The organism is Alteromonas sp. 4NH20-0104 (assembly GCF_057547795.1).
Map to the genome: position 1 here is coordinate 1 of NZ_BAAJLP010000006.1, position 115,343 is coordinate 115,343.

Consider the following 115,343-nt stretch of genomic DNA (forward strand, 5'->3'; position numbering starts at 1 on the left):
CTGCTGGGATGACGATTTTTACTGCCGTCATCCCGGTCCCGAGCCGGGATCTCCTTAAAAGGTTGATTCTCCAGATACAGCCTGTTCGCAATAGTACTTTTTAACTCTACAACATCATGTTGGGAGATCCCGGATAGCTTTGCGAGCTTCCGGGACGACGTAGTCGGTTCGGGGATGACGCGGTTGTTTGAATTCCGTCATCCTTGCCAAAAATAAGGGTAAAAAACTTTCACTACACCCGTTTAGTACTATGCTTAATCTACACTAAAAATTGTTTTCTGAGTTTCAATGGTACTCTGGCCTTAACATAGATATATCAATGAGATTATTCAGGTTTTCCCTTTTGTTTCTACTGTTTCTATTTGCAAAAAGCGATGGAGCAATAGCGTCTGAAACAGCAATAGCAATTGTGGTTGCTAAAAGCAGTAAAATTGAAGCAATTAGCAAACGTGAGCTGGTTGATGTCTTCATGGGTCGATTTGATGTACTTGAAAGTGGTCACAAAGTGCAGCCGGTGGATTACGAAAACGGTTCCACGCTCCGTACAATGTTTTATAAAACCCTGGTTAATAAAAGTGAACGCCAGATCAATGCCTACTGGTCGCGTTTAATTTTTTCCGGGCGGGCCAAACCGCCGGTCCAGGTTGTATCCCCGGAAGAAAGTCTCAACTTTCTTCTGAGTAACCAATCAGCAATGTCCTACATCCCCGTTAACCGTGTTTCAGAGGAGATGAAAATTGTTCTTGTTCTGGAATAAACAGCGCAACTGTGCAGCGTTGGTACTGCTCAGCAGTTGCCTTATAACGCTCTGCGGCCCCTCTTATGCTCAGGTTACGCTCAGTGGGTTTGCTACCCTGGGCGTCACTGCAAGCAGCAGCGACGAATTAATTTTTCGCTCAGCCATTAACCGGTGGCCGGAAGAGGGTACTAATTTACTCACTGAATCGTTGATAGGGCTACAGGTTAATTATCAGGTTAACGACAAGGTCGACGTAGTAGTACAGAGTATTCTGGATAATAAAAATTATGATTCGCTGTCTGATTATATCGATCTGGCGTTTATCCGGTATCAAATCGACCGTAACTATTCTGTGCGTTTCGGGCGCCTGAATAATAACGCCTATATTCTTTCTGAGTATCTGGAATTAGGCTACAGCTATTTATGGGCAACGCCTCCAATGGAGTTTTATACCCCTTCTTCCTACCTGACTTATATTGATGGTATTGAGCTACAGTACCGCAATCTCATTGGTGACGGGATGCTACAGGCAACCCTGGCAATGGGTAACAGTAAAGCCGATTTGCTCAATGGCGATTCAGTGTCGGTACTCGAATACGATTATGTACTCAACAGCTCGGTGACGTACGAAACAGACCATTGGTTATTTAAAGGCACGTTTAGTCATTTTCATGGCCACAAAGCGCGCATAGAAGGCCTTGATCAGTTACAGGATTTAGCCGCCAGCTATCCTTCTCAGTGGTGGCCCTTTATTGGCGAACTTCTGCAGTCCCTGGATTTTAAAGATCAGAGCATTCAGTACGTTGCTCTGGGAGTTAATTATCACCGAGATAACTGGCTGGTTAAGTCGGAAGTGGCTTACTTTAACATCGACTGGGGGTTAACCGGCGATCTGGGCTATGGGTACATTAGTGTGGGTTACGAGTTTGAAGAAATTACTCCCTACATGACCTTTGCAATGCTCGACTCCCTCTACGACCGGCACATTATCGAACAACCAAGATATGATTTGATAGACGACCCGCAAACGCAGCAAACGCTGGCTTTTTTGCAAAGCAATTTCCAGACGCTCTACGATTCTGCCCGTATGGATCAGCACTCTGTTTCTTTGGGGATGCGGTGGGACTTTACGCCTCGCTGGGTGGCTAAAGGGCAGGTGACTTACTATAAAATAAACGGCCCGGGATCAGGTTTATGGGGCGGCAATAGTCTTCAAAGTATTGATGATCACCGCCATGTCAGTGTACTTAGTCTGAATGTAAGCACCATTTTCTAGTGTGGTTAGCATGAATAAGCGTCCGTTTACTCAAAAGCTAAATGTCAGGCTGGCAATTATTGTGGCAGTAATTGGTGTAATCCTGTCGCTCAGTGGTAGTTTGCTGGTGTTCCGCCTGGCGCTAGACAAACAGGAGTCAATTAGTTACCGGTTGGTCGACCAACTGGCTGCCAGTGCGGTAAAAACGGCTGCTATTGCTGCATATGTTGACGATGAAGAACTCGCTAACGAAATTATCAACGGCTTAGTGATTAGCGATATGGTTAGCGGGGCCAGGATCTACGCGGCTGGAGCGGTGTTAGCGACCAATTTAACCAACACAGAAGAACTGCCGCTGGTCACGCCCATTGAGCGGGAATTGTTTCATCCTTTCAATGAGGGAGAGTTAATTGGTGAACTGGATTTATTTCCCGATACCGCTTTTATTCGGGAGATGGCACTTCAGGAAGCTCAGGCCAGTGCGATCCAGATTATTCTGGTGTCATTTTTAATTACCATTATTATTGCCGGCACTCTGCAATATACCTTGTCTATGCCCTTGATAAAGCTCAAGCAGGCATTTGAAACCGTTGATCCAACGAGTCCGGAAAATCTTAAAAAGCTCGATATTGATTACAAACGTCAGGATGAACTGGGTTATCTAATCGAACAAATCAACGGCCTGATCCGGGCGGTTCGGGCCAACTTCCTGGCTGAAAGAAAGTTGCGGGTACATACTGAAAAGCTAGAGCAACAGTTGCGATTATTATTCGAGAAAGCGTCGATAGGCGTAGCGCTTATCTCTACACATAAGGGGATCCTTATCGAGAACCCTAAATTTAACCACATTGTGGGTACCAACTCTTCACTGTCTGATTTCATTGAGATGTTTGATGATCCGGAGTCTGTTTCGAGTGTTATTGCCTCGTTAAAAGCCTCTTTGCATAGCAAGCCTATAGGCCTGGACTTATCTTATCAGGTGGATGGCAGTCGCCGCTGGGTACATTGTCTGTTTGCTACCGTGTCTGACCAGCGGGTGGTGGCGAGGGAAGAAGATGATGTGTTATTCGAGGTGATTATTAACGACATTACCGACCGCAAAGAGCGTGAGGCTGAAGTCCGCTACCAGGCTCAGCACGATGCGTTAACGGGCCTGTATAACCGTCTTGGTGGCGAGAAACGATTAGAGTACCTGTTGCGCGAAACCACCGCAGATTATTCCTGTGTATTTCTGCTGGTCGACCTGGATAAGTTTAAACCCATAAACGATACCTACGGACACGATGCTGGTGACGTGGTGTTAGTTGAATGCAGTCATCGGATTAAAACCTTATTCAATGGTCCCTCCGATGTATGTTGTCGCTGGGGAGGCGATGAATTTGTAATTGGTTTTAAGCGTGAGGAGCTGCCTTATTCTTCGCTTAATACACTTTGTAATACGCTGTTGCACAGCCTTGAAGAACCCATCGAAGTAAGTCCGGATTTGCAGGTATCCATTTCAGCCAGCATTGGCGTAACACTGGTCGATGAAAGTGACAGCCGCGTTGAGCACTGGATAGCCAAGGCTGATAAAGCGATGTACGAGGTGAAAAGTCAGGGACGGGCTAATTACCTGATCAGTTAGTCAGGGCCGGCGCAGGGGCTTTGTTTGCCATTCAGGCTCATCTGTCGCTTCTGTTTTATCTGGTCTCACAACCTGCATTATGGGTGAGGAAGAGTGACTTGTGATGGAAAGGGCAGCGTAACAAAGTGCGTGGGTCTGCATTTATCCTGCTCAGCCGTTAATTGGTCTATTGTCATTAAGAAATCTACAATGCAATGAAAAAAAAGCGCTAGAATCGCGCAGCAAGGTCTGTCAGACCTGAATTTTTTTAAGCGGCAATCATGATCGGCCGGCGTAACCGGCTCGATGGATTAACCATAAAAAGGTGAACAAATGGCCTCGGTGTTAATTGTATTGCTCGGTATAGCTGGAATGCTACTGGGCTGGTTTATTTATTCAAAATTTATCGCGGAACGGATTTTCCAGCTTGATCCCAACTTCAAAACGCCTGCTCACGAGTTGCAGGATGGCGTAGACTTTGTGCCAACCAACAAAGTGGTATTGTGGGGGCACCATTTTACCTCAGTGGCTGGCGCTGCGCCCATTGTGGGCCCGGCTATTGCCGTGTACTGGGGCTGGGTGCCGGCAGTGTTATGGGTTGTTTTTGGTACCATGTTTTTTGCCGGTGTACATGACATGGGCGCCCTTTGGGCCAGTAGCCGCCATAAAGGCAAGTCCATGGGCGCGTTGGCGGAGGACGTTATCGGTAAGCGTACCCGCTCACTTTTCATGGTGGTTGTTTTCCTGGTACTGCTGATGGTCAACGCGGTATTCGGAGTCGTGATTGCAAAATCATTCGTATCGCAGCCCAATGCGGTTTTTCCAGCCTGGATGGCGATAGCCGTAGCCTTGGTGATTGGCCAGTTACTGAAACGAAACTTTAGCCTGATCCCTATGTGTCTGGTTGGCATTATTGTGCTTTACGCCTCCGTGTTTGCTGGCAGCTACATACCCATTGAATTACCGGACACTCTGTTTGGCTTATCGGCTAACGCCAATTGGATCATTATTCTGTTTGCCTATGCTGCCATTGCCTCGTTACTGCCGGTGTGGATGTTGCTCCAGCCCCGTGACTTTATAAACGGTATGCAACTGTTGGTTGGACTGTTTTTACTTTATGGCGCGGTATTTGTGTCGTTACCGGATATTACCGCCCCGGCGTTTAATACCCAGACTGCGGTTGATACGCCCAGTATCATTCCTCTGCTATTCGTAACCATTGCCTGCGGGGCGGTATCGGGCTTTCATGGTATCGTTTCATCGGGGACCAGTTCTAAGCAACTGGACAAAGAGACAGATGCTCGCTTTGTTGGTTACCTTGGTGCGGTAGGCGAAGGCTGTCTGGCGCTGGTGACTATTGTTGCGGTAAGTGGTGTCGCATTAGCGGCTTCACCTGAAGAGTGGCATGAAGTGTACAGTCACCTTGGCGATGGCTCAGTGGCCGCGTTTATTACCGGTGGTGCTAATCTTATCCAGCAGGGGTGGGGATTACCGGTAGACTTTTCATCGACCATACTGGCCACTATGGTGGTGCTGTTTGCCGGTACTACCATGGACTCCGGAGTGCGTTTACAGCGCTATATCATTCAGGAATGGGGCGAAATCTATCAGTTGCCGGTACTCAAGAATGGCGTTATTGCCACGTTGGTAGCGGTAGCCTGCTGTTTGTTACTGGCATTTGGTGCGGGGGGCTCCTCGGGCAGCGGTGGCATGATTATCTGGCCATTGTTCGGTTCAACCAATCAGATTCTGGCGAGTATGACCTTGCTGGTTATCTCAGTCATGTTAATCAAAATGAAGCGTCCGGCGGTTTATACTCTGGTGCCCATGACATTCGTTATTGTGATGGCGTTCCTGGCGGGGATTATTAAGCTAAAAGAGTATTATCTTGACGGTAACTATCTGCTGGTTCTTTTGGATGCGGTAGTACTGATCGTTAGTGTACTGGTGATGCTGGAATCGTGGTCGGTGATTCGAAAATTCAAACGGCAATCGGCCTGATGAAAAAAGCCGTCAGAGAATCTGACGGCTTTTAACTTTTTGTGCTAGCAACGTATACCTAATGGCGATACGTTCAGAGATATGCGTTAAAAACACCCGCAGTAATGATCATTAACGAAACAGAATATAACACCAGTGAAACTTGATCTGACAATTTAGCTTTAGCCATAATTCGAACCTCTTTTCCATCGAATGTAACTATAATGTAACAAGCCGGTTTGATTTTGTTAATTATTCTTTGGTATTAGATAGTTTGTTACCGTCTACTGTGCTTGTATCCATCGTATAAGGCCTCATAATACCCTTTGTACACTTGATTCAATGGACTGCTTTACATGATTTTATTGCTCGTTTACGTGATTATCGCACTGGGATTTTCATTCTTGTGTTCCATCGCTGAGGCGGTGATCCTGAGCGTTTCTTCAGCCTATATCTCTGTTCTTGAAAAAGAGCAGAAGCCCAGTGGTGCGGTGCTTCGCCATCTTACCGAAGACATTAACCGACCGTTATCAGCCATACTGACGTTAAATACCATTGCCCACACCATGGGGGCGGCAGGAGCCGGTGCCCAGGCAGCGATAGTGTTTGGTGATGCTTACCTGGGCCTTATTTCGGCTATTCTGACGTTGTTGATTCTGATCTTTTCGGAAATTATACCCAAAACACTGGGGGCGACTTTCTGGCGCTCTCTGGCACCGGTTACTGCTTATTTTCTGAAGTACCTGGTTGTGTTGTTATACCCCTTTGTGAAAATGTCAGAATGGTTAACCAAAGGTTTTAAAGAGGAAAGTCCGTTGCGCGGACTTAACCGTGCTGAACTGCATGCGATGGCAGAACTCAGTGGAGAAGAAGGACAACTAAACGAACATGAAGCCTCTTTCATGAAGAGTTTACTGACCCTCAACGAACTGGCTGTGAAGGATGCTATTACACACCGCACGCAGGTTTTTTCGGTGCCGGAAACCCTCACCATCACCGAGTTTTTTCATAAACACGGGAGTATTAAGTACTCTCGCATTCCTATTTACGAAGAGGATGACTCTGAGCAAATCACCGGCTTTGTTATGCGGTCCGATTTGTTGGTTGCCCAGGCAAAAGGTCATGGCGATAACCTGTTGTCGCAATACCGTATGAGCATGGTGACCGTGCTGAGTTCTATGCCGCTATCATCCACATTTGACCAGTTTATTAAAAATCACGTGCATATTGTGCTGGTTGTTGATGAGTACGGTGGTCTGGAAGGGATCCTGACGCTCGAAGATTTGCTCGAAAGATTACTGGGTGTGGATATCGAGGATGAAAAGGATACCAATGTCAGTATGCGTCGGCTGGCCTATGTGATGCATCGTCGAAAACAGCTGATGATGCTCAAAAATGTGCCCGACAGCAGCATGACGTCGGCAGCTCGTAAGTAATTATAAATGCAACAATTACAGCCTGATGATAAGGCTTTTATAAAAAGCTTTTTTGATGTCGGTTTTCTTTACAAAAACGATGTATCGGTTGGTGTTGGCGGTACCTAATATCATCAAACCATGAGGTTATTTATATTTCAATAAATTACCTCTAATAAAATAATTTTTAAATTCTACAAGGCGTTAACTCTCCTGCTTTGGTTTCTAATTGCAAACTTACCTGGTTAATCATGCAAAGCGAATTAAAGCTGGCCTGATTTATGTATAACTGGATTGCAACAATCCGTTGGCAGTATATTGACAAGGCAGGAAGTAGAAAATGAAGAAGTTATTTTTAATCTGGTGTTTCATTATGTCTGTTGGTGGCGCTCACGCGTCGTTAATGACAACGTCGACCGAAACTATCGATGTAGGTTCCCACAACAGTAATTTTTCAGGCAATGTCAGAGGATTCTGGTTTACAGCACCGGTTGATTTCTGGATTGTAGGTATTGACGTCCCAACTGACGCGTCGACTGCAAACTTTGCCACTTCCATTTTACGACTTCCATCTGTACCCCCTTCATGGTCATCGTCAACCGACGTGTATGATATTCTGTTTGAGGTACGTAACCAGGCCACAGCAATCAGTGATTTGGCCATTCAAGTAGAAATGGGCGACGTGATTGGCGTATTGGGGAACAGAGGTGATGTTAATTCTTATGGTACTTCTCCCTATACTTCGTCGATTTTAGGTAATTCTGTTGTGCTTACTCGTTTTGGAACACAAAACGTTATCGGCTCATCAGCCAGCGTTGCAGGGATGGGAGTCTGGACAGAAAGTGGCGGCAGCATCAGCCGTGTAAACCTAACGATATCCGCTACTGATCCATCAGTCGAGAGCGTTCCCGCTCCTGCTAGCTTGCCGGTCCTGATGTTAGGGCTCTGTGGACTTTTAGTTGCACGTCGCAAGACAAAGCAAGCGTAGAGCGACGTAATCAGGTACCGACCTGACGGTATTTGATATGATCAAAGAAGGAACAATCTGGTTGGTGATTAGTCGTTACTCAGCGGCAACTCACTAGCCAGAGTTATTTGACTCAGTGTTCTTACTGTAGTTTCTGTTCACGTGAACAACACCAACTATAACCAGCACATCAGAAAGTAACAAAATAATGAAGAGCGCAATGCCTCTTGTATTTTTACCTTTCACTTTAACTCTGCGTAACCATATACAAAATTAAACAAAAGTTGCTGAGCGCTTTAATTGCAGACTAGGGGTTGTCCAATCGCTGCTGCCACATGGCCAGATGCGCCTGATGCTTTTGCTGTAATTCGCCGGCTACCGATGGATCGGCCAGCAGGTCTTGCGGGATCAGAGCCAGCATGCGATCGCACGACAAAGCAGAAACCGCGGCAGCCCAAACCTGGGTCAGGTGTACATTGGTGGTCTGGTGATTATCTGCCAGTTTTCGGGTGGCGGTTATCTTTTCCTGCATTGCCTTATCGGCGCCCTGATACATCGCAACCGTCACTTCAAAATCACGTTTAAGCTGCTGAAAGTCATCGTGATTACGGTCAATATCCCGGCCGGTCTGCATTACCGTCATCACGGCTGACTGCGCGTGACTAAAGGTATCAAACAACTGTACATGTAAGTGACTAAACTGCGTTTCCAGTGCGATAATTCGCGGATCGGCTTCACTCATTCTTTCGCCCTTTTGATTAGTTCGGCGTGACCGGCAATGAAATAACCACACACACCCCGGTATTATCCGGTAAATCCTGAAGCTCAATTCTACCCTTATGAAAGGCTACAATCATATTGGCAATATACAAGCCTAAGCCTAAATGAGGCGGACCATCGGCGCTGTTACCTTCTGCTCTTACCGATACCATAGACTGGGTCAGTTGCTGATGCATTCCCTTGGGTAACAGTGGGCCGGTATTGGTAATACTGAGTTTAACCGTGCGTTGTTCCTGCCACATATGCAGGGCAATGGTACTCTCTGGCTGGCTGAATTCCACCGCATTGGCTATGATTTTATCCAGCATTTGCGCTATCAGATCCGGCGAACCGTTGAGCTGGGCCTTTTCGCAACTCAGTTTCAGTGCAAACTGCCGATGGGGGTAAGCATGCTGGTAACCTTCCACACAGCCACCAACGACTTTAATAATATCGAAGCGTTCAGTGTCTTCCTGACTGATCATTTGCTCCAGCCGGGTGGCCTCACTCATGCTGTTAAGAATACTGCTCAAACGGCTGATCCCCGAAAGTGCGCGGCTTAAAAATACCTGCTGCTGAGCCGGATCCTGTACTTCAGTCAGGGTATCTAACGAAGAACGTACCACTGCGATAGGCGTACGCAATTCATGGGAAAGACGGGAAGCCATATTTTCCAGATACGAGTTGTATTGCTGGAGCCGACTCAGTACAGCACTGAAAGAGCGTGATAAATCGCCAATTTCATCGCCATGACGAGACGGCGGTAAACTGCCAATAATTTTGCCATTGGAGTCGATTACCGCTTCAGTGTCATCACGTAGATTGCGTATCCGGCTGGAAATCCGGTGAGCGAACATCAGTAAGCCCAGGGTGCCTAATAGCATCACGGCCAGGATGACATGGAAAAGCTGTTCCAGAGCGCGGTTTCGCAGCGTGCGAATACCATGTGTGGTTTGCTCCACCACAACGGCGCCCATGACCGAGTCACCAATATAAATCGGGTAGGCGGCAGACAGGATCACCGCTTTGTTATCCGGCGTTAGTCGCCATAGTGAATCCGGCTGGCCATTGAGGGCGTGATTGATATCTTTACCTGCCAGTGCGTAGGCATCAGCCAGTTCGTCTACGAAATCGCCCGGCGGACGAGTGAGAATCTGATAATACAGCGGCAGTAACCACTGTTGTTCGATATAGTGCCACCAACCCTGACTATGATTTTCCTGACTGCCTGCGTTAAACCCAGGAGACGAATGAATAGAGCCCGAGCGGGCCAGCACCCGCTTATGTTTGTCGATGACCCAAACCCGGGAGTCGGCATAGCGCAGTCCCGAGAGAATTCGCTCTATTTCCGGAGAGGGGGTGACTACGGTGCCGAGGTCATCACTTTGGTTCGGATTAGCGGTGCCCACTGCATACTGTTTGTTACGAGTGAGCGGATCGTCGACATCCACGATGGCAAATGCCAGGGCACCGGAGGTCATGGTGATAGGAAAACGGAGCTCAACGTTATACCCGGTGCTGGTCATTTCCCAGCGTCCCTGAATTTCCAGCGCATTGTTAACGGCCCTGAAACGACGCGGATCTTCGTCGAGTTGGTAAGCATTTACCCAGCCGGAGTCGTAAGGTGAAATAATGTAGCGATGCAGGGTATCCTGAGCATCCAGCATACCAATCAGCAGGTGGTCTGAACGGTCGACGCTCAGACTATTCGGCGCGCGGAAGACTACCTTGTCATCAGTAACCGCAAACATGGCATAAAAATACTGATCATAGCGCCCCACCATGTGCTCCACTGAGAGTGTCACCGGCGCGTTTTGCTCCGTAAACCAGGTTACTACATTGTCGGCACTGTAAGACTGGATAAGCGGCGACACCGCCTGCCACTCCTGCAGGCGACCATCGAGTTGAATTGGCACATCAATAGGCGGTGCATACAGATCTGTTCCCGGCCGCACGTTTTGCAGATAAGCGGACTGGCTGTCAAACAGGGCCGGGCGTTCATGCAGGGCGGTGGCCACGGCTCTGGCGGTACCAATCATCGTTTGTTCCTGCCCGATACGCAGGTATTGCTCCAGTTCCCAGACATATTTATAACCCAGCCATGGGATGGCAAACAAAAACAGCGACAGTACCAATAACTGTAAACGAATAGAAAAGCGCAATTTCACCAACCTGGTTCCTTCTGCACCGGTCAGCTATTGCTGCCAGCGATACCCCATGCCATATACCGTATCGATGTGGTCAAAACTGTCGTCGAGCTGAACAAATTTTTTGCGCATCCGTTTAATGTGCGATGTGATAGTGGAATCATCCACCACCATGCGCGATTCATCCATTAGCTGCTGGCGGCTTTTTACATGACCCGGACGTTTAATCAGGGCATGTAACATCCAGAACTCCGTGACGGTCAGGGCTACCGGAATATCCTTCCAGCTAACCGTCATGCGGCTGACATCGACTTTAAGGTGACTAAGACGAATGGTGTCTGAATCCTGTTTGGGGGTGGCGAGTAAATCGGTGCGCCGAAACAGGGCGGCAATTCGGGCCAGCAGGTGCGCCATACTGATGTCTTTGGTCAGGTAGTCATCTGCCCCCATACGCAGGCCACTGATCGTATCCACGTCATTGTCGCGGGCGGTGAAAAAGATAATCGGTAACGACTGAGAAAGCTGACGTAATTGCTGGCATAACATAAAGCCGCCTTCCATTTCGTCATTCAGGCCAATATCAATAATGGCCAGGTCCGGCAGTGACTGACTGAACGCCAGACTGGCTGAGGGACGGTCGGCGTAGGCCTGAACGGTATAGCCCTGTCCGGTCAGTACGGCTGTATAGTTATCGCGGATGGCAATATCATCCTCAACGATGGCAATGGTTTTTGGCATACATCATTCATCCTGTCTTATACCGGCCCCTACTATAACTTAGTCAAACCGGTTAGGCGGAAGTTCGGCACAATTTCCCCGAGCTTGCCATTTTTCTGCCACTTTTGCGCGGGCTAAAGCGGATTTTAGCCACCTGACACACATTTAACCTGCCAACAGCGCCATAACTTGCCATAGTTTTCCTTTTTTGTTCAGCGCATTGCCACAACCTGACACCTGCTGCGCCATATCCTCCTGATGTAATTCATATCGTTCACAGCGAAACACACATTCATTACCCAGAGGATACTTATTATGCGTAAAACAATCATTTCAGCAGTACTAGCCATGTCATGCTTAACGTCAGCAACCCAAGCTATGGCCAGCGAAAAAGAAAACACTTATGAACATGCCGCCGGCATTGGTATGGGCTCCGGCGTGGTGATAGGTGCCATGGTGGCTGGCCCGGTAGGCGCTGCGGTGGCAGGCTTTGTGGGAGCGTTTTTAGGTAACGATATCAAGCAGGATAAAGCACTGCAGGCCAATCAGGCCAGGCTGACTGCTCAGGCGGAGTTATTATCTCAACGGGATCGCTCCTTGCTGGCCATGCGAAATCAGATACAGGCATTACAGCAGGCGAGTCTGACAACCCAGGTCAGTGATACCCGAACCCAGGATACGCCGGCTATTACCTTGCAAAGTGTGGTGCAGTTTCAGACCGGTGCCTATGACATTGCGCCGGATTATCAGCAACAGCTGGACCTGATTGCCAAAGCATTACGCGGTTATCCTTCACTCCAGGCTCGCCTGACCGGACATGCCGACCAAAGAGGGGATGCTAAATATAACCAGGCGCTGTCAATGCAACGCGCAATTAGTGTAAAACAATATCTGCTCAATAAAGGAGTGGATGAAAAACAGGTGTTGACCCTGGCTTTGGGAGAGGAACGGAGCCAACATAAAGAATATGAAGGTACCTTCTTCGACCGGAAAGTGGTAATTGAGTTAGGTGAGGAAGATCCAACCTTAACGGCACAACGTTAAGTGTTAGCCGGAGATAACCTTATTCTTACCTTTGAGTTTGGCATCGTACAGGTTGATATCAGCCTGTTCGATGACATCATTTAGCGTATAGCGATCCATATTCTGCACACTTACCGCACCGGCACTCAGCGTTACCCGATCGAAAGGTGAGTGCTTGTGCGCCATATTCAGGTTATAAATGTCGGTCAGAATTTGGTTGGCGATATCCCGGGTACCGGATAACCCTGTATTAGGTAGCAACAGGATAAACTCTTCGCCGCCGTACCTGACTACCGCATCACGGGCGCGCCGCGTATACCCTTTAAGAACGGTTGCGACGTTCTCCAGACACATATCCCCTTTCAAATGGCCGTAGGTGTCATTGTATTGTTTGAAATAATCCACGTCGAAGATAATAAGACCCAAGGGCTGATGATCGCGCATCAGTTGACGCGATAGCCGGGGATACTCTTCATTGAGATAGTTGCGATTATACAGGCCGGTCAGTGAGTCTTCGAAGCTGAGCTTGATCACTGCATCCAGCCGCAGTTTACTCAATAAATGGTTGCGCACACGGTGCACGATTGTCTGGGCGACTATCGGTTTAGTGACGAAGTCGTTGCCACCGGCCTGCCAACAGCTAACCTGGGCGTCTTCGCCCAATTCAGCAGTAATGAAGATTAACGGAATGTTGGCTGTATCCTGGCGTGCTTTAAGCTGACGACAAAGCTCAAGACCGTTGGTGCCCGGCATGTTTACATCAACCACCAGTAGGTCAGGTAACTGGTTTTCACAGAACTTAATGGCATCCGCCGCAGACAGGGCAGTAAAACAACGACAAACTTTGTTGAGGATGCTGGAAATCAGGGTAGCACTGATGTGATCATCATCTACAATCAACACCAGGCATGACTCGGTATTTTTAGTGGATTGAATGGGCATTAGAGAACGATCGAGTCACCGGTAGTTAGATGAGTTATTGCTAAATACAAAAATAGCACGTCGTCGGCAGTTAACAAACCTCAGACGTTGGCAAAAGGTATACTTTTGGTATGTCTAATCGCCTTATGGTATTTTTTTATATACGCAATTGGTTTTTTGGAATGGTTTGTCCGGCAAACTAGGCCCTTTAAATTTGTAAATTTGTTACTATATCGTGTGGGACAAAAAATCTTTCTGAACCCGTTGTGCGCAAGTCTCCCACCCGTTAAACGAAACTTCAATAATAAACGGAAGGGCTGGATGGTTAAGCCAATAAGGTGTGTAGTCATACCCTTAAGCTAATTCCTGCTACAGGGCGGCACAACAACAATCACGGAAATAAGCATGCAAGCGTTAACAATCTCGGGGTTAACAAAAACCTACCGTGGCTCAGTTCATGCCTTAAAAGGCGTTGAACTGACAGTACAAGAGGGCGACTTCTTTGCCCTGCTCGGCCCTAATGGGGCGGGTAAATCAACAACCATTGGCATCATCAGCTCTTTGGTTAATCAAACGTCAGGTGACGTAAAAGTGTTCGGTTACGATCTGGACAAACAAAAGGAACTGGCTAAGTCGTGCATTGGTCTGGTGCCCCAGGAATTTAATTTTAACCAGTTTGAAACTGTCTTACAGATCGTGCTTAATCAGGCCGGTTACTATGGCGTACCTCGTAACGTTGCTCACGAGCGGGCCGAAAAATATTTATCGCAACTCGATTTGTGGGAAAAGCGCAATGCTCGCGCCCGAGAGCTGTCAGGGGGAATGAAACGTCGCCTGATGATTGCCAGAGCCTTAATGCATGAGCCCAAAATGCTGATTCTCGATGAGCCTACCGCCGGTGTAGATATCGAAATCAGGCGTTCCATGTGGCAATTCCTGCAGGAAATCAATGCGCAGGGAATTACCATCATTCTGACCACGCATTACCTTGAAGAAGCCGAAATGCTGTGTCGCAATATCGCTATTATCGATAAAGGCCTGATTGTGGAAAACACGTCCATGAAGGCTTTATTGTCGAAGCTTAATATTGAAACTTTTGTCCTTGATTTAGAGGGCGAAACGGCCGAAATAAACCTGAATGGCTTCGAATATCGCTTGCTCGACAGCAGCACTCTGGAAGTCGACGTGGCGAAATCAGATGGCCTGAATCCGGTGTTTAGTCAGCTGACCGAACAGGGGGTTCAGGTAATGAGTATGCGCAATAAGGCCAATCGTCTGGAAGAATTATTTGTCAGTCTGGTTGAAGCCGGACGTAAGGAGTCGGTGTAATGTCTGCCGGAAACAACTGGATAGCTTTAACGACCATCTGGATCAAAGAGTGCACGCGTTTTCTGCGGATCTGGATCCAAACGTTGGTACCGCCTGCTATTACCATGAGCTTATATTTTGTTATTTTTGGTAACCTCATAGGTGAACGAATCGGCCAGATGGGCGGTTTCACCTACATGGAGTTCATTGTGCCTGGTCTGATCATGATGTCGGTGATCACAAACTCTTATGCCAATGTCTCATCGTCATTCTTTAGCGCAAAGTTTCAGCGTAACTTAGAAGAAATGCTGGTAGCACCCGTGCCTACCTCCGTGATTATTCTGGGTTATGTGGGGGGCGGTGTGGCCAGAGCAATGTTAATCGGACTCATCGTAACGGTGGTGTCTATGCTGTTTGTGGATGTTCATATTCATAACCTCGCTATCATTGTGCTGACCTTATTACTTACCGCCACCTTGTTTGCCACGGCCGGCTTGGTTAACGGTATTTTTGCCAAGACCTTCGATGATATCAGCCTTATTCCAACCTTCGTGCTGACGCCACTAACGTACCTGGGCGGGGTGTTCTACTCGCTGACACTCCTACCGGAGTTCTGGCAGTGGGTCAGTAAGGCAAACCCAATCGTTTACATGGTTAATGGTTTCCGCTACGGCTTTTTAGGCGTCTCAGATGTGAATATTGGTCTCGCAATGGGACTGCTGGTGTTATTTAATCTGGCATTATTTACCGTTGCTTACACGTTACTGAAACGTGGTACCGGAATTCGTTCCTGATCATGCGGGGCAATTCCAGAACCGTAGAAAGTCAGCAAAGTGGTGTGCACGAAAAGCTGGAGGCGATTGTTGAGAAGTACCAGCGTACTGAAAATCGTCGCCCCATCCATGGCCATACCCAGCAGGCTTTCGATGAGGTCGAAGACTGGCTGAGTGACTGGCAGGGAGAAGTCATCCTCGACTCCTGCTGTGGCGTTGGTAAAAGTACAGCAGGCCTCGCTCAACGCTATCCTGAGGCGCGGGTTATCGGTATTGATAAATCGGCACTGCGAGTTAACAAACATCAGCATTATGAGACCCGGCAGAATAATTACCTGGTGGTGCGGGCGGATGTGGTCGATTTTTGGCGTCTCATGCGAGTTGCCAGCAATCAGAGCGCCTGGCATATCGTCGCTCACTACCTGCTGTATCCCAATCCTTATCCGAAACCTTCGCAGGTTCAAAAACGCTGGCACGCCAGTCAGGCTATGCCCGACCTGATGGCGCTTTCGCCGCGCCTTGAAGTGCGCAGCAATTGGTTGATTTATCTCGAGGAGTTCGCTGTATCAGCAGCCAAATACGCCATGCAGTGCGATATCTCTGAGGTCAATCCGGAGCAACCTGCCTTCACACCATTCGAAGAAAAATATCAGGACAGCGGACAACAATGCTGGCGACTCGTTGGGGTGGGTGAGAGCTAAGTAGCATCGATTAAGCGGTTAAAATCTGTATTTGTGTCACTAATATGACAGATTTTCATGGGTTTTTGTTAGAAAATCCTTATAATCGCATTCTCTTTGGGGGCTGCCCAGAACGATCTTTCTACCGGTTGTTTAGCGTAACAACCATAGGCTGGCCTTGGCGTAGCGGGGAATCTGCGTTACAGTCTGAGGCTATGAAAGGTCATTGCTAAGTATCCGGCATGAGTTTCAGGTTGTGCCGGATGGCGATGTTGCGTGAACGTTAAACAGTAAGTGTAACAAGGCATCAGCGCAGTTATCATTTTCAATTCGAGAGGTGTACAGTGTGGGTGAAGCACAAGTAAGCTTGAAGCACCTGTTTCGGGTTTTTACCAAGCCAGAGCACAAAGACTCTAAGCTGGCACAAATTGAAGAACACCTTTCAGACAATATTCTGGATTTCTTGTCGCAACACGTGGTGACTAAGAAAACCTCGCTGGAAGAGGTCGAGCAGGACTTTGCCGATGCAATGATGCCTGAGTCGCCGGAGTTCGTTTCAACGCATGCTGAAAACCTGCTGGAAAAGCTGGTTGCCCATTCAGTGAATACCTATTCCCCCACCTTTATTGGCCACATGACATCGGCCTTGCCGTACTTTCATCTGTCGTTAGCTAAGCTGCTGGTGGGTCTGAACCAGAATCTGGTAAAAATCGAAACGTCCAAAGCCTTCACGCCACTGGAGCGTCAGGTGCTGGGGATGATGCATAACCTGGTGTATGAGCAGAACGAAACCTTTTACGAGCAATATCTGCACAGTGCCCGTCATGCGCTGGGAGCGTTTTGCTCTGGTGGCACCGTTGCTAATATTACCGCCCTTTGGGTAGCCCGCAACAAGATCCTTGGGCCGCAGGGGCGTTTCCCGGGGGTAGCCCGGGCAGGTCTGGCGAGTGCTTATCGTCATTATGATATTGATAACCTTGGCGTGCTGTGTTCACGACGGGGTCACTACAGCTTATCGAAAGCCGTGGATGTACTGGGTATCGGACGTGAAAATCTTATCACCCTGCCTTGTCCGGAGCAGGTTTTAGATCCTGCTCAGGCGTTAAAACAGGGCCGTGAGTATCAGGCGCAAGGTAATAAATTACTGGCCATTGTCGGCATTGGCGGAACCACCGAAACCGGTCATGTCGATCCGCTGGACGAACTGGCAGATGTGGCAAAAGAGCTGGGTTGCTGGTTCCATGTGGATGCAGCCTGGGGTGGTGCAACACTGTTCTCAAAGCACTATCGCGGCATTTTAAAAGGCATTGAGAGGGCTGATTCAGTAACCATCGATGCGCATAAACAAATGTATGTCCCGATGGGGGCTGGCATGGCGCTGTTTAAGAACCCGGAAGATGCTAACGCCGTTCGACATCATGCACAATATATCCTGCGTGAAGGCTCAAAAGATCTCGGCGCTACCACTCTGGAAGGTTCGCGTAATGGCATGGCCATGATGGTTTATTCGTCATTGCATATTCTGGGGCGCCGTGGCTATGAGCTGTTGATTAATCAGAGTATCGAAAAAGCCAAAAAATTTGCGGCAATGATTGATGCTCATCCTGATTTTGAATTGGTTACCTCGCCAACATTGTCGATAATGACATACCGGGTGTGCCCGGCGGCCATTCAGGCACAACTGAAAATGCTGCCTCAGGTTCAGGCTCAGCGACTGAACAGTAAAGTGGACCGCCTGGTGGTAAACGTGCAAAAACTACAACGTGAAGCGGGTAAATCATTCGTTTCGCGGACCAGACTGGAATGCCCGGTATATGGCGCTTATCCAATCACGGTCTTTCGTGTTGTACTGGCCAATCCCATGACCAAAACCCGCGATCTTAAAGCCATTCTTGAAGAGCAGCACGCGATTGCAACCCGCAACCGCGTGTGGCAGGAATTACAAGCGGTTAACACCGCCGAGACACTGGATCAAGCCTGATCCAGTGTTAACTGCATATTGTCGATTAAACGCGTGGTTCCCATAAACGCTGCAATCAGGATCACCAGATTAGTATCGTCAGGCGTTGCGGGTTGCAGGGTCGTTGCGTTACGAATAGTCACATAATCCGGAGTCAGACCGGCGGTCATCAGCATTTGTGATGCCTTACGTTCGATATCGTCATAACTTTCCTGGCGGGCGGTAATCGCCTCGTGCATTTGCTTCATGGCGGCGTATATTCGCGTGGCAGTGGCCCGTTGCTCAGCGCTAAGGTAGCCATTGCGAGAACTCATCGCCAGACCATCCTCCTGACGCCTTGTGGGCACGCCAACAATGCTAATGGGTAGTGACAGGTCTTCCACCATGGTGCGGATCACCTGGAGTTGTTGGAAGTCTTTTTCGCCAAAACAGGCAACCTCAGGCTGCACCATATTGAACAGTTTGCAAACAATGGTTGCCACACCGCGGAAGTGACCGGGGCGGCTGGCACCGCACAGCAGATCAGAGATGGCCGGTACTTCTACAATCGTTTGTTCAGTTAAGCCGCGTGGGTACACATCCTCAACCGCAGGAAAAAACAACGCATCCACGCCATGGGCTTCAAGTTTGCTGCGATCGGCATCGAGCGTTCGTGGGTAGGCATCTAAATCTTCGTTGGCACCAAACTGCATGGGATTAACGAAAATGGATACCACCACTTTATCGGCCAGGCTTTTGGCTTGTTTAACCAAATCCAGATGACCATCGTGCAGGTTACCCATGGTAGGGACAAATGCCACGGTCTGACCGTTGCTGCGCCACGATTGGCGAAGTTCACGCAAAGCGCTTAGAGATTCAATAAATTGCATTATTTTTCAAAACTATGTTCGGGGCCCGGGAAAAGGCCATTTTTCACTTGTTCAATATACAGGGCGACAGCCTTGCGCAGATCACCGGTCTCGGTAAGATAGTTTTTAGAAAACTTAGGCATATAATTGGCGCTAACGCCAAACATGTCGTGCATCACCAGGATTTGGCCGTCGGTGTCTACGCCTGCCCCAATGCCGATAACCGGAATGCTCAGCTGTTCACTGACCGCTTTACCCAGTGGTATGGGCACACACTCTAACACCAGCATTTGCGCCCCAGCGGCTTCTAACGCCAGCGCGTCATCGATGAGCTGTTGGGCTTTGTCTTCTTCTCGGCCTTGTACTTTAAAGCCACCAAAGACATTCACCGATTGCGGAGTCAGGCCGAGGTGACCACATACCGGCACACCGCGTTGCTTAAGACCGGTAATGGTCTCGCATAACCAGGCGCCGCCTTCCAGTTTTACCATGCTGGCACCGGCGGCCATTAAGGCTGCGGCGTTTTCATAAGCCAGGGCGGGTGTGGCATAAGACATAAACGGCATATCGGCAATAACAAAAGCGGCGTTCACACCAGCAGCGACCGAGCGGGTATGGTAAGCAACATCGGCAGTGGTAACCGGCAGGGTACTGTCCTGGCCCTGTAACACCATGCCCAGCGAATCACCGATTAACAGTACATCAATACCCTGCTCATCAAATAGTTTGGCAAAGCTGGCGTCATAGGCTGTCAGGGCCGTGATTTTTTCACCCTGTTGTTTTTGTTTTATGAGTGTCGAAATGGTGACTTTTTTCATGGGCATTCTCCCAATGCAATAAAGGCGCTTGGCCGTTAAAGAGTGGATGACTCGTTGATTGAGGCAAGGCGCTTGAGACCGTCCAGCGAGCAGCGTGATACCCACACTGAAAGCGGCAGTCCGTCCGGCATAATCATGTCCGGGGCAATTTCAAATAACGGTACCAATACAAATTCGCGTTCGGCCATGCCTATGTGAGGGATAACCAGATCATCGGTTTTGATGGTGTCGTTGCCATACAGCAGAATATCCAGATCGAGGGTGCGTGGGCCCCAGCGTTCCCCCTCTCGTACCCGTCCGTGATGATGTTCAATTCTCTGCAGACTCGCTAATAATTCATGGGGGGATAACTGGGTGGCGATCCGGGCAACCGCATTTATATACACCGGCTGATCCTGCGGGCCCATCGGCTTACTCTGGTAAAAAGAGGAAGCCTTCTGAACCTGAGTGTCCGGCAATTCACGCAGCGCGCAGATAGCTGAGATTAACTGACTCAGCGATTCACCCAGGTTACTGCCCAGACCAATATAAACGGTATGTTTACTGGACATGGTTATCGGATTTAGGTTTACGTGGACGACGGCGTTTGCGCTGCGCTCCGCCTTCTTCCTGGCGCAGCGTGTTCAGCATTTTCTTTTGCTGGTTTGGGGCTGCGTCCTGAAACTGTGTCCACCAGTCAGCCAGCTCCAGCAGTTCCCCACCTTCAGTCTGCCCACGAGCAAGCAAAAAGTCATAGGCCGCGCGGAATTTGGGGTGTGACAACAGCTGGAATGCCCGTCGGCCAAAACGTCGCGGCAGTCGTTGCTGCAGATGCCAGATATCCCGTACCACGGTACTGAATCGTTTGGGGATCATGATCCGTTGGGACTGACGATGTAATACATCTCCCATGGCAATATTGAACGCATCGTGGGCGTTCAGGCCCGCCTCAGACTGTAGTTTGGTGGCGTGCTCCTCAACCGGGTACCATAAGAGTGTGGCAATCAAAAATGCCGGGGTAACCCGCTGACCGGTGTTGATCCGTTCGTCGGTATTCACCAGTACCCGCTCAATCAGCGCTATCTCTTTACTGTCAGCGGCTGAAAATACCTTACCGAGCATAGGAAACAGCGGCTCCAGCAGGTTATATTCACGCAGCATGCGGAAAGTCTTAAGACCCTGACCGGATAAAAACAGTTTGAGCATTTCTTCAAATAAGCGCGCCGGAGGAATGTTTGACAACAGATGCGCCAAATCATAAATGGGTTTAGCAGTACGCAGGTTGATGGTCATATCCAGCTTGGCTGCAAAGCGCACAGCACGCAGCATTCTGACCGGATCTTCGCGATACCGTACTTCCGGATCGCCGATTAAGTCGACTTCGCGACGCTTAATCGCACTGATACCATTAGCAAAATCGGTTACTGAGAACGTAGCCACATCGTAGTACATGGCATTGAAAGTAAAGTCACGACGCTCGGCATCTTCTTCGATAGTGCCAAACACGTTGTCCCGCACCAGTTGCCCTTGCTCATCCTGCTTGGCCATCGACTGGTCTTCATTATGATGACCCCGAAACGTGGCGACTTCGATGATTTCGCGGCCAAATACAATGTGCGCAAGGCGGAAACGGCGACCGATAAGGCGACAGTTGCGGAACAGGCCTTTGATTTGCTCCGGCGTGGCATTGGTGACGACATCGAAATCTTTTGGCTTATGGCCCAGCATAAGATCGCGCACACAGCCACCCACCAGGTAGGAAGAGAATCCTGCATTGTTGAGGCGATACATGACCTTCAGGGCATTATCGCTGATGTCTTCCCGGGATATTGCATGCTCAGCGCGAGGGATAACCACCCCTTCTATCAGCGGTGTTTGCTCACTGTCGCGACTCAATGCGCGTTTCATCTTGTCCAGAACGCGGGTAATGATGGTAACTACTCCTTAACTCTCAGGGGCATCATGATAAGTAGATTCTGCCCCGTCGACAATAATTTCATGTCTTTTCGGTATTTTATTATACTGCCAGGCTGCTATCGCTGCATTAAGTAATGCTGATATCGAGTTATGGTGGTTGGCAATGTCGCTAAACCCGAGAAACTTTAATGCCTGCTGCAAATTTTGCAGGGCGCGTTGATTATCCAGTGACCGGGCATGATTTTGTTTGCTTAGTTTACGCCCTGACGAGGTGGCTGCAACCGGAATATGTGTATAAGAAGGCGGTGTTTTGCCAAGCTGTCGATACAACGTCAGATGCGCAGCGGTAGTGGTGAGTAAATCACTGCCGCGAACAATGTGGTTAACGCCCTGGGCTATATCGTCTACCACAACCACCAGGTTATAACTATGCAGGCCATCACGACGGCGCAATACCGTATCTTCGAGGGCATGTGGATCGCTGATGGTGATCGGGCCAAGCAACTGATCGGTAAACCGGGTAACAGGCTGATCGCATTTGAGTCGCAACGCATTGCCCATGGGCGGCAGGTCTCGCTCGCGACATGTGCCCTGATAAACCCCGCCGGTTGCTTTTATTTGTTTGCGGGTGCATTCACAGGCATACAGGGCCTTTTGTGCTATGAGTTGCTGTAACACGTTTTCGTAGTCATTTAACTGTTCGGATTGATAGCGTACTTCGCCATCCCACCTTAATTCATGAGCAACCAGACATTCCAGTATGCGCTCATCGGCCCCCTCCACACACCGCGGACGGTCTATGTCTTCCATGCGAACCAGCCATTGACCGTGGTTGGCTCTGGCATCAAGAAAACTGGCTAAGGCAGCGATTAACGAGCCAAAATGTAGCGGCCCGGTGGGAGAGGGAGCAAAACGCCCGGTGTAAGTCTGTTCTGAACAATGAGTCACGTTGTTAAACACCGTGATAATGGAAGACGCGGGGAAAACAACCGCTTAAATCGGACAATATTAAAAAACAAACAATAACGTACCGGCCAGCCATCGAACCACTGGCCGGCAATTATCATTATCCCTGAAGCTGTTTTTCTTTAATCTCAGCCATGGTTTTACAGTCGATACACAGATCGGCTGTTGGACGTGCTTCGAGGCGACGAATACCAATTTCAATTCCGCATTGGTCACAGAATCCAAAGTCGTCTTCTTCGATACGTTTCAGGGTTTTCTCGATTTTCTTGATCAGTTTACGCTCACGGTCACGAGTACGCAGTTCCAGACTGAACTCTTCTTCTTGCGCCGCGCGGTCTACCGGATCAGGGAAATTCGCTGCTTCATCCTTCATATGAGTAACCGTGCGGTCAACTTCTTCACGCAACTGGTTACGCCAGGCTTTCAGTATTTGACGAAAATGCTCCATCTGAGCATCGTTCATATACTCTTCGTCATCTTTTGGCTGATACGGGGTGAGCCCGGCAAGTGCCAAAAGACCAAGGGATTTGGTTTCTTTCTCAGCTGGCATGTGTCACTTCTCCTACACTACGACACCCTAAATGTCCTGAAATAAAACAAATATCTATAACAGAATAGTATTGTACAGGCAACGTAAAGTGTCTATGTCTGACGAGGTAAACATGATGCTGGTTTGTTTACCCCATGGTTGCACCCGAGGGTACCTGCTTGTTTAAGCAAGGCGCAAATATGACGTCCATTTTCTAAAAATCAACTCTTTTTTTACAAAATAACTGGTAGTGACTGATTTATAGTGATTTTTTCTTGGCTGATTTGGCAGCCTACGGCAAAAACGTTCACCCCGTCAGCCGCTGCCTGACGCACAGCCGTGGCATATTTAGGGTCGATATGCTCGGCCAGACGCACATTTTTGATACCGCTGTGCTGAACGCAGAACAATAAACTGGTAGCCATACCTTGTTGGGCGAGTAAGGCGAGTTCCTCGGCATGCTTTTTCCCCCGGCTGGTCACGGCATCGGGGAAATAGCCTTCATCACCCTGGGCCAGGGTGACAGATTTTACTTCAATATACAGAGGCGTATGATCGGTGCGGGTGACGCAGAAGTCGAACCGGGAATGAAAGTCGGCCGGGCTGACTTCCCGCTTTACTTCGGTATAGTCTGTAACGCCCGGCAAAGCGTGGGTTTCCAGCGCACTCTGAACCAATTTATTGGCGCGGTGCGTATTAACGCTTATCCAGTCACCCTGCGCGGTGACCGCCAGCTCCCACGTGAACTTTAGTTTACGCTTTGGGTTATCAGACTGACTCACCCAGGCGATAAAGCCGGGTTCGGCGCAGCCGGTCATGGCCCCGGTATTCGGGCAGTGGGCGGTAATAACCTCGCCGGAGTCGAGTAATATATCGGCAAAAAAACGTTTATAGCGCTTCAGGAGTGTGCCGCGCAACAAAGGTGAAGTAAACTGCATAGAGAAACCTGACAATAAAAGTAAAGAGTATTATGACTGACATGAATGTGAAGATCACGAGCAATCCGGCCCCGTCACACTGGGGAGAAAAGGCGTTGGTAAGTCTGACAGGAAACGAAATTACCCTCCACATTAAGGATGACGCAGACCGCCTGCGCACTATTCGTAAAGCTGCACGACAAATAGACAGTCTCGGGATCCCGTCAGTCACACTCTGTGGCGAATGGTCGGTGATTGATCAGGTCACCTTCGTGATGAGTTTCTCCAAGGCCCGTAATCCGGGTGAAGTCACTTTATGTGATAATGCTGACCGGGCCGAAGCAGAGCGCCAGGTCACGGCAATGATGTTTACCCGTAAACTTACCAATGATACTCCGGAGCAACTGTCTCCAGCGGGCCTGGCACAGGAAAGCGCCGACTGGTTGCAATCATTAAACGGCGACGCAGTGACCTATCGGGTGGTCAGCGGAGAACAACTGGCCGCCGAGGGCTGGACGGGGATTTATAACGTCGGACGTGGAAGTGAGCGACCTCCTGCCATGCTGGAGCTTGACTATAATCCTTCTGGTAATGCTGATGCGCCGGTGGCCTTTGCACTGGTGGGTAAAGGGATAACCTTTGACAGCGGCGGTTATAGCCTGAAATCCAGCGAAGGTATGCTGGATATGAAATGCGACATGGGCGGAGCGGCAACCGTTACCGGTGCACTGGGGCTGGCGATTATGCAGGGGCTCAACAAACGGGTGAAGCTGTTTTTATGCTGCGCTGAAAACCTGGTCAGTGGCCATGCCTATAAACTGGGCGATGTACTGACTTATAAAAACGGTGTCAGCGTTGAAATTGTGAATACTGATGCGGAAGGGCGCCTGGTACTAGCTGATGGTCTGATTGCGGCGTCAGAGACAGAGGCTGCGTGCATCATTGATGCGGCCACCCTGACCGGCGCGGCGACGGTAGCGCTGGGCTACGATTATCATGCGGTATTCAGTCTTAATCCGGTGCTCAGTCAGTCGTTTTTAAGTGAAGCTGAGCTTCAGCAGGAACTGTTCTGGCCATTGCCTCTACAACCCTGGCATCAGGAGAAGTGCCCTTCTGCCTTTGCTGATACCGCTAATAGCCGCGCACAAAAAGGCGGTGGCGCAGGTGGTGCGTCGAATGCGGCGGGCTTCTTATCCCGCTTTGTTAGCCCAACAGACAGTTGGTTGCATCTGGACTTAGCGGCTGCTTATCACGGCAGCGCCAACAGCGAAATGCCGGCAGGCGCCACAGCGGCCGGGATCAGAACACTGGCTGCGTTTATCGGCCAGTAGGTTTGTTGCAGGGGCTCGGTGGTGGTCAGATGCCGCCGAGTCTTTCTGCTAATGTTTTATATTTTTCTACTTCATCAGAGTCGAATAAGGGATTGCCGTCACCGTCTGTCTCCTTTGCTACAAGCAAACTCTCACGTTGTAGACGCTCAACACGAATTTCCTGAACATTAAGAAAATTCGCAACCTCCTGGACTGTCATTAAACTCATAAATGCAACCTGCATAGTGATAGCGGTACACAGAGTAAAGCGCAAAAATCTAAATTTGTGAAATAAAGTTTAATCATAGGTTAAATGTTGCCTGTGTTTTGAGGGGAGATACCACCATTATGGATACCTGGTCAGCAGCAGTGATGTTGTTTTTAATTATGGATCCGCTTGGCAACCTGCCTATATTTATGTCGGTTTTAAAAATGATCGAGCCAAAGCGTCGGCGTGTAGTGCTGATCCGCGAGTTATTATTCGCGCTGGTCATTCTTTATGTCTTTCTGTTTAGCGGTCAGGCCGTACTGGACTTTTTGAACGTCAAACAGGAAACCGTGAGCATTGCCGGGGGGATCATTCTGTTTCTGATCGCTCTTAAAATGATTTTTCCCAAAGCCGGCGGCAGCCCGCTTGGACTGGCTGCAGGCGAAGAACCTTATATCGTGCCGCTGGCGATTCCGTTAATTGCCGGCCCGTCGACGCTGGCGGCACTAATCCTGCTGTCAAATCAGAGCCCTGACCGAATGGGAGACTGGTCTCTGGCCCTTGGCGCATCCTGGCTGGTAAGTGCCACCATATTATTATTCTCCGGCACCTTTCACCGGGTCCTCGGCGAGCGCGGGCTAACTGCCATGGAACGCCTGATGGGGATGATCCTGGTTATGATCGCGATCCAAATGTTTTTAGACGGTGTGGGTACTTATTTTTCTCAGGTAGGTTAAGATGTGCCCCATAATTGTATGGCTATAGATTTAAAGCAGGCGTTACCTTGACAACAAAACTCTCAACATTTGCCCAGGTCAGGGCTTTGGAAGGCGCTGATGCGATTGCTTTCAGTGCCGCACTGTTACAGCGTATGGTGCCTAATTATCAGCTCTTTTGTGAGCTGACTGAGTTTGCCGAGCCCGATACTCTGTCGAAGTGCCTGGACCTTATTTGGGAGTCTTTGTGCAGCCCTAAAAGTAAAATCAATTTTGCCACGCAACTGGAAAAGGTCGAAGAAGCGACACCGGATGTGAGCGATTATGATTCCTTTGGTGTGTACCCTGCGCTGGATGCGGCTATAGCCATGTCCTCGGCGATTAATCTTATAATGAAAGTTGATCCCCATGGCGCAGTGGTGGTGAGTAAGCTGTCCCAGGGCAGCGTGGAAGCCTACTTACTGGCTACCGGTGAGGCGACGGATGAGGATGTCAAAACACATCCGCTGATGCAATTTGAAATCGCCACGCAGCAGGAACTGCTTGATGCAGTAACGAGCAGAGCGCCCATGACGCAGAAAGTCTCGACGCTGAAGTCGATTGCCGCCAGCGAAGGAATAACAAATATCGGTCTGGAGATAAATGCTTAGGCGGCAGTGCCGGCATACTCGAGCAGACAATACGTCAGCTGCCCGGTTTGCTTTTGCTTAGTGACCTGGCAACCTGGCGGCAGAGACAATGCCGGGGCATTGATTTCCTGCTCAACGTAAATCAGGGCGTTTGTGGCCAGCAACTGGTGTTTATACAAGGCGGCCAGGCAAGGATTGACCAAGTCATGGCCGAAAGGCGGATCAACAAAAATAATATCGAAGGGTGTACTAAGCGTTGGAATTACCGCCAACGCATCGTTACAGTGAACCTGAGCTTCAGTTTTTAATGTATCCAGGTTGGTTTTCAACTGTTTGGCGGTTGGCGCATGTTTTTCGATAAACACGGTTTCGCTGGCATAGCGAGATAAAGCTTCCAGTCCCAGCACGCCGGAACCGGCAAACACGTCGAGTACCCGGCTGCCCTGGACATGGGCCATGAGCCAGTTGAACAGTGTTTCCCGGGTACGGTCGGTGCTTGGCCGTAAACCTTCAGCATCCAATACCGGTAATCGACGACCGCGCCACTGGCCGCTGATAATGCGAACGCTGCCACTTTTTTTGTTGTGGCGTGAGGATGGTTTTGCTACTCGATTCATTATGCCAGTCGATGGTATTATGTGCTGAAACAAAGCAGCACGCTTAAATTAATATTCAGTAGTTTACCGCACAAAGCGGTTTCTCAGTAAGGAATTGTCAACACAATGTCTAAACTCTTTGGCTGGTTTAACAAAAATAAAAATGAAAATAAAACACCAGAACCAGCAACGCCCCCCACACAGGAAGACACCACCGACAATAGCGAAGCGGTTATTGTTGAGGAAGAGCAGGTAACGTCAGCGCCTGATGCTGCCAATGAGGCAGCGCAAAGTTCTCCTGCAGAATCTGTACAAACTCCGTTACCCGTTGAGCCAGAAAACGTCTCTGAAGAAGTGGAAGTCACGCCTGAAACGCCAGTAGCACCTGAGCCCGAGCCAGAGCTTGTCGTTGAAACCACCCCGGTACCAGATGAGGTTGAAGCGCCGGCTGTTGCTGAGCCGGTTGTCACCGAGAAGAAATCCTTCTTTGGTCGTCTTAAAGACAGTTTGTCACGCACCAAAGCGAATCTGGGCAGTGGCATTGTCAGTCTGTTTCGCGGAAAGGCCATTGACGATGAACTCTATGAAGAGCTTGAAACCCAGCTATTGGTTGCCGATGTAGGCATGGATACCACCCAGAAGATCATCGATCGCCTGGTGGAAGGTGCCAAGCACTCACAATTGAAAAACGGTGATGCCCTTTACGAATTGCTCAAGCAGCAACTCCGATCAATGCTCAATGCCGTGGAGCAGCCGCTGCCAGAGGTTATCGCGAACCATGATAAATCAAAGGGACCCTTTGTTATTCTTATGGTTGGTGTTAACGGCGTAGGTAAAACGACCACGATTGGCAAACTGGCTAAACAGTTTCAACAGCAGGGTAAAAAAGTGATGCTGGCCGCTGGCGATACATTCCGGGCGGCGGCGGTAGAACAATTGCAAGTGTGGGGTGAGCGCAACAATATTCCGGTGATTGCTCAGCCTACCGGTTCAGATAGTGCATCAGTTCTCTACGACGCATTGCAGTCAGCCAAAGCCAAGGGCAGTGATATTCTTATCGCCGATACTGCTGGTCGCTTACAAAACAAAGACAACCTGATGGAAGAGCTGAAAAAAGTAGTGCGGGTCATGAAAAAGCTTAACCCGGATGCGCCCCACGAAGTGATGCTCACGGTAGACGCCGCCACCGGTCAAAATGCCATTAGTCAGGCTAAACTGTTTAAACAGGCCGTAGGTCTTACCGGTATTACTCTCACTAAGCTCGATGGTACAGCCAAAGGCGGTGTTATCTTTGCTATTGCGGATAAATTTGGTATTCCTATCCGATATATCGGGGTGGGTGAAGGGATTGACGACTTGCGTGGATTTAACGGCGACGAATTTATCGATGCGCTGTTCAGTGAGGGTGAGAAAAGTTAATCTGGTATTGGTTAACCTTAATAAAAACAACAGACAGAATAGTCAGGATCCTTGATGATCAGATTTGAGCAGGTAAGCAAAACCTATCCCGGCGGCCAGCGAGCGCTGTCTAAAGTCGACTTTCACATAGCCCAGGGCGAAATGGCTTTTCTGACCGGGCATTCCGGTGCCGGTAAAAGTACGCTGCTTAAACTGATCAGCATTATGGAACGCCCCACCGTGGGCAAGGTGCTGATTAATGGTCACGACCTCAACGTTATCAAGCGCCGTCAGATTGCCTACATTCGGCGCGATATCGGCATGATATTTCAAAGCCATCAGTTACTGATGGATAAAACGGTATTCGATAATGTGGCGCTGCCACTGGTGATTGAGGGATACGGCCATAAGGAAATTGCCAAGCGGGTGGATGCCGCGCTGGAAATGGTAGGCCTGCGTAGCAAAGCTCGTAATTTACCGATCACCTTATCTGGCGGTGAACAACAGCGGGTGGGCATTGCCCGGGCTGTGGTGAATAAGCCGCCGCTGCTACTCGCCGATGAGCCTACCGGTAACCTTGATCCGAAATTATCCATGGAGATCGTGCGTCTGTTTGAAGACTTCAACCAGGCTGGCGTTTCTGTTCTCATTGCCACCCATGATCTGGGTCTCATCGCCCGCATGCGCTATCGTACACTGACACTTAAAAACGGCAAAATGATCACCGATGGTTTAACCGACGGCGAGGAAGGCCTATGAGTATTTTATTTAAAGGTCGCAGTCAGGGGGCCAGCGAGCGTAAAATCAATATTGCTCAACGGTTTGTGATGTTTTTCGTTAATCATATTCGCCAGGCGCTTGGCAGCCTGGGTGAACTTTGGCGGCAACCCGCTGCCTCGCTGATGACCATCGGCGTGCTGGGGTTAAGTATCACACTGCCCAGCACGTTGTATATTCTGGTCAAGAACACTGAAAAAATCAGTGCGGGCTGGGAGCAAGCGGCTGAAATATCGTTGTTCCTCAAAGACCAGACCAGCGCTGCCGAAGCGCAGCAACTGCTTACCCGCCTGCAAACCTGGTCGGAGATTGAGCGGGTGGTTTATGTTCCGGCCGATGATGCGCTGGAAGAGTTTAAACAGCTATCCGGCCTGGGTGACGCGGTTAAATACCTTGAAGCGAACCCGCTACCGGATGTAGTGCTGGTAACCCCGGGAGAAAAACATACTGCGCCAACCGCTGCTCAGATGTTGCTGGAGAAACTTCAGCGTCAGCGGGAAGTAGACATGGGCAAACTGGACATTGAATGGCTTGAAAGGCTCTACGGCTTTCTGCAAATAGCTACCGAACTGGTGACAATTATCGGCGTGCTGCTGTTTATCGCCGTGATCCTGATTGTCGGGAATACCATTCGTCTGAACATTCTCAATAAGCGCGATGAAATCCTGGTAATGAAGCTGGTGGGCGCCACCGACGGATTTATTCACCGGCCTTTTCTGTATACCGGCTTTTGGTACGGATTACTGGGCGGCGTCATTGCCTGGATGGCGGTCATTATTATTCTGTGGTGGATGGACAGCAGTATTCAGGCCTTTGCGAGTCTGTACGACAAGTCTTTCCATATAACCGGTCTTACCGGCTCGGCGTTGCTGACCATGCTGTTCTTATCGGTGATGCTGGGACTGGTGGGCTCGTTGATTTCGGTGCAGCGGCACGTGCGGGAAATTGAGCCCCAGTAAACTCGCTTGTTATGAATTACCTGGCCCATTTGTTTTTAGCCCAACCTACCGCCGACTCTTGTTTTGGTAATTTGTTGGGGGATTTTCGTCGCGGTGTGGATCTTAGCGCTTACTCTGAAGGGGTGAGAGCCGGTGTGGCCAATCATATCTTTGTGGATAAATTTACCGATACTCATAACGTTGTCAGACTCGCTCGCGGCGAGGTATCCGCTGAGCGCAGGCGCTTTGCCGGCATCATTCTGGATGTACTGTTTGATCACTTTTTAATTAAACACTGGTCGCGGTACAGCGAACAGCATTTTAGTGAGTTCAGCCATACGGCTTACGCTTGTCTGGCGCAGCGCGTTAGCATTATGCCCGAGGCAATGCAGGGAATGATCAACAGCATGCTGACTCATCGTTGGCTGGATACCTACACTCAGTTGCAAGGGGTAGACCGTGCCCTTGAACGCACAGCCAGCCGGATTCGATTTAAGCACGGATTTCACGGTAGTATCAACGAAGTACACCGCAACTACGCCGTGTTTGAGCAAACCTTTCTGGAATTTTTCCCGCAGTTGATGGCCGCTGTGCGGCAGCACGGAGCAGAAGCGTGAGCTATCTTACTTGTTGGAAACTATCTTCCTGGGGAAGTAGGACGAAATGGTTTTACGCACCCCGTTGCCCCAAACAATAGCCTGATTATACAAGCTATGCAGGTACTTCTGATCGATGTTGAGCTCTCTGGACTCGCGGATCACGTTCATCCACAGCGCCCCTTCAAAGGCACGAACCAGTTTCATGTAGTGGTTGAATTCTGCTGATTTGCACAGCAGTGCATCGTTAACTTCGTCGGTCAGCGGTAGCTGGCGCAAAATATCCGGCATTTCCTGATCGAGCAGAGCATCAAGTAAGGAGAACAGGCCAATCAAAAAGCCGATGGGAGGATCGGAGTGGAGCCCTCGCTCCTGAGCCAGCAAATCAAAGAACTTAGCCCGCACCAACGACATATGTAACAGTTCAAGCGGCTTTTCGTCACCCAGGTGGGCCAGTGACAGCAACGCTATAAACTTCTTAATTTCAACCTCACCCATATAGTTGAGCGCGTGTTTTAATGACGTAATCTTGTAGCGCTTGTTGATAGTGGGGTTGTTGATAAATTTGAGCAGTAAAAATGACAGTGCCGCATCGCGTTCGACGATCTGGTTAATTCGCTCCAGATTAAACTGAGAGCTGGCGCTCTCGCCCATCAGGTCGACCAGGTTCATTTTGGAGGCTGGCAGCTGGCGTTGGGTGGTTTTTTCCGGAGTGGCAAAGAAGTAACCCTGGAATAAATCAAAACCGAGATCACGACAAACAACGAAGTCGTCGTGGTTATTCACGTTCTCTGCTACCAGTTGAATACTGGATTGCAAAAAACGGGGGATGTTTTGTTCGATAACACTGTAATTGGCTTTGTGCACATCCACTTTAAGGATATCGATAAGCGGGAAAATGGAATGCTGACCGCTTATCATCGCCGGATCGTCTATGGCCAGTTTAAATCCGAGCTGTTTTACGTGTTTGCAGGCGTCAACCAGAGCCGATTGCTGGGCCGGATAGTCAGACAGCTCAATGACCACTGTATCAGGGTTAAGCGTGGCAGGCAGACCGGCAATCAGCGTATCGCTGTGAAAATTAATAAAGGAAGTCTTGTCACCACAAATATCATCCAACCCCAGAGTATGAAAATGCTCCGCAATATAGCGGCTCTTATCATTATCATGGACAGGGTAGGCGCCGGATTTGCCATCTCTGAACAACAGCTCATAACCGAAAACGTCCTTCTCCCGGTCTAGAATTGGCTGGCGAGCGATAAATGCGAACATTAAAGTAATTATCCTTGTAATACAGTTGGCCTTTACAACAGGCCTATACAAACTTTAACCGATGGTTAACCTTTGATCCATCTTTAGTTATTTAAAATAAACGGATCCGGGGCAATCTGCAGGCCGATTGTGACTACCGGACTTCATTTTGCAAAGCCGCAGCCCAACTGAGCGCGCTGGTGTAAATCTCGTGAAGTTGCTTCTGGGTGAGACCGAATCGTGTGCTTATCGCTCTGACAATGCCCCACTGACCCCGTTCAAATGCTGTCGCTAACTGCAAGCATTGCTTGAGGTGGTTATTTTCACCACACAGGGCCGCGCTCACTTCATCCGGGAGTGGCAGTTTATTCACCAGTTCACGCATTTCCTGTTCCATCAGCGTGTCTATGAGCGACAACATTCCGGTCAGGAATCCACTGTTTTGCTTACTTTTATCTTTCATTGCGACAAGGATAAGTTCACAAAAGCGGGCGCGCACCAGACTCATACTAAAGATTTCGCCGGGCTGACCATCCGATAAATTGGCCAGTGATAATAAAGCAATAAACTTACGCACTTCGGTCTCACCCATAAAGTTCATGGCGTGTTTCAGCGAGGTGATTTGGTTACGCTTATTAACGGTGGGGTTATTAATAAAACGGAGCAACAGATACGAAAGGGATACATCTCTTTCGAGGATAGTATTGATATTTTCAATATTAAGTTGTGCGGCGGTGCTTTCCTTTAGTAACTCAAGCATGCTGGCCGATGACGAACTCATTTTACGGTGCCGGATGACTTCCGGACGGGCAAAGAAATACCCCTGAAAGTAATCAAAGCCGAGTTGCCGGTAATAATGAAACTGTTCCCGGGTTTCTACCCGTTCAGCAACCAACTCAATATTATGCGCTTTTAACACCGGTACCGTTTCACGGATCTGCTCATCGGTGACCGTAGTAATATCAAACTTCACGATACTGATCAGCGGCAACAGTTGTTGCCATTTTTCTTCAAGATCGTAATCGTCGAGAGCCAGACGATAGCCCAGAGCCTTGATTTGTTGGCAGGCATCAACCAGCTCATCGCTCACATCAACCGTCTCGGTTATTTCGATAACCACATTTTTCGGATCGAGACTGGTTGGAAAGCGATGAAGCAGTGTATCGTTGTGAAAGTTGATAAACGCCAGTGCGCCATTGGTTACTGCTTCGAGCCCTACATTTAAGTGGCTGGCAGCAAGAATCCTGGAAGTGGCCTCGTCGGGCGAAATATTGGGAAAGCAGTTTTTTTCGCCGTCCCTGAATAACAGCTCATAAGCATACAATTGCTGAGACGTATCCACTATTGGCTGGCGCGCTACATATGCAAACATCCGATCCCCATAAAATGCAGTTCAGCGCAATTCATTTGCGTTTATTGATCTTGTTCTGTCCAATGGAGGTAATATACGTCGAATAGTGCTAATAATCACCTGCTCACAACAACTTTTTGCAGGGCAAAAGCCATTATTAACGGCCAACGGCTGGTAAGACAGGGTGTTCCTTTTGAAAGCCGCGTCTTCAGTAGCCGGTCCTATACCGGAAATGGCGATTTGTGTAACGCAGTCACATAAAGTGACATTATGAAGCGGGCGATTTTTTGCTCAGAAAAGGTGGTTTTTCTACAGACTTCATCCAGTTATGCATTTCAGACGTTAAATTTGAACTTTTTTATGATATCGGGGTCTTGATAAGTATGGTATTAACCCCTATATTTCGTTTTTGATTGGATAATGCTTCACGGGATAACACCCGTTTTTTCGGCATTAACCCAAACTTCGCATTTAGTATTTTTTATTATTAGATTAAGTGAAGTACACAGGATTTTTTTGAGGTGACTATGAGCGTGGGTACAAGTAAAAACTTACAATCTATGGCCCTGTCTGTTCCACACAATGGAAGTATTGAAGGTTACATTCAGGCTGTCAGCACGATTAACATGCTGACTGCTGACGAAGAGCGCGAACTGGCGCTGCGTCTGCGTGAAGATGAAGATATCGATGCGGCACGTAAGCTGGTAATGTCTCACCTTCGGTTTGTGGTGCATATTGCAAAGTCGTATTCAGGATATGGGTTGCCTCAGGCTGACCTGATCCAGGAAGGTAACATCGGGTTAATGAAAGCGGTAAAACGTTTTGACCCTTCAGTAGGCGTTCGTCTGGTCTCTTTTGCAGTGCACTGGATTAAAGCCGAAATTCACGAGTTCGTACTGAAAAACTGGCGTATCGTTAAAGTGGCAACCACTAAAGCTCAACGCAAGTTGTTTTTCAACCTGCGTAAAGCGAAAAAGCGTCTGGGTTGGTTTAGTCACGAAGAAGTGCAAACCGTAGCTAACGAGCTCGGTGTCAGTACTAAAGAAGTGCTGCAAATGGAAGCGCGAATGAGCTCCCAGGATCAGGCTTTCGATTTAAGTGCTGATGACGATGAAAATGGCAGCTTTGCGCCGGTTCAGTATCTGGAAGATAAATCTGAAGACGTTGAATCAAGCGTTATTAATGATGACTGGGATGCTGCCGCGACCAAGCGCTTATACTCAGCCATGAAAACGCTGGATGACCGCAGTCAGGACATCATTGAAACCCGTTGGCTGGCCGATGACAAAACAACCCTGCAGGACCTGGCAGACAAATATCAGGTATCAGCAGAGCGTGTTCGTCAGATTGAAAAGAACGCCATGAAAAAGCTGCAGGCTGCCATGGCAGGCTAATAGCCGGTTTTTGTAATAATTAAAAAAAGCGCCTTTGAGGCGCTTTTTTGTTTTGGGCATTCACGGATGTGGCACAGGATCAGTCGTTATCAATACTGATATCCACCAGCCTCGCTACTTCCTGGGCTGTCGCCACCGCAGAGTCTACGGTTTCACCTTGTGCCAGAGCCACTCCCAGGCGGCGTTTGCCATTGATGGTAGGTTTACCGAATAAGCGAATATCAGTCATAGGCTGGCTCAGCGCTTTATCCAGATTTGCATAGCTTATGCGGTTCCCCTCACCAAAGCCGAGGATAACTGCGGAGGCGCTTGGACCATAACAGGCTACATCGGGTATCGGTAAGCCCAGAATTGCCCGGGTGTGTAAGGCAAACTCTGACAACTGCTGTGAGATGAGAGTAACCAGGCCAGTATCATGGGGACGAGGGGATACTTCACTGAAGATCACCTGATCTCCACAAACGAACAGCTCTACGCCAAATAATCCATAACCACCCAGTGCACCGGTAATGTTATCGGCAATCTGCTGCGCTCCCGCCAGCGCCTTATCTGTCATGGCGGCAGGCTGCCAGGAATACTGGTAATCACCGTCTTTTTGTATGTGCCCTATGGGGGGACAAAAGGTCACGCCCTGCCGGGTGCGTACCGTGAGTAAGGTAATTTCATAGTCGAAGTCCACATGACCTTCAACAATAACTTTCCCGGCCCCCGCACGACCGCCTTCCTGAGCATATTGCCAGGCAGGTTCGATATCCTCAGGGCCGGTAAGCCGGCTCTGGCCTTTGCCGGAAGAGCTCATAATAGGCTTAACGAAACAGGGGTAGCCAATGGCCGCAATGGCTGCTTCAAATTCTGCTTTAGTGCCGGCGAAACGGTACGCTGAGGTTGGTAATCCCAGTGTTTCAGCAGCCAGGGTACGTATGCCTTCACGGTTCATAGTCAGATGCACGGCGTTGGCACTTGGCACCACGTGAAAGCCTTCTTTTTCTAGTGCTACCAGCTCTGCCGTAGCAATAGCTTCAACCTCCGGTACAATCAGGTCTGGTGCTTCTTTTTCTACTACGTCACGCAGAGCTTTGGCGTCCAGCATTGAGAACTGATAGCTTCGATCGGCTACCTGCATCGCCGGAGCATTGGCATAACTGTCGCAAGCAATCACTTCGCAGCCCAGTCGTTGGCATTCAATAACCACTTCTTTACCCAGTTCGCCACTTCCCAGTAACAGCACTTTTTTAGCCTGAGATGTAAAGGGGGTACCTAGTGTCGTCATTGGTTGTCCTCTTTGGGTAATATCCAGTAAATTCCATGAAATTCAGCAACAGGCTGCGTATCGTCCAGTACCTCAACTTCCAGTTCCAGGCGGCACTTTTTGCCTTTTTCCAACAGGGTGAACTTGCCTTTTAGGCGTTCAATATTGCACACGGCCCGGGGTTTCATGGTAATGGGTTTATGATAGTGAATGTTGCCATCGCCAAGCACAATATCGCCATCCAGGCCTTTATTCTTAAGCTGCAGAAAAATCATGCCCCAGCCGGTAAGGGTGGCCAGGGAAAAGATACTGCCAGCAAACATGGTGCCATGGATGTTGATGTTTTTATTCAGTGAGGCCCGGGTTTCAAGGGTTTTGCCGGTGTACTGATGCAGCTTGATGCCCATATGTTCGGTTATAGGAATGGTTTCTTTCCAGGTGTTTTGTAATTCCTGACACCACTCAGGGTGAAGTACCAGCAGAGAAAAATCGTCCAGTTTCTTGACCATCTGCTGGCGTTTAAGTAATCCCAACTCATTGGGGGCTTCCCGTTCTACCTTAAAACCGCAGGCCTGAAAAAACTCGATAGAAATTTCACGACTGTTAGTCACGGCACGAATAGCGCCCAGCTCGCGGGCCACCGATTCCAGTGCATTAAGCATAAACTGGCCAAGGCCTCGTCGCTGGTAGTCACCGTGAACGGCAATATGGCGGATCTGGGCTTCTTCAGCCGTATTTAAATGGACCCGGCCACAGGCAATGATGTCACCGTCATTATTAACAACCATGCGATGCTCACTGACCTGTTCATACTCGTCTTTCTCTGAGCCAGGAGGAAAGTTCCAGGGCTGGCGCAAATACTGCCAGCGAAAGTGATAATAAGCCGCCAATGCGTCATCGGTTTGCGGTGTGACGATTTTGAACACAGCCTTACCTCAAATTGAATTAGGGCCCACATTAAATCTTAAGGCTCTACCAACAGCAAGAGGGCGGCGGGAAAATTATACCTGCAGGTGGAAGGTCACCGGGCCATCATTGATTAACTGAACCTGCATATCGGCACCAAACTGACCGCTGGCTACCGGAATGTCCATGGCCTGAAGCTGCGCAATGAAAGCCTCGTAAAGGGCATTGCCCAGTTCAGGTGTGGCGCCCCGGGAAAATCCGGGGCGGTTGCCTTTGCGGGTATCGGCTACCAGGGTGAATTGGGAAACCACCAATACGGCGCCGCCAGTTTGCCTGATATTCAGATTCATCTTGCCATCTTCATCACTGAAGATGCGATAATTTGTTAACTTTGTGGCGAGCTTCTCCACTTGTGCCTGGGTGTCATCTTTTTCCACACCCAACAGGATGAGGATCCCCGGGCCAATTTGCCCCACTGTTTCACCTGCAACCGTAACGCAGGCCTCACTTACTCGTTGAATTAAACCAATCATAATTATGTTAGCGCTATAAAATAAATTGCTGGGTTGCATCACGCAGAGCTTTTGCTATGGCAGGCTCAGCACTGCTGTGCCCCGCGCCGTCGATCAGGTGTAAGTCACTGTTTGGCCATAATTGATGCAAGACATGAGCGCCCTGAGGTTTGCATACCGTATCACACCGTCCATGAATTATCCTGCCGGGAATACCGGCCAGACGATGGGCGTTTGCCAGTATTTCATTCTCAGCAATAAAGCAGCGGTTGACAATATAATGCCATTCCAGCACGGCGAGGCTCAGCATTGCCGGATTGGGCGAATCAGGCTGTACTCTTAGCGCTGAAGTATGCACTCTGGCAATGGCTTCCTCCCACTGATACCAGCGTAATGCGGCCTGTTGACGCTGAGTGTCATCAGCGCTTAAGAAGACGTTGCTGTAATTAGCCAGCACCGCAGCAAAGCTGGTTGGGTTTGCAATGCCGTCAATAAAACGCTGATAAGCATCCGGGTAAATCTGGGCCGCGCCACCGTCCGGGGCCAGAAACCACTGAAAATCTTCCTCTCTGGCCAAAAATATACCACGCAAAATAAGGCCGCTCACGGTACTGGGCTCTTTGATTGCAGCAAGCAGTGCCAGGGTGGTGCCCCAGGAACCACCAAATAGCATCCACTGGCGAATACCGAGGTGTTCCCGCAGGCGGGTTATGTCGGCCAGAATATTCTCAGTAGTGTTGTGGGTAAGCGATAAATAAGGCAGTGAACGACCGCAGCCTCGTTGGTCAAATCCAATCACATGGTAAACTTTAAGGTCGAAAAAACGGGTGTAACCAGCAGACAATCCGGCACCTGGCCCGCCGTGAATAAACAGTACCGGTACGCCATTGGGATTGCCACTGAGCTCGTAGTAAACCTGATGGCCGTCGCCGCAGGATAGTAAACCATGTTGATAGCACTCGCGGGACATAGACAAGTTCTCTTACAAATCAGACGGGTGAAATGATTGTATATCCACCCTAATTCATTTAGTTTAATCAGTAAAAGAGTATTTAATCGGAGTTATTATGGCTGGACAAGGTTCAGGCGGCAACGTTATTGCCGCAATATGCAGTTTCTTTATTCCTGGTTTAGGGCAATTGGTTCAGGGCAGGATCATGGCGGCCTTATTCTTCTTCGTGGTGTGTGCCGTAAGTTATGCGTTGGGAGCTACGGTTATTTTGTTCTTCATGTGGCTTGTCGGCGCAATTTTTCACTTATGGGCCATTATTGACGCGGCCAGATTCAGAGGCGTTGGTTAACCATGAACCGGTTATTAAAAGTCAGCCTGGTTACGCTGTTTTTAGGGTCTGTGACGGCTTGTCAGAGTGCCTATTACGCCGCCTGGGAAAAAGTAGGAGTGGAAAAGCGTGAGATTCTGGTCGACCGTGTAGAAGATGCCCGTGAATCTCAGGAAGACGCTGAAGAACAGTTTACCTCGGCGCTGGAAGAATTTTCAGCACTTATACAGTTTGATGGCGGCGATCTGGAAGAAGCGTACCAGTCGCTGAACGATCAGTATGAAGCGAGTAAGTCAGCTGCCGATGATGTGACCCATCGTATCGATAAGATCGAAAGTGTTGCCAACGCGCTGTTTGATGAGTGGCAGGCCGAGCTTGAAGAGTACAGCAATGCCAGCCTGAAACGCACCAGTAAGCAGACATTGTCTGAAACCCGTGTTAAATACAATAAGATGGTGCGCGCTATGCGTAAGGTCGAAAGTAGTATGGAACCGGTGTTGCGCACGCTTCAGGATAACGTACTGTTTCTTAAACATAACCTGAATGCCAGTGCGATTGGAGCACTGCAAGGTGAACTCAATGATATCGAGCGGGACGTTAAAACTCTGCTAACCGATATGAAAAGCGCCATCGCCCAGTCCAACGACTTTATCGCCGACATGAATGGCGGTTAACCCCGCTTAATCGAGCCATCATCGCAATTCTTACTACATTTGTAGTAAGAATTGTTCTCAATCAATACGCCTGTCAGACAACTTATGCATGATTACCGCCAGTGAGAGTAGGGATGGTAGTGATTGATATCTATGAATGCATTGGTTGCAAAATTAAAGAAGTTGTCGGATTTCGTTGGGCAAACCCGCGGGCAGGAATACTTCGAACTGTTAGTGCTGGCGTTATCAGAAATCATTGAATGTGATTTTGTTATCATTGGCCAGCCTAACCAGGCGCTTAGTCAGTGTTCGACGGTGGCGGTGTCTGCTTTTAACTGTATTGAAGAAAGTTTTTCTTACGCCCTTAAAGATACCCCCTGTCATACCGTCGCCAATACCGGCGTGTGCTGTCACACCAGCAAAGTCACTGAGTTGTACCCTAAAGATCAACTGCTGAAAGATATGCATGTTGAATCTTACATTGGTATGCCTTTATACAGCGCGCAGGGCAACGTGCTGGGCATTCTGGTTGCCATGCATACGGCAAAAATTGAAAATGAAGCAGAGATCACCGCTTTATTTGAAATCATAGGCTATCGAATAGCGGCTGAACTGGAGCGGGTCGAGCAGGACCGTTCGCTGAATATGCTCTCATCTATTTTTAAACATTCCGCTGAAGCTATGTTGGTCACCGATGCAGAGCAAAAAATTATTGAGGTTAATCAGGCCTTTTGTGACATGTTCGGTTATAGCCGCAAACAAGTTCTGGGTCTGGAGCCGCAGTTGTTTTCTTCCGGGTTACATGAAAAATCCTTTTATCGTAATTTCTGGAGCAAGGTGTTTCAGAAAGGGGTCTGGCAGGGCGAAATTAAAAACCGTCATGCAAATGGCTCAGTGTTGGAGCAATGGGTTTCGGTTAATCAGGTGCGTGATGATAACGGCCATATCCATCACTACACTGCGATTTACACTGACCTCACCGAATTAAATAAGACTCAGGCAGAGAATTTATACCTGGCTAACACCGATCCACTCAGTGGTTTGTCGAGTAAATCCTTACTGGCCGAAGAACTTAAATCGCCGGGCATGAAAAGTCTGCTGATAGTGGGCATTGATGGACTGAGGTATCTCAATGATGCTTATGGCTTTGATGTTTGTGATGAACTTATTCGCAGTGCCGCCCGAATTATTCAAAGCCAGGTCGTCGCAGATTGCTATGTAGGAGGGGGGCCGGGCAAGTTTGTGTTGCTGTTTAAGCGCCCGGTCGACTTGTATGAAGTCGCCGATAAGCTGCGTATGCACTTTCGTCATCATCAGGTGTCGACGGCCGATGTCAGCGTGTTTGTATCGCTGTCTTTTGGCGGCGCGCGCGGACGCACTGATCTATTGAGGCTGGGCGTTACCGCACTGCGTCAGAGTCGGGAGTCTGGCGATCTGAAATGCATTGTGCTGGAGCAGGATGCCATTGCGGCTGAAAGTCAGCAGCATTTACTGTTTGTTGAAGCCAATAACATTATTCACAGTGCGGTGAATCAGCAGCTTATCGTCCCGTATTTTCAGGGGATCCATGATAATCGGCTTGGTGTAGTGACTCACTACGAAGCACTGGCCCGAATTCACTATAACGACCAGGTTCTTACGCCTTACAGCTTTATTGATGCAGCCAAAGTGGCCGGCATGCTACCGCTGATTACCCGTCAAATGGCGCAGCAGGCATTTAAGGTTATGAAGCATCACGGGTATACCTTTTCATTGAATATCACCGAATACGATCTGAATGCGCAGTATCTGCAGCGTTTTTTATCGGAGCTGTGTCAGCAACATCAGATTGCGCCTCAGCGCGTTATTCTGGAAGTGCTTGAAGGCATAAGTAGCTCGGGTAAAGACAGCCATTTGAAACAGCTTAAAGCCCTCAAGCAGGCCGGGTTTAAACTGGCTATTGACGACTTTGGCACTGAGCATTCAAATTTTGAGCGCGTACTGGATCTGGAAGTCGATTATTTAAAAATTGATGCCAGGTATATCAAGCAAATCCACACCGATACCAAGAGCTATGAAATTGTAAAAGCACTCAGCTATTTCTGCCGTAACAGCGGAATAAAATGCATTGCAGAATTTGTTCACTCGGTTGAGGTGCAGCAATGTTTGCTGGCACTGGGCCTGGATTACAGTCAGGGCTTCCTGTTTTCGCGACCGGAGTCATTTGGCGAACATCAGGAACAGGGAGAGGTAGTGGTAGAGTTTGATAAGGTGCATTCAAACATGGTGCACCTGAAACTGTCCGGCCACATTCACAAAGCCATGCGCTTTACGGATGCTTTCCGTCGTTGTCTGGCTGAGCGGGAGGAGCTCGTGACTTATGGCTTATTTGACTTCAGATATTCAGATTACTTCCAGATGGGCGAAGCCGACCTGATTGATCGCGCACGTCTTGCTGCCATCGAGCCACAGTATCAGCAATTTCACAAAGTCGCTTTGCTGGTGGAGGGCAGGTATGCAGAGAAAATGGCTGACGTATGGCGTCAGTATGTGGTGAGTGCTTTCGAAGTGCAGGTCTTCAGCGATGAGGCCGCGGCCCGCAAATGGTTACTGGCAGATGTCCGGCTTAGTTTAATTGCCTGAGGGGAGCGTCGGCAGCCGGTTGCCACTTGTAAAGCGCCCGGCTGCTGATGTTCACTATCCCTCGGGTAAATCACTTTCATTATCGTGGGGAGTGTCTTCTGCTTCTTCAGGGAAAGCTTCGTCCAGACTACAGGTAAATTCGGCGCCCAACAGCACCACGATCCACGACAGGTAAATCCACAGAAACAGCAGCGGCAGTGCGGCCAGTGCGCCATATATCACCTGATAAGACGGAAAACTGGTTACGTAAAAGGCAAAGCCCTTCTTACTGAGCTCAAACAGTATGGTGGCCAGTACTGCGCCGCCCAGGGCATGTTTCAACGGTACACGGCGATTAGGCACCAGCATATACAAAATGATGAAAGCAGCCAAAGCAGCAAAGCTCGGCACCAGCTCGAGTAAAAAGGTGCCCAAGCCCGGGGTGTACTCTTCGGCAAATTCAGCCAGACCCACCAGATAAGATGTCATTACTACACTAGCGCCCATCAGCAACGGGCCCAGTGTGATCACCATCCAGTAAATCGCAAAGGTATAAATAATCGGCCGTTCGCTCTGGGTGCGCCAGATGCGATTAAGGGTTTTATCCACATTGGAAATCAGCAGAATCGCGACAAAAAGCAGTGACAGAATACCTACCGCCCCCATCTGCGAGGCATTTCCGACAAAATCACTCATATATTCATGCACCACATCACTGGCGGTAGGCACAAAATTACTGAAGATAAATTGTTCGAGCTTACTGCGGACTGTGGCAAAGGCAGGGAACGCCGACAAAATAGTGAAGAACACCATTATGAATGGCACCAGCGATAACAGGGTTACATAGGCAAGGTGACCGGCGGAGATAGTTATATTATCCGTTTTACAGCGGGTAAGGAACGTCTTCGCGAATTTTTCCAGATTGGGCTTATACTGCTCCCAGCGGGCGCTTATTTCAGGTAATGCCACTCTTGGTCCCTGTCAGTTGAGCTATATGACTAGTCTACCTGCGATAAGAGACGGAGCAACCGTTTTCTTGGTTGCTCCCGAAGATGAGTGGGGGGGTTAGCCAGCGTTTTGCGGTTTTACGCCCAGCATGTGACAGATAGCGTAGCTCAGTTCACTGCGGTTCAGGGTGTAAAAATGGAAATGTTTAACCCCTTCTTTGGCTAAGACCTTAACCTGTTCCATGGCGATGTTGGCGCCCAGCAGATTACGGGTGGTCTGGTCATCTGCATCCAACCCTTCATAAAGTTTATGCAACCAGCCGGGGACATGAACATTGGTGAAGCCAGCAAACTTAACCAGTGTCTGATAATTGGTAACCGGCAGGATTCCCGGCACAATATCCAAGTCGATACCCGCGGCGGCAGCTCTGTCGCGGAAGCGTAAAAAGACACCAGTATCGAAGAAGAACTGAGTAATTGCTTCGCTGGCTCCGGCTTCGGCTTTGCGCTTGAGGTTGAGTAAATCAAACTGTGCGTTAGGGGCTTCAGGGTGTTTTTCCGGATACGCGGCAACTGAGATGTCAAAGTCGTGAACGTCTTTTAACAGGGCAACCAAATCTGAGGCATACATATCGGTTTTCTCAACACCCTGGGGTAAGTCGCCGCGCAGGGCAACGATACGGCGAATGCCTGAATCCCAGTAGTCATGAGCGATTTGCTTTAGCTCTTCGGCGGTTGCATCCACACAAGTCAGGTGAGGAGCGGCAGTAACGCCGGTTTGCTGCTGAATACGTTTTACAACATCGTGAGTGCGATCCCGCTCACCACTGTTTGCACCATAGGTGACCGACATATAGGCAGGTTTCAGTGGTGCAAGACGCTCCACAGACTTCCATAAGGTTTTTTCCATGTTCTCGTTGCCGGGAGGAAAAAACTCAAATGATACATCAATGTCGCGTAATTCTGACAAAGACTGGTTTAGGGCATCGATCCCCTGCGCGTATGACACCATGGTGATATATTCTCAATTGGACGTTTAGACGTCTAAACTAAAGAATATATGTCTAGACGTCAAGCAGTTTACACTGCTCAATTGATGTTTTCTGTGGTTTAATACCTTTAGCGCGAATTTTTTGATTAAATTGCACTGTGTACGCAGCAGCATGAAAGACAGGGCCATGCCGATGCCGGGTTAGTCCGGTCCATCAAAATTCGTTGCAACAGGTATAAACAACGTTTCTTATTAGAATAATGATAGCAGAGCTGGGAAAGAGCATGGCAAAGTGGGACGGAAAATATATTTACCCTTACGCAGAACACGGTAAAAAGAGTGAGCAGGTTAAAAAGGTCACGGTGTCTATTCCGATTAACGTACTAAAAGTACTGACCGATGAGCGTACCCGTCGCCAAATCAATAACCTTCGCCATGCCACTAATTCTGAATTGTTATGCGAGGCATTCGTACATGCCTTTACCGGTCAGCCGCTGCCTGACGATGAAGATCTGCGTAAAGATAACCCGCATCGGATCCCGGCTGAAGCCCGCCGTATTATGGAAGAAATGGGAATCGATGTTGATTTCGAGGAAAACGAACTCGACAACGAGTAATCGGTGCAGTGTAAAGTATAAAAAGGCCGCTTTCATAAGCGGCCTTTTCTTTTCGGAGTTTTCTGTCGTTACATGCGGTCCAAGGGACCGTTTAGCTACTTAAGCTTTAATCGCCTTATACATTTCATCCAGTGCTTTTGGCACTGCAGCAGCGTATTTCTTCACATCCTCAATGCGACCGGTACTTACCCGTGACCATTGCTGGTACGTACGGTACTGACCACGAATGAGGACGTCTTGTTCTTCCATCGCTTTACGGAATGCGTTGGCATCGCCGTCGTCACCCAGATTAACAAACACGAAGTTGGTGGTGGATGGCAATGCGCTTAAGCCATTTGCTTTTACGGCATCCATGATGATGTCACGGCCTTCTTTCACTTTCTGGCGTGAGAAGTCTTTAAAGGCTTCATCATTGTAGCTGGCAATTGCTGCAGCCAGACCAGCCTGGTTAATTGAGTAACCGCCGAGTCCGTACTTGTTGATGAACTCCATGTTTTCTTCACTACCCAGCATATAACCAACACGCATGCCGGCCAGGCCGTAGATCTTCGAGAACGTCCGCGCAACGATGATATTGTGACCTTCATTGATCAGTGGGATCATTGAATGTTTCGGACCATCGTCAATCAGTTCATTATAGGCTTCATCTACCAGTACCAGGGTCTTTTTCGATGCCTTAATACAGAACTCACGTAGTGCTTTAGGATCCAGCAGTTTGCCGGTTGGATTGTTCGGGTTACAGATATGCACCATGGCAATGTCATCATCGATGGCATTGTAGATGGCATCCAGATCGATGCTCAGATCGGCTTTATTAGGTACCCGTACAATTTCCGGACCGCCCTGACGTACAGGGGCCATTGACGTAGTATCCCAGAACAAGTCCGGACCCAGAATCTTACCTTTACTGGTTGCTGCAAAAGCGGCGAAAGCCAGGATCAGGCTTGAACCAGCGGTAATTGAAACGTTTTCAGGTTTCAGGCCATTTGATTCGGCCAGCATGTCTCGTAAGTACATGCCTGCACGGTAGGCATAATAAGCACCACCGGTGCTGCTGGCTTCAGCAATGGCTTTAAGCGCCATATCGCTGGGACCATAAGGGTTTTCGTTGGCGTTCAGTTTCGCGACACCTGGCGTCGGGCCATACATAATTTGCGGTGATTTCATCGGCTGTGCCGCGGCCAGTCCGGCAGGCGTAATTAGACCGGTAGCACCAGCGGCTGAAGCGGCCAGCGAGCCACCTAAGAATAATCGTCTTGATGGATTATAAGTCATTGACTGTTCCTCTTATTTTAATGTGTGAGCGTTATAACGCTTTGGCAAACATGGCAACTGATACAATCACCAGGTAAATACCAAATAAGCGTTTAAGCATTTTTTCACTAAAGCTGTGTGCCATTGATGCACCAATGGGTGCGGTCAGAATTGAACCAATACTGATAGCTAGCAAAGCTGGTAAATTGATATAGCCTACTGTGCCTACCGGCATACCCTGTGGGTTAGTGTTTTCCATAAACAGGAAGCCAATTGCGCCGGGTAAGCCAATCAGGAAACCAACCCCGGCAGCTGTTGCTACCGCTTGTTGAATGGTGCGGCGACACATCACCATGGTAATCACCGTCGGTGTGCCACCACCAATACCAAGCAAAGCAGAAAAGCCACCTATTACAAAAGCCAGCACGCTTTTGCCAATGCCTTGTGGCATTGAAAATGACATACCGGGACGAACCACAAACTCCGGAAACAGAAAGTAAATTGAATAGAGTAATACGCCGCCGGCAAACACCATTGTCAGTCCGGTGCTGCTGGTGTGGTTAGCAATGGCTACACCGCCTAATACACCAAGTATGATCCACACTGACCACGATTTGAGCATGTCAAAATCGACTGCCCCTCGTTTCTTGTGTGCTAAGACTGAACGAGCACTTGAAATCACAATTGATGCCAATGAGGTACCAATAGCGACTTTAACTAACTCTTCAGAATTAGGGGTAAAGAAAGGAAATACCGCGAGAAGGGCTGGGACTACAACAAAACCTCCTCCGTTGCCAAAAAGGCCAGAAGTTATGCCTGCGACCGCGCCCGCAACGCACAAAGTGAGGACGAACCAGACGAGTTCAATCTCCATAACAACAGTGCTCCACTAGTTAAATAATTATTCGGTTTTTTATTATTTTTATACGGTAGAAATTATAACGTTTTGTGCGGTTTGTCGCCTTGATAGCGATGAGTGACCTGATAAAGTCGACCAGCCTAGAGGCTGGTCGATAACAGGTTTATTTTTAGGGATAAGCTGCTTAGAAGCTCATGTTGAGGCGCATGTAGTAGTAACCACCCTGCCAGTCAACGATAGAGTCAGAACGGTAGATACGACCACAACAAGTTTCGCCAATCTCACCCGCATCCGGGTAGTTGTCGAACAGGTTACGGGCACCGGCTGACACAGACAGCATCTCGCTGATGAAGTAAGTACCTTCTAAGTCAAACATGACTTCAGGCTCAAAGATCTGGATTGCTGACAACTGGCTGGCACCGTCAGAATTTGAGTAACCACCGAAGTAATTCATACGAGCGGTAAATGACATGTCATCCATAGCGTGTTTTACAGATAAAACACCGCGAGTAGCTGGCGTACCATTTAAGAAGTCGTAGATAGCTTCGTTGTTGAAATACACTTTAGGATCAGAGTTAAAGTTCTGGTCGGCAAAGTTCATCGATGCAGTGATAGTGGTATCACCGTACTCAGATTCAAAGTTATAGGTACCAACAATATCAATACCCTGAGTTACCGTATCGAATGCGTTCTGGAAGTAGAATACACCACCGATGGTATTAGCACCGTCAACGCCTGCTGCATCAAGTGCCAGGTAACGTTGATACGCGTCATAACCATCTGCATCCGGGTCGGTTACTTCAGTTGCAGAGACGTCCAGGGTGGAAATAGCGTTAACACGGTCTTCCAGCAGAATGCGGTAGTAATCCACTGTTAAGGTGAAGTTGCCTACATCAGCAGTCGCACCTAAGGTGAAGTTAGTCGACGTTTCAGGTTTAAGCGGTGATGCACCCAGTGCCTGTGCCGTTGCACTGCCAGCCGGGAACAGACCGGTTGCTACCGGTAAACCATTGGGTAAACGGGTTGATACGTTGGTCGTACCTTGCTGACCAGGAGTCGGCGCGCGGAAACCAGTACCAAATGATGAACGAACAGCAATTTCGTCAGTTACCTGGAAAATACCGGCAATTTTGTAAACCACCTCAGAGCCAAAGTCTGAGTAATCTTCGTAACGTATTGCCGCTTGTGCGAATAACTTATCAGTGATGTCACCTGAGATATCAGCGTATACAGCGTAAGAATCACGCTCGTAAGTACCAGTGTAGGCAGCTGAATAACCAGGGAAACCGTTAGAGCCAACGCCTACAGCAGTATAAACCGGGTCACTTGAATCACTACAATCCAGGCCATTTGCCAGGGCAGATGCCAGTGCGTCAGCTGATGCCGTGCCGTCACAGAAGCCCCATGGATCAGGAGAAGAGTAATCACCTACTTCTACTGAAGCGGCGTCACCTGCCGAAATTTCATAGGATTCTTCCATGTAGCTGGCACCAAATGCCAGTACGTATTCAGCCAGATCATAAGTAAAATCAGCCTGGAATTGTAATTCATCGTTGCTCAGATCGCCTGGCTTAAAGGAAGTAGGCGAGTCAGGACCCATTGATGGGTTAATGGTGTTTTTAAGGGTATAAGAAATTTCGTTATAACCGTAACGGCCGCTGATATCATAACCTAGCGAACCGGTCATGCCTTTTAAGCCGGCTGCGAAAGAGTAATCAGTGATATCACCGAAGAAGCGCGGCGTAAAACCACCCGGGAATTTTTCCAGTGGGCTGTAGATAGAGCCATCAGGTTCGCGCAGGTCTTCTATGGTGCCGTTACCTGGGTAACGATAGAAGAATGAACCATCGCCTTCACTTTCTGAATAGTTAGCGAAAGAGTAAATTTCCATGTCTGAGTTAATTGCATAACCGGCATTCAGGAAAACTTTTGCGCCACTATAGTTTGGCTGACCCCAAGGCTGTACCTGAGGAGAACCGTGGACTGAGTTACCCATTGCTTCCGCTGCTGCGATGTATTCATCACTTTGTTCGTCTACACAGAACCAGCTTTCACAATATTGCTCACCGCGGTAAGTCGCCTCTGAATCAGTGACTTCTGCAGAGATGCTTAAGAAACCGTCGTCACCTAAAGAGAAACCTTTGTTACCACTGATGGTGTACTGGTCGCCGTCACCTTCATAATACTGGCCAATATCCAGCGATAATGAGCCGCCTTCAGCATTGTTTTTCAGCTGGAAGTTGATAACCCCGGCGATGGCATCAGAACCGTACTGTGCCGCTGCACCGTCTCGCAGAACCTCTACACTGCCCAACGCAGCAGTAGGAATGGTTGCAATATCAGGGCCCTGGGTACCAGAACCACCAATTTCAACCAGTGCAGCACGATGGCGACGTTTACCGTTAACCAGTACCAGAGTTTTGTCAGTTGGCAGGCCGCGTAATTGCGCCGGACGAATAAAAGTACCACCATCAGAAATGGGCTGACGGGTCAGGGTATATGATGGAACCAGTGTCATCATGATGTCATTCATGTCTGATGACGCCACACCAGTAATGTCTTCAGCGGTTAATACATCAACCGGTACTGGAGAGCTGGTTACGGAGCGAGGCGCACCACGGGCACCCACAACTGCGATTTTCTCAACATTCTCTTCCGCTGCCTCTTCTTCTGCTAATGCAGTGGTTGCGACAGTCATCGAAAGCGAATAACCGGCAAGACCTGCCAGTATTGCTGCATTTAATTTCTTGAGTTTCATCATGTGTTCCCTAAATTGTCATATCGCTATGATCTTTTTAGGTGCATCTACGATAGGCGTGAAATCACGTCGCTGGCTAAACCTGCCCCAAATTGGATCGTAAAAGCACCAAATTTAAACATTATTTGGACTTAATGAGCGCGTCAGACTTTGCTGACGACAGTACAGAGACTAAAAAAAGAGCAAGCGTTTCCGGAAGAAAAAAGAATGTTGAGGGTTATAAAGAAAATATTGACCCTGCGTAAAAGTTATTAAATTACAAAGGCTTAATGCCTTGCTGGGCAAATAAAATATTTTATAATAAATGCGCTTACTACAAAAAATTAACACTTCGGCTCCAAAACCTGACCATTTGGTGGCATGTAACTTGCTGAAATTAAAATAGAAATGAACAGCACGCGGCAAATTGTTGTGAATGTTACAAACCTATGATTTCCCGCAGTTTGCTATGAATATTGACGAGTTGAGTAGCCAATATATGAATTCCAAACAGCTTCAGTATTTTCTTGTCACGGTTCAAAAAGGAAGTATTGCTGCTGCTGCAAGGGAACTGGATATCGCCCAACCGGCGATAAGTCAGCAGTTAGCTAACCTTGAACGTGAAATGGGAAGTGCATTGTTTGAGAGAAGCTTCAAAGGCGTTAGTCTTACGACCGCCGGTGAGGTTTTCGAGAAGCATGCAAAAAAACTGATTGAAGATATCAATGCCGCAAAGATGGAGTTACACCAGCTGGCAGCCAATCAGCATGGCGTAGTGCGGGTTGGCATGTTGCCATCGATTGGTAATGTACTGTCAATGTCTTTAATTGCGTTGGTAAATGAGTCCTATCCTCAGTTGAAACTGGAAATCAGTACTGGTCCGTCATATGCGGTGAAAGAATGGCTGAAAACCAATCAGGTTGATATAGCGCTAACTTACGAACAGGAAGTAGAGCCGCGCTTTATGTCGGCTTACCCGCTTATTGAAGAGTTTATGTATCTGGTAGTGGGCGTTAACGAAGCTTCCGCATACTATCAGTTATTGCGAAACCGCGACGTTATTTGTTTTTGGGAGCTGAGTCAGTTTGAACTGTTAACCCCCGGCCCCAAAGATGCACTCGGCCGCCTGATTGAAAAATATGAACGGGATACCGGCGTCGCGCTTAAACATGACAAGGCGTACTCCGGCCAATTGATGACAGGATTGCGTCAGGTGATTCAGGGCGAAGGATTAATGATTTTGCCTTCTTCTGCTATGTATCATCTGGAAGAAAGCAAAGTCATAAAGTCGTTGAAGATCACCCAGCCTGATATGAAGCGACAGGTGCTCGCAGCAACTAACAGTACTTTTGCCATGACTGATGCGATGGTGAAGATGTTAAGTATTATTCAGGAAGTCAGTGGTGCTGAGCAGGCTGCCGGCCATTGGCGCGGCAATTTAATGAATAAATTGCCGAAGAATGAATCCAGGTCAGTGGGCATCACGCCAACCTCAACGGCTAGCGTGCTTTAACAACTATCCGGGTACTTAAGTTTGAGATGGCGCTGTTGGTACCATAACAAAGGGGCAAACAGCGTAAACAAAGCCAGTGCATAAAGCATTTTGTTACCCAGTCCCAAGGCAATAACGCTGCAAAACAGACAGCCGAAGTAAACCAGAGGGCGCAGTCGTGGCGACAATAACTTAAAGGCTGCCAGCATACTGGCCAGATAAATGAGGACAAAAACGCCATTAACCCAGCCAATTAAGTCTTCCAGGTTATGGGTTGAAAAATGCGTAATGATCAGCGTCATCGACATAATCAGCAGGATTGCCTGTAAAGCCCGTTGTGGTACGCCGTATCGGTTAAGCGTGCCAAAATAAACCGGTAAAACGCCGTCCTGACTCAGACTCCAGGCCAGGCGCGACAGACTGGCAGTATACACATTAACTGTAGCCAGACCGCCGGCAACGCCCAGCAAGCCAATCACATAAGCGCCGTATCCCCCGATAATCTGGTTAAATACATCCACCATCGCCAGTGTATCGGATGTGGTGACATCGACCAGTAAATACGTACAACCTATATATATGGCCCCGACTAATAAAGTACCCAGCATTATGGCAGGCACCAGATCCCGTTTGGGATCGCGAAAATCATTGGCCAGATGCGATAACGCTTCAATTCCCAGAAAACTCCAGAACGCCAACCCCATGGCTGCCAGAGTGCTATCCAGCCGGAAATCGGCGGTGCTCAGCGAGACTGGTGCCGGCATCAGGCTGCCGCCTATAAGCAGTGCGCAAACCACCAGGGTAATAATAAATGTCAGGCCCAGTTGTAAGGTGGCAGAAAACTGCACGCCCCGATAATTTAACACCAGCAGCAAACCGACTATCGCTAACTGCACGGGCAAAGACCACACAGGGGGCAATTGCAATAGGGTTTCAATAAACCAGTAGGTCATAATTATCGCAGCAGGCGCACCGATCGGGACCACAAACAAGAACATCATACCGATGGTTCTGCCAGCCGTAACACCAAAGGCTTTCTCCACAAAGAAAGCCGGACCACCAGCGTGAGGGTAGTGAGACGAGAGTTTTGCAAACACCATCGCTACCGGGAGGATGGCCGAAATAAGCAGCACCCAGCTCAACAATGCGTAGTCGCCGGCAAGCTTAATGGTCATCTGCGGCAGGATAAATACGCTGGTGCCAAGGAGTGTTGTGGTTAACAGGCCAGCGCCGTGCCAACGACCGATTTTGTGTGAAGAGTGACTCATAACAGGTGTCAGTGTGAGCAGAGGAAGGCGATTATAGCGTTTTTATCGACAAAATCGTGGCCGTTTTTCTTTGATATGGACATATTTGTCGAATAATTTGACAGTCTGACCGGGTGCTTATGACCCTAATTTTTGCAGGTGACTGATACGCTTAATAAAAGTGAGTCTGGCCCGGTTTATGCTGCAGTGAAGCATTAACGATTTCTGGCTCGCCAATCCTGGATGGTGTCTGACCCAAGCAAAGCGTATTAGAGGTATTTATGTCTTGTTTAACCCGACAACTACAACAGCAACTGGTTAAGTACATTAAAAAAGAAGTAGAGGTGGCATCACCTTGCGATCCATCGGTGGTTCGGGAAGAATTGATTAACCGTGGAGTTTGTCCGAGCGCAATTACTGAAGGCCAGGTGCGACAAGTCCTTGAGGTGGCCGGCTTCTTGTGAGCTGAGTGTCACAGAGAGTAAAAAAACAGGTGGCTGAGAGCCACCTGTCTGTTCCATAGCAATGACGGGTTACTTCAGATCGAAGCGGTCGTTTTGCATTACTTTTACCCACGCATCAACAAAGTCTGAAACAAATTTCTGTTCAGCATCGGCTGCTGCGTACACTTCAGCGATTGCTCGCAGCTCTGTATTTGAGCCAAAGATCAGATCCACTGGCGTTGCCGTCCACTTCGCTTTGCCCGAGGCACGGTCGACACCTTCATAAACCCCTTCTTCATCGGTTTTATGCCATTTGGTTCCCATGTCCAGCAGGTTGGTGAAGAAAGCATTGTTCAGTGCCCCTGGCGTGTTAGTTAATACGCCATGATCCATGCCCTGGTAGTTAGCATCGAGAGCCCGCATACCACCTAGCAGTGCAGTCATTTCTGGTACTGAAAGGTTCAGATAATCCGCCCGTTCGACCAGCATTTCGGTTGGCGACAGGTAGTTCATTTCAGGGTCGTAAAAATTACGAAATGCATCGGCAGTTGGCTCCAATACAGCAAAAGACTGGACGTCGGTCATTTCTTGTGACGCATCCATACGGCCCGGTACAAACGGAACGGTAATTGAGTGGCCGGCATTTTTTGCCGCTTTTTCAATTGCCGCCGCGCCCGCCAGCACAATAATATCAGCAGTGGAGATGCGCTTATTACCCGATGCTTTTCGGTTAAAGTCACGTTTTACCTGTTCGAGTTTTAACAATACTTTGTCGAGTTCATCAGGGTTATTCACAGCCCAGCCATTCTGTGGTGCTAACCGCACACGGGCGCCATTGGCACCGCCTCGCATATCGGTACCGCGGAAGCTCGCAGCCGATGCCCAGGCTACACGCACCAGTTCAGATACGCTCAAACCGGTGTCCAGAATGTTCGCCTTCAATTTACGAACGTCAGCATCGGTGACCAGGTCATGGTTTACTTCAGGAACCGGATCCTGCCATACCAATACTTCATCTGGCACCTCATCGCCTAAATAGCGGGCACGAGGACCGAGATCCCGGTGATTCAATTTAAACCAGGCTTTAGCAAACGCCAGTTCATACTCGGCCGGATCGGCGCGGAAACGTTCGGCAATCTTGCGGAACTCCGGGTCTTTCTTAATAGCGATATCGGTGGTGAACATAATAGGCGCATGACGCTTACCTTTCACATGGGCATCAGGCACCATGTTGGCGGCTGCAGGATCGTCCGGGATCCACTGCGTTGCACCAGCCGGGCTCTTAGTTTTCACCCAGTTAAAGCTAAACAGGTTATCCAGATAATTTGTTGTCCACTGGGTTGGAGTGACTGTCCAGGCGCCTTCCAGGCCACTGCTGGTCGTGTCTTCTGAGTGGCCTTTACCACACTTGTTTTTCCAGCCAAAGCCTTGCTCTTCTATATCGGCCGCCGCAGGCTCTGCATCGACACAGTCAGCCGGTTTTTTGGCGCCATGGGCTTTACCGAACGTGTGACCGCCGGCAATCAGCGCAACAATTTCTTCGTCATTCATCGCCATCCGACCAAATGACATACGGATGTCTTTGGCTGCAGCCAGTGGATCCGGATTTCCGTGCGGGCCTTCCGGGTTAACGTAAATCAGCCCCATTTCTACTGCCGCTAAGGGGCCTTTCAGTTTACCAAATTTATCGCGACGCTCATCGGTCAGCATCTTTTCTTCAGGACCCCAGTAAACATAATCCGGCTCCCAGTCGTCTTCACGGCCACCGGCATAACCAAAGGTCTTGAAGCCCATGTCTTCCAGCGCTACGTTACCGGTTAACGCCATCAGATCGGCCCAGGAAATTTTGCGGCCATACTTTTGTTTGACCGGCCAAATCAGGCGACGGGCTTTGTCGAGGTTGACGTTATCCGGCCAGCTGTTCAGCGGGTCAAAGCGTTGCTGACCACCACCGGCGCCACCGCGACCGTCGTGAATTCGGTAAGTGCCGGCTGCATGCCACGCCATTCGAATGAAAAAAGGACCATAATGACCATAATCTGCTGGCCACCAGTCTTGTGAATCAGTCAGTACTTTACGTAAATCTGCTTTTACCGCCTCTAGATCCAGGGAGTTGAATTCTTTGGCATAATCAAAGTCTTCACCATATGGGTTTGATTCTGCGCCGTGAGCACGTAACTGGCTCAGGTCTAGCTGTTCAGGCCACCAAAAACTATTAGCTTTAGGCTCTGCAGCATTCGCATGGGCAGGTGATGTCAGCACCACCGGTGACATGGCAATGGCCACGGCTGCCGCTAATGATAAAGTCTTCTTCAATTTCATTTGTCCTTCCTCGTTTCGAATGTGAACAATGTACAAATACAGTGTTTGTTAACATTTATAAGTGTTAACGAGGAAAGGGAATTTGCATAATTAAAAAATCAGATGCACTTGATTGGAAAAACAAAAGCTGGCTAACATTATGTTTTTAATGAATATATTTTCGGTGTTAGGTTTTTCTCCTCATTCGGGGAAAATGTTGGAATAGCTCGAAAAATCCATTGTGAAACAAATTGTTAACATTTTTAGCGTTTTTTCCTGCTTGCAGCACAGGTAAATGCAGTGGACTTGCAGGCGTCATCAGGTCAAGCAGATGTGCCGGACACGGACTTTTCGCGCTGAATGAGGTAAAGGCAATGAAACCTGATGAAAGTTCGTGGTATTCTTGAGGTTTGCTGGCGCGGCGCCTTTACCACCTCGTTTTGGATCATGGGAACAACACAACGACATCTGGTCAATTTAGATATGCTGCTGACTGATATAGAAATGCTCGATGGAAGTGAGTATGGCAGTCTGGCGCATAGGAAATTATTAACAGAAATTCAGCGCGTGTTAGAGGCGCTGGAAGTCGCTGCTCAATCAGAAACGGTGTCTTCGTTTCAAAAAGCCGTGGCCAACTCCGGTCTGGCAGGACCGCTGGAAGATAAGCGAATGCCGGGGATTTTCAGGCGCTTGATAGGCTATGTGCTGGATTACTGGGATGCTCATAACAAGGCTGCACAAATTCTCGACTCACAATTTGATGGCAACGCCGATAAACGCCTTGAGTTATTGCAGGTGAAAGGTATCAAGGCAAAGTCTCAGTTTAAAACGGTGGCCCGGGCGATGGGACGCACCGATTATCTCCACTTTGTTGAAGCCCTGGGCTTGCACCACGAGGACTGGCAATGGCAGGCCTGAACCTTTCATCCAAATCCCTGCCCTTTCACGTATAAGGCACATCTTAAAGCTGTTTCGGGGAATAAGCCGTGCCAGAAGGCCCAGAGATCCGCCAAAGCGCCGATGCCTTAGCTAAAGTTTTACAAAACCAGAAGATCAACAAAGTTACCGTAGGGCTGCAGTCATTAAAGCCTTTTCAGTCTGAACTGAGTGGCCAGCGAGTAACACAAGTGAGCTGTCGGGGAAAAGCTATGTTGCTGCACTTCGACAACGACATGAGTATTTATTCTCACAATCAGTTGTATGGGCGATGGGTAATTGTCCCCCTTGATGAGTTGCCTGAAACTAATCGCTCTCTTCGTCTTGGCTTACATACCGACGAGCATAGCGCACTGCTTTACAGTGCATCCGATATCAGTGTGTGGCCAAGCGAGAAACTCAGTGAACATCCGTTTTTGCGCAAACTCGGCCCTGATATTCTCAATCAGACGGTCACGCCGGAAGTGATACAACAAAGATTAACCAGTTCGCGGTTTCGCAATCGAAGCCTGGCGGCACTTTATCTCGATCAGAGGTTTCTGGCCGGGATGGGTAATTACCTGCGCAGCGAAATCTTATTCTTTGCTGGTATTCATCCCGATAAGAAGCCTGCTCACCTGAATGATGAGCAAATCAATCACCTGGCAGAACAAACTTTACAGGTTACCTACCGTTCATATGAAACGGGGGGCTATACTGCGTCCATTGTTGCATCTGTCCGTGCACGGCATTCGGCGGCTGAATATGAAGCAGAAAGGTTTATGGTTTTCGACCGGGAAGGGCAGCCATGCAGGCGCTGTAATGAAACAATCCTGCGCGCTGAACGAAGCAGCCGCAGGATCTATTTTTGCCCGTGCTGTCAGGTCGACAGGTAAACTGCCGGTCTGACTAGAAGCGATATTCGATACCGATACTGGCTTGTTTCAGGTCTGTTTCAAAATCGGTGTCGTCAATATCATCAAAAGCACTGTCTGCGTCCAGTTCGGTGTCATACACCACGTACTCAGCATTCACCAGCAGATTTGTTGACAATGCATAGCTTAGTCCCGCCCCCACAAACAGGCTTTCGTCATCCTCTGAAGTTGTATAACCAGCCAGCCGGTAATCTGTTTCCGACCACAACTGACCGAGCTTGGCATAAGCAGACAGGCTACCAACCACAGGTACTATGCCTTTGAGGGCCAGGGTATAACCGTCTGTTTCTGCGCCGGCTACTGACGAACCATAGTCACCAAAATCAATATATGAACCTTCTACAGCAACCCAGGTATTAAATTTATAACCTGCAATGCCCTGCCATACATCTTTGTCATCGTCGAAGTCATCTTCACCTTCCACACGTAGATAACCATAATTTCCACCCACATAGAATCCCGCTTCATTAATGTCAGCAGGTGTTTGCTGAGCGCTCAGGCTAAATGAGGTCATGGCTGTCAGGGTAGATAAAGCAATTAGTGTCTTGTTCATAGTCGTGTCCTCTTTGTCGTAAACCGAATGAGCTAACAATCCGGCAGTGAATCGCCGCCGGTTTTCATTAGTTAACTAACCTTTATCAAACGGCATGCCAACCGAAAAAAGCCTGTTAGATGCTGTTTTTATGTGAGTTTTTTTCACGATCGATGAAGTTTTGTGCGCACAATTAACAATAATGGCTGGCTGTTGCCAAACGGCAACGTGAAGACTTTTCATAGCGTGAAAACAAAGTTGCAGGGTTTGTCGCCCCGGGGAGTCGGGACGACAGAAGGGAGGGGATTAAAAAACGTAGCGGGCAAACAGCTTGCACCACTCGGAGTCTGAGAATTTGGTGTATTCTGCGCCCACTACAAACTGCCTGGTTTCTCCAAACGCGTATTGTGCGCCCAGACGATAAGCCTTCTGGTTGGAGCCTTTGTGCCATTTTTGTACTTCCAGCCCGCCAAACAGTTCAATCTGGTTGGTTAGCTGATGACGCACGTTGCCCACGATACTGTAAAAATGCGTGCCGTCTTTGGCTGATTCTTCGTTGTCAGATAACTTAAAATCGATTTCACCATAATAAAGGCGTCCATCGAACACGGTGTTCTGATTCAAATGGTAATAGTAACCGGCGCCCGCCTGCCAGTTTGTTTCGTCCAAAGTGTACTGGCTTATCTTGTCGTCGGCGCTGCGGTATTTACCGGTGATGAAGATGTGGTGGCTAATTTCATAGCTGGCTTCAAACTCAGGGCCCTTTAAATCAAAGGGGGCAATGTCGGCATAATCGCCCGCGGCGTAACCCAGTTGGAGGTAGTCATAATCCAGGTCGGCTGCCACGGATATCGTGCTGAACACAGACGATAACGCCATCAAAGTGGCTGCGAAGGTGTGTTTTTTCATGGAGGTTCCTTAAGTAAGTGTGTTAGCAATATGTGCCGACAAGATACTTAAGGCAGGGTCAAATAGGGGTGAAGCTCATCGGCTAAATTATGCCAGAATCAGCATATTGACCAGGCTGGCAAGTGCCCACATAACGATTACGTAGTGCCAGTTATTGCCGATAATACGGCGCGAGGAGGCGCCATAGCGGCCGGTAAGTATAAGACCTATCCCTGATAACGGCCCCGAGCCGGTGGAAATCGCCCAGGTGGAAAGAAACATAAAACCCAGGCTGGTGGTGTTTGGGTTTAATGGCAGTAATACCGGGCTAACCACAGCGATACTGATGACCGGATGAACCCCGAGCAAACCGGCAATAACCATTAACGCCAGCAGGATGGCAAACATCCGGGCATCGAAACTGAACTGATGCAGGTCAACAAGCCCGGGGTGAAGGTCTATCAGAGTTTTGATCCCGGCGGAAAATACCCCGGCCGCCAGAAACAGCGCAAACTGAGGGCCGGCACTGTGCAGCCGATTATCCACAAAGTCTTTGAGAGTCCGCAGTCGGGGACGCTGGGGCATAAATAGCAAAGCGCCGAGCACCGACAACAGGCTTATCAGGATCATAATCCGGAACTGCGGGAAAAAATGATGCAATACCAGCACAGCAATGGCCATTAATACCGGAATAATCAGACTTTCTGCTTTAAGCGGGTAACCTTCGAAAGGCGTTGTTGCTTTGCGTTTTACATCCAGTAATGTGTAGGTAATGCCCAGCAAAGCCATAATGACGCCAGGCGCTACCGTCGATTTCCACGCCATTCCCGGTGCGTACATTAATGCCACGCCGGTGGCAATAAAAAACGGCGACCACCAGGCTGCGGCCGAAAAGCAGCGGGCCAGCACTATCTGCTGTGCATCGGTAAGGGTGCCGCCGCGTTTCAGTCGGTCCCCGAACACAAAGATCACCGACATATTAATCACAGCGCCCAGTAAAGTGGTGCCCAGCGCCGTGATAGCCGCAGCCCTGTTGCCCGTGGGTAAACGTTCATCACCGCCCGGAGCATTGGTTAACGATAAGAACGTAATAGCCACAAACATAGTTAACAGCGGCACATTGGCTGAATACACACTGCGCCAGCTAATCTCTGCGCCTTGCCAATAGCCTGTGGCCAGGCCCAGTACGCCCAGAATAAATAGTACTGCAGATTGCTTTCTGGCTGATGCCTTGACCGCAGGCAACATTGTGAACAAGGTAAGCCAGGCTGACACCGTAGCGATATCAGCATGCAGCAGACCGGCCACTGACAACAAATAAGTCAACAGAGTGAAACAAGCCAGCCAGCCGGCATAATGGGTAGGTCGAAACTGCTTCATAGCAAAGAGGAATGGCTTAAAGGTAGTGGTGATACAATTGATAGTAAGAGTGTATCAAAAATGACCGGACATGAACTGGCTTTAAACGTATAACTACGCTGTATCGACCTGATTTTCAGTTTGTTTTGCCAGTCGTACAAAATCGGCAATGTAATCGATATTAACGTCGTTGTTGCGCATACCCAGATAAATGTGTTTTTGGATCCCAGCGCTGCCTAAGCGCAAACTCACCAGTTGCAATTTTTCGGCATACGTATCTACCAGCCAGCCCGGAAGCGCAGCCACGCCGCGGCCAGCACTAACCATTTGCAGCATGATTTCGGTGGCTTCTATGTGCCGATGACGTTTTACCGTGCATCCTGCCGGTGATAAAAACTGACTGAAGATATCCAGCCGCTGTGGTTCAACCGGATACGTGATCAGGGTTTCATGTTGCAAATCCCCGGGCTCAATCTGCTGGCGGGATGCCAGCGGATGCGACTGACTAACCACCAGCCGCTGTTCAAAATCGAACACCGGAATGAATGTCACGCCACTTTTAAACAGCGGATCCGGGGTCACCAGCACATCGATATCATAGTCAAACAGGGCCCCCATGCCACCAAACTGAAATTCCTGTTTTACGTCAATTTCGACGCCCGGCCAGGTATCTAAAAACGGGCTCACCACTTTTAACAGCCATTGATAACAGGGGTGACATTCCATGCCTATGCGCAGTGAGCCGCGCTGGCCTTTGGCGATTTGAGTAAGCAATAATTCGGTGTGCTCAAATTGCGGTAACACGCGTCTGGCCAGGATAAGTATCTGCCGCCCGGCCTGGGTAAGGCGAAGTCTGCGACCGTCTTTTTCCCAAACTGGCGTGCCCAGTTGCTGTTCCAGCTTTTTGATGCTGTGACTCAGTGCCGACTGACTCAGATGCAGCTTTTCGGCAGCGAGCGTAAGGGTGCCGCACTCATCAACCGCTGTTAGCAGTTGCAGGTGAAAACGTTCTATCATTTTAATCTATGCACAACTTTCATGGTTTTTCTGAATACTATCACTAATTTTAATTAAATGGAGCCTTTCTCATTACGCTATAAAAGGCAGTTAAATGGTAGTTAAAATCCGTTAAGTCTCACTATTTTGCTGCTATATTGCGTGAATTGATATCTATTTTTGTTGGCTTATTTGTCCCTGAGCGATAATTTTATCGCGTAACCAGCTGTGTACGGGATCGCTGTCGAGGGTGGGGTGCCACATAAGATGCTCGGTAAACGAGGGAGCTTCAAAAGGCAAAGGCAATATTTTTAACGGCATAAAGTTAGCATTCAGCTCGGCGAATTTTTTCGGCAGCAAGGCCAGGCGCTCGGTACCCACAATCATACGACACATGGTGGTAAAGTCGTTGGTAATCACTTCAATACGGCGTTTTAAGGCTTTTGATTCGACCAGCCACTTTTCAATACTTAACAAGCTAACCCGCCCAAACCCCACTGAAATGTGCCCACAATCGCAAAACGTTTCACGGCTCAGACCTTCGCTGACCCTGGGATTATTTTTATCGGCGATACATACCAGTTCGTCACTGGTAAAAAAAGCCGTGGAGTAGCCTTCAATCATAACCTGTTCAGGGGCAATCATCATGTCTACACTGCTGCGTGACAGAGCGTCAGATTCAATGGTGAACGGGGTGAGAAACTCAAAACTGAGGTTAGGCGCTTCCTTCGATACGTTTTTAATAACGTCGGTGAGAAACACCTGCAAAATGTAATCAGAGACGATAATGCGAAAATGCCGGCTGTAGTTTTGCAGATCCATCTGGCGCCGGTGCGTGATGGAACCACGCACGATATTTAACATTTCTTTAATAGGTAACTGTAATTCCAGTGCATAGGGCGTAGGCTGCATCTTTCTGCCAACCTGAACAAACAGATCATCTTTGAAATAATCCCGTAAGCGAGCCAGTATGCTGCTGGTGGCTGACTGGGAAAGGTAGAGTTTTTCTGCCGTGCGGGAGATATTCTGCTCTTCCAGAAGCACATCAAGAGCGACTAAAAGATTCAAATCTAACTGTTCAAAACGCATCTCATTACCTCTGCTTGTGTTGATGAAGTATTAAATTTGTAGATACTTTTAATCAATACATTTAATTTTTTGTTTTATCAAGAAACTTTTAGACTGCAAATGTTGAAAACTTGTTAACGCTTTCCGGCTGGGAATTCTCCGGCTGAGTGCGAAAAGCCAACAGGTATTGGTTTTCCCGGTTAGGAAATTACATGAAATTTGCATCTGAAAAATCCCCTTCGGCGGACGGCCGTCTGCTTCTGGTGTCCCGGGATATGTCTCGAGCCTGTGCTGTGCCGGACATCGCCTCCACTTTGCAACAGGCGCTAAGCCGCTGGGCAGACGTTGAGTCACGGTTACAGACTCGTTACCGCGAGTTGAACGATGGCTTGCTTGATGCCGCGCAACCGCTTTCTTCTTTTTCATTAATCGCGCCGTTGCCAAGAGCCTGGCAATGGCTGGACGGCTCGTGTTTTTTAAACCACGGGCATTTAATGCAAAAGGCTTTTCATCTCGACCCTATCGAGGATATGGATAAATTCCCGCTGGTGTATCAGGGCGCTGGCGACAATTTCAGTGGGCCAACCGATCCGCTGGTGACGCCTGATCCGACCCTGGGGGCTGACTTCGAAGGGGAGTTTGGTGTGATCATCGATACGGTGCCCGTGGGAGCAAGTGCCCAGGAGGCCCTCGATGCCATACGGCTGGTGGTGTTACTTAATGACATTAGCTACCGCGCGCTGGCGCCCCGGGAAATGAAAACGGGTTTTGGCTTTGTGCAGGCTAAAGGTGCCACTGCCTTTGCACCAATTGCGGTAACGCCGGATGAACTGGGCGATGCGTGGCAGGCTGGAAAGGTGCAATTGCCGGTAAATATTGAGCGCAACAGCGCCTGGTTTGGCAATCCCAGCGGTGCTGAGATGCACTTTGGTTTTCATGATGTCATTGCCCATGTGGCCAAAACCCGCAGGTTAAACCCCGGTACGGTGGTTGGCTCAGGTACGGTTTCCAATGCCGCGCCAGAAGTGGGGCAGGCCTGTATTGCCGAACTTCGATCGAAAGAAATGATAGCCCATGGTGCCCCGCAAACTGCCTTTTTAAACGTTGGTGAAACCCTGTCTATGGAGGTACTGGATAGTGCCGGAAACAGTGTGTTTGGCGCTATTCAACAAACCGTTACGCTGGAGGAGCAATAATGTTTAATCCTGCTGAATATCAGATGGTGGATCTCTCTGTGACCCTGGAGAACAACCCGCATACCGATCCGCCGCCGTTACTGCCCAAAATCGATTACATGGATCATCAGGAAGGCTTTCCTGAAATGCAGGCTATGTTTCCAGGGCTAACTATAGATCAGCTACCCGGTGAGGAAAGCTGGGCCGCGGAGCGACTGGAAATTACCACGCATAGCGGCACGCATATGGATGCGCCCTGGCATTATGCGTCTACCACGGATGGCGGTAAGCCAGCCTATGGTATTGATGAGTTGCCACTGGAGTGGTGTTTTCAGGCCGGGGTGAAGCTTGATTTCCGCCACCTTCCGGATGGCTATGTGGTAACTGGTGCCGATGTGGAAGCTGAACTCGAGCGCATCGGCCACACCTTGCAACCGCTGGATATTGTGGTGGTGAACACCCGCGCCGGCGCCATTTTTGGCCAGCCTGGTTACCTAGAAGCCGGGGTAGGCATGGGGCGTGAGGCAACCATGTATTTACTCGAACGGGGCGTCAAGGTGGTTGGCACAGATGCCTGGAGCTGGGACGCACCGTTTAAATTTACCCGAGAACGTTTCTTACAGGATAAGGATCCGAGCATCATCTGGGAAGGCCACAAGGCTGGTCGCGACATTGGCTACGGCCAAATGGAAAAGCTGGCCAATCTCGAGGCCATTCCCGCCACCGGTTTTCTGGTGTCCTGTTTCCCATACAAAATCAAACACGCCTCGGCGGGCTTTGTCAGAGCCGTGGCTTTTGTGCCTAAGCACAAATCATAGGAGTTAACATGTTTAAGTATTTTCCCACCAACTATGTGTGGAACCTGTCGGTCAATCTGGCTATTGAAATGGGCGCCCGGATTGGCGAAATCGAAGAGATGTGTGGTCCGTTGCAGGAAGCAGCCACCAAAAAAGATAAAGAGGGTACCGAAGCCTTCAGGGATACCTGGGCAAAAATGGCCGACAAGCTGTGTGTGCTGGCTGAAGAGGATGAGAGCCGCGGCCGCATGATTTCTGCCGGCGAAAAATACAACCGGGCAGCCACCTATCTTATTACTTGTGAACGTTTGCAGGGGCATAAAGCACCGGGCCGGCTGGAACTGTATCGCAGAGCTTTAGGATTGTTTCAAAAGAGCATTACTTTAGGCAAGGAAAATTGCGAGCGGGTGGAAATTCCCTATGAAGGTAAGCATTTGTCGGCGCTCTACGTTCGTGCAGAAGGTGTTGAAGGGCCTGCTCCGGTATTGATTCAGGTGAATGGCCTGGACTCAACCAAAGAAATGAAATATCGCGTTGGCTTACCGCAATGGCTGGCAAAACGTGGTGTGGCTTCTTTAATTGTTGACCAGCCCGGTACCGGAGAAGCGTTGCGCTTGCATGAAATTCCTGCCCGTTTTGATGCCGAGTTTTGGGCGGCCAAGGTTGTGGATTACCTGGAAGCGCGGGATGACACAGACAATAACAGAATTGGTATGGAAGGCGTATCGCTGGGCGGCTATCACTGCCCGAGAGCGGTGGCGAACGAGCCCAGACTGGCACTGGGAGTATGTTGGGGCGCTAATCATGACTGGCGTGATGTGCAAAAGCGTCGGTTGGAAAAAGAAGGTGATTTTCCGGTCCCCCATTACTGGGATCATGTTTGCTGGGCATGGGGAGCAAAAGACATTGATGAATTTATGGAAATTGCCGAAAACGTTCACCTTGATGGCCAGATCGAAAAAATCAAAGTGCCCTTTTTGGTTACCCATGGCGAAAAGGACTCTCAAATCCCGCTCAAATGGGCATATCGCACCTATGAGCAGCTAATTAACAGCCCCAAACGTGAACTAAAAATATTCACCGACCGTGAGGGCGGCGTTCAACATTCCAGTTTTGATAACAGTGCCAACGCTGGCCACTATATAGCTGACTGGGTTGCAGAAACTTTTAAAGCGACTACCGCATAATAAGGAAACCCAGATGAATATTATTGGCCCGGAATTATTGATTTTTGGTGTAGATGACGTGCAGGCCTGCCGTCAGTTTGCGCTGGATTACGGCCTAACCGCGAGCGGCGATAACCGTTTTGTGGCGTTGGATGGTACAGGGATAGAGGTCTACGCCGCAGATGATGAGTCGCTCGCAGCACCACTGTCGACCGGTAGTGCGATTCGTAAAACCGTTTATGGGGTTAAAAGCCAGGCTGACATCGATGCAATAAAGGCTGAGCTCAGTAAAGATCGTGAAGTGACCACACTCGACGACGGCAGTATAGAAGCCTTTGATGATTTGGGCTTTTTACTCGGTTTTATGATAACCCAGCGCAAAAGCCTGGAGCTGGAAGCGGAAAAAGTCAATGCGCCGGGGGCAGTTGCCCAGCGCGGTGTCAACTTAACTGCAGTAAACAAAGACGATGTAGGCGTGCCCAGATCACTCTCCCATGTGGTGTATTTTGTACCGGACTTTCCCAAAGCGGAAGCTTTCTACCGTGACCGACTAGGCTTTGTTACCACTGATCGGTTTACCCACGTTGGGCCTTTTATGCGCCCGGCGGGCACCACCGATCATCACACCTTGTTTTTCATACAGACGCCACCGCATATGCAGGGTATCGAGCACTTTACCTTTCACATGGGCGGGCCTACCGACGTAATGACGGCGGGGACTAATATGGTGAACAAGGGGTATCAGAGTTTCTGGGGGCCTGGGCGGCATATCTTTGGTTCTAACTGGTTCTGGTATTTCAAAAGCCCGTTTGGCTGCAACATGGAATTTGATGCTGATATGGACCTTCACGACGATAGCTGGACTGCCCGTGAGGCGCCGCCTGGCGCAGATAACTCCCAGGTGTTCTTACTGCAATATCGAGAAAAGTGGGCGCCGATGGGACCTCCGCCACCGGGAGCGGGAGGTAAGCCGCCGGAGGCTCCCTGATGCCCGATGGGATCATGCTTTGTGCCCTGGACGAGCTAAGCAATGGGGCACTGGGCTTTGACCCTTTCAATGATGGGCGGGATACGGTGTTTGCCGTGTTTCGCAATGGCGAGGTGTATGCCTACTCGGATGTTTGTCCGCACTACGGTGATACCTCGCTCCCCTGGAAGAAAAATGCCTATCTGGACAGTCGTGGCGAACATATTGTCTGCGCTGCACATGGAGCCTTATTCACTATAGATGAGGGCTATTGCGTTAGCGGCCCATGCCGCGGTGAGTCATTAACGCCTGTGCCAGTGACGGTTAAAAACAACACGGTTTGGCTTATCACTAGCCCGACCGGGGAGAATAAAAAATGAGTGCATGTGTAGAAAAGGTTTTGGTTATTGGTGGTGGTTTCTCTGGGATGTCAGCGGCTATCGAACTTAGTAAAAAAGGGATTGCCGTTGACCTGGTGGAAATAGATAAGGACTGGCGCACAGACGGTGCTGGGATCAGCATTGGCGGAGCCACCATTCGTGCCTTCGCCCAAATTGGTATTCTCGATGAGTTTCTGGCTCAGGGCGCGACTCACAAAGGCCTGGATGTTCATGCGCCCACCGGACAGCACCTTGCATTCATTCCGGCTCCGCCGTTAATGGGCAAAGACGCTCCTTGTGGCGGCGCTATAATGCGCCCGGTACTGGCTAAAATACTGGCCGCGAAGACCCGCGAAACAGACGTGAATGTGCGCCTGGGTATAACCTTTGAACAGATTAATGACCGGGGAGATAGCGTTGAGGTAAGTTTTACTGACGGGACCTCAGATAGCTATGACCTGGTGATTGGTGCTGATGGGTTGAATTCGTCAGTTCGCAGGGCCGTTTTTCCAGAGGCTGAAGGACCAGCTTACATTGGACAAGGTGTGTGGCGGGCAGTATTGCCGAGAGTGCAGGAAATTGACAACGTGACGATGTGGGTAGGACCGCAGATTAAGGCCGGTGTAAACCCCATGTCGGCTGACGAAATGTACATGTTTGTTACCGAGAACCGTGAAACCAATGAGCGCATCGATTCGTCAACCTACATGGAAAAACTAAAAGCGCTGCTGGCCGGCTTTCCGGCACCGATGGTGCAAAAATTGGCGGCCATGCTGGATGAGGATTCACTTATTCATTATCGCCCGCTTGAGGGTATGTTGATGCCGGGGCCATGGTATAAAAACCGGGTGCTGCTAATTGGCGATACCGTGCACGCTACCACGCCCCACCTGGCCTCAGGCGCCTGTATTGGCATCGAAGACGCAATAGTAATCGCCGACGAACTCGCCAGGACAGACACTCTTGATGAAGCGTTAGCCGGGTTTCAAACCCGCCGCTTTGAACGCTGCCGTATGGTCGTGGTAAATTCGGGGCGCCTGGCACAAATAGAAATCACCGGCGGCGATAAAGTCGAACATACTAATATTATGCGAGACAGCGCTATCGCTCTGGCACAACCAATCTGAGCCACCTCTGTGACTGTCACTTATGGAAAACCCTCTACTGTGACAGTCACTTTTGGCAGCTAGTCAGGACAGACATTTAGAATTAAGCTCTTAGAGTGGACAGTCACAGTCAATTTACTAGGTTATCAAGGCCGGGCAACAACTCTTTTATTCGGTACTTTGTGCGGACTTAGTTAACAGTTTTTAGTTGATTACTGGTTAATGATTTGCCGGTCAGTTCTTGCCTTTCGGTTTTGAATTTTTAGCGGAGGATGGTGAGCAAACTGAAGTTGGAGATGTTGCAATAGGTTTGATTGAAAAACAAAACTAGGCGGAGCGGCATCGATAACCACGTTTTTGAATATGGCCTAATTTTTCAATACTCACTGTGGTTTTAAACTCTGATTCAATGCCCGCTATCATAGTATGCCAGGCCGCGTCCCCTATACCTACTCTTGTAAGCATTGGTGCAACTGTATCGTCAGTTTTTTCTTGCTTGTTTAAGGTGTATTGGCGGCTAGTTAGCTCAACAATTGCCAGATAATCCTCGATACGAAAAGGTAATCCATCAGACATATTGTTCCTTGGGTTGCCGATAAAAGGGAGAAGAGCCTGTGGCTGACGATTTGATTTCGCCGCAGTAATTCTTTTTTGAATGCTGGTATAGTCTGATGATTCCGGGGTTCTCGCCAAACCTGCGCGCATTGGATTAAGATCGACATAAGCCATACAAGCCACTACTGACGCTTCGTCTAGCAAAGCTTGCGATTTAAACCTGCCCTCCCAAAAGTGGCCGGTGCAGTCATCTTCTTTATTAGCCAGCCTGGCAATGTATTCATTCAGTAAGCGCATAAACCAACTGATATCGTATAACCTACCCCGGTAAACTTCAGCAATGGATTTTACGGTTTCGACTTCAGCGTCAGTCATTGCATCGCTATCGTCTGATTGAATAAAACGCTGAGTCAGTAGCACACCCTTATACAGTTTATGCCACCGCGTAATAACCTCTTTCACTGATAAATCATCGGCTTTTTGTTTATTAATCCGTAATACCACGTGAGTGTGGTTACTCATGACTGCAAAGGCACAAACATCCACGCAGAACACTCCAGCCAAAAACAGGAGTCTATTCTCAACCCACTGTCGGCGGTGTTCGTAGCTTTTGCCAGTGAGCTCATCTTCCCCACACAAATAGGCCCTGCGTACGCAGCGAGAAATACAATGATAAAACGGTGTGTCTGATAAATTGATTAGGCTTTTACGAGGTCTGGGCACAGTATTAAACCTATATAAGTTGCTAATAAGCCTTATTTTACCGAAGCAAGAATAAATGCCAACTGTACGCAGGGATAGAGAGTGCCTGTCCATGACTAGGTGCGGTCCATGACTAGGTGCGCAGGGATAGAGAGTGCCTGTCCATGACTAGGGGCATGACAGGGGGAGCATAAAAAAGCACTGGCAGGGTGTGCCTGTCCAGTGCTCGTTATTGCTAAACGCTGAGGGTTAGAACGTTTTCGAAACCGAAATACCGATTGAACGAACGGAGTTTAATCCCCAGGATTGCTGGGTCGATTCAAACCCGCGGTTATTTTCACCCGGATCAAATGCAATGGAAGTAGGCACTTTTTCATCTGTGCAATTATTGCAGAATATTGCTGCACGCCAGCCATCATAGGTTGATATACCCATGTTAATATTAAACGTGGTAACAGAGCCAATCACACGCTCAGGTGACGCAATACCGTAGTTTAGTTCCGAGCGGTAATACATACTGGCATTAATAAAGCCATACATTGAGCCCGATAGTTCTCGTTCGTACGATGCCTGGAGGCTTGAGGTAACATCCGCTGAGAGTGGCGTTGGATAGCCTGACGCATCAAAAAACGTATCTTCTGGACCACATTCAAGTGAATCCGGAGTGCATGAGGCACCTTCAAATTCGTCAAAAGTAGAATCAAGCAATGAGGTATCCCATGTCAATGTCAGGTTATCGGTTGCCCAGACTTTCACTGCAAGCTCAGCCCCTCTGGAAGTTACTGTTGCTGCATTTTGCAGAATGAAGCCTTGTGCATCCAGGTTGAAGGATTGGGCCTGATAGTTATCAAAGTCAGTGTTGAATAACGTAACGTTGAAAATCACTCTGTCATCGAATAATTTGCTTCGAATACCGGCTTCAATTGTAGTGGATACTTCATCCTCTACTGCAAAAGGTACTTCTTCCAGTCCGAGATTTTCTGTGTTAAAACCGGGACCTTTATAGCCCTGTCCTATTGAGCCGAATAGCATCACATCATCTTTTGCCTGATAGTTTAATCCCACTTTCCAGCTTAAATTGGTATTATCGATTGAGTCTATGAAGCGTCCTGTGGCACCGCCTATTGAAACAAAATAATTGCGTTGCTGCTGCAACACATCCGTGTCAACTTCATCTCTGGTGACACGCGCACCGGCAATAGCTGTCAATTGATCAGTTATATAGAAATCAAACTGACCGAATACTGCGTAACTTGTTTGGTCAAATTTAGTGATTGAGTCACTGCCAAGAAAAACATCATTGCTATATGGGCAACCTGGAGGCGGCCCCGATATTTCAGCACCTATACAAAACGGAAATTCAACCGCTACAAAAGGCGGCGGACCAACAACTTCCAGGATAGCGTCAATATCAGAAGTTGACTTAAAGTAGAATAAACCTAGTTGACCGCTATAGTTGTCATTCTGTGGAATGACTAATCGTAATTCATTTGAGAACTGGTCATATTCAGTTTGATTGGTATTGACTACCTGGTCGACCAGCGCTGAAAAGTCACCATAGATGGAGCGTTCGCTATCGAAATACCGATAGGCCGCGAGATTTATCAGTTCTATGCCATTCTCAAATAAGTAGCTTATTTCGGCCTGAGCACCACCAATTTCTACATTGCCATAGTGTTCGCCATCAGCGTCATTCTGAAAGTTTTCGGGGCCGGGAACGATGCCATTTGCATCAAGCTGGTCGTTAATCTCACTTGCTTCATCAACATTTCGATAGGTTCTTGAAAAACGTTCTCCATTACCTGTATTTTCTGTGTAATCCGCTATAAGGTAAATAGACAGAGGCCCATTATCATAAAGATACTTAGCTTTTATGCTGGCTTTGCGTTGGTCTGGGTCTACTTTCTTATCTGGTGAAGGGGCGACATTTTCGGTAAGAGCATCTTGATCAGACCAATGTGCGTTGATACGTAAAGCTGAGTTATCACTCACTGGAAGGTTGATTGTTCCATTTACAACTTTACCTACGGCCCCGGTTGGTGTTGTATTGCGCTTGTTATATTCGAGGTTAATGTTACCACTGGTTTCACCAATGTAGGGTTTATTAGTGGTGATATTAACTAAACCTGCCGAAGCATTTTTGCCGAATAGAAGCCCTTGAGGCCCATTTAATACTTCTACAGATGCGATATCATTAAATGGAACCGCGCCTAAAGTATTTCTTCCCAGGCTAACGCCGTCAATGGCAAGTGCTACGCTAGGATCCGTGGTGCCGGTAGAAATTTGTGACCCAATACCTCGAATCGCGTAAGTATTGTCTTGTCCGATTTGCAAGGTGGGCGCAATTTGAGAGAGTTGAGTCAGTTCATTAATATTTTGTTTCGTTAAGTCCGCAGCGCTTAATGCTTGAACACTAACAGGAACTTCCTGCAAGTTTTGCGCTGTACGCTGTGCTTTAACAAGAATAACTTCAAAGCCATCATTGCTTTTCTTATCGCTCTCTTTTGATTCGACTTCAGCAGTTTGAGCAACGGCCGAGCCTCCTCCGAATAGGCCAATTAAGACGGCAGTTCGTACTAGATTCTTTCGTGTCATGAGTGTCACCTTACTGATATTCAAAATCGACGCTTGATATAAAATTCTGTTTTTAAAAGGTTTTTAGTTAAACTTTAAATATCCAAAATTTATTCATTACGACTTTTTACATTGAGTTTCAATAAATATACATTAGCTTAACAATTCTGAAACGCGGTGTTTTCTGATACTTTGCATCAATAAAATGGATACCTAGGTCTGTAAGTATTAAATCCTTGAAGGTTTGAGTGCAACAAACACGGCCTATGCCTGCAAGGGATAAGGCGCAGTAGGCCTTTTTATAAAATCACGGAAAATGCTAAAGCAGGTCTAAACTTTAACCTTGGAAAAATCGTTGAGTTGAGTAACCGGTAGCGATGAGATAAGAGAAAACCTTGTATCTCCAACGGACCGCTAAAACTGTTGCTGTGTTAGAGTAAAACTAAAATAATTCAGTTGCTTATAACTTATCTTGAATCCTCTTCTCGACATTTTTGGGAACAATTTAATAGGGTTACTCATACCGACAGCACATTTAACCACCCGCTAAAGTGAATATTTCCAACCTATTACGTATCTAATTAATTGCTGATAGGTATCAGTAAAATCAATTTTTTCGATATAAACTTAGTCGATATAGTTAATAATGTATTAAAGAATTGTTTATTTTTATGCGTCAGCGCTTGTCCTGGCAACAGTTCTAATCATTTTTTTAAGAGGTATAGAGATGAGCTTATCGAAATTGCTATTGTTGTTATTACTGAATCTGAGCATTGCTTTTCAGGTTGCAGCCAGTAGCAAAAATATAAAAAACGAATGGATTACATTAGGCACAATGGGCGGTCCAGTGCCAAACTCAGGGCATTCTCAGCCATCCAATGCCTTGATAATAAACGGAAAAACCTACCTGGTTGATGCCGGTGATGGCACCGCTGGTCAACTCAGTAAAGCAGGACTTAGCATAGAAGATGTTGAGGCTGTATTTATTAGTCACTTACATTTCGATCATACTTCGGGGTTACCTGCAGTGCTTAGCCTTCGCTGGCAAGTCGATGCAGAAAATGAACTTACTGTTTATGGTCCCCCCGGCATTAAACAAACCGTTGAGGGAATTTTTCAGTACATGGCTTACGGGGCAAAAGGTCATTTTGGCGTGCCCGGGCAAGTGCCCAATGATCCCAGTAATAATGTGAAAGTCGTTGAGTTACATAATGGTGCAGTCGTCGATTTGGATGGTTTCAAACTGACATCAGTTCGCAACTCTCACTACAGCTGGCCCGAAAAATCACGTGAATGGCAGAAGTTTCAGTCTTTTTCCTACAAATTCGATTTACCAGAATATTCGGTGGTGTACACAGGTGACACCGGCCCTAGCAAGGCAGTAGAAAAACTAGCTGATAATGTCGATTTATTGGTAAGCGAAATGATGGATGTGGACTTCATTGTAAACTTGATTAAGCAAGAGTCGCCACATATGCCACCAGAGGCATTTAGTAATATAAGCAAACATTTGTCTCATCATCACCTGCTACCTTCAGATGTCGGGATGCTTGCTAAAGTTGCAAAAGTCAAAAAGCTAGTGATCACGCACATGGCTCCAGCCGTCTCAAACGAGAAGCAGGAAAGCATGTACACGAATCAAATAGCTGAATACTACAAAGGTGAAATCATTATCGCTGATGATTTAAGTCGTTTCGAGCTTGTGAAAAACTAAACCATTCACACTTTTTCATCATAAATCAGTCAAGTCTAAACAAACGCCCAGCGGTTTTATTTAAGGTGGAGATAAAGCCCCTGGGTACCCTGCAAGTAGTTCCCAGAGACCATTCTCTTGTCATTCACAACCCTACAAAATTCCAATTACGCTTTTGTTAAGAGACGAGTGCTGGCACTGTGGGATTCCAGTTGCTTTAACCGTAGATATATTTGGTGAAGTGGTCAAACGTTGATTGAATGCGCACCCGCACAGAATCAGAATACATTCTGTTTGCTGCGGGAATAACAGTTTTTATTTTTGTACATTGAAAACAACATTAACTGCTGTATATTGGTAAGGCCACCTTTCCAAAGTGAGTGGAGAGCGTGGCAACTGTGAGCCGATTAACTGTTTTAACTCCTCCTGAGGACACTTCTTATGCTGGAAACATGGCGCTGGTTCGGACCGGACGACTCAATTACGTTAAGTAAAATAAGGCAGGCGGGGGCGTCTGGTATTGTAACGGCCTTACATGAAGTGCCTACCGGTGAAGTCTGGCCGGCAGATCTAATCAAAGCCCGACATCAGATGATTAAAGACGCTGGTCTTGAATGGAGTGTGGTGGAAAGTGTACCGCTGCACAATGACATCAAAACTCGGAGCGGGGATTATGAGCGGTATATCAGCAACTATAAACAGTCGCTGGCAAACCTGGGTAAAAATGGCATTCGCACGGTATGTTATAACTTTATGCCTGTGGTCGACTGGACGCGCACCAACTTAAGTTACACGCTACCCAATGCCAGCCAGGCGCTGCGTTTTGAAATGACGGATTTTGTGGCTTACGACGTGATGATTTTAGAGCGCCCTGGTGCAGAAAATGACTACACGCCGGCACAACTAACGAAAGCGAAAGAGCGCTTTTCGGCCATGAGTGAAACCGAGCAGTCGTTGCTGGAAAAGAACATTATTGCTGGTCTGCCTGGGGGCGAAGGCTCTTACAACAGAGAAAGCATTAAGCAGGCTATTCAGCAATTTAATGAAATTGGCACCGAAGGCTACCGACAACATTTATTTCAGTTTCTCAAAGATATTATGCCCACAGCGGAAGCCCACGGTATCAAATTATGCATTCATCCGGATGATCCGCCGTTTTCTTTGTTTGGTCTGCCCCGGGTGGTATCCACTGCTGAGGATGCCAAAGCGTTGCTGGACGCAGTACCAAGCACCAGTAATGGCCTGACTATGTGCGCTGGCTCTTATGGGGCCCGCGCCGATAACAACCTGGTGGATATGGTGCGTGCATTCGGCCCGAATATATTCTTTGTTCACTTACGTAATGTGAAGCGCGAAGACGACGGCTCCTTTTATGAGTCAGATCATCTTGACGGTGACAATGACATGATAGGGCTAATTCGCGCTTTGCTTGAGGTAGAGCAGCAACGCGGGTCAGCGGGTGATGCGATTCCCATGCGACCGGATCACGGCCATTTGCTGGAAGATGAAATGGGTCAGGAAGGCGTTAAGCCCGGCTATTCTTATGGCGGCAGGATGAAAGCGCTGGCCGAATTGCGCGGTGCTATCCACGTACTTCAACAGCTTCAAAACTAGAACAGATTGCCGGGCGGCATTCACTTTAATGAGGCCGCCCCTGGCTATTTCTATTCTATTACCTCCGTTTCAAAAGTGACTGTCCACAACAAAAATAGTGCCTCCGTTCCAAAAGTGACTGTCCACAACAAAAACAGTGACTGTCCAAGAAAATACTTCAACAGCTTCAAAACTAGAACAGATTGCCGGGCGGCATTCACTTTAATGAGGCCGCCCTGACTATTATTATTCTTTTACCTCCGTTTCAAAAGTGACTGTCCACAACAAAAACAGTGACTGTCCAAGAAAATAAAGTGACTGTCCAAGCAAAGCGTATTCTGTTTTGCCCCCCTCCACTGCCGTGCGTGTCCATTTCTATAGTTGCGGGTATCTATGAAATGGATAGCTGATATCGATAATTCACATGAAGTGTAACCTTATGAAATGGTTGGTTTTATTTGAATTTTATATGTTCAAAGTGGGCTTTGTTTAATTTAATGTAAATATGATGTTGAATCGGTGGTGTGATGAATTATATTGGCCTTACCAAAATGTTGTTTTGGTTAGGTAAAGCAGGCCGCTAAGGGGAATTTATGTTGAAATCTGCACTGGGCGTAGTGTTACTGGTTAGTACTGTGGTGATGCTGGTGGCTTGCTCAGAGTCGGCAAATGATGTCGCGCGTTTAGAGCACACTGCTGAAGCTCGCCAGATTACGCCCCTAAACACCGGCTGGCATTTTACTTTGAGCGAGGCCACGCCGGAAGGGCTGCTTGATGGTACTTTTCAGCCAGATACGTGGCAGCCTGTAACAGTGCCACACAGTTGGAACAGAGTGGGGTATTACCAACACGCGGATGACAGTTCGCGGCATTCGCCTGAAACCCTTAACACGACTATGGGCACCGGTTACTACCATCTTACTTTCTCAATACCAACCGGGGTTTCGCAACCAGAGCACTGGCTGGAGTTTGATGCTGCCAGTCGCACTGCTGAAGTTTGGCTAAATGGCCAGCGCCTGGGGGAGCACCGCGGTGGGTTTACCCGTTTTCGTTTCAACGCTACTGACGCTATCTACACGGATAAATCGAATACACTGGTGGTGAAGGTGGATAACAGTAAACCAACCGCCACCTCCTCCACATACGATACGCTGCCCATCGCCGGTGATTTCTTTGTGCACGGTGGTCTTTATCGTGAGGTACGGCTGGTGTCGGTGGCCAACACCCATATTGCTCTGGATGACTTTGGTGGCGCTGGTGTATACGCCTCCACTTCCATGGCATCAGATGGAGCCGCCAGTATCACCGTGACAACGCTGATCTCTCAGCAAGGGGAGCAGGGCGCTGACATCATTATGGTAGCCCGCTTAACCGACGATAACGGCGAGGTTGCCGCCAAGGCAGAACAGACCCTCTCTCTGGAAGCCAATTCCCGTAGCGAGCGCCATTTAACGCTCAAGGTAGTAGAGCCAAAGCTATGGCAAGGTATGGACAACCCCTATCTGTACCGTCTTGAGGTTGTGTTAACAGATGCCAGGGGTAAGCTGCTCGACAGCGTTAGTCAGCAATATGGCCTGCGCACGTTTGCAGTGGATCCCAACAAAGGGTTTATTCTCAATGGTAAACCGCTCAGATTAAAAGGCGTCGCTTATCATCAGGATCGTGAAGGCCGGGGCTGGGCGGTAAGCCGCAGTGATATCGCCGAAGACATACAACTGCTTACCGAGATGGGCGCAAACACCGTTCGCCTGGCTCATTACCCACACGGTCAGCCTGTGCACGAACTGGCTAATGAATTGGGGCTGATTTTGTGGGACGAAATTCCGCTGGTATCGGTATGGCGTTATGCAGAAGAGTACGAGAAAGCCAATCAGGCACTCATCGATAACGCACAGCTGCAACTTACCGAAATGATTAAACAAAACTATAACCATCCCTCTGTGGCCGTGTGGGGAATTGCCAATGAAGTGGACTTTGGTGCGGTATTACCGGCTTTTCTGGGCAGCCCCCCGGACTCAGAGCCCGATCCAACGCCTATTTTAACATTGCTCGATGACCAGGTTGCAAAGCTCGATCCCAACCGCTACTCAGTGCTGGCCAACTGCTGTGAAGCCAATACGCGCTGGCCGGCTGACAAAGTGCCCGAAACCACCGGGCTTTCCCAAACGACCGGACTTAATCGTTACTACGGTTGGTACTACGGCCAGCCTCAGGATCTCGATAAGCATCTCGATACTTTGCATGCGCTTTATCCTGAGCAACCTTTATCGGTCAGTGAATACGGCGCCGGTGGCGCCACTACCCTGCATACCGATGATGTACTGGGTGGCCCGGTAGCGGCTACCGGCCGGCATCAGCCCGAGGAATACATGAGTTATGTGCATGAAGTCAACTGGTCGATTCTGGCGTCCAAGCCCTACCTGTGGGCAACCTGGATCTGGAATGGCTTTGATTTTGCCACCACCACCAGAGTGGAAGGCGATTCCATTGATATCAATACCAAAGGATTGATCACTTACGATCGCAATATAAAAAAAGACAGCTATTACTTCTATCAGGCTAACTGGAGTGAACAGTCCATGGTGCATATCACTTCAAAACGGTATGCCGATCGGGCTTATCAGGTAACGCCGGTGAAGGTTTACAGCAACTTACCTGAGGTTGAATTGCTGGTGAATAACCAGTCTCAGGGCGTGCAGTCTGGCTGTGTCATGAATACCTGTCAATGGCCCAACGTTAAGCTCGCTGCGGGAGTGAATCAAATCGTGGCGCGCGGAACAGGCGACACCAGCCAAGTCAGCGACAGCTCTGAGTGGCATCTAAATCCACAGCAGGTCAACACTTACTTTATCGACAGTGGTGCGCTGATGGCGGCAGACAGCGCTCCGGCCCAGTTCGGCTCAGATGCCTTTTTTAGTGGTGGCAGTGCCGCCATTCTGGATAAGCCCGGCGGGTGGGGGCGTCCTGCGCAACCAGCTGATATCCACGGTACAACGGATCGGAATGTGGCAACGACTTATCGCAGTGGCGAGTTTAGTTATGGGTTGTCTGTGGCTGACGGTGTATATCATGTTCAGCTGTGGGTCGTCGCTCAGTCACGAGCACTTGATTTCGATGTTTCCGGCAATCAACAGAAACCGGTGGCAGTGCGAATGGCTGCTGGCGATGACACAAAAGGTTATAACGCAGAAGTGATTGATTTGGTAACTGAAGTGACCGATGGGCGGTTAGAGTTGCGGTTTACACCCAAGGGCAGTCCGGCAGCCGTGTCGGCGATAATCGTTGTGCCAAAATAAACCGGCTATCCGGTAACACCGCGTAGTGCTCTTAGCGGGGCACTACGCGGTGAAGCTCATCACCATATCCAGACAGTTTAGCGAGTGTAATCGATGGCAATCTTGCCAAAGTGGGCGGCCGACAACTCATAGCGGAATGCGTCACCCAGCTCTTCTAAGGCAAAGGTTTTATCGATAACAGGCTTTATTTCCAGCTGTTCCAGGGCTTTTACCATGTCTTGCTGCTGCTGGCGGTTGCCAACGATAATACCTTGTAAACGAATTTGCTTGAGCATCATGTGAGCGGTTGGGATATCACCGGTCATTCCGGTCAGCACGCCAATAAGCACAATGTTGCCGCCTACACGGCAGGCGGTAATGCTCTGGGCCAATGTTCCCGGTCCGCCTACTTCAACAACAACATCTACGCCGCCTTCAGACCACTGAGCAATGGTTTCTCCCCAGTTTTCGTCTTCTTTATAGTTAACGGTAAAGTCGGCACCCAGGGCTTTGGCTTTTGTCAGTTTATCGTTACTGGAAGAGGTGATTGCCACGCTGGCGCCCATGCCTTTCGCTAACTGCAAGGCATAAACAGAAACGCCACCGGTGCCAAGCAGTAATACCTTATCGCCTGCCTTAATGTTACCTTCGGTCACCAAGGCTCGCCATGCGGTTAATCCAGCAGTGGTGATCGTTGAAGATTCGGTAGCTGTCCAGCCTTTAGGTGCTTTGGTAAACCAACTTTGTGGCGTTACAACGCGGTCGCGGGCATAGCCATCCAGCCCATCGCCGGGAGTACGGCTAAAGTCACCGAGTGTTGGCCCGCCCGCCTGCCAGTCGGGGAAGAAACATGACACAACCTCGTCACCGGGGACAAAGTCGGTAACATCCTCACCGACGGCTTCAACAATACCGGCACCATCAGCCAATAAAATACGATCCTGGACCTGGCTTAGTGTGCCCATTGCAACGCCTAAATCATGGAAATTCAGTGAGCTACCCTGCAACCTCACCAGAATTTGATCGCCTGTGGGGGCTGCCGGCTCGGCGATATCGGTTACTTTCAGGCCATCGAGACCTTTATCGGGTTCGGCAGTAATTATTGCTCGCATAGTTGTTACTCACTTTGTTCGGGGATCTACATTTACGTGTCGGAACACTTATTAGTTTAACGTTTACCACTGCTATGCTATCGCAGCGCTGGTTTACTAAATAGGGCCTAAAGTAGCAATTTCGTTACCGTTATTCGCACTAATATGACGCTCATCTCAAAATACCAGAACAGCTAAACAGGCATTTAATCAATGAGTGTTAATGCAGCAAACTTAATGTCTATGCGGTACATGCAGGTATCAGTACGCTTGACGGGATACTGCGCTAACCCCACGCTTTAATGGGGCAAGGTGCAAATTTAGGGAGCCGGTTACTCGTCGTCGCTGTCATGCAGTTCCAGCACAGACATATCCTGCTCAATTGCGTTAGAAATGTGGTGATGCATGGCGTTTTTGGCGCGCTCAGGGTCGCGCAGTTTTAGCGCATTGAGAATCTTGCGGTGTTCTTCCACATAGGGTTGAACGCCCAGTTCGCGTACACGCTGATGAAACCGCGAGCTGAGCGCTGATTGATTTCTGAGTTCCCATAGCCACTTGATGGTTGACGCCAGGGCACTGTTATCCGTGGCCTGAGCAATGGTGACATGAAACAGCTCATCGGCCTGCTCTTTTTGTTGTTCTGAGGCGGTGCTATCGCCCATCACCTGCACAGCCTGCTCGATGGTTTTTAGCTGCGCTTTACTGATCCGTGCGGCCGCCAGGCTCGCAGCCTGAGGCTCAATCAGCAACCTGGCTTCGAGCACTTCAAATGGGCCGGGCACATCGTCAATGATGCGCGGAGACAAGGTTTCTGACTGGTGCAGAACGTAGATGCCCGAACCTGTTTTAATTTCTACTAAGCCCGCTATTTCCAGTGCGATCATGGCCTCGCGAATGGTTGGACGACTCACTTCAAAACGACTGGCCAGATCCCGTTCGGAAGGCAAGCGCTCGCCTGGACGAATTTGTCCGGTTTGAATTTGTTGTTCTATTTGGGTAGCAACTTCCAAATAAAGGCGACGAACTTTAACGGCATCCACTTGCATAATTATGACAGGTTCTGACTTGCGTTAATCTGAACGATTGAGAATATCGCCAACCACCAAATAGTCAAGCGCTTAGGCGCTGGGACTGGTCGCGAAACTCCCGGGGGGCGAGTCCGGTTTGCAGCTTAAAAGCCTGCCGAAATGCGCGGTCAGAATGAAACCCTACCTGATCGGCAATGCGGCTAACCGGTAACTGAGTTTTACACAGCAATGCCTCAGCTTGTTTAATGCGTAAACGGTTGAGATACACCATCGGAGGCATGCCTACCTGCTTTTTAAACCGGGCCATAAAATTACTCCGTGACATACTGGCGCTCTCAGCAAGAAACTCCACCGACAGAGACTGCTGGTAGTGCTCGTGGATCACCTGCAAAGGCTTATGTAAATAGCGGTCTGACAGCGCTTTAAGTACCCCGGTAGGGAATTCTGTCTGACGGGTAATAAAGGTTCTCAGTGCGCTGATAATCAGCAGTTCAGCCACCTGGGTTGCTACTGCAAAATAGCCTGGTTTACTGTCATTAAATATATGTTGTATGAGCGGGTGAAACTGCTGCAGCAAAGGGCTCTGCTGCGCTTTGAAGGTAACGATTGGTGGCAAACACTCTGCAATCAGTGTGGCGTGGGTAAGTTCCAGTTCAAAGGCCACACCGGCCAGAATACTGGGCGTTCCCTGAGAGCCTACCGTCACCGCCATGGCCTGACCTAAATGCGCGTGAATATCGTAGGTATCGCTTGGTTGTCCTTGCCACTCGAGCGCTTCAATGGGAGCGAAATTGCTTGCTCCTGGCGTACCAATCCGGCAATTAGCGCCCATTGGGGCCAGCAGGGCGTCGCCAGTACTGAGTTCATAACATTGCTCGCCTGAATTTATGGTGATTGGCGGACCACTTAATAAGGTTAAGAAAAAACCTGGCGTAAAAGCATTTACGTTAACGCCCCAAGGGGTGTGTAAGCGCCATTTTGAAATCGTCGCAGCATTTACACTCACCGCAGAAAGAAAGTGACTAAGAAGGTCCATACATCCACTAACAGCAATTTTAAATAAATGTTAATTATGTTTTAAATAATAGAGCATTTTTCCGCTTTTTAATAATATTGCGGATAACAAGTCTTTGTTGGCCCGCTTATGCTGTAACAAATCAGAAGAAAAGGTGAAGTTTATGGCATGGCAAAAAGGTAAGCGAGTGGCGATTGTTGGCGCCGGGCCCGGTGGTATTTCTGCGGCACTGGCATTTAGCCAACGGGGTTACGATGTTAAGGTTTTTGAGCAGCGAGCTGAGCCCAAAGCGCTTGGCGGTGCAGTATTGTTAAGTGTACCGGTGCTGGCAGTATTGCGTGAATATGGTATTTCGCTGGACAACTTCGGTAGCTATACCAAGGTTGAATTTCATAACCATAAAGGGAAGTGTCGTGCCAGCTTGCCGTTTAATCCAAATATTGAAAAACTGTTTAATATTAAGGGCTGGCACTACGGTGTGTTACGCAAAAGTGCGTTTGGTAAGATGCTGGAGCAGGTACCGGCGGATCGGGTGGAAGGCGATCGCAGCTTCACGCACTACGAAGAAACGCCGGAGGGAATAACCGTACACTTCGAAAAAGGCGAGCCGGTAGAAGCGGATCTACTCATTGGTGCCGATGGTATTCAATCCCGCGTATCGGCGCAGGCATTTGGCGATCCCGGCCTTTTCCACGTTGGATTGAGAGTCTGGCTGGCGTGGTGCGACCCCATCGATGGCATACCGCCCAATCACGGTGTTATTTCTCACTCCAGAAAATATCAGGCCAGTTACTTTCCAATGTTACACGATGGTAAGCCTGGCTATGAGTGGTGGATTGTTGAACCCACCAAAGAAAATGCACCGCAGCCTGCGGATGTTAAAGCCCATGTGCAGGGGATCCTTGATCAGTTTGCCGATCCTTTGCCGCGCTTCCCGGCCGCCACCGACTTTAACAGTCAGATATTCTGTTGGGATGTGTATAACCGACCGTCGCTGGATTCCTGGTCTGATGGCCGGGTTGTGTGTTTGGGCGATGCGGTGCACCCGGTGTCGCCCTATGCCGCCTATGGCATGGGCATGGCGATTGAAGATGGTTATCAACTGGCAAAATTTATGGATGGTCGCAATCTGGCTGACCGGGCAGAACTTCAAATGGGCTTTGAGCAGTATGAGAAAGATCGTGTTGCTTACGTGAATCATAATGTGGAGTTTGCCAGAAAACTCGGTGATGTTTTCCATCAGCAGTCCACGCCCATGGCAACGCTGCGGGATTTTGTGTTTGATCACACGTCGTTTTTGCAGAAAATGATTAAAAAAGATTACCTCGAAACCCAGGAAACAATGTGTTTATCGTTGAAGGATTTACATGTGTAACAGCCACATGAGCACAGGCTGATACCGGGTAGTGGAACAGGCCGGGCATCATCAGGTATAAATAATCAAACCTATGCTTAATGCGTTATACCTAATGGGTGAGGTTAGAGGCTGCTAAGTTGTTATACTTTTGGCTATATTGCAACCCTGGTGTCTGGTGGAGATCTAACACTTCATGTCGTCCGGCCTTCCCATTGGCATTGTGATGGCTTTTGTCATCAATGTGCTGGTCAGCGTCTACTTTTTTGCTGTGTATAAGGCGCAACAGCGAAACCAGTCTTATTTGTACTGGTCTGCCTCTTGTGCCCTGTTTGCGGTTGGGATAGGTGCGTCTGTTATTGCCCACGCCGGGGATGGTTTGCAGCTGGTTAATACACTGTCTTGCCTGTTGCTATTTACCGCGTCATTCGGACTTTATTGCGGTCTTAATAAATTTGAGCTGTCACCGGGCTCTATCAAGTTCTATCGACGAGTGCAGAGTATCTTTGTTGTTGGTGGCGTAATCATTACTGTCGCCGGATTCTATGCGGCTATGGTGAATGTCGTGGCCTCAGTGGGCATGGCGCTTATGTTCGTAATGACCGAAGGGCTCTTTTACCAGCGCAAGTCTCCCTACAAAAGAGTCTACTTTGTGCTGCGTGTGTTGCTGTTGTTACATGCCTTTGTACTGTTTCTGCAAGGGATCGTTATTCTGGTTCAAACTCTGGCGGCTCAGGATTCTGATACCCAGTATCTGTTCAATATTGTTTTGTTATCTCATCTGGTACTTACCGTTGCTACCGCCTTAGTGTTGCCTTTACTGCATATGATGAATCAAAAACATCAATGGCAAAAACTGGCGAATCTTGATGAGTTAACCGGTTTACCCACCCGCCGGGCATTTGTCCAAAAAGCGGCTAAATCACTGTCTGCGGATGATCAGGCCTGCCATTCATTACTGATGGTTGATATTGACCACTTTAAACAGGTTAACGATAAGTTTGGCCACACCTTTGGTGATGAAGTCCTTAACCGGGTGGGAAAGATGCTCGCCGAGGGATTGCGGCAAACCGATATCGTCGGGCGTATGGGCGGCGAAGAGTTTGCAATCTTACTACCGGGCGTCAGTACTGAGCGGGCACAGGGCGTTGCCGACAGACTGAGGCAAAAAGTGGCTGCATTGCAATTTAAACAGGGGACCGAACAGGTTAATATTACTGTTAGTATAGGTATTGCCGTTTCGCACGAAGTGCTTTACAACTGGGAACACTTATATTCACAGGCCGATCAGGCGCTATATTCCGCCAAGCGGGAAGGTCGCAATCTGGTGTACGTTTTCAGTTAAGCCAGTCACGATGCGCCGGCTTCGAGGCAGTAAAATAGCAGGGGAATAACCCCACCCCTGACCACGGATAAGCTATGGATTATCACGCTTTTAATGACTATTGTCGGGCCTTTAAAGCCACCACGCATGTGGTGCAATGGGGCAATTCTGAGGTCTGGAAAGTGGGCGGTAAAGTGTTTGCCATTGGCAGTCAGACCAAGGCAGGAACGCCAGCTTATACCTTTAAAACCTCACCACTGAATTTCGAATTTCTGTGTATGGCAGAAGGCTATATTCCAGCTCCCTATCTGGCCAGTCGTGGTATGAAATGGATCCAGCAAACCGAGACCGCCGGTGCCCTTGATGAGGAGTTAAAATACTACATTAGCCAGTCATACCGCCTTGTGGCGCTCGGATTAAGTAAGCGTAAAAGACAGGCGTTAGGCATCGCTGATATTGCCTGATTTACCTTGCCTGCTAACTCCTTTATTGTTGTTTCTCTTCCTCAAGGATCCTCGCACCCGGCCCCTGTTCGCCCAGTTTATCCTCAGGATTTCGCAGCGGGCAGTCACGTAGCGACAAGCAACCGCACCCAATGCAGCTATCAAGCTTATCCCGGAGCTGAGTCAGGCTAAGAATTCTGTCGTTAAGCATGGCTCGCCATTCACTGCTCATTTGCTGCCAGTCAGAGGGAGATACTTCGTGGGTAGGAAATTTTTCCAGATGGGATTTGATGAGGCGCAGCGAAATTCCTGCCTGTTTGGCGATACGAATTATGGCTACCCGGCGCAGAATACTGCGATGGTAACGGCGCTGATTGCCCAGTGTGCGAAGACTTTTAATTAAGCCCTTTTCTTCGTAGTAATGAAGCGTTGACACCGCAACACCACTGCGCTTCGCCACATCACCCACACTTAAAGTGGTATCCATTGTCGCTCCAAAAAAAATTATTGACCTCAAGTATACATGAGGTTTTAGTATTTGTGTCGGCTTGACGTAGCAAGCAGTAATAAGAAACCGGAAATCAGGAGCCGACATGACCAACACCTTCTTCCACCCTCAGTTGAGTTGCACTCGTTTGGGATGCCTCATTCCCCATTCAGCGTACCTTTGTTCAACAGGGAGGTGCCTGATGAAGACGTCTTTTTATAAACAGACCGGCGCTGCCAAAATTGGCGTTTATCTGGTAACTCTGGCCGTACTGGCTGCATTATTGGGTGGACTTTACTGGTGGCGACAACTCAATGTCGGGCAGCCGCAGGGCTGGCCACAACAGGCGGTGCCCGTAACGGCATTGCAATTGTCTCCTCAGGTGCTGGCTGAGACTCAAACAGCAATGGGAACGTTGAGTGCGGTTCAGGAAGTGGTGCTGGCTCCGGAAGTGGCCGGCCGGGTGACCGCGATTAACTTTGTTTCGGGCGACCAGGTTGGCGCAGGTGATGTGCTTGTGCAACTGTTTGATTTAACCGAAAAGGCCAATTTAAGCGCAGCCAAAGCGGCGGCAAAGCTGGCTGAAGCACAGCTAAAGCGTACCCAGAAGCTGGCGCCCATTGGTGCCGAATCGAAAGAGCTGCTTACCCAGCGGGAAGCCGAGAGCGACCGCGCGCAGGCCACCGTAGAGCAGGCGCAAGCGCAATTACAACTGAAAACCATTAGCGTACCATTTTCCGGCCAGCTGGGGATCCGCCGCGTTAATGTAGGCGAATATCTGAATCCCGGCGATACCGTGGTTTCGCTGACTAATCTGGATAAGTTGTACGTTGATTTTGCCATCCCGCAGCAACAATTGGCCAAACTGGCACACGGTGCTCCGGTAACGCTTAACGTTGATGCTTTTCCCGACCAGCTGTTCAGCGGCACCATTACCACCATTGAGCCTCAAATTGAAGCCGCAACCCGCAATGTTATTGTGCAGGCCACCCTGGATAACCCTGATGGATTATTGCGTCCGTCGATGTACGTGAACGTGAGTGTGAAAGTGGCGGAAACACCCGATGCACTGATGGGGCGCACGCCAGACAATATTCCCGGCCCGGCTGAGGAATGTGCTGCGCCTCCGCAACCCGGTCAGTTACTGCCGGTGGGCAGTGCCAATGAGTTGTTACGCCGCCGGCCGGACCTGCGTCAGGCGGAAGCTCAGTTGCAGGGAGATGCCGCGCGACTCAATGTGGCAATTGCCGATTTATATCCGCAAATCTCTTTAGGTGCCGGATTGAACTATTTCAATAGTGAAGCCATTAGCAGCAGCGACGCCTTTTCCTTCTCTTTAGGTCCATTGATTTCCTGGCGTTTTCCGAACCAACAGCAATCCAGGGCACGTATCAGACAGGCCGAGGCCCAACAGCAGGCCGGATTTGCAGAGCTGGAAAATAGCGTTCTCAATGCGCTCAGTGAAGTAGAACAAGCCATGGAGAATGTACTGGCGCAGCAGCAACGTGCGGCGGCACTGGAAGCTTCGATGAATGCTTATCAACGGGCCTTCGATATAACGCAAACCCGTTATCAGGCCGGAGCCAGTTCCTACATTGAGGTGCATACTGCGCAACAGGACCTGTTGAGTGTAAGAACCAACCATACCGCGGCGTTACAACAGCTGGCAGCACAACGGGTCACATTGTTTAAAGCGTTGGGCGGTGGCTGGCAGCAATCCCCGCAACCAATGACACACACTAAAAATGCTCATTCAGAGCAAGGAGAGACTCATGACATTTAAATTACCGCAACTTCCCTATGCTATCGATGCGCTGGCGCCTGCTATGTCTCAGGAAACGCTGGAATATCATTACGGTAAACACCACGCCACCTACGTTAGTAAGCTCAATAATCTGGTGGCCGGGACCGACTATGCCGGGCAGTCTCTAGAAGACATTATTGCCTCCAGCTCGGGGCCTCTTTTCAATAATGCGGCGCAGGTTTGGAATCATTCCTTCTTTTGGCAGTGCCTGTCGCCAGCCGGAGGCGGTGAACCGTCAGAAGCACTTAAAGCCGTTATCGAAGAAAACTGGCCGTCGGTTGAGGCGTTTAAAGCGGAATTTACCCAGCAGGCGATTAATAACTTTGGCTCCGGCTGGACCTGGCTGGCACTTAACGCCGCCGGTGAGATGGTGATCGTTAACACGGCCAATGCCGATACGCCGGTTGCCCATGAAGGCCTTAAACCATTGCTTACCGTGGACGTGTGGGAACATGCCTATTACATTGACCATCGCAATGCCAGACCGGCTTATCTGGGCGCCTTCTGGCAGTTGGTTAACTGGGAGTTTGTGCAGCATAATCTTACCGGTCAGTAAGCTTCGCTAACGTAAAAAGGCAGTCCTGGGACTGCCTTTTGCTATTCTTTTATTCCTGTCTCTTATCCCTGTTTATCCAGCGTCTGAAACGCAATGCCTTGCTTGCATTTTACAATACGGGTACTCGTCTAAATCTTTATCTAAATAGTAATTGTTCTCATTTGTGTTGACATTGTTGTTTCATAAATTATTATAGCCAGCGCACTCTTTACAGAAATCAACATAAATACACACATCTTTACTTTCGATAGGACGCACATGAAACCTCGATACACATACTCTGGTCTGGCGGTAGCCATTCAGTTTGGTCTGGCATCAATGGCCTATGCTAATTCTGTTCCTGACAGTGACGACATTGAGCATTTAGTGGTTACCGCAACAGGCTTCGAGCAAAAGATTACCGAAGCCCCTGCAAGTATCTCGGTTATCACCGCAGAAGATTTGAAAGCCCGCTCTTTTACTTCCTTGTTAGATGCTGTGCAGTTCCAGGAAGGTATCGATATTGGTTCTACCCGCGACAAAACCGGCCAGGGCAGTGTTAGTATGCGGGGTCTGACAGGAGAGTACACGCTGTTGCTAATCGATGGGCGTCGTCAAAATAACCATGGTGATATTTACCCTAATAACTTCGGCGGTAACGCATTCAATCATATGCCTCCGCTGGACACTATCGAACGAATCGAAGTTATTCGCGGTCCGGCTTCAACGCTGTATGGTGCAGACGCGCTGGGCGGTGTTATTAACGTGATCACTAAAAAACACCGTAGTAACTGGGGCGGTAACATCACATTTGGTCGCAGTGTACAAAGCAATGATGACTTTGGTAACGATATCACTACCGATTTCTCAGTTACCGGTCCGTTGATCGACAACCTGTTAAGCCTGGGCATTCGCGGCAGTATTTACGAGCAGCAGGCTTCCACTCCGCAACTGGCGCCGGCAATCGATCCTAATGGTGTAGTGCATGTGCGCTCTCTGGGGTTTGGCGGTGGTGGCCGTACAGTGGATAACGACAGCGAACATTACGGTTTCAGTCTGAATTACACGCCTGCTGAAGGGCACGAAATTGGTTTCGATTTTGATGACTCTCACCAGGAATATGACAACACACCAGAGTTTAATCTGGACACCGGTGAGATTATCTATCCGCTGGGTACCCGCGATAGTATTGAAAGCCTGTGGCAGGACCGTCGCGGTCAGGTGAATCCGCGCGCGGGTTATGCAGCAGAGCAGGAGTTTGATCGCCAGTGGTGGTCATTAACTTACGATGGTAAGTGGCACTTTGGTACTGTTGCAGCATCGCTTGCCTATGTAGACACCCAGAACAATGGGCGTACGCTGCCACTGAGCGTGTCTGAACGTTTGTTATTACAGGAAATGTATGATGGCACCGGTGCCTATGAGGGCATGACTGAAGAAGCGCGCCGCGACCTGGCCGAAGAGACGTTTTTACCGCGTCCCGCCCGTCCGTTAGACAGCAGTCAGTATACCTTTGATTTACGTTTTGATATTCCGGTAGAAGATTTCGCCGGCGATCATAACGTGGTGTTAGGCGCTCAGGTTATAGATGGTGAGCTACAAGACGGTGTTTTTGGTCTGGAATCGGGCCAGCCTGGTGCGGTACAGGAACAAAAAATGTACTCACTGTTTGCGGAGGATAACTGGGGCATACTGGATAATATGACAGTGACCGCCGGCTTACGTTATGACGATCACGATGTATTCGGTAGCCAGACCTCACCGCGAATTTACGCGGTTTACAACATAACTGACTACTGGACAGTAAAAGGTGGTGTCAGCACTGGTTATAAAACGCCGCAAACCACCGATTTATATGACGGTATTATTGGATTTGGTGGTCAGGGTACCAGCCCGTTTGCCGGTAACCCCGAGTTAACGCCGGAAACCAGTGTAAACTCAGAAATCGCGGTTTACTGGAGCCGAGATGCACATAACTTCAACATCACCTATTTCAAAACCGATTTTAAAGACAAGATTGCCAGTGGTAATACGGTACAAAGTTGTGTGACCACCGGTGGTGAAAGACCTTGTGTAAACTTAGGTGAGTACGATGAACTTGGTTACGATACTTACAGTCAACGCATCAATATTGATGAGGTAGAACTGCAGGGCATCGAGATGGCTGGCCGCTATGCTTTTAACGAAGAGTGGTCAGTGTATATGAACTATACCTGGACCGACAGCGAGCAGAAGAGTGGTGCAGAGGCCGGGCTACCGTTAACCAATACCGCAGAGCACATGGCGAATGCCAATATCTCGTGGGATATGACCGCCGACCTGAATGTGTATTTGCAAGGTGAGTTCCGCTCCGACCGCTACCGTGGGTATGACAATGTTCTGGAACGGGAGCTCTACTTCAAAAACTACACCATGCTGCACCTTGGGGCGCGCTGGCAGGTCAATGAGTACGTGGTGGTTAATCTGCGGGTGAACAACCTGTTAGATCGTGACTTTACTACTTATTCCGTGACCTACGACGATCTGAACAATGACGGACAGTTTGAGTACCTCACCGGACGTGGTGTGGTTAGTGAAGTAAACTTTACCGATGACTACAACGTGAAAGACAAAGCCAGAAACTTCTGGGCGGGGGTAACGGTTAGCTTTTAATCGCGCCGCTAACCCGGTTTTCATTAATAAAGCGGCCTGCGGGCCGCTTTTTTGTTTTGTCCTGTCCATCAGGCAGCGTCGTCCATTGTTTAAAAAATAAACTAGCGAGGGTAGGTAAAGAATGGTAGTATACGCTCGCCTTTGAAAGGTACTATTTCAGTTTTCTTTACGCTTCTTCCGTTAGTCCGAGTTAGTCCCCGTTGAGATTCGCATTCAGACCGTCTGATATGAGCCTGGTAAAAACCGATAGCCTTTTCCTTTCGTGCAAAAGAGAGTCGTGCATGGACTCATTAATTCGTACTAACTAATACACCGAGGTATTATGTCTTTTAGTCAACTAGGGCTGTGTGAGCCACTTCTTAAAGCAATTACAGAGAAGGGCTACAGCTCGCCATCGCCTATTCAACAAGAGGCGATTCCGGCTATTTTAACCGGGCGCGACGTGCTCGCTGCCGCGCAAACTGGTACAGGTAAAACAGCTGGTTTTGCCTTACCTGTGCTACAACGGCTGGCTGCCGGACCCAAAACCGCCCCGAATAATGTAAGAGCATTAATACTGACTCCTACCCGTGAACTGGCCGCGCAGGTTGAAGCGAATGTGCGTGAATACAAAACCCATTTACGTTTGAAAAGTGCCGTTGTATTTGGTGGTGTAGGGATTAATCCGCAAATGAAGATACTTCGTTCCGGCGTTGATGTGCTGGTGGCAACACCGGGTCGCCTGTTGGATTTGTATCAACAAAAGGCGGTGAAATTTGAGCAACTGGAAATTCTGGTGTTGGATGAAGCCGATCGGATGCTCGATATGGGCTTTATCCATGACATCAAACGGATCCTGAAGCTATTACCTGCGCAGCGTCAGTCACTGTTATTCTCGGCCACCTTTGCCGACAATGTTATGGCGCTGGCAGAATCGATTACTCGTAATCCAATTAAGCTGGCCGTTACCCCGGCCAACACGACGGTAGATAAAATAGAGCAGCAATTAGTGGCCGTGGATAAGTCGCGCAAGATTGCAGCACTGACCAAACTGATTAAGGCCCAGGGGTGGCAGCAGGTACTGGTATTCAGTCGCACTAAGCATGGTGCCAACCGTATTGCCGCTAAACTTGAGGGCGCCGGTCTGCCCAGTGCCGCCATTCATGGTAATAAAAGCCAGGGCGCGCGGACGTCGGCCCTGAAAGCCTTTAAAGACGGTAGCATTAAAGTGCTGGTGGCCACCGATATCGCCGCTCGCGGTATTGATATCAGCGAACTCCCGGTAGTGATTAATCTCGACCTGCCTAATACGGCAGCCGATTACGTGCACCGTATTGGCCGCACAGGCCGGGCCGGTTCGGCCGGACAGGCCTGGTCATTGGTAAGCGCTGATGAACTTGAGCAACTGCAGGATATTGAGCGGCTTATTCAGATGCTAATTCCCCGTGAAAGCCTTGAAGGGTTTGAACCTAACCAGGTTTTACCGGAAACCAAGCTGTTGCCGCCGAAGAAAATTAAAAAGCCGAAGAAAGCGAAAAACCAACAAGCGGATTCGGCTGGCAAACCGCAGCGAAACGGTAACAACCAGTCTCGCTCAGGTAACTCAGCGAGTAAGGATGGTCAGTCGCGTCCATCGCGTCGTCGCAGAGTCAATCCCCAGGCAAAGCGTAAAGCCGTAGAAGCCTGAACGCCGCGATAATCCAAAGCCCTGATCGTCACTGACAGGGCTTTTTTGTTGCTCATAAGCCGTGCTGAGTTCACTTTAATATGGGGTGTAGCGAGGCGGATAAACCGAAAAAGAAAAAGCCTGATAAGTGATACTTACCAGGCTTTTTTTATGAGCAGTAACCGCCTTATTTTAAGCGCAGTTCGAAGGTATTACTGTAGGCCGATACTTCACCGTCTTTATAAGCCTGAACACGGTAAGCGTAATTACCGCTGGCTAAAGCTCCGGCATTATCTGTCACCGAGGTAATATCCCAGGCCTGTTGGCTATTGATATTATTGTGATGCCACTGAGCACCAAAGCTTGGGTCATTGGGTTGTGCTGAGGGGGCCATGGCCTGATCGGCTTCTGCGAACTCTACCAGTCCACTGTGTTTTAAGATTTTAGCAATCGCTTTTTCACGGCCTTTACCGTTGAAGGTTGCGATAGTAATACCGGAATTAGGCAGTGTTTTCTCTGCCAGCAGGCCCTTACTGTTCAGTAAACTATTCAGGCCCTTCAACTCACTGGCAGATGCTCCACTCAGCTTTTTATATAAAACGGTACCGGGTCGAACATCATCCGTTGCTTTGAGTGCAGCCAACAGGGTAGCTGGTGCAATCATCATTAAAGCTGGAAGTTCGAATACGCGGCGTTTTTTTGGCTATTGCGATGCATTAGCAGGCTCCTAAATACGTCTACAACATGAGTTTTTGTGATATGCATTCTAAATGAGCATAAGTAAATTCGCTCATGCCGTTTTGTGACTGCCAGCCACAAAGCTTTGCTGTTGTGGTAACGCAAACAGAACATAAATGCACGGTTTTAAGGCTGTTCAGGCTTTCCCTTGGAGCAAAAATCGCGGAAGATACAGTCTTTATAATCCGGCATATGCCAGCAGGCAGGCCATTCATCGTGGAAGTTATCATGCCAAAGGCGAGTGAAATTAAAAAAAACAACACCATCGTATTTAACGGTAAAACCTGTATCGTCCGGGATATTGACCGCTCGGTTCCTCAGGGACGGGCAGGCGGCAGTATTTATCGCATGCGGATGTACGACGTAGTGAGCGGCGCCAAGTTTGACGAGACATTTAAAGATTCCGATATGCTTGAAATGGCCGATCTGGTTCGCCGTCCTGCGATGTTTTCTTATATCGATGGCGATGAATATGTGTTTCTGGATAAGGAGGACTACACGCCTTACCACCTTAATAAAGAAAGCATTGCCGACGAGGCGCTATTTATTAATGAAGATACCGATGGACTGCTGGTTGTGATTGTTAGTGACGTGCCGGTAGCCTTGGATTTGCCAATGAGTGTGGAACTTGAAGTAACTCAAACCGATCCGTCAATTAAAGGGGCCTCGGCTACTTCGCGCACCAAACCAGCCACCCTGTCCACAGGCCTGGTTGTGCAGGTGCCTGAATATATCAGCACCGGTGAATGGGTTAAAATCAATACCGAAGAGCGCAAATTTCAAAGCCGCGCCGACAAGCACTAGGCTGCGCTGAATATGACTCGTGAAGTCACTATAGAAGACCTGGTAACAGGCGAGGGTAAAGCCGCTGAAAAAGGCGCGTTAATTACCGCTCACTACCGGGGCTGGCTGGACGATGGCAAGGAGTTTGACTCGTCGTATAAAAAAGGCCGCCCATTTCAAACGGTATTGTCGAAAAACAAAGTCATACAAGGTTGGTTTGAGGGCTTACAAGGCATGAAAGTGGGGGGCAAACGCAACCTTTGGGTGCCATCGGAACTGGCTTACGGCGCACGCCAAGTCGGTGAAATGATTCCGCCCAACAGCGATCTGACCTTCGAAATTGAGTTATTGGAAGTGCTTACCCGCGAAGACTAACAGCCTTCACCACATTAGCTGCGGCGCTCAATTCGCCGTGGCTAATTGTCGCTGCCGTGTTGCCGGATAAACAACTCGCAGTCTCCCCCATGGCTGTTATCAATTAAGTACTGAATCTTCCAGCTTTCCTCGATTTTGACAAGCTGAAAGCTATTTACCCCACAATGGCTCAGCTGACCATCCAGATAAAACGCGTAAGGCGTCCAGACCGCGGCGAGATTCCCGCTTTGGTGGACCGAAATCGCTAGCAGTTTTTCATCCAGATACTTGTCGGTTTGGCTCACGAATTCCGCAAATCGCACAATATCATTTTGTTTAATTTCACCGTTAGCCTCAGCTCGCTGTAATAGCGCTCCGCGGGTAAACTGGGCGGTTAATTGCCCACCATTATGTGACCGCATGGCGTCAAACAACGCTTTAACAGGCACTTCAGGGGTCTGCGCGAAGCCTCTGGAACTGAATGAAACCAAGACTGCGATAAGACACAGTGAAATGGACTTTTGCATAGTGAGTGTGACTTTTAAGTGACAAAAACTGCACATTATGAGAATTCTTTGAGGGCGTCAAACTGGCAATTTATTTACCAGACAGAAAGATTATAGATATCTGCGTAGTGGTTGTATAAACAAGTGGTAGTGTTGTCTGAGGGAGCAGAGGCATGGTAGCGGTTTATCAAATCACTCGCAGGAGGGTAAATGCCTTTAGCCGAAATCGAATATATTGCCGACAGCTGGCAGGACCGTTGTCATAAGCTGACGACCATTGTTGATATGCAAACCTCCATAGCGAAGGTGGGGATGGACCTGACTTCGGTCATGCAAATAATTGTCAAACACTGCCTGGTGCTGGTGCAATGTGATGGCGCGGCAATTGAATTTAAGGAAGGCAAAGACATGGTGTACCGGGCGACATCCGGTGTGGCAGAGCCTTTTTTAGGTCATAGTATTCCCGTCGATAGCAGTTTGTCTGGTTTTTGTCTGCAAACTGGAAAAGTGCAGTTGTGTAACGATGTCACCGTTAACCGCCGGGCTAACCAGGCCGCCTGCGCTGAAATAGGTGTTGCCTCGATGCTCCTGATCCCGCTTCATCATCATGATCATACCGTTGGGGTACTGAAAGTATTTTCACACGTAAAGCATCACTTCACATCACGGGATACGGCCGCCCTGAAGCTGGTTTCCGAGCAACTGGCCGCTACGCTTTACTATTGCCACCGGTTTGTGGCGGATAACCTGGTGTATCAGGCCACCCATGACTCAATGACCAATTTGTTTAACCGTTCTGCGTTTATGGAGCAGTTAAATCGTGAACACTCCCTTGGCGTGTCTTACCCGGGGCGTAAATTCGGCATTCTTATCATTGATATGAATGGCCTGAAAAGCATTAATGATGAACTGGGTCACAGAGCCGGGGATAGCATGCTCAGTGAGCTGGCGAGGCGATTGCTAAAAGCATTTCGGCCAGCGGACAAAGTGGCCCGTATCGGTGGTGACGAGTTTGGCGTGTTGATGACAAATATTCACTCCGAAGGCACAATAAAAAGTATATCCCGGCGATTTGAACAATCCCTCGCGTCTGAATTTGAGTTTGAAGGCAGTTACCTTAACCTTAGCGTAAGCATAGGCTGGGCCGTTTATCCCGACAACGCGCTAACTCTCAATGAACTGTTGGATATTGCGGATGCCCACATGTATAAAAATAAAAATGCCTACTACATGGGGGCGCATATTTAGTCTGCTTTCATCCGTTTAGTCACCGCGCGGGCATGCCAGAACGCCGGAGCAATAACCAGTAGCGCAATAGCTATGAGCACCCAGGATGAATGCCATTGGAATTGTGAGAGTCCGGCAAGCCCGGCGGCCACTTCATTGTTTTCGTGTTTTGCGATGGTAATGGACCCCAGTGCAGCCTCTCTTGCTATGGAAAAGCCGCCACTGATGGCACTATGCCAGCCAACCGCTGAAAGCGAGGCAAATGCCTGGTAGCCAATGGCTGAAGCGCCAAATGCCAGCAGACCAACGGCGACAGTGCCGGTGCCAATCAGACCAAAGCCAATTCCACCAATGGACACCAGGCCAAAGGAGATAATCCCCACACTCACCGGGGCAATGGCTACGCCGCCCCAGGCAAACAGAAGACCCCGGGCATAGGTGCCTGCGGCAATCCATCCGTATGCCGGTGAATCAGTATGTTCAGGCATGCCAAATTGAAAATGACAGAGCGGCACGCCAAACAACCTTAACTGGCTAATATACTCACGCTGTTTAGCCTGAGGTTGGTGGGCGCTGGCTAAAAAGGCTTCGGGGTGGGCGATGCGTTCAAGAGCCCTGAGATCTTTCATCGCACCAAACATCTTTTTCACCAGTATCACGTAGCTGATCACTAACCCAACAACAATGACCTGAGAAAACAGGCTCAGGGCAACATAATGCTGTGGAAACATATAGCAGGCTTGTTTTAGTCCCAGCATGCCAACAATATAAATCGCGGCGAAGGCAAAAAACAGGGTGACTGATTTTTTGACCAGATGACGTTCCCGTTTTGTGCGTGATTGCGCGAGACTGGCCTTCAGGCTAAACCAGGAACCAATCAGACCCGAAGTCGAGGCCAGTAGTGCGGCAAGGGAAGCGAACTTAAACGCCGAGCCGGTTTTAATTGCGCTGCTACTTAATACCGCCGCTTTAGCCGGCGGCGAGATTCCGCTGATCATGGTCATCACCGCAGCGGTAAACGCGACACCCGGTTTACTGTGTTTGAGGGTCTCTTCAACAAACACCGACATGGCTGCTTTTAATAGCTTTCGGCCTCGCGAAATACGTTGCTTTACGGCGTCTTCAGTCAGGTCCAGTTCCCGTGCGACCCGCTGAACAGATTGCTCCTCACGGTAAAACAAAATCATCGGCTCACGATAAAGCGGTTCCATGTCGTCGAGCACTCGCCATAGCAACGCCTGATGTTGTTCACTGATGGCGCTTTGTTCTATGGCCGTATCGTCGGCAAAGTCTTCATCTTCAGTTAAGGAAATGTTTTGCTGATGCGCATCCCTGGCGGTTTTACGATAGTGCCGACTGACTTTAAAGCGCAAAATGCCGCATAACCAGGACTTGAGCTTTTCCGGGTCTTGCAGGGTTTCCAGTTTTCGCCAGCCTTCTACAAAGGCTTCCTGGGCAATGTCTTCACTGTGCCGGAAATCGCCAGTGGAAGAATACGCCAGTGAGCAAAGCAGGGTCTGGTAGCGACCGACAATTTCACCGTAGGCATCGCGATTGCCGCCGAGAGACAGCATAACCAGTGTGGCATCGTCCTGCCCGGCTACAGGGGGGCGCTTGTTAAATAAAGTCATAGTGTGATTTCGTTATTACGTTGCTTGTATGTGCCGGTCTGCGCAAAAAAGGTGACAGCATTCTAAAAGAATTTTTTCACTTTTTTTTGTCACCTTTACTTTTTTGCCTGGCTCTTATCCGTCAAACCCGGGTTGCAACCGCATTGTTGCCAGAGGGAGGGAATACTTTAACGGTTTAATCGGAGAACACCTATTATGAATATGCTCAATCAATTATTACGTCACGTGTTTGGATTATTTGCGCTGGGAGCGTTGTTGCTTCCGGTTAGTTCGTTTGGCGCCGGGCTCCCTGCACTGGTTGATGACTTTAGCCATCAGAGTCAGAACAATCTGGGTGTGCAGCGTCAATTTATGAATGACCAGGTTGCCGGAGGAGGCAGTCAAAGTGAAGTGACTGTTAAGGATGGCAAGATACAATTGAGTGGCGATCTGGTGCCGCCCCGTGGCCAGCCGGCCTGGGCCAGTACCATTCTGCTGCTTGATGCACAGGGCCAACCCCGGGATGCTTCTGGTTATGAGGGCATCCGCCTGAAAGTAAAAATTAATCAGGGCATGATGTCGGTTTCGGCTAACAGCAGTGACGTGACCAATTTTGATTACCATGCTGCACCGGTGCTGGTTAAGGCTGACGGACAGCTCCACGAAGTGAAAATTCCTTTTCAGCGTCTGAAGCGCGCCTGGTCTGAACAGACCCCTCTTAATGCCACAACCATTAACAGCCTGAGTATCGTGGCTTTTGCCATGCAGCAGTCGACGTATGATTTCGTAGTTGATGAAGTCGGTTTTTATTAGTCCTTAGTGAGTGAAGTATTATGACAACCGCAACTTTACGCCTTGACTACCTGGATGCGCTGCGAGCCTTTGCCCTGATACTGGGCGTGGTATTTCATGCCGGGTTGTCATTTATGCCGGTGTTCATCGGCTGGGCGGTCATGGATATTAATACCAGTCCGGCAATGGGGATTTTCAGCCTGATCAGTCACTCATTTCGAATGCCATTGTTCTTTCTGATTGCCGGTTTATTTACTCATATGTCACTGCAAAAATACGGCATCAGGACGCTGATTACCTCGCGTGCTTTGCGCCTTGGAGTACCGTTTATTGGCGGGTGGTTTTTACTTAAGCCGTTATTGGTGTCGGGCTGGGTGATGGGCGCGCAGAGTATGCGAGGGGATGCCAGTATAACGGCTGGACTGTGGCAGGGCCTGAAAAGCCTGACGGAGTTACCCGCGGGCATTTTTACCGGGACGCACTTATGGTTCCTGTACTATCTGATGTTGGTTACCGGCATAACTGTTGTTGCGATCACGGTACTGAAACGAATGCCATTGCTGGAAAAAGTACTGACGGCTGCGGGCAGGGCTGTGATGACCTGGCTATGCTGCAGTCGTGTTGGATTTATCCTGCTTTCCCTGCCCGTCGCCTGCTGCTTGTGGTGGATGGAACACTGGGGGCTGGATACGCCGGATAAATCGTTATGGCCCGATTTACCGCTCCTGCTTCTTTACGGGGGAAGCTTTTTGATGGGATGGATTTTCTATCAGCAGGACACTTTACTGTGTAGCTTCATGCAGATTACCTGGAGTAAAGTCGGCTGGCTGGTGGCCTGCGTGTTGGGGGCGGTTTCTCTTTCGGGCTATGAAATGGTGCCAGGGCATCCGTATTACTTTTGGTTTAAAGCCGGGTTTGTGGTGTGTTATGCAGGCATGATGTGGATGCTGATGGCGCTACTGATGGCGGGCTGTAAAACGTTGTTCAGCCGACCCAGTGCCATTATCCGGTACGTTTCGTCACGTGCCTATTGGTTGTACCTGATTCACCTACCCATAGTAGTGTGGTTGCAGGTAGCTTTTGCTGAATTGCCGCTTCACTGGCTCATTAAATTAGGCAGTATTACGTTCATTACGCTGGCTGTTAGTGTTGTTTTGTATAATTTAGTGGTGAAACGATCGTGGCTGAGGATGGTGTTTGCCGGAGCTGGTAAACCCACGGCGGATAAGCCTGTAACGGGGTAAAAATAGCTACAACAGGCTCCGCAGTCGGAGCCTGAATCGGTCCAGCGTCAGGTGGTGCTAGCTGGTGGTATCCAGCACTATGCCGTCGACATAGTTGCGAGGGTAAAGTGAGTCAACAACAAACTGTGGGATAAAACCTTTAGAAGAGGCAACCACCACTTTTGAGTTTATATCGACCATGCGGATATTGAGAATAATGCCGCGGTCGTTATAGGTCATGGTGCCAGACAGAATATATTTGATGTAAGGGTTACGCTCCAGCTCTCCCAGGTTGCGACTAAAAACAAAGTCGCCACTGCCACCAACATGAATAACCCCGGTGGTCTTATAATCGACAACCGGAATGCCAAACTCCTGGAGTTCTGTAATAAAACTCTCGGCCAGTTGGTTGCCCAGTATGTTGGTATGAGCGAGTGAACTATCCAGGTCCACCAGTGATGTGACAGCAACCGGCGTGTTGGTGGAAACATAGCGAATGTTCTCAATTAACTTCATGGTCATTTGCTCGGCGTAATCCCCCAGTAATTTGTGGGTAAACACCGGTCTGTATGTATGCGCAGGTGGCGCCCAACCAGACACGGGCGCGGCTCTGGGAATGTAGGGGTCAACCGGTTGCAGGCGATCCTGGTGCGGGCGGAACTGCGCCAGTTGGTGCGACTGCGGTGATTGAGTTTGTTCTGTTTTGACGGTTGTCATGGGTAGACCGGGTACTGCAGCATAGGCATCTGAGCTTGCACTGTGCTGGTGTGGGGGTTGGGTTTGCGCATGGTCAGTGGCGCAGCAACCGGCTAATAACGTGGCTGACAATGCTAAGCCGGATAAAATGGTGTGATGTTTCATACTACCTCCTTAGTTTATACCTCGAAGATAGTTATTAACCGTTTCTGCTCAGGCCGCCATTGGTATTGCTCTTACTGCCTCTAAGCCAGAGACTTAGCCTGAGTAGCGACAGGTAGTGTGAGTTCGACCCGGGTTCCCTGATGCTGGTGTGCATCGATTGTCAGTTGAGCACCAATAAAGCGAGCTCTTGCACGCATCGATATTAAACCGAGGGATGAAGGGGGAGCAGCAGACTGTTGCAAGCCAATGCCGTTGTCGGTTACTGCAATACGGATAAGCCGGGGTGCATAAATAATATCGACCGTAACTGCTGTCGCATCTGCGTGTTTGGCGATGTTGGTGAGGGCTTCCTGAATGATTCGATATATATTAATCCGAACTTCATCATCCAGTGGGAGCGGCGTTCCCTGGCTGTTAAGCTGACATTGTATGCCAGCACGCTGCATGGTTTTAAGTGTTTCACTGTTACGAAGCACACTTTCCAAAGGCAAGCTGTCGATACCAGCAGGGCGAAGGCGCCCGATACTGCGCTTCATAGCATTATAAAGTTCATCGAGCTTGATGGTGATTTTAGTTGCTGCGTTGCTGTGGTCTGGAAGCTGTGTAGCAAGGCCTCTCAATTGAAGCTGTAAATCTACTATCCGGTGCCCGAAATCATCGTGAAGATCCCGCGAGAGTCGTTTTCGTTCAGCCTCCTGAGTAACGACCAGTTGATTTGACAGCGCCTGTATATCGCTGATGGCGTTTTTTAGCTGTCTATTTTTGTCTTCCATGGTTTTATTCGCAGCAAGTAATTTATCGGTCATCTGTTGAGACTGTTCGACAGCTGCGCCCAAAATTAAAACGGTGATGGACATTGCGACAATATAAAACTGGTGCTCCAACGGTGATTCGCCTGAACTGAGTGAGGCCACAAACGCGGTCAGACCAATCAACAGTGTGGCGAGGGTGCCGCCGTGCATACCAAATCGATAGGAGAGTAACAATGCTGGCAAAATGGCGATGTATTTAAGCTGATAGGTAAAGTCGAGACCGGAGCGAAAAAATAACACTATCGAGATCAGGCTAAAGGTCCATGCCATGGCCAGTGCTATTAACGACCTGGCCTGAATGCCGGCAAGGTTGCCGTAAAATAACGTCGTCACAGCGGGAGTCAGTACCAGAATCCCAACGAAATCACCGAGAATGAAATCAAACCAGGTAGGCCAGAATATGTCACTGAACTCAGTGCTCTCCAATGCTCGCCGACCCAGAAATATCAGGCCCAGCAGAGCGCTCACGACCACGCTGATCAATAAAAAACTCATTACTGAGCTAACACTATCGAAATACGGCTGCCGGTTGTATTTCCTGAACAGCCACACACCAATCACCATGACCGCGGGGGTAAGCAGGGAGTGAACAACCAGCCAGCCAGCACTGCCGCTCATAAAGGCACTCTCATCGAGCGCGGCGCCAGGGGAAAACAGAACAAAGAATGTCAGCTTTTCACAAACCAGTAATGCTGGCCATGCCCGGTAGGGACAAACCAGAAAAGCGGCCAGCCTGATCCCGGCGGGCAGATACCAGCTAACCGTTGCTGTCACGGTTTCAAATTCGCTACTCACCAGCCATAAAGCGTGAAACACGAAAGTGTAGACCAGCCCCATCAGCAGGTAGCGCAGGTTCAGCATACTCTGTATTAATAGTAAAAGTTGCGCAAGTTGGGTAGAAGAGGCAGGTTACAAACAAATCCTTGTAATGAGGTTACGGGCTGGGCGCATGGATAAAGTCATCCAGACTCAGAATGCCTTCATTCAGAGCGATCCGCAGTAGCTCAAACTGCGATACCGCATTCAGTTTATGGTAAATGTTAGTCCGGTGCACCATTATCGTTTTGGGCATGGTATTGAGCTGGCTGGAAATTCGCTTGGGCGGCATGCCCCGGGCTAGCAACAGAAACACTTCTCGTTCCCGCTCGGTGAGTTCCGATAAGGCATCATTGTGACCAAAGGCAAGCTTTTTACTTAAATCGGTACTGAGGTAATTGTCACCGTTTTCAAGTGCTTCCAATGCACTCATCAGTTCTTTTGTGGCTGCTGTTTTGGTGACATAGCCATCGGCGCCGAGTTCCAGGGCTTTCGTTATATAGCCAACGTGTTCGTACATGCTAAGCATCAGGCAGCGAACATACGGGAAGTCTGCCTTAATGGCAGCCAGCATATCAAAAGCTGACGCATCCTGCAGCGAAATGTCGATAATCGCCACATCGATATTCGCCAGGATCTCAAGGTCGGGTAGTTGTTCCAGGGCGGCAACAGCAAACGCTACGTGCCAGCCAAACTCTTGCTCGACAAGGTTTCTAATACCGTCTCTGACTAGCTCATGATCATCAATGATTACAATATGCATCTGCAAATCCTTTTTTAGCGACTGTAGTGTAACGTGACTTAGGATTAGCTTAAATAAGCCAATGGCTTAGAAAGGTGAGGTGTTTGCAAAGTAGACAATTAAGGCTTCAACTCCTACCCGAGTTAAGGTAATGTCACTAAAAACAGTCACCTTTGAAAAGCATAACTAAAAGCGACGTTGCATGCTGTTTAACTCCTACGAATTTATCTTTGCGTTTTTACCACTGACCATTTTGTTGGTGTGGTTGTTTGGCCGGTATTCATCGTTTAAGGCTGTTGTGTGTGTACTGGTTGTGGCCTCTTTGTTTTTCTACGGCTGGTGGAATCCGGCTTATCTGGTCATTATCCTGGTTTCAATGGTCATCAACTACCAACTGGGAAAACGGCTAAGCAAAGCCCGGGATAAACTTACCCTGTATATTGGTGTTTTCCTCAACCTATTGTCGCTGGGTTATTTCAAGTACACAGACTTTGTACTGGAGAATGTCAATTTACTGCTTGATGCACCGTTACCTCTTCCACATGTGGTATTGCCGCTGGCAATTTCATTTTTTACGTTTCAGCAAATTGCCTATCTGGTGGACTCCTATCGCGGCGAGACCGTAGAAAAGCATCCGCTGGATTATGCGTTGTTTGTGACCTTTTTCCCGCAATTGATTGCAGGTCCTATTGTTCATCATAAAGAAATGCTTCCTCAGTTTGCCAACGGCCATGCTTCGATTACGGCAAAAAATCTTGGCCTGGGTTTATCGATTTTTGCCATGGGGTTGTTTAAAAAAGCGGTACTTGCCGACGGGGTGGCAGGTTACGCTAATGTCGCCTTCGCCAACGTTGATAACGGCGTTACGCTGGATTTCTTTGCGGCCTGGGCGGGCGCACTGGCCTACACTTTTCAGCTTTATTTCGACTTCTCCGGTTATTCCGATATGGCTATCGGACTGGCCAGGATGTTCGGCATTATTCTGCCTTTAAATTTTTATTCGCCTTACAAGTCAGTCAATATTTCTGAATTTTGGCGCCGCTGGCATATGACACTTTCGCGTTTCCTTAGGGACTACTTATACATTGCGTTGGGGGGTAACCGTGCCGGCAACATAAATCGTTACCGTAACTTGTTTTTAACCATGGTTATAGGTGGTATTTGGCATGGCGCGGGCTGGAATTTTCTTATCTGGGGAGCCCTTCATGGTGCTTATCTGATTATCTTTCACGCCTGGCGTTATCTGGCGCCTGGTCTTCATGCCATACAGTCGTTTTGGGCCAAAATGATTGGCTGGGCGGTTACCTTTGTAGGCGTAATTGTGGGATGGGTATTTTTCCGGGCAGTCACCTTTGACGGTGCTATTACTATGTTAAAAGGGATGTTCGGGAGTTATGGTGTTTCTATTCCTCAAGGCATTTGGGCGAGGTTAGGAGACGCCGTTACCGGCGTACTTTCACAGTTGGGGATCACCGAATCTGCAGCCGGAAGCAGCGCCTTTGTAGAAGTGTGGCTATGGAATGTGTTTTTATTAGCGGTGGTTTTAATAATGCCTAACACCCAGGATATTTTTAGTCGTGTGGCAGGCTCATTGAGTAAGCTATCTTATGATCGGCGTGACACTTTCTGGCCCGGGTTTAAATGGGTAACGGGGACTGGCTGGAAAGCGAACACGCGCTGGGCAGTTATTTCAGCGGTACTTTTTGTGGCCGGGGTACTCACTTTGTCACAGGTGAGTGAATTCCTGTATTTTCAGTTTTAGACTATGAATTATCTGACTCGTTTAGCCTTATCAATCGTTTTCGTTTTCGCTCTGGTAGGCGGTTTTAATTTTTTGGTGGACCCGTATGGTTTTTACTGGGGGCCAGTGCTGGAAGGAATTAACCAACAGAAAACCCAGGCTGATGAAAGAGTCCGGGAAGTGACACCGTATCGCGCAATGGCTCTGCAACCGGATACCGTGTTAATTGGAAATTCACGGGTTCAGCTCGGCATAGCAGCCGAATCAGCGGTGCTTGATGGACGTCAGGCCTATAATTTGTCGCTGCCCGGTGCCGGTCTTGGGGAAACATTACGCCATGGTCTGAGCCAGGCCCGCTATAATGCGAATCTGAGGACAATGATTATTGCTCTGGATTACCGTTATTTTCTGCATAACTACTCGCAAAGTCCCGGGCCATGGTTGCAGAACGAATTGCTCAATTCTCTCACCCAAGAGCCAGAGACCATCACACAAAAATTCATGCGAATTTACCCCGCAGTGTTTTCACTTGATACCCTGTTCGACTCCGTAAGAACTATTGCTCAGCAAGGGGGAACGTACAATAATATTACCCGGCTTGGCAGTAATACTGGTGGATATTATGTGGATGCAATTAAAGCTGAAGGGAAGAGGCGTTTCTATAAGCACCAGTTCGATGGGCTCTTTATGCGGTTCGGCCGCCAGCATTTAACTTATCAGGCGGATGGACGAGTTTATTCCATTGCGCTACTGACAAGGTTTATGGATGAAATGAAAAGCAAGCATCCGGCGATCAACCTTCACCTCTTTATTAATCCTTATCACCACTCGTACTGGCAGGTTATTGATAAGTCCGGCCATTGGGGGAGCTATTTACAGTGGAAACGGGATCTGGCCGACTTGGGAGATAACTTTCCTGAATATGCGATTTATGATTTCAGTTTGCCCGGCGAACATACACTTGAGCCACTCAATTATGAGCAGGACAAACAATTAATGACCTGGTACTGGGAGCCAGCGCATTACCGACCCGCATTAGGCGATGAAGTGCTAAAAGTGCTCCTTGGCGAAACCACCACTGCGAGTTCCACAAACTGGCCAATCAGGTTGCAACAGCGAACCATAGAAAAGGTTATTGAGCAGAGTGTTGCGGGGTTAGCTCAATCAAACTAAGCGCCTGTTAATCAAGACAGTGCATTTAGCTATTTACCAGTCAAGGCAAAAGTGCCCATTCACAAGACGATTCGCGAGCAGCCCAAAGGTCACGTATTGCTTAAAACCAATCAGATCTTTTCGGGAGCAGTTTACAGCTATTAGATAATCAGGGAATTCGAATTCTATAAGCATTTATCTGATATCAGGGCGGGGAGTCCTGAGTAAGTACAGACCGTCTGGTAAAAATTGGGTTTGTTTCTTATGTGAGGTTCACCCCGCTGGCTCAACACTATGAACCAGAGAAAGTTAACCCTCAGACATTATTAATATCCGTGTAGAGCAAAATGGAATAGATATTTATTTTTCAACTATAGTTAAAATAACAATTACGCTAAGGCAAACAGTGAGATACCCTCTATGTTTTTAAACCGAAAAATCAAAGGCAGACGCTAAGCGCAAGTAAGGTGTCAAAAAAAATAATAATAATGAGTCAATTCGATGCAACAAACAAAGTCTGAATATCTGAGTATTTATTTGCCTTCAATAACGGGCCATCATCTTACCTACCTGGATAAAATACTGAAGTCTCTGGATAAGAATGAAAAGGTAATAATCCTGACGCCAGCGACCAGTGAAGCTTTTGAGGCAATTACCAATAATGTAGGGGAAGTGGTTCTTTATGAAAAAGTATTCAGAGCGAATAGTTTTGTGCAGAGTTATTTTGAATGCAAAGCTATTGCAGAACACCTCCGTCAGCGTCAGATTAAAAAAGTTATTGCGCCAACAGGGACGACGGCAACGTGGTTATGGCCCTTCTTTAATTGGTTCAATCGGTGGGATTATCACTTCCTGATGCTAAGCCCCGCGCTTTGTTCAAATGGTTCTTATGCCGAAAAGCTAATTAAATTAATTCTGTTATGCCTGCATCGGAAAAATACCCTGAGCACAATTGATAACGCTTCTTACGATCATCCTGGCTGGTTAGGGCGGTTCATTCGGAGTCGTTTTAAACTTATCCCTGACCCTATTGATAAGCAAGAGCCCTCGACTAAGCAAACAGCTTTTGATTACTTTGGACTGAAGGAGGGTTATTTTTATCTACTGGCATGTGGTGCTATGGATACTCATCCTCGGAAGAATGCGATGATGCTTATTAAATCCGTTGCAGCAATATCCGCACGCCATAAGGTTAAGCTAGTACTGGCTGGCAAGCTTTCCGATGAAATACAGGCGTTTATAGATAGTCTTGACGCTGCACAAAAGGAAAAGTTTCACGTTATTAACCGCTTCCTGAGCGATCAGGAACTAATGGATGTGACCAGTTGTGTGAATTTGGTCTGTGCCCTTTATGCTCATCATTATAGCCCATCAGGCATTGTGCTAAGAGCAGTCAAAACGAAGACGCCTGTATTAGTGCCGAACTACCACTGGTTTAAATACATGGTTGAACACTTCAAAGTGGGTTACGTATTAGACTCGTTAGACGAAAGAAGTGTTATAGAAAAAATAATCCAAATTAAGAAAGAGCACATTGAACTTCCATTTACTAATCGTGCACAGTTGTTGGCATATAGCTCCGAACAGAATTTCCAGGCCCACTGGCGGGACCGACTCTACGCAACCGAAGAATCAATGAGATATGAGGAAATTTAAACAGGCCACATTTAATAACAAAGAACCCGCTCACTGGCATGGCAAACTATAGAACCCTGATCTGTCGGTGATAAATATATTACTTTACCCGCGGGGTAATTAGCGATACAACTTGCCCCGAACATCATCCTCTGCAGGGTATATTATGGAAGCCTTTATCGCCGAGCTGAAAAAAGCACTTCTGGGAGCTCAGGAAGCCGTTTTAAGTCCGACCTTCCTGTACCAGGTCATTGTCATCGTTTCGATTTACGTGGTTGCCTGGCTGGTGTCTTCCAGTTTGCGTAAGCAGTTTAGCTGGACGCGTGAAATACCGGAGGACGGTGCTCATATTATCAGACTAAAAATGTACCGCCTGGGCGGGACGTTATTCCCAATTTTTACTATCACCCTACTTAAGCTCACGTCGATACTGGGCAAGCAGTATCAGCTTGATGCCTGGCTGCTGGAAGTTGCTGTGGTCGTGGCCATCATGATTTTCCTTAATTCTTTCATCCGGGCTTTCGTTGAAAGCAAGGGAATAGCGAACTTCCTGCGCTGGGTGGGCTTGCCCATTGTTTTTCTGCACATGATTGATGTCCTTCCTTCGGTCATCGCCGCCCTGGAGGCAATATCAATCAATATTGGTAACGTCAGTGTGTCGGCTTATGGGGTGGCCAGGGTTACTATTTTTGGTGTATTGCTGTTCTGGCTTGGCCGGGCTTCCAGCGTAATGGGCAAGGATATTATCCGCAATCACGAAAAACTCGATGTCACTACCAAAGAGGTGTTCTCTAAACTCTTCGAGGTGGTCTTATTTTGCGTGATTTTCCTGTTACTACTGAATATTATGGGCATCAACCTGACTGCGCTTGCGGTGTTTGGTGGTGCGCTGGGTGTAGGACTTGGTCTGGGATTGCAGTCGATAGCCTCAAACTTTATTTCGGGTATTATCATTCTGCTCGATCGCTCGTTAACGGTTGGTGATTTTGTTGAACTGGACGACGGCAGCAAGGGCTTTGTTCGCGAGTTTAAGATGCGTTATGCCGTGCTTGAAACCTATGACGGTAAAGATATTCTCGTCCCCAATGAAAAGTTTATCAGTTCGCTGTTAATAAATTGGACCCACAAGGATCCAAAGCAACGTTATCGCATCGACTTCTCTGTGGCCTATAAAACCGATATTCGCGCTATGGTCGAACTTATTAAAGAAGCAGTCAGTGAACATCCTCAAGTGATCAGCGGGCCGGAGATCCCGTTTGAAGAGCGGCCTGACTGCGAAATCGACAGCTTTGGTGACTCCGGTGTGAATATGTTTGTTGAATTCTGGATGGAAGGTGTTGATGACGGTAAAAACCGGGTTGGCGGTGATTTGTTGTTAATTGTATTTGAAACCCTGCGCGAGCATGGCATTGAAATTCCGTTCCCGCAGCGTGAAGTGCGGGTTATCAACGAAGACGCTATTTCACTCAAAAATACTACGCCTTAATGAACAAAAGGGGCTATCCGGCCCCTTTGAGATTAGTCGCTGGTGGCTACCGGTTCCTGGTAGGCGTCGGTGCCCCACAGGGGAACGGTCGATAAACTGTGTTTAAAACTCCCTGAGGTTTCTTTAGTGGAGTAGGCGAGGTACATCAGCGTTTGGTTTTGTGGGTCGAAGATACGTCGAATTTTCATATTCTTGAACAACACACTTTTCGACTTTTTAAACACCACGTCACCGGATTTTGATTTGTCGATTGCGGCTATCATGTTAGCAGTGATTTCGCCGGTCTGACGGCAGGCTATGGAACTGTCTGACGGATCGGCCAGACTCAAATCGGCCTCGATACTGGCCACATGGCAGGTTACGCCCGGAATTAACGGGTCAGTAAACATGTCTATTTTTATGTCTTTGGTGGTAAACAAGCCCAATGAGACATCGCCTACTTCGTTACGGTCGCAGGCAGATAACAGTAATACGCCTGCTATTGTGGCTATCAGCTTTTTCATAAGATTCCTTTTAACAATGGCTGGTTTGACTACAGGGTACACCTATCGGCGCGGGTTCGGTATGTTTATCCCCGATAGTTGATGTACAATAGGCCGCATTAAACTTATTTACTGTAACGCGCGTACCAAAGGTCGCATTATAGTTATCAATCAAGGAATTTATTCATGCCATTACTCGACAGTTTCCGTGTTGATCACACCCGTATGCATGCCCCGGCGGTACGTATTGCGAAAAAAATGACCACGCCAAAGGGCGACCCGATCACTGTTTATGATCTGCGTTTTACTGTACCGAATCAGGAAGCGTTGTCAGAAAAGGGCATTCATACGCTGGAGCATTTATTTGCTGGTTTTATGCGTGAACACCTGAATGCCGACGACGTGGAGATTATCGATATTTCCCCGATGGGATGCCGAACCGGTTTTTACATGAGCCTGATTGGTACACCGAATGAAGAGCGTGTAGCTAAAGCGTGGCTGGCGGCAATGAATGATGTACTGAATGTTCAAACTGAGTCAGATATTCCTGAGCTTAACGAATATCAGTGCGGTACTTATAAAATGCATTCACTTAAAGAAGCGCAGGAAATCGCGCAAAACGTACTGAATCGTAAGGTCGGTATTAATAGTAACGATGAGCTGTACCTCAGCGATGAGTTTTTAGAACAGTAAAGACTGCACAAACTCTGCTCTCCGGCGGGGAGCAGAGGCTATTTTATCTTCACCTCTTCACCCTGACACCATCACCATTTTTCGTATAGTGCCATCGCCTCTGGTGAGTAGATACAACTCGCCGGCACCATCTGTTCCAAATCGCATCTGGGCATGGTTGGTGTCATTTTGTATTGCCGTAAGGGTTTTTACTCTGGCGTTGTGCTTCAGTTTTATCTCGCCAAACTGCGCCTTTTTGCCATTAATAAGGGCTGCAGCCTGGGTATAAAAAATCCGGCCGCTTGCCATGTCGCCATAGATGTACATACCATCCAATTTACTTAGCAAGGCTCCGTGATATACGTACCCGCCGGTGATTGCCCTGCCTAAATCATGTTCATACTGCAACGCTGGGTATGTATAATTGAGTTGTGAGTCGTTAGCTGGCAGCGGATGATAGGTCTTATTGTTTCTGCGGTCGACATTCAGAAATCCTTCACGCTGGCTCCAGCCATAGTTACTGCCAACAACCCCCACATTCACTTCCTCTGCAAGGGCCTGACCAATATCGATTAACACCATGCGGTGATCGCCTTTATCGTCCCAGGTAAAACGCTGAGGATTACGCAGCCCGTAAGCCCAGATTTCAGGTAAAAAAGGCGGTTTATTCACAAACGGATTATCTGTCGGTACGGTGTAAGACTCTGCACCCCTGGCAAGAGGATTAATACGTAAAATTTTACCTAAAGGCAATTGTGGATCCTGGGCGGTATGATAAGCATTAATTTCCTGTTTATAGCCCACTGTATTGCCACCATCGCCCACGCCAATATAGAGCATGCCATAGTCAGATTCGCCCGATTTTGCACTGCTATTAAACGCTATCTGGCCTATGGTGTGATCGCGGAATGGATGAGAAATTCGCAGTACTACCCGGCTGGATGTTGTATCGACATGATCACCCGATATCGACACCTGCCATTCTCTGATGACATCGAGGTGTGACGGTGTTTTGCCTGTGCTGACTTCTTTAAAATCCGGCTTTCCTGAGCCATAACTCTCTGTGGTAGCGGTATAGAGTTTACCGAAACCAGGCGTTCCCGGCTGCGCAAAATCCGGGTGAAACGCCATCGACGTTAATCCTTTCTCGGTGTCGTTCCTGACAAACACATCGCCAAGGGCAGCGTTAACATCTAAAAAGGGGTCGTTAATGAGCTTTTCGTTGTCGATGGTATACACATAGCCATCCAAATCGACCGCATAGAAGCGCTTCGAATTGTCATTGGCATAGGCGAGGGTGGTTATTCTGGCACCAGAGCGTTTACCCGGGCGTGTTGGCAGTGTTGCTACATCACGAATGACTATCGTGACATCGTGATAGGAAACGGGTTGGGGAGCGTTTACACCAGTTTCAGCAGCAGTCAGCACTGGTTGCGAGCTTACTGGTCTCTGTGGGGGACTATTATCGTCGCTGCATCCAATCACTAAAGTGAAAAATAACAGTCCCGGAACGATGAACCGAGATCGAGGGTAGTAGTAGTCCATTCCTTAGGTTTCCTTTGCCGTGATACGCAGAGATTTAGCACAACCATTTAAAAAATGGGTGTTGATATTTAAGTAGAATACTGACTCAGAGAGGAGCAGGCAAGATACCGCACTCACCTTTTAATTGCGAGGATATCACTCCTTGAGTAAACTGGCTTAACAGCAATCTGTAATCCACCCTGCTGCTGATAATTTACTGTTTCTCCAGAAAAATCAGTTCTGTGTGAGAGTGCCTGCGAATATAAGGATTGCCATAAAAATAACCCTAAATTAATGGCGAGTTAAAACGCCACCGTCTTAATCGGGTAGAGGACTACCCAAGCAGTAGAGGACAAGGATGTGACCGATTCCCCCCCTTCTTATCAGAAAGTCGCGCCGTATCGTTCAGTTTGGCTGGAAGGCATACTGACTCTGGTTACTATGGGTTGCTACCTGTTTGTGTGGTTTGCCCTGGCCGCTCGCGACTGTAAGCGAATTACCGGCAGATCCTTTACGCCCATTCTGTGGTTTTTTGCCCCGATTGTTTGTTTGCCTCTGCCATTTGCTTCGCACATTCTGCTGAAAACTTTTAGTGACATTGAAACAGAGCGGCAATTGCCGGGCTGGACGAAGATGCAGAACATGGTTTGGAACGCAGTGTTTAGCGGGACTTATATCGGCGCCTATGTAGCTGGCGAGCTGGTGGAAGAGCAGGCCTGGCAGTTTGTGCTGTGGGGAGTGGCATTTGTTTTGTTTTTGCTGCTCCACCGTCGGCTAAATGGTATCCGGCAAGCCTTCGACAGTGAGCCCATGATGCACCGTTTTGGCGGTTATAACGCGCTGGAATGGGTGGTTGGCTTGTTGTTTGTCGCCTTGTGGGGATTTCTCATCTGGGCGTTAAGCCAGTTAAAACTGCTAAATGTGGATACAACCAGTGTAGAACCCGGTACTGAAATCGTCGTGCCGGAAGCCAAGGTGCGCTTTACCGTGAATCAGGAAGGCTGGGAGACTGTGCCAATTGGTACCGTTACCGACGGGTCAGCCGAGTACGAATTAAGAGGTCCTGCTTCACTCAATACCATGTGGTATGCAGTATTTACCTATACTGAGCACGATGATTTTAACGAAATAGCGCAGAACCGCTATGCAACCTACCTGGAAGTGATGCCAGGCGCAACCTGCACCGCGGTTCGCTCACTGCAACAAGGCACAGACTTACTGCGCTCTGTGGTGACCTGTGAAAATACCGAAGACGGCGACAAGCAGCTGTATATCTCACACCTTATGCAACAGGAAAAAGGCATGGCAGAGCTGGTGGGATACATGTGGGTTGAACCCCGTAAATATGCTCAGTATCGGCCGCAATTTATTCAGGATATAGAGGGGCTGACTGCAGATGAAAAGTAAGCTATTGCTGTTTTTGTTAAGTGTGATGGTTATGCAGCCCGCCGCGGCCGAGTTTCTGCAGGGCGATGCGCTGATTGCCCGGGCCAAACAGCTCGCCAGTGACATTGAGCCTGCGGCGCACAGCGCCTTAACCGGTTTAGAGCGTACCTACAGAGTTGAGCTGAAGAACAATAAGGTGACAGTGTATGGTCACAAAATCTGGTTCTATCCCACAACCGCATCGGTGCAAAACAATGCTTATGAAAGCATTTACTTTAATCAGCTCAATGAGACGCTCACCGTATTGACGGCAGCCAGCATTTCGCCCTCGGGCAACGTTAATTATGTGAATGAATCACATCAGAAGGTCATCGCGGAAGATACCTATAATACGTTTACTGAAACCGAAAAGATGATTGTTTCCTTCCCGGCAGTGGAAGTGGGTGGCGTGACCCTCGTTGCCTATAAAATTGAAGAAACTCTCACGCCGGAGCGCTCCTACTGGAGTGTTCGTTCTTACCCGCAGCAAACTGCAGATATGCAACATTACAGTTTCGAGGCCCAATGGGACGACAGTGCGGCGTTGTATTTTGAAAATACCAGTGAGTTTGTTGCCTGTGAGCAGCAGTCGCAAAGCGTTGTTTGTTCTGGCGAAAACCTGGTGGCTGCGGAGTCTGACAGTGTGGTGAACTGGGGAGACCAACTTGGTCAGATAACCCTTTCCACTGAGCCTGACTGGCAGGCAGTCAAAGCTGAAGTCCGCCCCGGGTTTGTAAAAGCGATTGAGCACAACGAGGGGGTACGACCATTGGTGGAAAAATTAGCCGCCAGTGCTGATGGTAAAACAGCGCTTATCCAGGCTATATTTGAGTTTGTGGCACGCGACATTCGATATGTATCCCGCTCCGAAGCGGGCTATGACATTGTCCCCCATAATGTTGACGAAACCCTTGCCAACCGGTTTGGTGACTGCAAGGATAAATCGTCACTGCTGATAGCCATGCTTCATGCTATCAACATCGATGCTGAGCCGGTGCTGGTGGCAACTAAAAGGGAGCGCCCGTCGATGGCTGGTGCCGCGTCGGTTGGTTTGTTTGATCATGTTGTGGTTTGCTTTACGTATGAGGGCCTGCAGTACTGTTTAGACCCAACCGATCCTTACACTCAGTGGCAAAGTACGTCGGACTGGATCCAGGGGCGGGTAGCGTTAAACCTGTCCAATGACGAATCGCTGTCTACCATTCCAAGGCCACAATATCGCTGGCAATTGCAAGCGCAGTCAGATATCACTATTACGCAGGAGGGCGGCCAAAAAGAGCTCGTTACGCTCACCTTCCTGAATGAATATGCGTCGTTAATGCGCCAGAATATGGCTGGCTTATCGCAGCCGAAGCGTCTGGAGTATATGGTTGATGTCTATCACGATGTCGCCAACGAAGAGGCTGAACCGGTCTTTGAGATCTCGGGTGTGGATACCATGTCGAGCAGGTTAACCACCCATTCAGAAACGATTTACGACAGCTATTTTGATCCTCAGCAGGGCGTGTCTCTGGCGGAAAATGACTCCTGGCTACGCGGAGAGCTGTCTTCTTCGTGGCTGAACAATGAAGTGTATGGCCATTATTATCCGGGGTTCCGAGTGGAGTCGGAGTATAAGATTCAGCTCCCCCATAATTGGCAACTAAACCGCTTTCCCGCTAAGCTAAGCCTCGAACATAAATATGGCGCACTCACCCGGTCGTACCGTTTTGAACAAGGTGAAGAGCTGGATATCCTGCATGTTACTACCACTTTATCTCTACCTTCCCGGTATTTAGCGGTTGAAGAGATAGCAGCTTTTAACGATTTATTAAATGTATTTTATAAGCAGGCGCCAATTACTTTTGGGCATGATGGCTAAAGCTTGTAGCTAAACTCAGTCCTGCTCGTTATGGGCGGGATGAACAACAGCGCAGGCCATTACACTACAAAAACTTAGCAGCGTGGTCACCATCACAAAAGTGAGAGCAGGGGGCATATTAATGGTGGCCACCAGATAAGCGCCAATCGACGCCCCACTGAGGTGGAAAAAGCCAACCAAGGCGGCCAGAAAGCCAGCCGATGTGTTAGAAAAGCTAAGCATCAGAGACACACTACAAGGCATGGCAATACCAGCAAAAAAGAAAGCCAGGTAGCCAAGCAGCAAAGTTCCCCAGAGTGTGTTTGAGCTCATTGTGGTTAGCCAGAGTAAGGTACAGCATGACAACCCCAGAATAATCAGCCCTGAAAGCTTAAATTTATAGACAGCGGAGACGGTCGGTAATCTGATATTAAGGTAACTGCCAAGCACAAAACAAAGCGTGGCCAGCAGTGAAAAAAGTGAAAAGGCAGTTTTACTGAAACGGTGTTCATCCATCAGCAGTGACGGGCTGACGGTGACGAAACCAAAAACAATGCCATAGAGTAGTCCGCTTGCCACACCGACTAATAAAATTCGCGGCAGACAGGTTCTCATCAGCGCCAGGGTCTCGCTGATGACGTGTAAAGAACGCGGCTTATGCTGTGAGTCTAACTGCGGTGCAATATAAAAAAGCAACCAGAAAGCTAGTAACGCCAGGCACAGCACTACACCAAATATTGCTGTAATACCGGCATAGTGACCTACCAGGGTGCCTATCAGAGGCGCTACCGCAGGAGCAATCGCAAAGGCTATATTGGTCAGGGATAGAGACACATTGAGCTGCTGCGGGCTAAATAGCTGTTTTGATAATGCCCGAGTAACCGACACGCCAACTCCGCCTCCAAGCCCTTGAATTATCCGTCCCGCCAAAAAGACTTGTGGGGTATTAGCCAGGGCAACCAAAAGGGTGCCCAGCATAAATAACAGCAAGCCTGCCTGGAGCAGTCGCGTTTTATTCAGATAGTCGCAGGCGACGCCGGACAACAATTGCGAAACAGAAAATGCAATAAGAAAGATGGCGACACTTTTTTCTATCATTCCGATCCCGCTACTGTGCAAAGTCGCGAGTTCCTGAAAGAAAGGCGTGTAGATCCCCGTAGAAACCTGACCAAGAACGGACAGCAGAATGAAAGTAATGATCACCAGATAAAACGAACGACTCGAAATCGATGATTTCATTAATACAGTTTCTCGCGAGCGCGTAAAATTAAAGACTCTGTAAATCTACCCTTTTGATATGACAAACTTTTGAACCTGCAATCATCAGCAAGAATCCGTTCGTTGGATCATAGTATCGTGCCTGCATATACATTTAACGACACTACGATTCATAA

101 protein-coding genes are annotated in these 115,343 nt (G+C 48.7%); 55 read left to right on the forward strand and 46 right to left on the reverse strand.

Translation table 11 applies throughout. From position 1 onward, the window contains the following. Window positions 1-343: 343 nt before the first annotated feature. The 6 genes from AC27IB_RS05705 to AC27IB_RS05730 all read left to right on the forward strand — a co-directional run bounded on the left by AC27IB_RS05705 (window position 344) and on the right by AC27IB_RS05730 (window position 7,980). The gene (locus AC27IB_RS05705) at window positions 344-757 is read left to right on the forward strand and encodes a hypothetical protein (protein ID WP_487119537.1); all 414 of its coding nucleotides are present in this window, start codon (window positions 344-346) and stop codon (window positions 755-757) included. Next, window positions 744-2,015 carry a hypothetical protein gene (locus AC27IB_RS05710; RefSeq protein WP_487119539.1) on the forward strand — a complete coding sequence of 424 codons (1,272 nt, stop codon included), beginning with the start codon at window positions 744-746 and terminating at the stop codon, window positions 2,013-2,015. The genes AC27IB_RS05705 and AC27IB_RS05710 overlap by 14 nt, the downstream gene beginning before the upstream one ends. Window positions 2,016-2,025: 10 nt before the next feature. Continuing rightward, the gene (locus AC27IB_RS05715; protein ID WP_487119541.1) at window positions 2,026-3,618 is read left to right on the forward strand and encodes a putative bifunctional diguanylate cyclase/phosphodiesterase; all 1,593 of its coding nucleotides are present in this window, start codon (window positions 2,026-2,028) and stop codon (window positions 3,616-3,618) included. Window positions 3,619-3,930: 312 nt separating this feature from the next. Then, window positions 3,931-5,598 (forward strand): carbon starvation CstA family protein, encoded by a 1,668-nt coding sequence (locus AC27IB_RS05720; RefSeq protein ID WP_296049628.1) that lies wholly within the window; start codon window positions 3,931-3,933, stop codon window positions 5,596-5,598. 335 nt (window positions 5,599-5,933) lie between these two features. After that, window positions 5,934-7,013 carry a CNNM domain-containing protein gene (locus AC27IB_RS05725; RefSeq protein ID WP_296049631.1) on the forward strand — a complete coding sequence of 360 codons (1,080 nt, stop codon included), beginning with the start codon at window positions 5,934-5,936 and terminating at the stop codon, window positions 7,011-7,013. A gap of 319 nt (window positions 7,014-7,332) precedes the next feature. Next, window positions 7,333-7,980, forward strand: coding sequence for a PEP-CTERM sorting domain-containing protein (locus AC27IB_RS05730; RefSeq protein WP_296049633.1), 648 nt, complete (start codon window positions 7,333-7,335; stop codon window positions 7,978-7,980). Window positions 7,981-8,266: 286 nt separating this feature from the next. On the opposite strand, the gene AC27IB_RS05735 is transcribed toward AC27IB_RS05730, so the two are convergent. Genes AC27IB_RS05735 through pdsR form a run of 3 tightly spaced genes read right to left on the reverse strand, consistent with a single transcriptional unit; the run spans window position 8,267 to window position 11,603 of the window. Continuing rightward, window positions 8,267-8,701, reverse strand: coding sequence for a hypothetical protein (locus AC27IB_RS05735; protein ID WP_296049636.1), 435 nt, complete (start codon window positions 8,699-8,701; stop codon window positions 8,267-8,269). Window positions 8,702-8,717: 16 nt separating this feature from the next. After that, window positions 8,718-10,886 carry a proteobacterial dedicated sortase system histidine kinase gene (gene pdsS / locus AC27IB_RS05740; RefSeq protein WP_487119545.1) on the reverse strand — a complete coding sequence of 723 codons (2,169 nt, stop codon included), beginning with the start codon at window positions 10,884-10,886 and terminating at the stop codon, window positions 8,718-8,720. Between the two features lie 27 nt (window positions 10,887-10,913). After that, window positions 10,914-11,603: a proteobacterial dedicated sortase system response regulator gene (gene pdsR / locus AC27IB_RS05745; protein ID WP_296049642.1), complete on the reverse strand. Its 690-nt coding sequence runs from the start codon at window positions 11,601-11,603 to the stop codon at window positions 10,914-10,916. 294 nt (window positions 11,604-11,897) lie between these two features. Between pdsR and pdsO the strand changes: the two genes are divergently transcribed. After that, window positions 11,898-12,626, forward strand: coding sequence for a sortase-associated OmpA-like protein PdsO (pdsO, locus tag AC27IB_RS05750; protein WP_487119547.1), 729 nt, complete (start codon window positions 11,898-11,900; stop codon window positions 12,624-12,626). A 3-nt stretch (window positions 12,627-12,629) separates the two neighbouring features. Here pdsO and AC27IB_RS05755 read toward each other — a convergent pair whose 3' ends face one another. Then, window positions 12,630-13,547, reverse strand: coding sequence for a GGDEF domain-containing response regulator (locus AC27IB_RS05755; protein WP_487119549.1), 918 nt, complete (start codon window positions 13,545-13,547; stop codon window positions 12,630-12,632). A gap of 384 nt (window positions 13,548-13,931) precedes the next feature. On the opposite strand from AC27IB_RS05755, the gene AC27IB_RS05760 reads away from it, so the two are divergent. The 4 genes from AC27IB_RS05760 to panP all read left to right on the forward strand — a co-directional run bounded on the left by AC27IB_RS05760 (window position 13,932) and on the right by panP (window position 18,268). Then, window positions 13,932-14,855, forward strand: coding sequence for an ABC transporter ATP-binding protein (locus tag AC27IB_RS05760; protein WP_487119551.1), 924 nt, complete (start codon window positions 13,932-13,934; stop codon window positions 14,853-14,855). Next, window positions 14,855-15,628, forward strand: coding sequence for an ABC transporter permease (locus tag AC27IB_RS05765; protein ID WP_296049654.1), 774 nt, complete (start codon window positions 14,855-14,857; stop codon window positions 15,626-15,628). The genes AC27IB_RS05760 and AC27IB_RS05765 overlap by 1 nt, the downstream gene beginning before the upstream one ends. After that, window positions 15,628-16,308, forward strand: a complete 681-nt coding sequence (gene trmB, locus AC27IB_RS05770) for a tRNA (guanine(46)-N(7))-methyltransferase TrmB (protein ID WP_487119736.1) — start codon at window positions 15,628-15,630, stop codon at window positions 16,306-16,308. The genes AC27IB_RS05765 and trmB overlap by 1 nt, the downstream gene beginning before the upstream one ends. A gap of 325 nt (window positions 16,309-16,633) precedes the next feature. Then, the gene (gene panP, locus AC27IB_RS05775; protein ID WP_296049658.1) at window positions 16,634-18,268 is read left to right on the forward strand and encodes a pyridoxal-dependent aspartate 1-decarboxylase PanP; all 1,635 of its coding nucleotides are present in this window, start codon (window positions 16,634-16,636) and stop codon (window positions 18,266-18,268) included. Here panP and panC read toward each other — a convergent pair. The 7 genes from panC to sfsA all read right to left on the reverse strand — a co-directional run bounded on the left by panC (window position 18,259) and on the right by sfsA (window position 24,242). Further along, complete coding sequence (gene panC / locus AC27IB_RS05780; RefSeq protein ID WP_487119738.1) at window positions 18,259-19,107, reverse strand: pantoate--beta-alanine ligase; 849 nt, start codon at window positions 19,105-19,107, stop codon at window positions 18,259-18,261. The genes panP and panC overlap by 10 nt on opposite strands. A gap of 8 nt (window positions 19,108-19,115) precedes the next feature. Further along, window positions 19,116-19,913, reverse strand: a complete 798-nt coding sequence (gene panB, locus AC27IB_RS05785; RefSeq protein WP_487119554.1) for a 3-methyl-2-oxobutanoate hydroxymethyltransferase — start codon at window positions 19,911-19,913, stop codon at window positions 19,116-19,118. Window positions 19,914-19,948: 35 nt separating this feature from the next. Next, the gene (gene folK, locus AC27IB_RS05790; protein WP_296049669.1) at window positions 19,949-20,464 is read right to left on the reverse strand and encodes a 2-amino-4-hydroxy-6-hydroxymethyldihydropteridine diphosphokinase; all 516 of its coding nucleotides are present in this window, start codon (window positions 20,462-20,464) and stop codon (window positions 19,949-19,951) included. Continuing rightward, window positions 20,454-21,743, reverse strand: a complete 1,290-nt coding sequence (pcnB, locus tag AC27IB_RS05795; RefSeq protein WP_487119740.1) for a polynucleotide adenylyltransferase PcnB — start codon at window positions 21,741-21,743, stop codon at window positions 20,454-20,456. Before pcnB ends, folK begins: the two co-directional genes overlap by 11 nt. Window positions 21,744-21,836: 93 nt before the next feature. Further along, window positions 21,837-22,757: a tRNA glutamyl-Q(34) synthetase GluQRS gene (gene gluQRS / locus AC27IB_RS05800; protein ID WP_487119556.1), complete on the reverse strand. Its 921-nt coding sequence runs from the start codon at window positions 22,755-22,757 to the stop codon at window positions 21,837-21,839. Between the two features lie 118 nt (window positions 22,758-22,875). Further along, the gene (dksA, locus tag AC27IB_RS05805) at window positions 22,876-23,325 is read right to left on the reverse strand and encodes an RNA polymerase-binding protein DksA (protein WP_070174721.1); all 450 of its coding nucleotides are present in this window, start codon (window positions 23,323-23,325) and stop codon (window positions 22,876-22,878) included. 212 nt (window positions 23,326-23,537) lie between these two features. Beyond that, complete coding sequence (gene sfsA / locus AC27IB_RS05810; RefSeq protein ID WP_487119559.1) at window positions 23,538-24,242, reverse strand: DNA/RNA nuclease SfsA; 705 nt, start codon at window positions 24,240-24,242, stop codon at window positions 23,538-23,540. Between the two features lie 32 nt (window positions 24,243-24,274). Here sfsA and pepB point away from each other — a divergent pair, with 32 nt between their 5' ends. Next, window positions 24,275-25,552, forward strand: coding sequence for an aminopeptidase PepB (gene pepB / locus AC27IB_RS05815; RefSeq protein ID WP_487119561.1), 1,278 nt, complete (start codon window positions 24,275-24,277; stop codon window positions 25,550-25,552). 25 nt (window positions 25,553-25,577) lie between these two features. Here the strand turns inward: pepB and AC27IB_RS05820 are convergent, their stop codons facing one another. After that, on the reverse strand, window positions 25,578-25,760 hold the full coding sequence (locus AC27IB_RS05820) for a helix-turn-helix domain-containing protein (protein WP_296051506.1): 183 nt from the start codon (window positions 25,758-25,760) through the stop codon (window positions 25,578-25,580). Between the two features lie 119 nt (window positions 25,761-25,879). Here AC27IB_RS05820 and AC27IB_RS05825 point away from each other — a divergent pair, with 119 nt between their 5' ends. Then, window positions 25,880-26,476: a YhgN family NAAT transporter gene (locus AC27IB_RS05825; protein WP_296051504.1), complete on the forward strand. Its 597-nt coding sequence runs from the start codon at window positions 25,880-25,882 to the stop codon at window positions 26,474-26,476. Window positions 26,477-26,523: 47 nt separating this feature from the next. Continuing rightward, window positions 26,524-27,105, forward strand: a complete 582-nt coding sequence (locus tag AC27IB_RS05830) for a YjaG family protein (protein WP_487119564.1) — start codon at window positions 26,524-26,526, stop codon at window positions 27,103-27,105. Here the strand turns inward: AC27IB_RS05830 and rsmD are convergent. Further along, window positions 27,102-27,701 carry a 16S rRNA (guanine(966)-N(2))-methyltransferase RsmD gene (gene rsmD, locus AC27IB_RS05835; protein ID WP_487119566.1) on the reverse strand — a complete coding sequence of 200 codons (600 nt, stop codon included), beginning with the start codon at window positions 27,699-27,701 and terminating at the stop codon, window positions 27,102-27,104. The two genes, AC27IB_RS05830 and rsmD, sit on opposite strands and share 4 nt — an antisense overlap. 105 nt (window positions 27,702-27,806) lie before the next feature. On the opposite strand from rsmD, the gene ftsY reads away from it, so the two are divergent. From ftsY to AC27IB_RS05855, 4 genes are read left to right on the forward strand one after another with little or no spacing between them, the layout of a single operon-like run. Further along, a complete protein-coding gene (gene ftsY, locus AC27IB_RS05840; RefSeq protein ID WP_487119568.1) occupies window positions 27,807-29,099 on the forward strand; it encodes a signal recognition particle-docking protein FtsY in 1,293 nt (430 codons plus the stop codon). A 54-nt stretch (window positions 29,100-29,153) separates the two neighbouring features. Then, window positions 29,154-29,837, forward strand: a complete 684-nt coding sequence (gene ftsE / locus AC27IB_RS05845; protein ID WP_296051491.1) for a cell division ATP-binding protein FtsE — start codon at window positions 29,154-29,156, stop codon at window positions 29,835-29,837. Continuing rightward, window positions 29,834-30,814, forward strand: a complete 981-nt coding sequence (gene ftsX / locus AC27IB_RS05850) for a permease-like cell division protein FtsX (protein ID WP_296051489.1) — start codon at window positions 29,834-29,836, stop codon at window positions 30,812-30,814. Before ftsE ends, ftsX begins: the two co-directional genes overlap by 4 nt. A gap of 11 nt (window positions 30,815-30,825) precedes the next feature. Then, window positions 30,826-31,410 carry an acyl carrier protein phosphodiesterase gene (locus AC27IB_RS05855; protein ID WP_296051487.1) on the forward strand — a complete coding sequence of 195 codons (585 nt, stop codon included), beginning with the start codon at window positions 30,826-30,828 and terminating at the stop codon, window positions 31,408-31,410. 6 nt (window positions 31,411-31,416) lie between these two features. Here the strand turns inward: AC27IB_RS05855 and AC27IB_RS05860 are convergent, their stop codons facing one another. Beyond that, entirely contained in the window at window positions 31,417-32,661 is a 1,245-nt protein-coding gene (locus AC27IB_RS05860) for an EAL and HDOD domain-containing protein (RefSeq protein WP_296051482.1), read from the reverse strand. A gap of 133 nt (window positions 32,662-32,794) precedes the next feature. Further along, the gene (locus tag AC27IB_RS05865) at window positions 32,795-34,012 is read right to left on the reverse strand and encodes an EAL and HDOD domain-containing protein (RefSeq protein WP_296051479.1); all 1,218 of its coding nucleotides are present in this window, start codon (window positions 34,010-34,012) and stop codon (window positions 32,795-32,797) included. Between the two features lie 506 nt (window positions 34,013-34,518). Here AC27IB_RS05865 and rpoH point away from each other — a divergent pair. Continuing rightward, complete coding sequence (gene rpoH, locus AC27IB_RS05870; RefSeq protein ID WP_296051476.1) at window positions 34,519-35,385, forward strand: RNA polymerase sigma factor RpoH; 867 nt, start codon at window positions 34,519-34,521, stop codon at window positions 35,383-35,385. A gap of 79 nt (window positions 35,386-35,464) precedes the next feature. Here rpoH and purT read toward each other — a convergent pair whose 3' ends face one another. The 4 genes from purT to pip form a co-directional block, all read right to left on the reverse strand. Continuing rightward, window positions 35,465-36,655: a formate-dependent phosphoribosylglycinamide formyltransferase gene (purT, locus tag AC27IB_RS05875; RefSeq protein WP_296051473.1), complete on the reverse strand. Its 1,191-nt coding sequence runs from the start codon at window positions 36,653-36,655 to the stop codon at window positions 35,465-35,467. Continuing rightward, window positions 36,652-37,560, reverse strand: a complete 909-nt coding sequence (locus tag AC27IB_RS05880; RefSeq protein ID WP_296051471.1) for a bifunctional GNAT family N-acetyltransferase/hotdog fold thioesterase — start codon at window positions 37,558-37,560, stop codon at window positions 36,652-36,654. The genes purT and AC27IB_RS05880 overlap by 4 nt, the downstream gene beginning before the upstream one ends. Window positions 37,561-37,635: 75 nt before the next feature. Then, window positions 37,636-38,073, reverse strand: coding sequence for a D-aminoacyl-tRNA deacylase (gene dtd / locus AC27IB_RS05885; RefSeq protein ID WP_296051469.1), 438 nt, complete (start codon window positions 38,071-38,073; stop codon window positions 37,636-37,638). Between the two features lie 13 nt (window positions 38,074-38,086). Further along, window positions 38,087-39,022 (reverse strand): prolyl aminopeptidase, encoded by a 936-nt coding sequence (gene pip, locus AC27IB_RS05890; protein ID WP_296051467.1) that lies wholly within the window; start codon window positions 39,020-39,022, stop codon window positions 38,087-38,089. 97 nt (window positions 39,023-39,119) lie between these two features. Between pip and AC27IB_RS05895 the strand changes: the two genes are divergently transcribed. The 3 genes from AC27IB_RS05895 (at window position 39,120) to AC27IB_RS05905 (ending at window position 42,607) form a co-directional block, all read left to right on the forward strand. Beyond that, the gene (locus tag AC27IB_RS05895) at window positions 39,120-39,353 is read left to right on the forward strand and encodes a hypothetical protein (protein WP_296051464.1); all 234 of its coding nucleotides are present in this window, start codon (window positions 39,120-39,122) and stop codon (window positions 39,351-39,353) included. 2 nt (window positions 39,354-39,355) lie between these two features. Beyond that, window positions 39,356-40,006 carry a DUF2959 domain-containing protein gene (locus AC27IB_RS05900; protein WP_296051461.1) on the forward strand — a complete coding sequence of 217 codons (651 nt, stop codon included), beginning with the start codon at window positions 39,356-39,358 and terminating at the stop codon, window positions 40,004-40,006. A gap of 132 nt (window positions 40,007-40,138) precedes the next feature. Then, window positions 40,139-42,607 carry an EAL domain-containing protein gene (locus AC27IB_RS05905; protein WP_487119574.1) on the forward strand — a complete coding sequence of 823 codons (2,469 nt, stop codon included), beginning with the start codon at window positions 40,139-40,141 and terminating at the stop codon, window positions 42,605-42,607. Between the two features lie 54 nt (window positions 42,608-42,661). Here AC27IB_RS05905 and AC27IB_RS05910 read toward each other — a convergent pair whose 3' ends face one another. Both AC27IB_RS05910 and metF read right to left on the reverse strand, forming a co-directional pair. Continuing rightward, on the reverse strand, window positions 42,662-43,540 hold the full coding sequence (locus AC27IB_RS05910; protein WP_296053546.1) for a virulence factor BrkB family protein: 879 nt from the start codon (window positions 43,538-43,540) through the stop codon (window positions 42,662-42,664). Window positions 43,541-43,651: 111 nt separating this feature from the next. Further along, window positions 43,652-44,545, reverse strand: coding sequence for a methylenetetrahydrofolate reductase (gene metF, locus AC27IB_RS05915; protein WP_296053542.1), 894 nt, complete (start codon window positions 44,543-44,545; stop codon window positions 43,652-43,654). Window positions 44,546-44,808: 263 nt separating this feature from the next. Here metF and metJ point away from each other — a divergent pair, with 263 nt between their 5' ends. Beyond that, the gene (gene metJ, locus AC27IB_RS05920; protein WP_296053540.1) at window positions 44,809-45,141 is read left to right on the forward strand and encodes a met regulon transcriptional regulator MetJ; all 333 of its coding nucleotides are present in this window, start codon (window positions 44,809-44,811) and stop codon (window positions 45,139-45,141) included. A gap of 99 nt (window positions 45,142-45,240) precedes the next feature. Here metJ and AC27IB_RS05925 read toward each other — a convergent pair whose 3' ends face one another. The 3 genes from AC27IB_RS05925 to AC27IB_RS05935 form a co-directional block, all read right to left on the reverse strand. Continuing rightward, the gene (locus tag AC27IB_RS05925) at window positions 45,241-46,416 is read right to left on the reverse strand and encodes a pyridoxal phosphate-dependent aminotransferase (protein ID WP_296053539.1); all 1,176 of its coding nucleotides are present in this window, start codon (window positions 46,414-46,416) and stop codon (window positions 45,241-45,243) included. Window positions 46,417-46,447: 31 nt separating this feature from the next. Next, window positions 46,448-47,269, reverse strand: coding sequence for a sulfite exporter TauE/SafE family protein (locus AC27IB_RS05930; protein ID WP_296048241.1), 822 nt, complete (start codon window positions 47,267-47,269; stop codon window positions 46,448-46,450). 169 nt (window positions 47,270-47,438) lie between these two features. Beyond that, window positions 47,439-50,012: a TonB-dependent receptor plug domain-containing protein gene (locus AC27IB_RS05935; RefSeq protein ID WP_296048247.1), complete on the reverse strand. Its 2,574-nt coding sequence runs from the start codon at window positions 50,010-50,012 to the stop codon at window positions 47,439-47,441. A gap of 478 nt (window positions 50,013-50,490) precedes the next feature. On the opposite strand from AC27IB_RS05935, the gene AC27IB_RS05940 reads away from it, so the two are divergent. After that, window positions 50,491-51,504, forward strand: a complete 1,014-nt coding sequence (locus AC27IB_RS05940; protein WP_296048238.1) for a LysR family transcriptional regulator — start codon at window positions 50,491-50,493, stop codon at window positions 51,502-51,504. Here AC27IB_RS05940 and yjeH read toward each other — a convergent pair. After that, window positions 51,501-52,751, reverse strand: coding sequence for an L-methionine/branched-chain amino acid transporter (yjeH, locus tag AC27IB_RS05945; protein ID WP_487119578.1), 1,251 nt, complete (start codon window positions 52,749-52,751; stop codon window positions 51,501-51,503). The two genes, AC27IB_RS05940 and yjeH, sit on opposite strands and share 4 nt — an antisense overlap. Window positions 52,752-53,011: 260 nt before the next feature. Between yjeH and AC27IB_RS05950 the strand changes: the two genes are divergently transcribed. After that, on the forward strand, window positions 53,012-53,194 hold the full coding sequence (locus tag AC27IB_RS05950) for a hypothetical protein (RefSeq protein ID WP_487119580.1): 183 nt from the start codon (window positions 53,012-53,014) through the stop codon (window positions 53,192-53,194). 69 nt (window positions 53,195-53,263) lie between these two features. Here AC27IB_RS05950 and katG read toward each other — a convergent pair whose 3' ends face one another. After that, on the reverse strand, window positions 53,264-55,495 hold the full coding sequence (katG, locus tag AC27IB_RS05955) for a catalase/peroxidase HPI (RefSeq protein ID WP_487119582.1): 2,232 nt from the start codon (window positions 55,493-55,495) through the stop codon (window positions 53,264-53,266). 363 nt (window positions 55,496-55,858) lie between these two features. Between katG and AC27IB_RS05960 the strand changes: the two genes are divergently transcribed. Both AC27IB_RS05960 and nei read left to right on the forward strand, forming a co-directional pair. Continuing rightward, entirely contained in the window at window positions 55,859-56,392 is a 534-nt protein-coding gene (locus AC27IB_RS05960) for a hypothetical protein (RefSeq protein WP_487119584.1), read from the forward strand. A 68-nt stretch (window positions 56,393-56,460) separates the two neighbouring features. Next, window positions 56,461-57,285 (forward strand): endonuclease VIII, encoded by an 825-nt coding sequence (nei, locus tag AC27IB_RS05965; protein WP_487119586.1) that lies wholly within the window; start codon window positions 56,461-56,463, stop codon window positions 57,283-57,285. Between the two features lie 13 nt (window positions 57,286-57,298). On the opposite strand, the gene AC27IB_RS05970 is transcribed toward nei, so the two are convergent. The 5 genes from AC27IB_RS05970 to AC27IB_RS05990 form a co-directional block, all read right to left on the reverse strand. Beyond that, window positions 57,299-57,877 carry a porin family protein gene (locus tag AC27IB_RS05970; protein ID WP_296048219.1) on the reverse strand — a complete coding sequence of 193 codons (579 nt, stop codon included), beginning with the start codon at window positions 57,875-57,877 and terminating at the stop codon, window positions 57,299-57,301. A 285-nt stretch (window positions 57,878-58,162) separates the two neighbouring features. Then, on the reverse strand, window positions 58,163-58,765 hold the full coding sequence (locus tag AC27IB_RS05975) for an outer membrane beta-barrel protein (protein ID WP_296048216.1): 603 nt from the start codon (window positions 58,763-58,765) through the stop codon (window positions 58,163-58,165). Window positions 58,766-58,852: 87 nt separating this feature from the next. Continuing rightward, window positions 58,853-60,124 carry a hypothetical protein gene (locus AC27IB_RS05980; RefSeq protein WP_487119588.1) on the reverse strand — a complete coding sequence of 424 codons (1,272 nt, stop codon included), beginning with the start codon at window positions 60,122-60,124 and terminating at the stop codon, window positions 58,853-58,855. A gap of 93 nt (window positions 60,125-60,217) precedes the next feature. Continuing rightward, window positions 60,218-61,120 carry a LysR family transcriptional regulator gene (locus AC27IB_RS05985; RefSeq protein ID WP_296048210.1) on the reverse strand — a complete coding sequence of 301 codons (903 nt, stop codon included), beginning with the start codon at window positions 61,118-61,120 and terminating at the stop codon, window positions 60,218-60,220. A gap of 153 nt (window positions 61,121-61,273) precedes the next feature. After that, window positions 61,274-62,188 (reverse strand): LysR family transcriptional regulator, encoded by a 915-nt coding sequence (locus AC27IB_RS05990; protein ID WP_296048208.1) that lies wholly within the window; start codon window positions 62,186-62,188, stop codon window positions 61,274-61,276. 191 nt (window positions 62,189-62,379) lie between these two features. Here AC27IB_RS05990 and AC27IB_RS05995 point away from each other — a divergent pair, with 191 nt between their 5' ends. From AC27IB_RS05995 to AC27IB_RS06020, 6 genes are read left to right on the forward strand one after another with little or no spacing between them, the layout of a single operon-like run. Next, window positions 62,380-63,363 (forward strand): fumarylacetoacetate hydrolase family protein, encoded by a 984-nt coding sequence (locus tag AC27IB_RS05995; protein WP_296048206.1) that lies wholly within the window; start codon window positions 62,380-62,382, stop codon window positions 63,361-63,363. Further along, window positions 63,363-64,160, forward strand: coding sequence for a cyclase family protein (locus tag AC27IB_RS06000; RefSeq protein WP_296048204.1), 798 nt, complete (start codon window positions 63,363-63,365; stop codon window positions 64,158-64,160). Before AC27IB_RS05995 ends, AC27IB_RS06000 begins: the two co-directional genes overlap by 1 nt. A gap of 8 nt (window positions 64,161-64,168) precedes the next feature. After that, a complete protein-coding gene (locus tag AC27IB_RS06005; protein ID WP_296048200.1) occupies window positions 64,169-65,326 on the forward strand; it encodes an alpha/beta hydrolase family protein in 1,158 nt (385 codons plus the stop codon). Between the two features lie 13 nt (window positions 65,327-65,339). Further along, entirely contained in the window at window positions 65,340-66,293 is a 954-nt protein-coding gene (locus tag AC27IB_RS06010) for a VOC family protein (RefSeq protein WP_487119592.1), read from the forward strand. Then, window positions 66,293-66,652 (forward strand): Rieske (2Fe-2S) protein, encoded by a 360-nt coding sequence (locus AC27IB_RS06015; protein WP_296048194.1) that lies wholly within the window; start codon window positions 66,293-66,295, stop codon window positions 66,650-66,652. Before AC27IB_RS06010 ends, AC27IB_RS06015 begins: the two co-directional genes overlap by 1 nt. Continuing rightward, a complete protein-coding gene (locus tag AC27IB_RS06020; RefSeq protein WP_487119594.1) occupies window positions 66,649-67,779 on the forward strand; it encodes an FAD-dependent oxidoreductase in 1,131 nt (376 codons plus the stop codon). Before AC27IB_RS06015 ends, AC27IB_RS06020 begins: the two co-directional genes overlap by 4 nt. Before the next feature lie 306 nt (window positions 67,780-68,085). On the opposite strand, the gene AC27IB_RS06025 is transcribed toward AC27IB_RS06020, so the two are convergent. Together AC27IB_RS06025 and AC27IB_RS06030 are read right to left on the reverse strand one after the other, a co-directional pair. Continuing rightward, complete coding sequence (locus AC27IB_RS06025) at window positions 68,086-69,129, reverse strand: transposase (RefSeq protein ID WP_487119596.1); 1,044 nt, start codon at window positions 69,127-69,129, stop codon at window positions 68,086-68,088. Window positions 69,130-69,264: 135 nt separating this feature from the next. Continuing rightward, window positions 69,265-71,610, reverse strand: coding sequence for a TonB-dependent receptor (locus AC27IB_RS06030; protein WP_487119598.1), 2,346 nt, complete (start codon window positions 71,608-71,610; stop codon window positions 69,265-69,267). A 706-nt stretch (window positions 71,611-72,316) separates the two neighbouring features. Between AC27IB_RS06030 and AC27IB_RS06035 the strand changes: the two genes are divergently transcribed. The 3 genes from AC27IB_RS06035 to AC27IB_RS06045 all read left to right on the forward strand — a co-directional run bounded on the left by AC27IB_RS06035 (window position 72,317) and on the right by AC27IB_RS06045 (window position 78,171). Then, on the forward strand, window positions 72,317-73,303 hold the full coding sequence (locus AC27IB_RS06035) for an MBL fold metallo-hydrolase (protein ID WP_296048185.1): 987 nt from the start codon (window positions 72,317-72,319) through the stop codon (window positions 73,301-73,303). A gap of 420 nt (window positions 73,304-73,723) precedes the next feature. Further along, entirely contained in the window at window positions 73,724-74,896 is a 1,173-nt protein-coding gene (gene uxuA, locus AC27IB_RS06040) for a mannonate dehydratase (protein WP_487119600.1), read from the forward strand. 572 nt (window positions 74,897-75,468) lie between these two features. After that, window positions 75,469-78,171, forward strand: coding sequence for a glycoside hydrolase family 2 protein (locus AC27IB_RS06045; protein WP_296048181.1), 2,703 nt, complete (start codon window positions 75,469-75,471; stop codon window positions 78,169-78,171). A gap of 77 nt (window positions 78,172-78,248) precedes the next feature. Here the strand turns inward: AC27IB_RS06045 and AC27IB_RS06050 are convergent, their stop codons facing one another. From AC27IB_RS06050 to AC27IB_RS06060, 3 genes are all read right to left on the reverse strand, one after another. Further along, window positions 78,249-79,262, reverse strand: a complete 1,014-nt coding sequence (locus AC27IB_RS06050) for a zinc-dependent alcohol dehydrogenase family protein (protein WP_296048178.1) — start codon at window positions 79,260-79,262, stop codon at window positions 78,249-78,251. A gap of 311 nt (window positions 79,263-79,573) precedes the next feature. Further along, the gene (locus AC27IB_RS06055; protein ID WP_296049953.1) at window positions 79,574-80,287 is read right to left on the reverse strand and encodes a FadR/GntR family transcriptional regulator; all 714 of its coding nucleotides are present in this window, start codon (window positions 80,285-80,287) and stop codon (window positions 79,574-79,576) included. 64 nt (window positions 80,288-80,351) lie between these two features. After that, a complete protein-coding gene (locus tag AC27IB_RS06060) occupies window positions 80,352-81,305 on the reverse strand; it encodes a helix-turn-helix domain-containing protein (RefSeq protein WP_487119603.1) in 954 nt (317 codons plus the stop codon). Between the two features lie 142 nt (window positions 81,306-81,447). Here AC27IB_RS06060 and AC27IB_RS06065 point away from each other — a divergent pair, with 142 nt between their 5' ends. The 3 genes from AC27IB_RS06065 (at window position 81,448) to AC27IB_RS06075 (ending at window position 84,426) form a co-directional block, all read left to right on the forward strand. Next, a complete protein-coding gene (locus AC27IB_RS06065; protein WP_296049947.1) occupies window positions 81,448-82,659 on the forward strand; it encodes an FAD-dependent oxidoreductase in 1,212 nt (403 codons plus the stop codon). A gap of 175 nt (window positions 82,660-82,834) precedes the next feature. Beyond that, window positions 82,835-83,983: a GGDEF domain-containing protein gene (locus AC27IB_RS06070; protein ID WP_487119605.1), complete on the forward strand. Its 1,149-nt coding sequence runs from the start codon at window positions 82,835-82,837 to the stop codon at window positions 83,981-83,983. A 74-nt stretch (window positions 83,984-84,057) separates the two neighbouring features. Continuing rightward, the gene (locus AC27IB_RS06075; RefSeq protein ID WP_487119607.1) at window positions 84,058-84,426 is read left to right on the forward strand and encodes an MmcQ/YjbR family DNA-binding protein; all 369 of its coding nucleotides are present in this window, start codon (window positions 84,058-84,060) and stop codon (window positions 84,424-84,426) included. A gap of 22 nt (window positions 84,427-84,448) precedes the next feature. Here AC27IB_RS06075 and soxR read toward each other — a convergent pair whose 3' ends face one another. Then, entirely contained in the window at window positions 84,449-84,892 is a 444-nt protein-coding gene (gene soxR / locus AC27IB_RS06080; RefSeq protein ID WP_296049940.1) for a redox-sensitive transcriptional activator SoxR, read from the reverse strand. Window positions 84,893-85,094: 202 nt separating this feature from the next. Between soxR and AC27IB_RS06085 the strand changes: the two genes are divergently transcribed. From AC27IB_RS06085 to AC27IB_RS06100, 4 genes are all read left to right on the forward strand, one after another. Then, entirely contained in the window at window positions 85,095-86,675 is a 1,581-nt protein-coding gene (locus AC27IB_RS06085; RefSeq protein WP_296049936.1) for an efflux RND transporter periplasmic adaptor subunit, read from the forward strand. Next, a complete protein-coding gene (locus AC27IB_RS06090) occupies window positions 86,665-87,252 on the forward strand; it encodes a superoxide dismutase (protein WP_296049934.1) in 588 nt (195 codons plus the stop codon). Before AC27IB_RS06085 ends, AC27IB_RS06090 begins: the two co-directional genes overlap by 11 nt. A gap of 258 nt (window positions 87,253-87,510) precedes the next feature. Beyond that, window positions 87,511-89,883, forward strand: a complete 2,373-nt coding sequence (locus AC27IB_RS06095) for a TonB-dependent receptor domain-containing protein (RefSeq protein WP_296049931.1) — start codon at window positions 87,511-87,513, stop codon at window positions 89,881-89,883. A 322-nt stretch (window positions 89,884-90,205) separates the two neighbouring features. Then, window positions 90,206-91,549: a DEAD/DEAH box helicase gene (locus tag AC27IB_RS06100; protein ID WP_487119611.1), complete on the forward strand. Its 1,344-nt coding sequence runs from the start codon at window positions 90,206-90,208 to the stop codon at window positions 91,547-91,549. Window positions 91,550-91,715: 166 nt separating this feature from the next. Here the strand turns inward: AC27IB_RS06100 and AC27IB_RS06105 are convergent, their stop codons facing one another. Beyond that, complete coding sequence (locus AC27IB_RS06105; RefSeq protein WP_487119613.1) at window positions 91,716-92,195, reverse strand: hypothetical protein; 480 nt, start codon at window positions 92,193-92,195, stop codon at window positions 91,716-91,718. A 299-nt stretch (window positions 92,196-92,494) separates the two neighbouring features. Here AC27IB_RS06105 and efpL point away from each other — a divergent pair, with 299 nt between their 5' ends. After that, a complete protein-coding gene (gene efpL, locus AC27IB_RS06110) occupies window positions 92,495-93,070 on the forward strand; it encodes an elongation factor P-like protein EfpL (protein WP_296049921.1) in 576 nt (191 codons plus the stop codon). A gap of 12 nt (window positions 93,071-93,082) precedes the next feature. Beyond that, window positions 93,083-93,424 (forward strand): FKBP-type peptidyl-prolyl cis-trans isomerase, encoded by a 342-nt coding sequence (locus AC27IB_RS06115; protein WP_296049918.1) that lies wholly within the window; start codon window positions 93,083-93,085, stop codon window positions 93,422-93,424. A 41-nt stretch (window positions 93,425-93,465) separates the two neighbouring features. Here AC27IB_RS06115 and AC27IB_RS06120 read toward each other — a convergent pair whose 3' ends face one another. Then, window positions 93,466-93,930, reverse strand: coding sequence for a hypothetical protein (locus AC27IB_RS06120; protein ID WP_296049916.1), 465 nt, complete (start codon window positions 93,928-93,930; stop codon window positions 93,466-93,468). A 189-nt stretch (window positions 93,931-94,119) separates the two neighbouring features. Here AC27IB_RS06120 and AC27IB_RS06125 point away from each other — a divergent pair, with 189 nt between their 5' ends. Then, window positions 94,120-95,157: a sensor domain-containing diguanylate cyclase gene (locus AC27IB_RS06125; protein WP_296049913.1), complete on the forward strand. Its 1,038-nt coding sequence runs from the start codon at window positions 94,120-94,122 to the stop codon at window positions 95,155-95,157. Here AC27IB_RS06125 and AC27IB_RS06130 read toward each other — a convergent pair. Further along, window positions 95,154-96,767, reverse strand: coding sequence for an RNA polymerase sigma factor (locus tag AC27IB_RS06130; protein ID WP_487119616.1), 1,614 nt, complete (start codon window positions 96,765-96,767; stop codon window positions 95,154-95,156). The genes AC27IB_RS06125 and AC27IB_RS06130 overlap by 4 nt on opposite strands. 195 nt (window positions 96,768-96,962) lie before the next feature. On the opposite strand from AC27IB_RS06130, the gene AC27IB_RS06135 reads away from it, so the two are divergent. After that, entirely contained in the window at window positions 96,963-97,559 is a 597-nt protein-coding gene (locus AC27IB_RS06135) for a CIA30 family protein (RefSeq protein WP_296049906.1), read from the forward strand. A 20-nt stretch (window positions 97,560-97,579) separates the two neighbouring features. Continuing rightward, window positions 97,580-98,782 carry an acyltransferase family protein gene (locus tag AC27IB_RS06140; protein ID WP_487119619.1) on the forward strand — a complete coding sequence of 401 codons (1,203 nt, stop codon included), beginning with the start codon at window positions 97,580-97,582 and terminating at the stop codon, window positions 98,780-98,782. A gap of 57 nt (window positions 98,783-98,839) precedes the next feature. Here the strand turns inward: AC27IB_RS06140 and AC27IB_RS06145 are convergent, their stop codons facing one another. The 3 genes from AC27IB_RS06145 to AC27IB_RS06155 all read right to left on the reverse strand — a co-directional run bounded on the left by AC27IB_RS06145 (window position 98,840) and on the right by AC27IB_RS06155 (window position 102,013). Next, window positions 98,840-99,622, reverse strand: coding sequence for a FlgO family outer membrane protein (locus AC27IB_RS06145; protein ID WP_296049901.1), 783 nt, complete (start codon window positions 99,620-99,622; stop codon window positions 98,840-98,842). Between the two features lie 80 nt (window positions 99,623-99,702). Next, the gene (locus AC27IB_RS06150; RefSeq protein ID WP_487119621.1) at window positions 99,703-101,295 is read right to left on the reverse strand and encodes an MASE1 domain-containing protein; all 1,593 of its coding nucleotides are present in this window, start codon (window positions 101,293-101,295) and stop codon (window positions 99,703-99,705) included. 73 nt (window positions 101,296-101,368) lie between these two features. Beyond that, window positions 101,369-102,013, reverse strand: a complete 645-nt coding sequence (locus tag AC27IB_RS06155; RefSeq protein ID WP_487119623.1) for a response regulator — start codon at window positions 102,011-102,013, stop codon at window positions 101,369-101,371. A gap of 181 nt (window positions 102,014-102,194) precedes the next feature. Here AC27IB_RS06155 and AC27IB_RS06160 point away from each other — a divergent pair, with 181 nt between their 5' ends. From AC27IB_RS06160 to AC27IB_RS06175, 4 genes are all read left to right on the forward strand, one after another. Further along, entirely contained in the window at window positions 102,195-103,754 is a 1,560-nt protein-coding gene (locus AC27IB_RS06160) for an MBOAT family O-acyltransferase (protein WP_487119625.1), read from the forward strand. 3 nt (window positions 103,755-103,757) lie between these two features. Further along, window positions 103,758-104,906 (forward strand): hypothetical protein, encoded by a 1,149-nt coding sequence (locus tag AC27IB_RS06165; protein ID WP_487119627.1) that lies wholly within the window; start codon window positions 103,758-103,760, stop codon window positions 104,904-104,906. A gap of 480 nt (window positions 104,907-105,386) precedes the next feature. Next, window positions 105,387-106,541: a glycosyltransferase gene (locus AC27IB_RS06170; RefSeq protein ID WP_296053586.1), complete on the forward strand. Its 1,155-nt coding sequence runs from the start codon at window positions 105,387-105,389 to the stop codon at window positions 106,539-106,541. Between the two features lie 145 nt (window positions 106,542-106,686). Further along, on the forward strand, window positions 106,687-108,006 hold the full coding sequence (locus tag AC27IB_RS06175) for a mechanosensitive ion channel family protein (protein ID WP_296053585.1): 1,320 nt from the start codon (window positions 106,687-106,689) through the stop codon (window positions 108,004-108,006). 32 nt (window positions 108,007-108,038) lie between these two features. On the opposite strand, the gene AC27IB_RS06180 is transcribed toward AC27IB_RS06175, so the two are convergent. After that, window positions 108,039-108,509 carry a CreA family protein gene (locus AC27IB_RS06180; RefSeq protein ID WP_296053583.1) on the reverse strand — a complete coding sequence of 157 codons (471 nt, stop codon included), beginning with the start codon at window positions 108,507-108,509 and terminating at the stop codon, window positions 108,039-108,041. Between the two features lie 165 nt (window positions 108,510-108,674). On the opposite strand from AC27IB_RS06180, the gene luxS reads away from it, so the two are divergent. Next, window positions 108,675-109,181: an S-ribosylhomocysteine lyase gene (luxS, locus tag AC27IB_RS06185; protein ID WP_296053581.1), complete on the forward strand. Its 507-nt coding sequence runs from the start codon at window positions 108,675-108,677 to the stop codon at window positions 109,179-109,181. A gap of 57 nt (window positions 109,182-109,238) precedes the next feature. Here luxS and AC27IB_RS06190 read toward each other — a convergent pair whose 3' ends face one another. Then, complete coding sequence (locus tag AC27IB_RS06190; RefSeq protein WP_487119630.1) at window positions 109,239-110,588, reverse strand: PQQ-dependent sugar dehydrogenase; 1,350 nt, start codon at window positions 110,586-110,588, stop codon at window positions 109,239-109,241. A 456-nt stretch (window positions 110,589-111,044) separates the two neighbouring features. Between AC27IB_RS06190 and AC27IB_RS06195 the strand changes: the two genes are divergently transcribed. Both AC27IB_RS06195 and AC27IB_RS06200 read left to right on the forward strand, forming a co-directional pair. Beyond that, window positions 111,045-112,091: a hypothetical protein gene (locus AC27IB_RS06195; protein WP_487119632.1), complete on the forward strand. Its 1,047-nt coding sequence runs from the start codon at window positions 111,045-111,047 to the stop codon at window positions 112,089-112,091. Continuing rightward, on the forward strand, window positions 112,081-113,970 hold the full coding sequence (locus tag AC27IB_RS06200) for a DUF3857 domain-containing protein (RefSeq protein ID WP_487119634.1): 1,890 nt from the start codon (window positions 112,081-112,083) through the stop codon (window positions 113,968-113,970). The genes AC27IB_RS06195 and AC27IB_RS06200 overlap by 11 nt, the downstream gene beginning before the upstream one ends. A gap of 15 nt (window positions 113,971-113,985) precedes the next feature. Here AC27IB_RS06200 and AC27IB_RS06205 read toward each other — a convergent pair whose 3' ends face one another. Continuing rightward, window positions 113,986-115,188, reverse strand: a complete 1,203-nt coding sequence (locus AC27IB_RS06205) for an MFS transporter (RefSeq protein ID WP_487119636.1) — start codon at window positions 115,186-115,188, stop codon at window positions 113,986-113,988. Window positions 115,189-115,343: the final 155 nt, after the last annotated feature.

What these genes read in the sequence shown, in the direction of transcription:
- AC27IB_RS05715 (WP_487119541.1), top strand. Translation starts at nt 2,026, where the DNA reads ATGAATAAGCGTCCGTTTACTCAAAAGCTAAATGTCAGGCTGGCAATT.
- AC27IB_RS05720 (WP_296049628.1), top strand. Translation starts at nt 3,931, where the DNA reads ATGGCCTCGGTGTTAATTGTATTGCTCGGTATAGCTGGAATGCTACTG.
- AC27IB_RS05725 (WP_296049631.1), top strand. Translation starts at nt 5,934, where the DNA reads ATGATTTTATTGCTCGTTTACGTGATTATCGCACTGGGATTTTCATTC.
- AC27IB_RS05730 (WP_296049633.1), top strand. Translation starts at nt 7,333, where the DNA reads ATGAAGAAGTTATTTTTAATCTGGTGTTTCATTATGTCTGTTGGTGGC.
- AC27IB_RS05735 (WP_296049636.1), bottom strand. Translation starts at nt 8,701, where the DNA reads ATGAGTGAAGCCGATCCGCGAATTATCGCACTGGAAACGCAGTTTAGT.
- pdsR (WP_296049642.1), bottom strand. Translation starts at nt 11,603, where the DNA reads ATGCCAAAAACCATTGCCATCGTTGAGGATGATATTGCCATCCGCGAT.
- pdsO (WP_487119547.1), top strand. Translation starts at nt 11,898, where the DNA reads ATGCGTAAAACAATCATTTCAGCAGTACTAGCCATGTCATGCTTAACG.
- AC27IB_RS05755 (WP_487119549.1), bottom strand. Translation starts at nt 13,547, where the DNA reads ATGCCCATTCAATCCACTAAAAATACCGAGTCATGCCTGGTGTTGATT.
- AC27IB_RS05760 (WP_487119551.1), top strand. Translation starts at nt 13,932, where the DNA reads ATGCAAGCGTTAACAATCTCGGGGTTAACAAAAACCTACCGTGGCTCA.
- AC27IB_RS05765 (WP_296049654.1), top strand. Translation starts at nt 14,855, where the DNA reads ATGTCTGCCGGAAACAACTGGATAGCTTTAACGACCATCTGGATCAAA.
- panB (WP_487119554.1), bottom strand. Translation starts at nt 19,913, where the DNA reads ATGAAAAAAGTCACCATTTCGACACTCATAAAACAAAAACAACAGGGT.
- folK (WP_296049669.1), bottom strand. Translation starts at nt 20,464, where the DNA reads ATGTCCAGTAAACATACCGTTTATATTGGTCTGGGCAGTAACCTGGGT.
- dksA (WP_070174721.1), bottom strand. Translation starts at nt 23,325, where the DNA reads ATGCCAGCTGAGAAAGAAACCAAATCCCTTGGTCTTTTGGCACTTGCC.
- sfsA (WP_487119559.1), bottom strand. Translation starts at nt 24,242, where the DNA reads ATGCAGTTTACTTCACCTTTGTTGCGCGGCACACTCCTGAAGCGCTAT.
- pepB (WP_487119561.1), top strand. Translation starts at nt 24,275, where the DNA reads ATGACTGACATGAATGTGAAGATCACGAGCAATCCGGCCCCGTCACAC.
- AC27IB_RS05820 (WP_296051506.1), bottom strand. Translation starts at nt 25,760, where the DNA reads ATGAGTTTAATGACAGTCCAGGAGGTTGCGAATTTTCTTAATGTTCAG.
- AC27IB_RS05825 (WP_296051504.1), top strand. Translation starts at nt 25,880, where the DNA reads ATGGATACCTGGTCAGCAGCAGTGATGTTGTTTTTAATTATGGATCCG.
- rsmD (WP_487119566.1), bottom strand. Translation starts at nt 27,701, where the DNA reads ATGAATCGAGTAGCAAAACCATCCTCACGCCACAACAAAAAAAGTGGC.
- ftsY (WP_487119568.1), top strand. Translation starts at nt 27,807, where the DNA reads ATGTCTAAACTCTTTGGCTGGTTTAACAAAAATAAAAATGAAAATAAA.
- ftsE (WP_296051491.1), top strand. Translation starts at nt 29,154, where the DNA reads ATGATCAGATTTGAGCAGGTAAGCAAAACCTATCCCGGCGGCCAGCGA.
- ftsX (WP_296051489.1), top strand. Translation starts at nt 29,834, where the DNA reads ATGAGTATTTTATTTAAAGGTCGCAGTCAGGGGGCCAGCGAGCGTAAA.
- AC27IB_RS05855 (WP_296051487.1), top strand. Translation starts at nt 30,826, where the DNA reads ATGAATTACCTGGCCCATTTGTTTTTAGCCCAACCTACCGCCGACTCT.
- AC27IB_RS05860 (WP_296051482.1), bottom strand. Translation starts at nt 32,661, where the DNA reads ATGTTCGCATTTATCGCTCGCCAGCCAATTCTAGACCGGGAGAAGGAC.
- AC27IB_RS05865 (WP_296051479.1), bottom strand. Translation starts at nt 34,012, where the DNA reads ATGTTTGCATATGTAGCGCGCCAGCCAATAGTGGATACGTCTCAGCAA.
- rpoH (WP_296051476.1), top strand. Translation starts at nt 34,519, where the DNA reads ATGAGCGTGGGTACAAGTAAAAACTTACAATCTATGGCCCTGTCTGTT.
- purT (WP_296051473.1), bottom strand. Translation starts at nt 36,655, where the DNA reads ATGACGACACTAGGTACCCCCTTTACATCTCAGGCTAAAAAAGTGCTG.
- dtd (WP_296051469.1), bottom strand. Translation starts at nt 38,073, where the DNA reads ATGATTGGTTTAATTCAACGAGTAAGTGAGGCCTGCGTTACGGTTGCA.
- pip (WP_296051467.1), bottom strand. Translation starts at nt 39,022, where the DNA reads ATGTCCCGCGAGTGCTATCAACATGGTTTACTATCCTGCGGCGACGGC.
- AC27IB_RS05895 (WP_296051464.1), top strand. Translation starts at nt 39,120, where the DNA reads ATGGCTGGACAAGGTTCAGGCGGCAACGTTATTGCCGCAATATGCAGT.
- AC27IB_RS05900 (WP_296051461.1), top strand. Translation starts at nt 39,356, where the DNA reads ATGAACCGGTTATTAAAAGTCAGCCTGGTTACGCTGTTTTTAGGGTCT.
- AC27IB_RS05905 (WP_487119574.1), top strand. Translation starts at nt 40,139, where the DNA reads ATGAATGCATTGGTTGCAAAATTAAAGAAGTTGTCGGATTTCGTTGGG.
- metF (WP_296053542.1), bottom strand. Translation starts at nt 44,545, where the DNA reads ATGGTGTCATACGCGCAGGGGATCGATGCCCTAAACCAGTCTTTGTCA.
- metJ (WP_296053540.1), top strand. Translation starts at nt 44,809, where the DNA reads ATGGCAAAGTGGGACGGAAAATATATTTACCCTTACGCAGAACACGGT.
- AC27IB_RS05925 (WP_296053539.1), bottom strand. Translation starts at nt 46,416, where the DNA reads ATGACTTATAATCCATCAAGACGATTATTCTTAGGTGGCTCGCTGGCC.
- AC27IB_RS05930 (WP_296048241.1), bottom strand. Translation starts at nt 47,269, where the DNA reads ATGGAGATTGAACTCGTCTGGTTCGTCCTCACTTTGTGCGTTGCGGGC.
- AC27IB_RS05935 (WP_296048247.1), bottom strand. Translation starts at nt 50,012, where the DNA reads ATGAAACTCAAGAAATTAAATGCAGCAATACTGGCAGGTCTTGCCGGT.
- AC27IB_RS05940 (WP_296048238.1), top strand. Translation starts at nt 50,491, where the DNA reads ATGAATTCCAAACAGCTTCAGTATTTTCTTGTCACGGTTCAAAAAGGA.
- yjeH (WP_487119578.1), bottom strand. Translation starts at nt 52,751, where the DNA reads ATGAGTCACTCTTCACACAAAATCGGTCGTTGGCACGGCGCTGGCCTG.
- AC27IB_RS05950 (WP_487119580.1), top strand. Translation starts at nt 53,012, where the DNA reads ATGTCTTGTTTAACCCGACAACTACAACAGCAACTGGTTAAGTACATT.
- katG (WP_487119582.1), bottom strand. Translation starts at nt 55,495, where the DNA reads ATGAAATTGAAGAAGACTTTATCATTAGCGGCAGCCGTGGCCATTGCC.
- AC27IB_RS05960 (WP_487119584.1), top strand. Translation starts at nt 55,859, where the DNA reads ATGAAAGTTCGTGGTATTCTTGAGGTTTGCTGGCGCGGCGCCTTTACC.
- AC27IB_RS05970 (WP_296048219.1), bottom strand. Translation starts at nt 57,877, where the DNA reads ATGAACAAGACACTAATTGCTTTATCTACCCTGACAGCCATGACCTCA.
- AC27IB_RS05975 (WP_296048216.1), bottom strand. Translation starts at nt 58,765, where the DNA reads ATGAAAAAACACACCTTCGCAGCCACTTTGATGGCGTTATCGTCTGTG.
- AC27IB_RS05980 (WP_487119588.1), bottom strand. Translation starts at nt 60,124, where the DNA reads ATGAAGCAGTTTCGACCTACCCATTATGCCGGCTGGCTGGCTTGTTTC.
- AC27IB_RS05985 (WP_296048210.1), bottom strand. Translation starts at nt 61,120, where the DNA reads ATGATAGAACGTTTTCACCTGCAACTGCTAACAGCGGTTGATGAGTGC.
- AC27IB_RS05990 (WP_296048208.1), bottom strand. Translation starts at nt 62,188, where the DNA reads ATGCGTTTTGAACAGTTAGATTTGAATCTTTTAGTCGCTCTTGATGTG.
- AC27IB_RS05995 (WP_296048206.1), top strand. Translation starts at nt 62,380, where the DNA reads ATGAAATTTGCATCTGAAAAATCCCCTTCGGCGGACGGCCGTCTGCTT.
- AC27IB_RS06000 (WP_296048204.1), top strand. Translation starts at nt 63,363, where the DNA reads ATGTTTAATCCTGCTGAATATCAGATGGTGGATCTCTCTGTGACCCTG.
- AC27IB_RS06005 (WP_296048200.1), top strand. Translation starts at nt 64,169, where the DNA reads ATGTTTAAGTATTTTCCCACCAACTATGTGTGGAACCTGTCGGTCAAT.
- AC27IB_RS06010 (WP_487119592.1), top strand. Translation starts at nt 65,340, where the DNA reads ATGAATATTATTGGCCCGGAATTATTGATTTTTGGTGTAGATGACGTG.
- AC27IB_RS06015 (WP_296048194.1), top strand. Translation starts at nt 66,293, where the DNA reads ATGCCCGATGGGATCATGCTTTGTGCCCTGGACGAGCTAAGCAATGGG.
- AC27IB_RS06020 (WP_487119594.1), top strand. Translation starts at nt 66,649, where the DNA reads ATGAGTGCATGTGTAGAAAAGGTTTTGGTTATTGGTGGTGGTTTCTCT.
- AC27IB_RS06025 (WP_487119596.1), bottom strand. Translation starts at nt 69,129, where the DNA reads ATGGACAGGCACTCTCTATCCCTGCGTACAGTTGGCATTTATTCTTGC.
- AC27IB_RS06030 (WP_487119598.1), bottom strand. Translation starts at nt 71,610, where the DNA reads ATGACACGAAAGAATCTAGTACGAACTGCCGTCTTAATTGGCCTATTC.
- AC27IB_RS06035 (WP_296048185.1), top strand. Translation starts at nt 72,317, where the DNA reads ATGAGCTTATCGAAATTGCTATTGTTGTTATTACTGAATCTGAGCATT.
- uxuA (WP_487119600.1), top strand. Translation starts at nt 73,724, where the DNA reads ATGCTGGAAACATGGCGCTGGTTCGGACCGGACGACTCAATTACGTTA.
- AC27IB_RS06045 (WP_296048181.1), top strand. Translation starts at nt 75,469, where the DNA reads ATGTTGAAATCTGCACTGGGCGTAGTGTTACTGGTTAGTACTGTGGTG.
- AC27IB_RS06050 (WP_296048178.1), bottom strand. Translation starts at nt 79,262, where the DNA reads ATGCGAGCAATAATTACTGCCGAACCCGATAAAGGTCTCGATGGCCTG.
- AC27IB_RS06055 (WP_296049953.1), bottom strand. Translation starts at nt 80,287, where the DNA reads ATGCAAGTGGATGCCGTTAAAGTTCGTCGCCTTTATTTGGAAGTTGCT.
- AC27IB_RS06060 (WP_487119603.1), bottom strand. Translation starts at nt 81,305, where the DNA reads ATGGACCTTCTTAGTCACTTTCTTTCTGCGGTGAGTGTAAATGCTGCG.
- AC27IB_RS06065 (WP_296049947.1), top strand. Translation starts at nt 81,448, where the DNA reads ATGGCATGGCAAAAAGGTAAGCGAGTGGCGATTGTTGGCGCCGGGCCC.
- AC27IB_RS06070 (WP_487119605.1), top strand. Translation starts at nt 82,835, where the DNA reads ATGTCGTCCGGCCTTCCCATTGGCATTGTGATGGCTTTTGTCATCAAT.
- AC27IB_RS06075 (WP_487119607.1), top strand. Translation starts at nt 84,058, where the DNA reads ATGGATTATCACGCTTTTAATGACTATTGTCGGGCCTTTAAAGCCACC.
- soxR (WP_296049940.1), bottom strand. Translation starts at nt 84,892, where the DNA reads ATGGATACCACTTTAAGTGTGGGTGATGTGGCGAAGCGCAGTGGTGTT.
- AC27IB_RS06085 (WP_296049936.1), top strand. Translation starts at nt 85,095, where the DNA reads ATGAAGACGTCTTTTTATAAACAGACCGGCGCTGCCAAAATTGGCGTT.
- AC27IB_RS06090 (WP_296049934.1), top strand. Translation starts at nt 86,665, where the DNA reads ATGACATTTAAATTACCGCAACTTCCCTATGCTATCGATGCGCTGGCG.
- AC27IB_RS06095 (WP_296049931.1), top strand. Translation starts at nt 87,511, where the DNA reads ATGAAACCTCGATACACATACTCTGGTCTGGCGGTAGCCATTCAGTTT.
- AC27IB_RS06100 (WP_487119611.1), top strand. Translation starts at nt 90,206, where the DNA reads ATGTCTTTTAGTCAACTAGGGCTGTGTGAGCCACTTCTTAAAGCAATT.
- AC27IB_RS06105 (WP_487119613.1), bottom strand. Translation starts at nt 92,195, where the DNA reads ATGATGATTGCACCAGCTACCCTGTTGGCTGCACTCAAAGCAACGGAT.
- efpL (WP_296049921.1), top strand. Translation starts at nt 92,495, where the DNA reads ATGCCAAAGGCGAGTGAAATTAAAAAAAACAACACCATCGTATTTAAC.
- AC27IB_RS06115 (WP_296049918.1), top strand. Translation starts at nt 93,083, where the DNA reads ATGACTCGTGAAGTCACTATAGAAGACCTGGTAACAGGCGAGGGTAAA.
- AC27IB_RS06120 (WP_296049916.1), bottom strand. Translation starts at nt 93,930, where the DNA reads ATGCAAAAGTCCATTTCACTGTGTCTTATCGCAGTCTTGGTTTCATTC.
- AC27IB_RS06125 (WP_296049913.1), top strand. Translation starts at nt 94,120, where the DNA reads ATGCCTTTAGCCGAAATCGAATATATTGCCGACAGCTGGCAGGACCGT.
- AC27IB_RS06130 (WP_487119616.1), bottom strand. Translation starts at nt 96,767, where the DNA reads ATGACTTTATTTAACAAGCGCCCCCCTGTAGCCGGGCAGGACGATGCC.
- AC27IB_RS06135 (WP_296049906.1), top strand. Translation starts at nt 96,963, where the DNA reads ATGAATATGCTCAATCAATTATTACGTCACGTGTTTGGATTATTTGCG.
- AC27IB_RS06140 (WP_487119619.1), top strand. Translation starts at nt 97,580, where the DNA reads ATGACAACCGCAACTTTACGCCTTGACTACCTGGATGCGCTGCGAGCC.
- AC27IB_RS06145 (WP_296049901.1), bottom strand. Translation starts at nt 99,622, where the DNA reads ATGAAACATCACACCATTTTATCCGGCTTAGCATTGTCAGCCACGTTA.
- AC27IB_RS06150 (WP_487119621.1), bottom strand. Translation starts at nt 101,295, where the DNA reads ATGCTGAACCTGCGCTACCTGCTGATGGGGCTGGTCTACACTTTCGTG.
- AC27IB_RS06155 (WP_487119623.1), bottom strand. Translation starts at nt 102,013, where the DNA reads ATGCATATTGTAATCATTGATGATCATGAGCTAGTCAGAGACGGTATT.
- AC27IB_RS06160 (WP_487119625.1), top strand. Translation starts at nt 102,195, where the DNA reads ATGCTGTTTAACTCCTACGAATTTATCTTTGCGTTTTTACCACTGACC.
- AC27IB_RS06165 (WP_487119627.1), top strand. Translation starts at nt 103,758, where the DNA reads ATGAATTATCTGACTCGTTTAGCCTTATCAATCGTTTTCGTTTTCGCT.
- AC27IB_RS06170 (WP_296053586.1), top strand. Translation starts at nt 105,387, where the DNA reads ATGCAACAAACAAAGTCTGAATATCTGAGTATTTATTTGCCTTCAATA.
- AC27IB_RS06175 (WP_296053585.1), top strand. Translation starts at nt 106,687, where the DNA reads ATGGAAGCCTTTATCGCCGAGCTGAAAAAAGCACTTCTGGGAGCTCAG.
- AC27IB_RS06180 (WP_296053583.1), bottom strand. Translation starts at nt 108,509, where the DNA reads ATGAAAAAGCTGATAGCCACAATAGCAGGCGTATTACTGTTATCTGCC.
- luxS (WP_296053581.1), top strand. Translation starts at nt 108,675, where the DNA reads ATGCCATTACTCGACAGTTTCCGTGTTGATCACACCCGTATGCATGCC.
- AC27IB_RS06200 (WP_487119634.1), top strand. Translation starts at nt 112,081, where the DNA reads ATGAAAAGTAAGCTATTGCTGTTTTTGTTAAGTGTGATGGTTATGCAG.
- AC27IB_RS06205 (WP_487119636.1), bottom strand. Translation starts at nt 115,188, where the DNA reads ATGAAATCATCGATTTCGAGTCGTTCGTTTTATCTGGTGATCATTACT.